The sequence below is a fragment of the Ralstonia sp. 22111 genome (genome assembly GCF_052045895.1).
Classification (GTDB): domain Bacteria; phylum Pseudomonadota; class Gammaproteobacteria; order Burkholderiales; family Burkholderiaceae; genus Ralstonia; species Ralstonia wenshanensis.
Genome location: NZ_JBQEPR010000007.1, coordinates 1 through 112628 on the forward strand (window position 1 = coordinate 1; position 112628 = coordinate 112628).

Annotated in this window: 110 protein-coding genes and 1 pseudogene (1 of these 111 running past the window's edge); 50 read left to right on the plus strand and 61 right to left on the minus strand. The window is 64.2% G+C overall.

Annotated elements, in window-relative coordinates:
* Nucleotides 1–136 precede the first annotated feature (136 nt).
* Nucleotides 137–418 (plus strand): hypothetical protein, encoded by a 282-nt coding sequence (locus ACTJK4_RS17690; RefSeq protein WP_316869418.1) that lies wholly within the window; start codon nt 137–139, stop codon nt 416–418.
* A 151-nt stretch (nt 419–569) separates the two neighbouring features.
* Here ACTJK4_RS17690 and ACTJK4_RS17695 read toward each other — a convergent pair whose 3' ends face one another.
* From ACTJK4_RS17695 to ACTJK4_RS17725, 7 genes are all read right to left on the minus strand, one after another.
* Complete coding sequence (locus ACTJK4_RS17695) at nt 570–1379, minus strand: arylamine N-acetyltransferase family protein (RefSeq protein WP_440818574.1); 810 nt, start codon at nt 1377–1379, stop codon at nt 570–572.
* A gap of 36 nt (nt 1380–1415) precedes the next feature.
* Nucleotides 1416–2390 (minus strand): bifunctional helix-turn-helix transcriptional regulator/GNAT family N-acetyltransferase, encoded by a 975-nt coding sequence (locus ACTJK4_RS17700; RefSeq protein WP_433867832.1) that lies wholly within the window; start codon nt 2388–2390, stop codon nt 1416–1418.
* 109 nt (nt 2391–2499) lie between these two features.
* Entirely contained in the window at nt 2500–4074 is a 1575-nt protein-coding gene (locus ACTJK4_RS17705; protein ID WP_440818575.1) for a methyl-accepting chemotaxis protein, read from the minus strand.
* A 225-nt stretch (nt 4075–4299) separates the two neighbouring features.
* Nucleotides 4300–5373, minus strand: a complete 1074-nt coding sequence (gene yjfF, locus ACTJK4_RS17710; RefSeq protein ID WP_232039898.1) for a galactofuranose ABC transporter, permease protein YjfF — start codon at nt 5371–5373, stop codon at nt 4300–4302.
* On the minus strand, nt 5370–6419 hold the full coding sequence (locus ACTJK4_RS17715; protein WP_440818576.1) for an ABC transporter permease: 1050 nt from the start codon (nt 6417–6419) through the stop codon (nt 5370–5372). Before ACTJK4_RS17715 ends, yjfF begins: the two co-directional genes overlap by 4 nt.
* Complete coding sequence (locus ACTJK4_RS17720) at nt 6416–8017, minus strand: sugar ABC transporter ATP-binding protein (RefSeq protein WP_440818577.1); 1602 nt, start codon at nt 8015–8017, stop codon at nt 6416–6418. The genes ACTJK4_RS17715 and ACTJK4_RS17720 overlap by 4 nt, the downstream gene beginning before the upstream one ends.
* Before the next feature lie 118 nt (nt 8018–8135).
* The gene (locus tag ACTJK4_RS17725; protein WP_232039901.1) at nt 8136–9125 is read right to left on the minus strand and encodes an ABC transporter substrate-binding protein; all 990 of its coding nucleotides are present in this window, start codon (nt 9123–9125) and stop codon (nt 8136–8138) included.
* A 393-nt stretch (nt 9126–9518) separates the two neighbouring features.
* Here ACTJK4_RS17725 and ACTJK4_RS17730 point away from each other — a divergent pair, with 393 nt between their 5' ends.
* From ACTJK4_RS17730 to ACTJK4_RS17750, 5 genes are read left to right on the plus strand one after another with little or no spacing between them, the layout of a single operon-like run.
* Complete coding sequence (locus ACTJK4_RS17730; RefSeq protein WP_232039902.1) at nt 9519–10304, plus strand: GntR family transcriptional regulator; 786 nt, start codon at nt 9519–9521, stop codon at nt 10302–10304.
* Nucleotides 10301–12025, plus strand: a complete 1725-nt coding sequence (locus ACTJK4_RS17735; RefSeq protein ID WP_440818578.1) for a fumarate reductase/succinate dehydrogenase flavoprotein subunit — start codon at nt 10301–10303, stop codon at nt 12023–12025. The genes ACTJK4_RS17730 and ACTJK4_RS17735 overlap by 4 nt, the downstream gene beginning before the upstream one ends.
* 2 nt (nt 12026–12027) lie before the next feature.
* Nucleotides 12028–12294, plus strand: a complete 267-nt coding sequence (locus ACTJK4_RS17740) for a 4Fe-4S dicluster domain-containing protein (protein ID WP_232040204.1) — start codon at nt 12028–12030, stop codon at nt 12292–12294.
* A 7-nt stretch (nt 12295–12301) separates the two neighbouring features.
* Nucleotides 12302–13261: a HEAT repeat domain-containing protein gene (locus ACTJK4_RS17745; protein ID WP_322019049.1), complete on the plus strand. Its 960-nt coding sequence runs from the start codon at nt 12302–12304 to the stop codon at nt 13259–13261.
* Nucleotides 13248–13541, plus strand: a complete 294-nt coding sequence (locus ACTJK4_RS17750) for a DUF971 domain-containing protein (RefSeq protein ID WP_322019050.1) — start codon at nt 13248–13250, stop codon at nt 13539–13541. Before ACTJK4_RS17745 ends, ACTJK4_RS17750 begins: the two co-directional genes overlap by 14 nt.
* Before the next feature lie 20 nt (nt 13542–13561).
* On the opposite strand, the gene ACTJK4_RS17755 is transcribed toward ACTJK4_RS17750, so the two are convergent.
* A complete protein-coding gene (locus ACTJK4_RS17755) occupies nt 13562–14125 on the minus strand; it encodes a YbhB/YbcL family Raf kinase inhibitor-like protein (protein ID WP_322019051.1) in 564 nt (187 codons plus the stop codon).
* A gap of 178 nt (nt 14126–14303) precedes the next feature.
* On the opposite strand from ACTJK4_RS17755, the gene ACTJK4_RS17760 reads away from it, so the two are divergent.
* Entirely contained in the window at nt 14304–14864 is a 561-nt protein-coding gene (locus tag ACTJK4_RS17760; protein WP_024978452.1) for a YggT family protein, read from the plus strand.
* 72 nt (nt 14865–14936) lie between these two features.
* Nucleotides 14937–15119, plus strand: coding sequence for a glycine zipper 2TM domain-containing protein (locus tag ACTJK4_RS17765; protein ID WP_092972145.1), 183 nt, complete (start codon nt 14937–14939; stop codon nt 15117–15119).
* Between the two features lie 37 nt (nt 15120–15156).
* Here ACTJK4_RS17765 and ACTJK4_RS17770 read toward each other — a convergent pair whose 3' ends face one another.
* Nucleotides 15157–16134, minus strand: a complete 978-nt coding sequence (locus ACTJK4_RS17770; protein WP_440818579.1) for a GlxA family transcriptional regulator — start codon at nt 16132–16134, stop codon at nt 15157–15159.
* Nucleotides 16135–16268: 134 nt separating this feature from the next.
* On the opposite strand from ACTJK4_RS17770, the gene ACTJK4_RS17775 reads away from it, so the two are divergent.
* Complete coding sequence (locus ACTJK4_RS17775) at nt 16269–16928, plus strand: cysteine hydrolase family protein (protein WP_440077392.1); 660 nt, start codon at nt 16269–16271, stop codon at nt 16926–16928.
* A gap of 4 nt (nt 16929–16932) precedes the next feature.
* On the opposite strand, the gene ACTJK4_RS17780 is transcribed toward ACTJK4_RS17775, so the two are convergent.
* Entirely contained in the window at nt 16933–17472 is a 540-nt protein-coding gene (locus tag ACTJK4_RS17780; protein ID WP_440077393.1) for a hypothetical protein, read from the minus strand.
* Between the two features lie 352 nt (nt 17473–17824).
* Here ACTJK4_RS17780 and ACTJK4_RS17785 point away from each other — a divergent pair, with 352 nt between their 5' ends.
* A complete protein-coding gene (locus ACTJK4_RS17785) occupies nt 17825–19609 on the plus strand; it encodes an IlvD/Edd family dehydratase (RefSeq protein ID WP_440077394.1) in 1785 nt (594 codons plus the stop codon).
* A gap of 30 nt (nt 19610–19639) precedes the next feature.
* Here the strand turns inward: ACTJK4_RS17785 and ACTJK4_RS17790 are convergent, their stop codons facing one another.
* Nucleotides 19640–20656, minus strand: coding sequence for a LacI family DNA-binding transcriptional regulator (locus ACTJK4_RS17790; protein WP_440818580.1), 1017 nt, complete (start codon nt 20654–20656; stop codon nt 19640–19642).
* Nucleotides 20657–20742: 86 nt separating this feature from the next.
* Complete coding sequence (locus ACTJK4_RS17795) at nt 20743–21498, minus strand: IclR family transcriptional regulator (protein ID WP_322019055.1); 756 nt, start codon at nt 21496–21498, stop codon at nt 20743–20745.
* Nucleotides 21499–21641: 143 nt separating this feature from the next.
* Between ACTJK4_RS17795 and ACTJK4_RS17800 the strand changes: the two genes are divergently transcribed.
* The gene (locus ACTJK4_RS17800) at nt 21642–22826 is read left to right on the plus strand and encodes a fumarylacetoacetate hydrolase family protein (RefSeq protein WP_440818581.1); all 1185 of its coding nucleotides are present in this window, start codon (nt 21642–21644) and stop codon (nt 22824–22826) included.
* Here the strand turns inward: ACTJK4_RS17800 and ACTJK4_RS17805 are convergent.
* From ACTJK4_RS17805 to xylF, 5 genes are all read right to left on the minus strand, one after another.
* Entirely contained in the window at nt 22817–23722 is a 906-nt protein-coding gene (locus ACTJK4_RS17805) for an SMP-30/gluconolactonase/LRE family protein (RefSeq protein ID WP_440818582.1), read from the minus strand. The genes ACTJK4_RS17800 and ACTJK4_RS17805 overlap by 10 nt on opposite strands.
* A complete protein-coding gene (locus ACTJK4_RS17810) occupies nt 23719–24486 on the minus strand; it encodes an SDR family NAD(P)-dependent oxidoreductase (protein ID WP_440818583.1) in 768 nt (255 codons plus the stop codon). The genes ACTJK4_RS17805 and ACTJK4_RS17810 overlap by 4 nt, the downstream gene beginning before the upstream one ends.
* Nucleotides 24487–24533: 47 nt before the next feature.
* Nucleotides 24534–25736 carry a sugar ABC transporter permease gene (locus ACTJK4_RS17815; RefSeq protein ID WP_440077400.1) on the minus strand — a complete coding sequence of 401 codons (1203 nt, stop codon included), beginning with the start codon at nt 25734–25736 and terminating at the stop codon, nt 24534–24536.
* Nucleotides 25733–27292, minus strand: a complete 1560-nt coding sequence (gene xylG, locus ACTJK4_RS17820) for a D-xylose ABC transporter ATP-binding protein (RefSeq protein WP_316869646.1) — start codon at nt 27290–27292, stop codon at nt 25733–25735. The genes ACTJK4_RS17815 and xylG overlap by 4 nt, the downstream gene beginning before the upstream one ends.
* Nucleotides 27293–27373: 81 nt before the next feature.
* Complete coding sequence (gene xylF, locus ACTJK4_RS17825; RefSeq protein WP_316869645.1) at nt 27374–28402, minus strand: D-xylose ABC transporter substrate-binding protein; 1029 nt, start codon at nt 28400–28402, stop codon at nt 27374–27376.
* Between the two features lie 279 nt (nt 28403–28681).
* Here xylF and ACTJK4_RS17830 point away from each other — a divergent pair, with 279 nt between their 5' ends.
* Nucleotides 28682–29905, plus strand: a complete 1224-nt coding sequence (locus ACTJK4_RS17830) for a XylR family transcriptional regulator (protein ID WP_440818584.1) — start codon at nt 28682–28684, stop codon at nt 29903–29905.
* Nucleotides 29902–30984, plus strand: coding sequence for an aldose epimerase family protein (locus tag ACTJK4_RS17835; protein WP_260801421.1), 1083 nt, complete (start codon nt 29902–29904; stop codon nt 30982–30984). The genes ACTJK4_RS17830 and ACTJK4_RS17835 overlap by 4 nt, the downstream gene beginning before the upstream one ends.
* Nucleotides 30985–31039: 55 nt before the next feature.
* Here the strand turns inward: ACTJK4_RS17835 and ACTJK4_RS17840 are convergent, their stop codons facing one another.
* From ACTJK4_RS17840 to ACTJK4_RS17870, 7 genes are all read right to left on the minus strand, one after another.
* The gene (locus ACTJK4_RS17840) at nt 31040–32467 is read right to left on the minus strand and encodes a nucleobase:cation symporter-2 family protein (RefSeq protein ID WP_343620059.1); all 1428 of its coding nucleotides are present in this window, start codon (nt 32465–32467) and stop codon (nt 31040–31042) included.
* A 375-nt stretch (nt 32468–32842) separates the two neighbouring features.
* Nucleotides 32843–33604 (minus strand): RNA polymerase sigma factor FliA, encoded by a 762-nt coding sequence (locus ACTJK4_RS17845; RefSeq protein ID WP_027679301.1) that lies wholly within the window; start codon nt 33602–33604, stop codon nt 32843–32845.
* 8 nt (nt 33605–33612) lie between these two features.
* Nucleotides 33613–34392, minus strand: a complete 780-nt coding sequence (locus tag ACTJK4_RS17850) for a MinD/ParA family ATP-binding protein (RefSeq protein ID WP_232039922.1) — start codon at nt 34390–34392, stop codon at nt 33613–33615.
* Between the two features lie 13 nt (nt 34393–34405).
* Nucleotides 34406–36325 carry a flagellar biosynthesis protein FlhF gene (gene flhF, locus ACTJK4_RS17855; protein ID WP_440077402.1) on the minus strand — a complete coding sequence of 640 codons (1920 nt, stop codon included), beginning with the start codon at nt 36323–36325 and terminating at the stop codon, nt 34406–34408.
* A complete protein-coding gene (gene flhA, locus ACTJK4_RS17860) occupies nt 36322–38448 on the minus strand; it encodes a flagellar biosynthesis protein FlhA (RefSeq protein WP_440077403.1) in 2127 nt (708 codons plus the stop codon). Before flhA ends, flhF begins: the two co-directional genes overlap by 4 nt.
* A 503-nt stretch (nt 38449–38951) precedes the next feature.
* Nucleotides 38952–40115 (minus strand): flagellar biosynthesis protein FlhB, encoded by a 1164-nt coding sequence (flhB, locus tag ACTJK4_RS17865; protein ID WP_232039925.1) that lies wholly within the window; start codon nt 40113–40115, stop codon nt 38952–38954.
* 207 nt (nt 40116–40322) lie between these two features.
* Complete coding sequence (locus ACTJK4_RS17870) at nt 40323–40931, minus strand: nitrous oxide reductase accessory protein NosL (RefSeq protein WP_316879203.1); 609 nt, start codon at nt 40929–40931, stop codon at nt 40323–40325.
* A 482-nt stretch (nt 40932–41413) separates the two neighbouring features.
* On the opposite strand from ACTJK4_RS17870, the gene ACTJK4_RS17875 reads away from it, so the two are divergent.
* The 9 genes from ACTJK4_RS17875 (at nt 41414) to ACTJK4_RS17915 (ending at nt 51474) form a co-directional block, all read left to right on the plus strand.
* Entirely contained in the window at nt 41414–42499 is a 1086-nt protein-coding gene (locus ACTJK4_RS17875; protein ID WP_440077404.1) for an FAD:protein FMN transferase, read from the plus strand.
* Between the two features lie 219 nt (nt 42500–42718).
* Nucleotides 42719–44674: a TAT-dependent nitrous-oxide reductase gene (gene nosZ / locus ACTJK4_RS17880; RefSeq protein ID WP_232039928.1), complete on the plus strand. Its 1956-nt coding sequence runs from the start codon at nt 42719–42721 to the stop codon at nt 44672–44674.
* Between the two features lie 16 nt (nt 44675–44690).
* Nucleotides 44691–47309 carry a 4Fe-4S binding protein gene (locus ACTJK4_RS17885; protein ID WP_440818585.1) on the plus strand — a complete coding sequence of 873 codons (2619 nt, stop codon included), beginning with the start codon at nt 44691–44693 and terminating at the stop codon, nt 47307–47309.
* Nucleotides 47297–48559: a nitrous oxide reductase family maturation protein NosD gene (locus ACTJK4_RS17890; protein ID WP_322017791.1), complete on the plus strand. Its 1263-nt coding sequence runs from the start codon at nt 47297–47299 to the stop codon at nt 48557–48559. The genes ACTJK4_RS17885 and ACTJK4_RS17890 overlap by 13 nt, the downstream gene beginning before the upstream one ends.
* Nucleotides 48552–49460, plus strand: a complete 909-nt coding sequence (locus ACTJK4_RS17895) for an ABC transporter ATP-binding protein (RefSeq protein WP_322017792.1) — start codon at nt 48552–48554, stop codon at nt 49458–49460. The genes ACTJK4_RS17890 and ACTJK4_RS17895 overlap by 8 nt, the downstream gene beginning before the upstream one ends.
* Nucleotides 49461–49468: 8 nt before the next feature.
* Nucleotides 49469–50296, plus strand: a complete 828-nt coding sequence (locus ACTJK4_RS17900; protein WP_316657522.1) for an ABC transporter permease — start codon at nt 49469–49471, stop codon at nt 50294–50296.
* Nucleotides 50293–50832, plus strand: a complete 540-nt coding sequence (locus ACTJK4_RS17905; RefSeq protein WP_440077405.1) for a nitrous oxide reductase accessory protein NosL — start codon at nt 50293–50295, stop codon at nt 50830–50832. The genes ACTJK4_RS17900 and ACTJK4_RS17905 overlap by 4 nt, the downstream gene beginning before the upstream one ends.
* A 19-nt stretch (nt 50833–50851) precedes the next feature.
* Nucleotides 50852–51121, plus strand: coding sequence for a hypothetical protein (locus tag ACTJK4_RS17910; RefSeq protein ID WP_024978422.1), 270 nt, complete (start codon nt 50852–50854; stop codon nt 51119–51121).
* Between the two features lie 2 nt (nt 51122–51123).
* On the plus strand, nt 51124–51474 hold the full coding sequence (locus tag ACTJK4_RS17915; protein ID WP_232039934.1) for a hypothetical protein: 351 nt from the start codon (nt 51124–51126) through the stop codon (nt 51472–51474).
* 51 nt (nt 51475–51525) lie between these two features.
* Here ACTJK4_RS17915 and ACTJK4_RS17920 read toward each other — a convergent pair whose 3' ends face one another.
* A complete protein-coding gene (locus ACTJK4_RS17920) occupies nt 51526–51945 on the minus strand; it encodes a c-type cytochrome (protein ID WP_232039935.1) in 420 nt (139 codons plus the stop codon).
* 368 nt (nt 51946–52313) lie between these two features.
* Here ACTJK4_RS17920 and ACTJK4_RS17925 point away from each other — a divergent pair.
* Nucleotides 52314–52496: pseudogene (locus tag ACTJK4_RS17925) on the plus strand (acyltransferase); the annotation flags it as partial.
* Between the two features lie 90 nt (nt 52497–52586).
* Here ACTJK4_RS17925 and cheZ read toward each other — a convergent pair.
* The 15 genes from cheZ to ACTJK4_RS18000 all read right to left on the minus strand — a co-directional run bounded on the left by cheZ (nt 52587) and on the right by ACTJK4_RS18000 (nt 68536).
* The gene (cheZ, locus tag ACTJK4_RS17930; RefSeq protein WP_045201941.1) at nt 52587–53255 is read right to left on the minus strand and encodes a protein phosphatase CheZ; all 669 of its coding nucleotides are present in this window, start codon (nt 53253–53255) and stop codon (nt 52587–52589) included.
* Nucleotides 53255–53656, minus strand: coding sequence for a chemotaxis response regulator CheY (cheY, locus tag ACTJK4_RS17935; protein ID WP_004627759.1), 402 nt, complete (start codon nt 53654–53656; stop codon nt 53255–53257). The genes cheZ and cheY overlap by 1 nt, the downstream gene beginning before the upstream one ends.
* A 148-nt stretch (nt 53657–53804) precedes the next feature.
* The gene (locus ACTJK4_RS17940; RefSeq protein WP_316869632.1) at nt 53805–54941 is read right to left on the minus strand and encodes a protein-glutamate methylesterase/protein-glutamine glutaminase; all 1137 of its coding nucleotides are present in this window, start codon (nt 54939–54941) and stop codon (nt 53805–53807) included.
* Nucleotides 54942–55080: 139 nt separating this feature from the next.
* Complete coding sequence (cheD, locus tag ACTJK4_RS17945; RefSeq protein WP_316869735.1) at nt 55081–55698, minus strand: chemoreceptor glutamine deamidase CheD; 618 nt, start codon at nt 55696–55698, stop codon at nt 55081–55083.
* Nucleotides 55699–55787: 89 nt separating this feature from the next.
* A complete protein-coding gene (locus ACTJK4_RS17950; protein WP_232039937.1) occupies nt 55788–56669 on the minus strand; it encodes a CheR family methyltransferase in 882 nt (293 codons plus the stop codon).
* A 103-nt stretch (nt 56670–56772) separates the two neighbouring features.
* The gene (locus tag ACTJK4_RS17955; protein ID WP_440818586.1) at nt 56773–58692 is read right to left on the minus strand and encodes a methyl-accepting chemotaxis protein; all 1920 of its coding nucleotides are present in this window, start codon (nt 58690–58692) and stop codon (nt 56773–56775) included.
* Between the two features lie 225 nt (nt 58693–58917).
* The gene (locus tag ACTJK4_RS17960; RefSeq protein ID WP_440818587.1) at nt 58918–60762 is read right to left on the minus strand and encodes a methyl-accepting chemotaxis protein; all 1845 of its coding nucleotides are present in this window, start codon (nt 60760–60762) and stop codon (nt 58918–58920) included.
* Between the two features lie 123 nt (nt 60763–60885).
* The gene (locus tag ACTJK4_RS17965) at nt 60886–61377 is read right to left on the minus strand and encodes a chemotaxis protein CheW (protein WP_232039940.1); all 492 of its coding nucleotides are present in this window, start codon (nt 61375–61377) and stop codon (nt 60886–60888) included.
* Between the two features lie 79 nt (nt 61378–61456).
* A complete protein-coding gene (gene cheA, locus ACTJK4_RS17970) occupies nt 61457–63634 on the minus strand; it encodes a chemotaxis protein CheA (protein WP_440818588.1) in 2178 nt (725 codons plus the stop codon).
* An 18-nt stretch (nt 63635–63652) separates the two neighbouring features.
* On the minus strand, nt 63653–64066 hold the full coding sequence (locus ACTJK4_RS17975; protein ID WP_024978410.1) for a response regulator: 414 nt from the start codon (nt 64064–64066) through the stop codon (nt 63653–63655).
* Nucleotides 64067–64091: 25 nt separating this feature from the next.
* Complete coding sequence (gene motB / locus ACTJK4_RS17980; RefSeq protein WP_232039942.1) at nt 64092–65039, minus strand: flagellar motor protein MotB; 948 nt, start codon at nt 65037–65039, stop codon at nt 64092–64094.
* 79 nt (nt 65040–65118) lie between these two features.
* The gene (motA, locus tag ACTJK4_RS17985; RefSeq protein WP_004627779.1) at nt 65119–65979 is read right to left on the minus strand and encodes a flagellar motor stator protein MotA; all 861 of its coding nucleotides are present in this window, start codon (nt 65977–65979) and stop codon (nt 65119–65121) included.
* A gap of 517 nt (nt 65980–66496) precedes the next feature.
* Nucleotides 66497–67057, minus strand: a complete 561-nt coding sequence (gene flhC / locus ACTJK4_RS17990; protein WP_027679319.1) for a flagellar transcriptional regulator FlhC — start codon at nt 67055–67057, stop codon at nt 66497–66499.
* Between the two features lie 77 nt (nt 67058–67134).
* Nucleotides 67135–67452: a flagellar transcriptional regulator FlhD gene (gene flhD, locus ACTJK4_RS17995; protein WP_004627783.1), complete on the minus strand. Its 318-nt coding sequence runs from the start codon at nt 67450–67452 to the stop codon at nt 67135–67137.
* A 619-nt stretch (nt 67453–68071) separates the two neighbouring features.
* The gene (locus ACTJK4_RS18000; protein WP_440077408.1) at nt 68072–68536 is read right to left on the minus strand and encodes a hypothetical protein; all 465 of its coding nucleotides are present in this window, start codon (nt 68534–68536) and stop codon (nt 68072–68074) included.
* Between ACTJK4_RS18000 and ACTJK4_RS18005 the strand changes: the two genes are divergently transcribed.
* Both ACTJK4_RS18005 and ACTJK4_RS18010 read left to right on the plus strand, forming a co-directional pair.
* Nucleotides 68526–69191: a FlxA-like family protein gene (locus tag ACTJK4_RS18005; protein ID WP_440077409.1), complete on the plus strand. Its 666-nt coding sequence runs from the start codon at nt 68526–68528 to the stop codon at nt 69189–69191. The genes ACTJK4_RS18000 and ACTJK4_RS18005 overlap by 11 nt on opposite strands.
* A gap of 153 nt (nt 69192–69344) precedes the next feature.
* Nucleotides 69345–70958: a hypothetical protein gene (locus tag ACTJK4_RS18010; protein ID WP_440077410.1), complete on the plus strand. Its 1614-nt coding sequence runs from the start codon at nt 69345–69347 to the stop codon at nt 70956–70958.
* A 9-nt stretch (nt 70959–70967) separates the two neighbouring features.
* On the opposite strand, the gene ACTJK4_RS18015 is transcribed toward ACTJK4_RS18010, so the two are convergent.
* On the minus strand, nt 70968–71675 hold the full coding sequence (locus tag ACTJK4_RS18015; RefSeq protein WP_440077411.1) for a GNAT family N-acetyltransferase: 708 nt from the start codon (nt 71673–71675) through the stop codon (nt 70968–70970).
* 289 nt (nt 71676–71964) lie between these two features.
* On the opposite strand from ACTJK4_RS18015, the gene ACTJK4_RS18020 reads away from it, so the two are divergent.
* Complete coding sequence (locus tag ACTJK4_RS18020; RefSeq protein WP_440077412.1) at nt 71965–72648, plus strand: hypothetical protein; 684 nt, start codon at nt 71965–71967, stop codon at nt 72646–72648.
* 411 nt (nt 72649–73059) lie between these two features.
* On the opposite strand, the gene ACTJK4_RS18025 is transcribed toward ACTJK4_RS18020, so the two are convergent.
* Complete coding sequence (locus ACTJK4_RS18025) at nt 73060–73614, minus strand: NADPH-dependent FMN reductase (RefSeq protein WP_433867799.1); 555 nt, start codon at nt 73612–73614, stop codon at nt 73060–73062.
* A 43-nt stretch (nt 73615–73657) separates the two neighbouring features.
* Nucleotides 73658–74875, minus strand: a complete 1218-nt coding sequence (locus ACTJK4_RS18030) for a cation:proton antiporter domain-containing protein (RefSeq protein ID WP_260801399.1) — start codon at nt 74873–74875, stop codon at nt 73658–73660.
* Nucleotides 74876–75128: 253 nt separating this feature from the next.
* Here ACTJK4_RS18030 and ACTJK4_RS18035 point away from each other — a divergent pair, with 253 nt between their 5' ends.
* From ACTJK4_RS18035 to ACTJK4_RS18085, 11 genes are all read left to right on the plus strand, one after another.
* Nucleotides 75129–75890: a CoA transferase subunit A gene (locus ACTJK4_RS18035; RefSeq protein WP_316869616.1), complete on the plus strand. Its 762-nt coding sequence runs from the start codon at nt 75129–75131 to the stop codon at nt 75888–75890.
* Nucleotides 75891–75919: 29 nt separating this feature from the next.
* Nucleotides 75920–76594, plus strand: a complete 675-nt coding sequence (locus ACTJK4_RS18040; protein WP_440077413.1) for a 3-oxoacid CoA-transferase subunit B — start codon at nt 75920–75922, stop codon at nt 76592–76594.
* 9 nt (nt 76595–76603) lie between these two features.
* A complete protein-coding gene (locus ACTJK4_RS18045; RefSeq protein WP_260801396.1) occupies nt 76604–77239 on the plus strand; it encodes a 2-hydroxychromene-2-carboxylate isomerase in 636 nt (211 codons plus the stop codon).
* Nucleotides 77232–77936, plus strand: coding sequence for a Crp/Fnr family transcriptional regulator (locus ACTJK4_RS18050; RefSeq protein ID WP_316869613.1), 705 nt, complete (start codon nt 77232–77234; stop codon nt 77934–77936). Before ACTJK4_RS18045 ends, ACTJK4_RS18050 begins: the two co-directional genes overlap by 8 nt.
* A 160-nt stretch (nt 77937–78096) precedes the next feature.
* Nucleotides 78097–79083 carry a 3-oxoacyl-[acyl-carrier-protein] synthase III C-terminal domain-containing protein gene (locus ACTJK4_RS18055; protein WP_440077415.1) on the plus strand — a complete coding sequence of 329 codons (987 nt, stop codon included), beginning with the start codon at nt 78097–78099 and terminating at the stop codon, nt 79081–79083.
* Nucleotides 79080–80096, plus strand: a complete 1017-nt coding sequence (locus ACTJK4_RS18060; RefSeq protein ID WP_440077416.1) for an NAD-dependent epimerase/dehydratase family protein — start codon at nt 79080–79082, stop codon at nt 80094–80096. Before ACTJK4_RS18055 ends, ACTJK4_RS18060 begins: the two co-directional genes overlap by 4 nt.
* Nucleotides 80084–80890 (plus strand): MBL fold metallo-hydrolase, encoded by an 807-nt coding sequence (locus ACTJK4_RS18065; RefSeq protein WP_440077417.1) that lies wholly within the window; start codon nt 80084–80086, stop codon nt 80888–80890. Before ACTJK4_RS18060 ends, ACTJK4_RS18065 begins: the two co-directional genes overlap by 13 nt.
* Nucleotides 80887–82197: a F390 synthetase-related protein gene (locus ACTJK4_RS18070; RefSeq protein WP_322017807.1), complete on the plus strand. Its 1311-nt coding sequence runs from the start codon at nt 80887–80889 to the stop codon at nt 82195–82197. The genes ACTJK4_RS18065 and ACTJK4_RS18070 overlap by 4 nt, the downstream gene beginning before the upstream one ends.
* Complete coding sequence (locus ACTJK4_RS18075; RefSeq protein ID WP_440077419.1) at nt 82194–82817, plus strand: phosphatase PAP2 family protein; 624 nt, start codon at nt 82194–82196, stop codon at nt 82815–82817. Before ACTJK4_RS18070 ends, ACTJK4_RS18075 begins: the two co-directional genes overlap by 4 nt.
* Entirely contained in the window at nt 82814–83944 is a 1131-nt protein-coding gene (locus ACTJK4_RS18080; protein WP_440077420.1) for a sterol desaturase family protein, read from the plus strand. The genes ACTJK4_RS18075 and ACTJK4_RS18080 overlap by 4 nt, the downstream gene beginning before the upstream one ends.
* Nucleotides 83928–85019 (plus strand): acyl-CoA desaturase, encoded by a 1092-nt coding sequence (locus tag ACTJK4_RS18085; protein WP_440818589.1) that lies wholly within the window; start codon nt 83928–83930, stop codon nt 85017–85019. The genes ACTJK4_RS18080 and ACTJK4_RS18085 overlap by 17 nt, the downstream gene beginning before the upstream one ends.
* Nucleotides 85020–85041: 22 nt before the next feature.
* On the opposite strand, the gene ACTJK4_RS18090 is transcribed toward ACTJK4_RS18085, so the two are convergent.
* Both ACTJK4_RS18090 and ACTJK4_RS18095 read right to left on the minus strand, forming a co-directional pair.
* On the minus strand, nt 85042–85824 hold the full coding sequence (locus ACTJK4_RS18090; protein ID WP_440077422.1) for an alpha/beta fold hydrolase: 783 nt from the start codon (nt 85822–85824) through the stop codon (nt 85042–85044).
* A gap of 60 nt (nt 85825–85884) precedes the next feature.
* Nucleotides 85885–86136 (minus strand): hypothetical protein, encoded by a 252-nt coding sequence (locus ACTJK4_RS18095; RefSeq protein WP_027679343.1) that lies wholly within the window; start codon nt 86134–86136, stop codon nt 85885–85887.
* 328 nt (nt 86137–86464) lie between these two features.
* On the opposite strand from ACTJK4_RS18095, the gene ACTJK4_RS18100 reads away from it, so the two are divergent.
* Complete coding sequence (locus ACTJK4_RS18100) at nt 86465–86863, plus strand: cupin domain-containing protein (protein ID WP_440077423.1); 399 nt, start codon at nt 86465–86467, stop codon at nt 86861–86863.
* 35 nt (nt 86864–86898) lie between these two features.
* Nucleotides 86899–87945: an alpha/beta fold hydrolase gene (locus tag ACTJK4_RS18105; RefSeq protein ID WP_440077424.1), complete on the plus strand. Its 1047-nt coding sequence runs from the start codon at nt 86899–86901 to the stop codon at nt 87943–87945.
* 27 nt (nt 87946–87972) lie between these two features.
* On the opposite strand, the gene ACTJK4_RS18110 is transcribed toward ACTJK4_RS18105, so the two are convergent.
* The 6 genes from ACTJK4_RS18110 to ACTJK4_RS18135 form a co-directional block, all read right to left on the minus strand.
* Nucleotides 87973–88926, minus strand: a complete 954-nt coding sequence (locus tag ACTJK4_RS18110) for an AEC family transporter (protein ID WP_440077425.1) — start codon at nt 88924–88926, stop codon at nt 87973–87975.
* A 146-nt stretch (nt 88927–89072) separates the two neighbouring features.
* Nucleotides 89073–89957 (minus strand): LysR family transcriptional regulator, encoded by an 885-nt coding sequence (locus ACTJK4_RS18115; protein ID WP_440077426.1) that lies wholly within the window; start codon nt 89955–89957, stop codon nt 89073–89075.
* 94 nt (nt 89958–90051) lie between these two features.
* The gene (locus ACTJK4_RS18120; protein ID WP_260801385.1) at nt 90052–90789 is read right to left on the minus strand and encodes an aspartate/glutamate racemase family protein; all 738 of its coding nucleotides are present in this window, start codon (nt 90787–90789) and stop codon (nt 90052–90054) included.
* A gap of 30 nt (nt 90790–90819) precedes the next feature.
* Nucleotides 90820–92235 carry a dihydropyrimidinase gene (gene hydA / locus ACTJK4_RS18125; protein WP_260801384.1) on the minus strand — a complete coding sequence of 472 codons (1416 nt, stop codon included), beginning with the start codon at nt 92233–92235 and terminating at the stop codon, nt 90820–90822.
* A 21-nt stretch (nt 92236–92256) separates the two neighbouring features.
* The gene (locus ACTJK4_RS18130; RefSeq protein WP_414561705.1) at nt 92257–92985 is read right to left on the minus strand and encodes a maleate cis-trans isomerase family protein; all 729 of its coding nucleotides are present in this window, start codon (nt 92983–92985) and stop codon (nt 92257–92259) included.
* A gap of 161 nt (nt 92986–93146) precedes the next feature.
* Complete coding sequence (locus ACTJK4_RS18135; RefSeq protein ID WP_260801383.1) at nt 93147–94454, minus strand: MFS transporter; 1308 nt, start codon at nt 94452–94454, stop codon at nt 93147–93149.
* Nucleotides 94455–94671: 217 nt separating this feature from the next.
* Here ACTJK4_RS18135 and ACTJK4_RS18140 point away from each other — a divergent pair, with 217 nt between their 5' ends.
* Both ACTJK4_RS18140 and ACTJK4_RS18145 read left to right on the plus strand, forming a co-directional pair.
* Entirely contained in the window at nt 94672–95454 is a 783-nt protein-coding gene (locus ACTJK4_RS18140) for a GntR family transcriptional regulator (RefSeq protein ID WP_440077427.1), read from the plus strand.
* A complete protein-coding gene (locus tag ACTJK4_RS18145; RefSeq protein ID WP_440077428.1) occupies nt 95451–96299 on the plus strand; it encodes a fumarylacetoacetate hydrolase family protein in 849 nt (282 codons plus the stop codon). The genes ACTJK4_RS18140 and ACTJK4_RS18145 overlap by 4 nt, the downstream gene beginning before the upstream one ends.
* Nucleotides 96300–96317: 18 nt before the next feature.
* On the opposite strand, the gene ACTJK4_RS18150 is transcribed toward ACTJK4_RS18145, so the two are convergent.
* From ACTJK4_RS18150 to nirK, 3 genes are read right to left on the minus strand one after another with little or no spacing between them, the layout of a single operon-like run.
* A complete protein-coding gene (locus ACTJK4_RS18150; RefSeq protein WP_440818590.1) occupies nt 96318–96896 on the minus strand; it encodes an SCO family protein in 579 nt (192 codons plus the stop codon).
* Nucleotides 96893–97684, minus strand: coding sequence for a formylglycine-generating enzyme family protein (locus tag ACTJK4_RS18155; protein ID WP_373407699.1), 792 nt, complete (start codon nt 97682–97684; stop codon nt 96893–96895). The genes ACTJK4_RS18150 and ACTJK4_RS18155 overlap by 4 nt, the downstream gene beginning before the upstream one ends.
* 16 nt (nt 97685–97700) lie before the next feature.
* Nucleotides 97701–99200: a copper-containing nitrite reductase gene (gene nirK / locus ACTJK4_RS18160; protein ID WP_440077430.1), complete on the minus strand. Its 1500-nt coding sequence runs from the start codon at nt 99198–99200 to the stop codon at nt 97701–97703.
* A 271-nt stretch (nt 99201–99471) separates the two neighbouring features.
* On the opposite strand from nirK, the gene ACTJK4_RS18165 reads away from it, so the two are divergent.
* From ACTJK4_RS18165 to ACTJK4_RS18200, 8 genes are all read left to right on the plus strand, one after another.
* On the plus strand, nt 99472–99762 hold the full coding sequence (locus tag ACTJK4_RS18165) for a DUF2249 domain-containing protein (protein WP_024978368.1): 291 nt from the start codon (nt 99472–99474) through the stop codon (nt 99760–99762).
* A 32-nt stretch (nt 99763–99794) separates the two neighbouring features.
* Nucleotides 99795–102071: a nitric-oxide reductase large subunit gene (locus ACTJK4_RS18170; protein WP_260801379.1), complete on the plus strand. Its 2277-nt coding sequence runs from the start codon at nt 99795–99797 to the stop codon at nt 102069–102071.
* Nucleotides 102072–102217: 146 nt separating this feature from the next.
* Nucleotides 102218–102940, plus strand: a complete 723-nt coding sequence (locus ACTJK4_RS18175; RefSeq protein ID WP_024978366.1) for a GntR family transcriptional regulator — start codon at nt 102218–102220, stop codon at nt 102938–102940.
* A gap of 54 nt (nt 102941–102994) precedes the next feature.
* The gene (locus ACTJK4_RS18180) at nt 102995–103789 is read left to right on the plus strand and encodes an ABC transporter ATP-binding protein (protein WP_232039974.1); all 795 of its coding nucleotides are present in this window, start codon (nt 102995–102997) and stop codon (nt 103787–103789) included.
* Complete coding sequence (locus ACTJK4_RS18185) at nt 103779–104675, plus strand: ABC transporter permease (RefSeq protein WP_024978364.1); 897 nt, start codon at nt 103779–103781, stop codon at nt 104673–104675. The genes ACTJK4_RS18180 and ACTJK4_RS18185 overlap by 11 nt, the downstream gene beginning before the upstream one ends.
* 317 nt (nt 104676–104992) lie before the next feature.
* Entirely contained in the window at nt 104993–106021 is a 1029-nt protein-coding gene (locus ACTJK4_RS18190; protein ID WP_260801376.1) for an ABC transporter substrate-binding protein, read from the plus strand.
* Between the two features lie 55 nt (nt 106022–106076).
* On the plus strand, nt 106077–106475 hold the full coding sequence (locus ACTJK4_RS18195) for a DUF488 domain-containing protein (protein WP_440818591.1): 399 nt from the start codon (nt 106077–106079) through the stop codon (nt 106473–106475).
* A gap of 135 nt (nt 106476–106610) precedes the next feature.
* Complete coding sequence (locus tag ACTJK4_RS18200; protein ID WP_322017817.1) at nt 106611–106829, plus strand: DUF1059 domain-containing protein; 219 nt, start codon at nt 106611–106613, stop codon at nt 106827–106829.
* 7 nt (nt 106830–106836) lie between these two features.
* Here the strand turns inward: ACTJK4_RS18200 and ACTJK4_RS18205 are convergent, their stop codons facing one another.
* Complete coding sequence (locus tag ACTJK4_RS18205) at nt 106837–107478, minus strand: response regulator transcription factor (protein ID WP_440077432.1); 642 nt, start codon at nt 107476–107478, stop codon at nt 106837–106839.
* A gap of 114 nt (nt 107479–107592) precedes the next feature.
* Entirely contained in the window at nt 107593–108030 is a 438-nt protein-coding gene (locus ACTJK4_RS18210) for a multidrug/biocide efflux PACE transporter (protein ID WP_322017819.1), read from the minus strand.
* Nucleotides 108031–108144: 114 nt separating this feature from the next.
* Here ACTJK4_RS18210 and ACTJK4_RS18215 point away from each other — a divergent pair, with 114 nt between their 5' ends.
* Nucleotides 108145–109029 carry a LysR family transcriptional regulator gene (locus ACTJK4_RS18215; RefSeq protein ID WP_316869584.1) on the plus strand — a complete coding sequence of 295 codons (885 nt, stop codon included), beginning with the start codon at nt 108145–108147 and terminating at the stop codon, nt 109027–109029.
* A 4-nt stretch (nt 109030–109033) separates the two neighbouring features.
* Here the strand turns inward: ACTJK4_RS18215 and ACTJK4_RS18220 are convergent, their stop codons facing one another.
* The 5 genes from ACTJK4_RS18220 to ACTJK4_RS18240 form a co-directional block, all read right to left on the minus strand.
* Complete coding sequence (locus ACTJK4_RS18220; protein WP_232039980.1) at nt 109034–109915, minus strand: flagellar brake protein; 882 nt, start codon at nt 109913–109915, stop codon at nt 109034–109036.
* Nucleotides 109916–110039: 124 nt separating this feature from the next.
* Nucleotides 110040–110471, minus strand: coding sequence for a RidA family protein (locus ACTJK4_RS18225; protein ID WP_232039981.1), 432 nt, complete (start codon nt 110469–110471; stop codon nt 110040–110042).
* Nucleotides 110468–111436: a threo-3-hydroxy-L-aspartate ammonia-lyase gene (locus ACTJK4_RS18230; RefSeq protein ID WP_440077433.1), complete on the minus strand. Its 969-nt coding sequence runs from the start codon at nt 111434–111436 to the stop codon at nt 110468–110470. The genes ACTJK4_RS18225 and ACTJK4_RS18230 overlap by 4 nt, the downstream gene beginning before the upstream one ends.
* Complete coding sequence (locus ACTJK4_RS18235) at nt 111433–112074, minus strand: helix-turn-helix transcriptional regulator (protein ID WP_322017822.1); 642 nt, start codon at nt 112072–112074, stop codon at nt 111433–111435. The genes ACTJK4_RS18230 and ACTJK4_RS18235 overlap by 4 nt, the downstream gene beginning before the upstream one ends.
* A gap of 139 nt (nt 112075–112213) precedes the next feature.
* Nucleotides 112214–112628, minus strand: the final stretch of a protein-coding gene (locus tag ACTJK4_RS18240; protein WP_440818592.1) for an efflux RND transporter permease subunit. It continues 2708 nt past the right edge of the window; the window shows 415 of its 3123 coding nt (coding positions 2709–3123); the start codon falls outside the window, past its right edge; the stop codon is at nt 112214–112216.

The window sequence follows — 112628 nt, forward strand, 5'->3', positions numbered from 1 at the left end:
GGTGGGTGGCTCCTCACTCAACCAGAGGCAAGACAATGGATCAACCGACCCAAGCCGTACCCATCCCACGCGGGCATCGCCCTGCAAATTGCTGTTCCACCTGCATCGCGCAACGTCCTCCGTCCGGAGGTGCCCGATGAGCCTTGAGACCAACATCCTGTATGCACAAGGCGCCCTGAGCGCGCGGGATTATCTGCGGCGCACGCAGATGCACATGAAGATGCACCGCCAGTTCGAGCCGCATACGCTGCGCTTTGAGCTTCAGTTCCACGTCAAGGACAAGGCCCTCGATTACCAGGCCGGGTTCATGGACGCGATTGGGGCCTACATGCTGACCACGCTCGATGGTGTGACAGTTGACCTGTACCGGTGGGAAGTGCTGCAAGTGCTGGACCGCGTGAACCGCAAGAAGAAATAACTAAAACAGCAGTACAAGCGAACCCGCGACGGGCGGGGGCGCTAGCGGAGACCGAATTTTTTGGCAGGGGGCTGTAGCCCGTTAAGCAGGTGACGACGGACTCCAACAAGCCACCAGTGCAGCGGGAAATCCGAATGCCAATGATGCAGTTTCAATCCCACCCCTCCACGCCCGGCACCCGCATCCCCTCCACCTCCGGCAAGTCAATCCCAAAGTACTCAGCCAAGAGCCCACGCAATGCGCGCCGGTCTTCCAGTTCGAATCTGTGCGGCGTATTCCCGCGCCAGATCGTGGCGTCCCGATTCATCACCGTCACGCGCCCTTCGTCGGTCAACGAGCGCATGAGGATGCGGTTCATGAACGGCGACGTCGGATACGTGCTCGTGTAGTGATTCGCCATTTCGAAATCGATGGGGTAGTCCTGCTCTAGCGTGGTGACCCAGGCGTCGACGGGTGTGTCGCTGCGCACCTGGGCGCGGAGTATCCAGTGGTCTTTGTCGCGCACCATCCAGTGCAGTTCGCCATCGATATTGGCCTGCGTGCCGTCCAGGGGCACAGGCACACGCGGGGCCAGCCCGCCGAAACCAGGATCGATGACGAAGGTGCCCTCCGGCAGCGGTACCGTCAGAAACATGTGGGTGCGGGGCGCCTCAGGACGCGGCGTCTGGATGATCACACGCGACGAGTGGCGGGTCGGCTGAAAGCCAAGCTGCTCCAGCACGGCTGCAAACAAGGTGGCGTGTTCAAAGCAGTAGCCACCGCGGCGTGCGTGAACGAGCTTGTTCTGCAGGCTTTCCAGGTCGATGCGGATGCCGCGCCCGAGCAGCACGTCGAGGTTCTCAAACGGAATGTGCCGCATGTGCGCGTGCACCAACTGCGCGAGCGTGTCGTAGCTGGGGCGGGTGCTTCCGCCCCATTGGATGCGGTTGAAGTAGGCGTCCAGGTTGAGTTGCGATGTCACGTGTTGTCTCCTTGTGCGCCCGGGGGTGACGCTACGTCAGCCCGGTTTGCGGCGGCGGAATTGCTGTTCGGTTACGGTGCTGCCCCACTGCGTGCCGGCCTCTTCCTGCGTGAGTTGAAAGCCGAACGATTCGTACAGGTGGCGGGCTGCGTCCAAGCCTTTGAAGGTATTGAGGTAGGTCTCGTCAAAGCGCGCATCGACAAAGCGCATGGCTTGCGACATGAGCTTACGGCCAATGCCGGTGCCCCGCAGTGAATCATCCACGATGAACCAGCGCAGGTGTGCAACGCGCGTGTCCGAGTTTCCATCAATGGCGAGGGATGCAAGGCTGCGGCCGTTTTCCACGCACAGCCAGAGCGCCTTGTCGGGGTCGGGCAAGGTTTGCGCAAAGTCGGCGAGTTCCTTGGCGACGCGGCGCTCGAAGAACACGCCAAAGCCCCAGTGCTGCGCATAGAACCGGCCATGCAGGCTGGCGATGTCGCCAATGCAGCCGGGCACGTAGCCTTGCACGATCTGGGGGCCGGCATCGGCGGCGGCTTGCTCGGGCTTGTGGTCGTTGTCATCGGCCAGCGCGCTGACGTATTGCGACAGCGATGCAACCAGCCGTTGCTGATCTGCCGGGGTCAGGTGGCGCAGCGCATTGGAGACCTGCCCGGAGGCAAAGGTGTCGATCTTGCGCCGCAGTTGCTGGCCGTCTTTGGTGAGGTGCAGCTCGGAAGATCGGGCGTCGTCTGCGCAGGTGCGGCGTTCGACCAGCCCGGCGGATTCGAGCCGGGTGACCTGGCGGCTGGTGCTGGATTTGTCCAGCCGCAGGCGTTCGGCCAGGTCGCGTGCCTGGATGCCGGGCGTGCCGGCAATCTCAAGAATGGCGTGAACGGCAGACGGCGGCAGGTCGCTCTCAGCCAGCGTGTTGCGCATGAAGCCGAGTTCGCGAACGAGCTTGCGCGAAATCTCCCGCAGCTCGCGGATGGTCTGCTCGCGTGATTGCGTGGGCGCTTCAATGAAGTCCATACCGGCCTCGATTAGTTGTTTCGCGCAACCAATATAGTTGCACGAAACAACCTTTTCAAGGCGCGGCGGTGCTGCGGCGGGCAGCGCCTAAAGGGCTTGTCGCCAGTGCTCAGGCAAACGCGGGCCGGCTGGCTCCATCTGACAGACGGAATACCGACACCGCGCGGCGCAGCGTCGTCGCCTGCTCTTCCAGCGATTGCGCTGCTGCGGCGGCCTGCTCGACCAACGCGGCGTTCTGCTGTGTGACTTCGTCCATCTGCGTGACGGCCTGGTTGACCTGCTCGATGCCCCGGCTTTGCTCGGCAGAGGCGGCGGCAATCTCAGCCACGATCTCCGACACGCGGCGGATGGCATCCTTCACTTCGCTCATGGTCTCGCCCACCGCAGCCGCCTGTTGCGAGCCCGCCTGCACCACGGCAACGGAGTCGCCAATCAGCCCCTTGATTTCCTTGGCGGCAGAGGCCGAGCGTTGCGCAAGCGTGCGCACTTCGCTGGCGACGACGGCAAAGCCCCTGCCCTGTTCGCCTGCACGGACGGCTTCCACCGCAGCGTTCAGCGCGAGGATGTTGGTCTGGAAGGCGATGCCTTCAATCAGCCCCGTGATCTCGGAGATCTTGCCCGAGCTGGTGCTGATCTGGTCGATCGTGCCGACCATGGCCTGCACGGCCTCGTTGCCGGCCTGCGCGATCGTGCTGGCGCTGGAGGCAAGGCTGTCGGCCTGAGCGGCGTTCTCGGCGTTCTGTTTCACGGTCTCGGTCAACTGCGTCATGCTCGACGCGGTTTCCTCCAACGATGCGGCCTGCTGCTCCGTGCGGGCAGACAAATCAATGTTGCCGGCCGCAATCTCCTTGGACGCCACCGTCACGGATTCGGCCGATACCTTGATGCCGCGCACCGTCTCGGTCAACTGCCGATCCATCGTGCGCAGTGCGGCCAGCAGCTCACCAAACTCGCCCCGCGTGTCGATCACGATGTTGTTCTCCAACTGCCCGCCGGCAATGTGGTTGGCAACGTTCACCGCACGGCTGAGCGGGCGAGAGATCGCGCGCAGCAGATACCAGCACATGCCCACGCCCACTGCAAACCCCGCGCACACCAGCACAACGGCCATGCTGAAGATGGAGTGGTAGGTGGCTTCGCTATCGTCGACGGACGACTTGGCCTCTTCCAGGTTGACGGCAATGTCTTTTGTGAGCAGATCGCTCACGGCCTGTCCGGAGGAGGCATGGCGGTTGATGATCTGCGCCGCCACGTCGTGGCGGCCGGTTTGCAGAGCCTCAATCGCTTCATTCGTTGCGGTGTTGAATTGCGGCAGGGCACCGTTGATCTTGCTGGCGACATCGCGTTCTTGTTCGCTCGTCACGCTGGCGGGGTAGTACTGCTTCCACGCGCCGTTGATCTGGTCCAGATCCGTGCGGATGGTGCGCACGGCCGCTGCAACTTGCGCGGCATCGTCGGTAAAGACCTGCGCGCGCCGCAGTTGCAGGCGTATATCCAGTTGCCTGCTGCGAAGCTCGGCAAGCTGCGCGATGGGCAGCGTGTTGCTGGTATAGGCGGCGTTGATGTTGGCGTTCAGGCGCATCAGGCCCCGCACCCCAAACACACCGGTGGCGAGCAACAGCGCCAGACACAGACCAAACGCCCCGAGCAACTTGAAGCGCACCGAATGCACGATAGACGGCATGATTTCCCCCCGACTTGTTTATCCGGAGGCACGTGCCCCGGATTTATGGATGTTCTACATCTGCATATCGGTAGGCCGCGAAATACCTTAAGTGCGTGAGGCAAAGCGCCCACATCGCGCCCTGCACCGGTGCATGCATTACGGATTCGAGTGCGTGAGGGGAGACATCCGAGGGCCGGCCCGCCCGAGCGACGGGCCGACATCGAGCAGGAAGAATGCGTGCGCCTAGTTGAACGGTGGCACGGCGTGCGACTGCATGAGCATGGCCGAGGCGGGCGTGTCCTTGGCCGGTTCGTTTGACCGCTGCGCCGGCCTGTGCGGGCTGGACGGCGGCAATGACGCCCCCCGTTGCACGCGGCCCAGGAAACGCTGCATGAGGCAGAACACGCACAGCAACACCCCAATGGCGATGCGCGCCCACCACGAGCTGAGTGTGCCGTCAAAGGTGATCAACGACTGGATGACGCCCAGCAAGAGCACGCCCACCACACTGCCGCTGATGAGCCCCACACCGCCGGTGAGCAACGTGCCGCCGACCACGGTGGCGGCAATGGCATCCAGCTCCATGCCCTGCGCGTGCAGGCCGTAGCCGGAGAGCATGTAGAACGTGACCAGCACGCCGCCCAATGCCGAGCAGAAACCGCTGAGCACATAGACGAGGATGCGCGTGCGCGCCACCGGCAAGCCCATCAGCAAGGCAGAGCGTTCATTGCCGCCCAGCGCATAGACCGTGCGCCCGAAGCGGCTGCAATGCGCGAGCCACGCCGCAGCGGCAAACACCACCAGCGCAATCACCACGCTGGGCGACACGTAGTTGCCGCCGCCCACCTGGATCTTGTATTGCGACAGCGTGGTGTAGATCGGGTCGGTAATGCTGATCGAATCAATGCTGATGAGGTAGCACAGCCCCCGCGCGAGGAACATGCCGCCCAGCGTGACGATGAACGGCTGGATGCGGAACACCTGGATCAGTACGCCCATCATCAAGCCGAACAGGCACCCAACAGCCAGCACGAGCGGCACCACCACGCCAATCGACCAGCCGTGATGTTCGACCAGCGCGGCGGAGATCATGGTGGTCAGCGCCACCACCGCCCCCACTGACAGATCGATGCCGCCCGACAGAATGACGAACGTCATGCCAATGGCAACAACCATCAGGAACGCGTTGTCGATCAGCAGATTGAGAAACACCTGCACGCTGAAGAAGCCCGTGTAAGTCACGGACCCAAAGCCGAACAGCAGCGCAAACAGGAACAGCGTGACGTAGAACGGCAAGCGCCGTGGATTGATTCTCATGACTGCGCCCCTGCACGGCTTTGGCGTTGAAAGAACATGCCGCGAAACGCTTCCGATTGCGCCAGGCACACGGCAAACACCACCACGGCTTTCACCACGAGGTTGATCTCGGGCGGCACGCCCATGGAGTAGATCGCATAGGTGAGCGTCTGGATGATGAGCGCGCCGATCACGCTGCCCCACAGGCTGAACTTGCCGCCTGCCAGCGAAGTGCCACCCAGCGTGACGGCCAGGATGGCGTCAAGCTCCAGCAGCAGCCCGGCGTTGTTGCCGTCCGCGCTCTTGACGTTGGAGCAGATGATGAGCCCGGCAACGCCGGCCATGGCGCCGCAGAACGCATAGATGCCAAACAGCAGTGCCTTGGTGTTCAGCCCGGCAAGCCGCGCGGCCACGGGGTTGATGCCGACGGCCTCGATAAACAGGCCCAGCGCGGTGCGATGCATCAACAACAGCAGCAGTCCCAGCACAGCGGCGGCGATGTACAGCCCGAACGGCAGCCCGAACAGATAGCCGTTGCCCACGAAGAAGAACGGCTCGTAGTAGACGGTGATGATCTGCCCGCCGGTAATGAGCTGCGCCACGCCGCGACCGGCCACCATCAGGATCAGCGTGGCAATGATGGGTTGCATGCCAGCACCGGCAACCAGCAGGCCATTCCACAGGCCGCACACCAGCGCTGCGCCCACGGCAGCGAGCAGCGCCAGCAGCAGCGGCACCTTGGTCACATACACGGGCAGACCGTTCTGCACGACCAGCGTGCCGCCGATGAGCGACGCCGCAATGGCGCCGGAAATGGCCACCACCGCGCCCACCGAAATATCGATGCCACCCACGGCGATCACCAGCGTCATGCCAAGCGATACGAGCATCAGCGGCGCGGCACGGTTGAGGATGTCGATCAGGCTGCCGTACAGGTGCCCACCGCGAATACCGAGGTGAAAGAAATGCGGGTTGAACCACGCATTGAGCAGGCACAGCAGGAGTAGCGTCACGCACGGCCAGAACAATCGGTGGCTGGTGAGTGCGCGCAGGCGGGCGGAGTTCATGCGGCGCCTCCGGTGGTGGTGGGCTGGGTGTTGGACTGGGTGGTGGACTGGCTCGCGGGCACGTCGCCGCCGGCAATCACGTGGCACAGGTTGTCTTCCGTCACATCGGCGCCGGCCAGCTCGCCCACCTTCTTGCGGTCGCGCAGGATCGCCAGCCGGTGGCTCACGCGCAGCACCTCCGGCAGTTCGCTGGAGATGAACAGGATGGCCATGCCCTTGCGGCACTGCGCGGTCACCAGGTCCATGATGTCGAGCTTGGCGGCAATGTCGATGCCGCGCGTGGGCTCATCCAGGATCAGCATGGCGGGGTCGGTCGCCAACCAGCGCGCGAGCACGGCTTTCTGCTGGTTACCGCCCGAGAGTTGGCCGATGGGCTTTTCAGCGTCGGGCGTCTTGATGCCGAGCTGGGCGATGTACTGGTCGGCAATCTCGCGCTGGCGCTTTTTGGGCAGATAGCGGAACAGCCCGCGCTTGGCCTGCAGCGCGAGGATGATGTTTTCGCGAATCGACAGCTCGGCAATGATGCCCTCGGTCTTGCGGTCTTCCGGGCAGAAGCCGATGCCCTGGCGAATGGCGTCACGCGGCGAGCTGAACTGGTGCGACTGGCCCTGCACGTTGATCGAGCCCGCGTCGTTGCGGTCGACACCGAACAGCAGCCGCGCGGTCTCGGTGCGGCCCGAGCCCAGCAGGCCGCCCAGGCCGAGTACCTGCCCGGGGCGGACATCCAGATCGAGCGGCTGCACGACGCCGCGACGGCCCATGCCGCGCGCACTGAGGAATGCCGGCGCGGTATCGTCCACGGCCGGCACCTCGGTGCGCTCGAAGCGGCTTGCATCAATGTCGCGCCCGACCATCTTGTTGATCAGTTGCAGTTGCGGCAGATCGCGCGCGGCGTATTCGCCTTCCAGCCGGCCATTGCGCAGCACGGTAATGCGGTCAGCAATCGCGTACGTCTGCTCCAGAAAATGCGTGACGAACAGCACGGCCATGCCGCGCGCCTTGAGCGTGCGGATGGCGGCAAACAGCCTGGCCACTTCGTCGTCGTCCAGGCTGGAGGTCGGCTCATCCAGGATCAGGATGCGGGCTTCGGTCGATAGCGCGCGCGCAATCGCCACCATCTGCTGAATGGCCACCGGATACAGCGACAGCGGCAGCGTCACGTCGATGTGGATGTTCAGATCGGCCAGCAGCGCCTGCGCGGCGCGATTGGTGGCGCGCCAGTCGATGCTGCCCATGCGCATGGGAAAGCGGCCGATGTGGATATTCTCCGCCACGGTCAGGTTCGGGCAGAGATTGACCTCCTGATACACCGTGCTGATACCGAGCTTTTGTGCCTCCAGCGGAGAGCCTGGAGCGATGGGCTGACCGCCGAGGACGATCTCGCCCGCATCCGGCGCTTCCACGCCGGTCAGCACCTTGATGAGCGTCGATTTGCCGGCGCCGTTCTGCCCCATCAGGGCATGCACCTCACCGGGCAACAAGCGGAAATCGACTTCGGCCAGCGCCTGCACGCCGGGAAAATTCTTGCAGATGCCGCGCATGTGCAGCAGCGCGCCGCGTGCATCTGTCGCGGCGGGTTGATCAACGTGATCCGACATGGGTGTCACCTGTTAACGTGGCGCAGCCGGCAGGGCAAGTCACCGTAACTCGCGCTGCCGGCATGCTCCACTTCAGCTAAGGGCTTGCGAACGCAATTGAGTACGCAATACGCAGTACTCAGTACTTGCGGTTCGGGAACTCCTTGGCCGCCACGTCCATCGGGAAGATGCCTTCCTTGGTGACGATACGCTTGGGCACGGTCTTGCCCGCCAGCACGGCGCGCGCGGTATCCATCAGTTGCGGCCCGAGCAGCGGGCTGCATTCCACCGTGACGTTCAGCTTGCCGGCCATCATGGCTTCAAACGCGCCCTTCACGCCGTCGATGGAGATGATGGTGATGTCCTTGCCCGGCTTGAGCCCGGCCTCTTCAATGGCCTGGATCGCACCGATCGCCATGTCGTCGTTGTGCGCAAACAGCACGTTGATCTTCTTGCCCTCGGCCTTGAGGAAGGCTTCCATCACTTCCTTGCCCTTGGCGCGCGTGAAGTCGCCCGTTTGCGAACGGATGATCTTGTAGTGCGGGTCGGCCTTGATGATTTCTTCAAACCCGCGCTTGCGGTCGATGGCGGGCGCGGAGCCCACGGTGCCTTGCAGCTCGACGATGTTCACGTCGCCGCCCTTGGGCTTGACGTTTTCCAGCAGCCAGCGGCCCGCCTTGCGGCCTTCCTCGACGAAATCCGAACCGATGAACGTGGTGTAGAGCGAGGGGTCCTTGCTGTCGATACCCCGGTCGGTGAGGATGACCGGAATCTTGGCGGCCTTGGCCTCTTGCAGCACGGTGTCCCAACCAGATTCCACCACCGGCGAGAACGCAATGATGTCGACCTTCTGCGCGATGTACGAGCGGATCGCCTTGATCTGGTTTTCCTGCTTCTGCTGCGCGTCGGAGAACTTGAGGTTCACGCCCTGCGCCTTGGCCGTCGATTTGATGGATTCCGAATTGGCGGTGCGCCATTCGCTCTCTGCACCCACCTGGGCAAAGCCCATGGTGAACGACTTGTCAGCCGCGTGAGCCGCTGTGGTCAACCCCGTGGCCAGCAGCACACCGGCTGCGGCCAGGAAGGTCAACACGGTCCGTCTGGCGCTCGCAGCGCTCGTTTTTTCCATCGTTTGTCTCCGTTATGGTGGAACGCAGCCGGAAACTGCCCCCGGGGCTGCGCACGTCGTCTTTGCAACGCGGTACACGAGTCAAACCCGGCATGTGGCGCCCGTCTTCCCTTGCCGGTGATTCGTGGTGAGCCATGGTATTGACAGCCTGACATGACCGTCTAATGTTTTTTTGGGGGTCAAGTGATATCCGTTTTGATATCAGAGACACGTTTGCGCATCGTGCACTGCACCAAAATCGCGCAAGGCGACGGCACCCGTGCGGCCCGTTCAGCCAGAACTGTGGCGGTGGCGCATGCCAAAAACCGAGCATGCATATCGAAAAAGCTTCGTTCCTCTGAATGCGGCTGCTTCTTAGACTGGGCGCACTTGTTATGACGAGTTCCGCGCCCGATGACGACTCTCAATCTGCACCGCCAACCGGCTCCGCCGCTCTATGAGCGCATCAAGGGCACGCTGCGCGAGGGCATTCTCAGCGGCCACTACGCGCCGGCATCGCTGCTGCCTTCGGAAGCGGCGCTGGGCGAGCAGTTCAACGCCAGCCGCATCACCGTGCGTCAGGCATTGGCCGATCTGCAGAACGAAGGGCTGATCTTCCGCCGCCACGGGAAAGGCACGTTTGTGAGCCAGCCGAAGGCTTTCCAGAACGTGACGGCGCTGCAGGGCTTTGCCGAGGCGATGTCGGCACAAGGTCACGCCATTCGCAATCGCGTGCTGAAGTTGCGGACCGTCCCCGCACCGACCGATGTGGCGCAGGCATTGCAACTAGCGCCCGGTACGGCCGTCACGGAGTTGCATCGCGTGCGGTTGCTGGACCAGATGCCAGTTTCCCTTGAGGTGACGTGGCTGCCGGAAGCGCTGGGCAGCATCGTTGGCCGGGCGGACCTCGTCACGCGCGATGTGTTTCTTGTGCTGGAGCAGGACGCGGGCGTGGCGCTGGGCCATGCGACGTTGGCCATCGATGCAGCATCGGCCGATCACGCCACAGCCACGGCGCTCGACACAGGCGCAGGCGCGGCACTGCTGCGCGTGGAACGCCTGACGCATGACGCACGAGGCGCGCCCATCGACTTTGAGCGCCTCTATTTTCGCGGCGACGCCTTCCAGTACCGGCTCCGGCTGGATCGGCAGGTGGCGGCGCGTGCGCAATCCATCCTTCCCCTGCAAGGCACTGTATGAACACGTTGGAACTGGACTACGACCTCGTCGTCGTGGGCGGCGGCACGGCCGGCCCGATGGCAGCCATCAAGGCAAAAGAGCGCAACCCTGCGCTGCGTGTGCTGTTGATCGACAAGGCGCATGTGAAGCGCAGCGGCGCCATCTCGATGGGCATGGACGGGCTGAACAACGCGGTCATTCCCGGGCATGCCACGCCGGAGCAATACACGCGCGAGATCACGCTGGCCAACGATGGCATCGTCGATCAATCGGCCGTGTACGCGTATGCACAGCACAGCTTTGCCACCATCGAACAGCTCGACCGCTGGGGCGTGAAGTTCGAGAAGGACGAAACGGGCGACTACGCCGTCAAGAAAGTCCATCACATGGGAAGCTACGTGCTGCCGATGCCCGAGGGGCACGACATCAAGAAGGTGCTGTATCGGCAGCTCAAGCGTGCCCGGGTGGAGATCACGAACCGCATCGTCGTCACGCGTGTGCTGACGGATGCCGATGGCGCGGCCTGCGGCGTGCTCGGCTTCGATTGCCGCACGGCGGATTTCCTCGTGGTGCGCGCAAAGGCCGTGGTGCTGAGCTGCGGCGCCGCCGGGCGGCTTGGCCTGCCGGCTTCCGGCTATCTGATGGGCACGTACGAGAACCCCACCAACGCCGGCGATGGCTATGCGATGGCGTATCACGCGGGCGCGGAGCTTTCCAATCTGGAATGCTTCCAGATCAACCCACTCATCAAGGATTACAACGGCCCCGCCTGCGCGTATGTGACCGGCCCGCTGGGCGGCTACACAGCCAACGCGCGCGGTGAACGCTTCATCCAGTGCGACTACTGGAGTGGCCAGATGATGTGGGAGTTCTATCAGGAACTGCAGGGCGGCAAGGGACCGGTGTTTCTCAAGCTCGACCACCTGGCCGAAGAAACCATCCAGACCATCGAGACCATCCTGCACACCAACGAGCGCCCCAGCCGTGGCCGCTTCCATGCCGGGCGCGGCACCGATTACCGCACGCAGATGGTGGAAATGCACATCTCGGAAATCGGCTTCTGCAGCGGGCACAGCGCGTCTGGCGTGTATGTGAATGCGCGCGCGGAAACGACCGTGCCAGGCCTTTACGCGGCGGGCGACATGGCCGCAGTGCCGCACAACTACATGCTCGGCGCATTCACGTACGGCTGGTTTGCGGGGCAGAACGCGGCGGACTACATCGCCGGCCGGCAAGGCAGCGTCCGCCCCGATGGCGGACAGATCAAACGCGAACATGCGCGCATCTTTGCGCCGCTGCAACGCGATCACGGTCTGGCCCCCGCGCAGGTGGAATACAAACTGCGCCGCATGGTGAACGATTACCTGCAGCCGCCCAAGGTCACGCGCAAGATGGAAATCGGCCTGCGCCGCTTCGACGAGATTGCCGAAGACATCACGCACCTGCACGCGCGCAACCCGCACGAGCTGATGCGCGCAATGGAAGTCAGCTTCATCCGCGATTGCGCTGAGATGGCCGCGCGCGCCTCGCTCTTCCGCACCGAGAGCCGCTGGGGCCTGTATCACCACCGCGTGGACTACCCCGAACGCGACGACGCCAACTGGTTCTGCCACACGCGCTTATACAAGGACGCACATGGCGCCATGGCCAGCCGCAAGCAGGCTGTTGAACCGTACGTCATCCCTGTCGATGCGCTTGGCACCGATTCCTACGCGCAGATGCGCATTCCGAAGGCTGCATGACCATGCAACAGACGACCGTTCATTTCACCCATACGCCGCACGACATCGCCTCGCGCAGCAGCGCGCCCGTCACCATCGACGAAGCCAAGTGCATTGCCGACAAGGGCTGCACCGTGTGCGTCGACGTCTGCCCGCTCGACCTGCTCGCCATCGACCTGACCAAGGGCAAGGCCTTCATGCAATTCGACGAATGCTGGTACTGCATGCCCTGCGAGCAGGACTGCCCGACCGGCGCGGTGAAGGTCGACATCCCGTATCTGCTGCGTTGAGGTGGCAATGACGACAACCCTCCTGGCGCGCCTGCACGACGCAGACGCCGCCACCCGCCGCGTCGCCCTCCTCCAGCTTGCAGATGAAGAGGATGCCGACGCCCTTCCCGATGTGATCGCGCTACTTGCGCAGGACCCCTCGCCGGAAGTCCGCCTGGAAGCCGCGCGCCTCCTGGCGACGTGGGAACAGCCGGTTACGGTAGCCGCACTCGCCCGCGCGTTGGAAGACGTGGATGGCACCGTGCGTGAGGCCGCGGCAATCGGCCTGGCGGATTTGAAATCACCTGACTCGGCACCCGCGCTGCTGCCTTACGTGGAACACGCTAGCGCCTTTGTACGCGCCGCTGCGTTGCGCGGGCTGCGTGAGTTGCGCGTGCCTGCAAGCGAAGCGCCCGCACTGCACGCTCTGCAAGACGCCGACGCCGCCGTGCGCCGCGAGGCCGTTGCAGTGCTCGGCTGGCGCAAGCATGTGGGCGCATTGCCTGCGCTGGCGGAACGCGCACGTCATGACGCGGATGTCGACGTGCGCCGTGCCGCAGTCGGCGCGCTCGGTCTTGCGACCGATGCCGCCGTGCTGCCCGCGCTGCTCGATGCGCTGCACGACACCGCCTGGCGCGTGCGTGAGGAGAGCGCCAACACGCTCGGCAAGCTGCGGACGCTCGCTCCCGATGCGCAGGTCACGCAGGCGTTGGTCGAGGCGCTGGCCGATGCGTATTGGCAAGTTCGCTTGCAAGCAGCCCGCGCGCTTGGCCGTTGGCGCGCTGCGCATGCTGTTGACGTGCTTGCCGCGTTGCTCACGCACCCGATCAGCAATCTGCGCAAGGAAGCCGCGCTCGCCTTGGGCGAAATCGGCGAAGCCGCTGCGCTGCCCGCCCTGCACAGCGCAGAAACCGACAGCGACCCGGAGGTCGTCAAGGCCGTGCGGATCGCATTGACACAGATTGAGAGCGCCCGTGCAGGCGCCTGAGCGCATCGACAACGACATCGCACAAGGCCGGCTGTGGCTGCACTGGACAGATGCCGTTGTCGCACTCCACCACGCGGCATTGCGCGGGGCGTGCCGCTGCGCGGAGTGCCAGTTCAAGCGCCATCACGGCACGCCGATCAACGTGGCGGCCAACGTGCGGGTTACCGCCGTCGAGCCCGCTGGTTACGGCGTGCAACTGGTGTTCAGCGATGGGCATGCGCGCGGCATCTATCCGTGGGCGTATCTGGCGGAGTTGGCCGCAACTGCAGCGCCGGGCTGACGTTGGCGGCCTCGCTTCCATCAGAAGTTGCCGAACCGGCCGATCCAGGCGGCGGCGCCGTTGCTGTGCCCCTTGATTGCCGCATCCAGTTCAGCGCGCGTAAGCCCATTGGGCAGCGCGTCCGGCGCCAGATCCGTGGCGATCAACACAAAGACGTAGTGGTGCATGCCCGTGCCCTTGGGTGGACAGGGCCCAAGGTACGCTGGCTTGCCGATGGCGTTCTGGCCCATGCGCAAGGCACCGCCGGTGCCGGCACCTTCCGGCAGGCTCGTCTGCGTAGCGGGAATGCCATAGACCATCCAGTGGTTCACGCCCAGGCCACCGGCGCCCTGCGGGTCGGTGGCGATCAGCACGAGGCTGTTGGTGCCGGCCGGCACGTTGGACCAGTGCAGCGGCGGCGAGACGTTCTCGCCCGTGCAGTTGGCGTTGGCCGGGTTCTTGCCGGCGTATTTGCGGTCCATGACGCCGTTGTCGGCAAAGGCAGGCGATTCGACGGTGAACGTGGTATCGGCCTGTGCATACACGTGCGGCACGGCAGACAGGCACGCCAGCGACAACAACGCGCGAAACAGGGTTGGCTTCAAGGCAGGTCTCCTGGCAGGAAAGACAGCGAACGGGCATCACAATACGCGAATGCGCCGCCCGCGCGCACGGGCACAGCCGCACAGAGGGTCGTCAGATTGCCGTGCGACAATACCGCGCCCCAGCGCGCCGCGTGCGCCGCGCGCTTTTGCCAGACCTGACCATAGGAGAACCGGACGCATGTTCGGCGATATCACGCGTTTTCTGCTCGACACGATCTTCTCGCTCTTTGGCGCCGCACTGCTGTTGCGCGCCTGGACGCAAGCGGTGCGGCTGTCGCCGCGCAATCCGCTGTCGCAGGCCATCTTCCAGTTGACCGGCTGGCTGGTGCACCCGCTGCGCCGGGTGATTCCGGCCACGGGCTATATCGATTGGTCGTCGCTGGTGGCAGCCTATGCCACGGCACTTGTGTATCTGTTCCTGCTGCTGGCATCGGTGGGCGTGAGCCCGATGGCGCTCGTGCCGATGGGCTTTGTGGCGGCGCTGTTCACCGTGCTCAAGTGGGCGTTCAACGTGCTGGTGTGGGTGACCATTGCTTCGGCCGTCCTGTCGTGGATGGGGCCGGCATCGCCCATGGGCGCGGTGCTCAACACGCTGGTCGACCCGCTGTTGCGCCCGATCCGCCGCGTGGTGCCGCCGCTGGGCGGGCGGCTGGATCTGTCTCCGCTGATCCTGCTGGTGATTGCGCAGGTGATCGTGATCGCGCTGTCGCATCTGTCGCTCTCGCCATTGTTCATGTGAGCGCGGCACGGGGCTTGCTCGACTGAGGGATATGCCGGCCGCTGCATCTGGCCGGCGACTCAGGAGGACATCATGAACGCATGGAAAACAGCGCTGGTGTGCGCAATTGCCGTGCTGGCACCGACGCTCACGGCGTGTACGGCAGGTGGTGCAGTGGCAGGCGGGGTGGCCGGCCACGAACTCACGCATAGCACGGCCGGAACGATCGGGGGTGCCGCAGCAGGCGCCGTCATCGGCCACGAGCTGAGCAAGTAAACAAAACACCACAGCGGCTGACCAGCCGCTTTTTTTTTTAGGCTTGCGCAAACAAGGCGCGGTAGGCGCTGGGTGACGTGTGATACGTCCGGCTGAAATGCTGCCGCAGCGATACCGCGCTGCCGAATCCCGCCAGTTGCGCAATCGCTTCGACCGGCTGGCGCGTGGTCTCCAGCATGCGCTGCGCATAGGCCAGACGCTGCCCCAGCAACCATTGGCCGACGGTGGTGCCCGTCAGCTCACGAAAGCGCCGCGTGAAATTGCGCCGGCTCATGGCCGCGCGCTCGGCCAGCGAATCGAGCGAATGTGGCTCCGCGAGGTTAGCCACCGTCCAGTTCAACAGATCCGACAGGCGATCGCCGCCGGGCGCGTCGTGCAACGGTTGCTCGATGTACTGCGCCTGACCGCCCTGCCGGTGCGGCGCCACCACCAGCCGCCGTGCAATGCGGTTGGCCACCTCCGCGCCATGCCAACGGCGGACCAGATGCAGGCAGCAGTCCAGCCCGGCGGCCGTGCCTGCAGATGTCACCAGACGGCCGTCGGCAGCGTCCAGATACAGCACATCGGGCACCAGCTTCACACGCGGGTAGCGCTGCGAAAACGCATCGGCAGCGCTCCAATGCGTGGTCGCTTCATGGCCGTCGAGCACGCCACCTTCGGCCAGCACAAACGCGCCCAGGCACAGGCCGACCACCGTGGCACCGCGCGCGTAGGCGTCGCGCACCGCATTCACCATGGCCGCCGGGGGGCGCTCTTTCGTGTCGCGCCAGGACGGCACGATCAGCACGTCGGCGTGGGCGGCGTCTTCGAGCGTGAAATCGGTCTGCACGGCAAAGCCGGCTGTGGTCCGCAGGCCGCCCTTCCTGGCCGGCTCCCCGGCACAGATGCGCAGGTTGTAGGACGGCAGCCCCGCCCAGATGCGGTCTTCAAACACAAGACATGGAACGGACAGGTGAAACGGGCTGATGTCGTTGAATGCCAGAACGGCGATTTCATGGGGCTGCTGCGTTTGCATACGGGCTCCGCGCTTTGGCCCGATTCTTTCGATAAACGTCTTCCGGGCCACTGTCGGGAAGGATAGCCATCCGCGAAGATGCTGTCCACGGGCTCACGCAAATGCCCGATCCAACCGACCTTGAGGAGTCAGCCATGACCACGAACCACGCCCCGAAGCGCGCCCTGATCGTCATCGATGTGCAGAACGAATATTTCACCGGCGGCCTGCCGATCGAGTATCCGGACCCGCAGCAGACGGTGGCCAACGTTGGTGCCGCCATGGATGCCGCACGGGAGGCGGGCATTCCGGTGATCGTCGTGCAGCAAACGTCGCCCGTCAGCTCGCCGCTGTTTGCCATCGACACCGACGGCTGGCAACTGCACGCGGTGGTGGCATCTCGCCCGCATGACCACTATCTGCGCAAACTGCTGCCGAGCGCCTATCCGGAGACGGACCTGGCGCAATGGCTGGAAGCGCGCGGCATCGATACGCTTGCCGTGGTCGGCTACATGACACACAACTGCGATGCGTCGACCATCAACCATGCCCTGCACAACGGCACGGCGGTGGAGTTCCTGCACGATGCATCAGGCGCCGTGCCGTATCAGAACCAGGCAGGCTTTGCGAGTGCGGAAGAGATCCACCGTGTGTTCAGCGTGGTGCTGCAGTCGCGCTTTGCGGCGGTGATGTCGACCCAGGAATGGGTGCACAGCGTGAAGACCGGCGCGGTGCCCGTGCGCGACAACATCTATAAGTCGAATCAGCGGGCGCGGGGGTTGCTCAAGGATGACGTGGCGCAACGGGCAGCCTGACAGATCAGCCGGCCACGCCCTCTTCGGCCGGCAGAAACCCGCGAAACGACACTTCCACCTGTTCCACCATCGACGCCGATGTGGCTTCGCGCAGGGCCGCCAGCAATGCATCGAACGCGCTTTCCACGGAGGCGCGGTCGGTGGCCTGGACCAGGCGCTGGCGGACCGGATGCTCGGCCGAGCTGAACGTGCGTGCCGCAATGTCCATCAGATACATGCGCGCCGCCGCCAGCGAACGCTTGCGCGCTGGTGCGGCGGGGGCACGCGCCTCGGGTGCCTCGGGCTGCGGCTCGGCCACCTGAACGAAAACTGGCTCGCCGGCAACATCGGTTGCGCTCTGAATGAACCCAGCCTGCATCAGCTCGAACACGGCCTGTGCCTCCAGGCCGAGCTGACCGGCACGCACGGCAAGGTCCTCGCCCGTGACTTGCCCGTCCACCATGATGAGCAACGCGCGGCTTGAGCGGCTGAGCACGCCGCTGCGCGTGGCGATTTCCCGCCGCCCTGCGTCTGTCTTTTCGAATCGTGCAGATAACCCCTGCATGGCAGCCCCCTATCCTCCCCCGAAGATCGGCACAACATAGGGCGGGTTGTTTGCAGAATCGTGAAACCGGGGCGGCTTTTCTTCGGCGGCAAACGGCAAACGCTTGCACTCAGATGGATGTCGGAAAATCCAGACACCCTCCCCCGAAGTGGGGCTGACAACGCGCACGCATCATTGAGACGGCACTCCTGAGCGTGGCCCGACACTGCTTCGGGAGCCCGCTCTTGCCTGCATCCGCTTCCACCTCTACCATGCGTTGTTATCGGTAACAACATTGACGCGCAAACCGTCGATAACCACCACGCCGATTCCCCGCAGAGGGAACCCTGCTCCACATAACAACCGAGACACCATGCCCGCCCAACCTCCACGCAGACTGCGCAGCCAGCTTTGGTTCGATGATCCGAACCACGCAGACATGACTGCCCTCTATGTCGAACGCTTCATGAACTACGGCCTGACACGCGAAGAGCTGCAGTCGGGCCGGCCGATCATCGGCATTGCACAAACGGGTAGCGACCTCGCGCCGTGCAACCGGCACCACCTTGAGCTGGCACAGCGTGTGAAGGCCGGCATACGCGACGCGGGCGGCATCCCGATGGAATTCCCCGTTCACCCGCTGGCAGAGCAAAGCCGCCGCCCAACTGCCGCGCTCGACCGCAATCTCGCCTATCTCGGTCTGGTCGAGATCCTGCACGGCTTCCCGCTTGACGGCGTTGTGCTGACCACCGGTTGCGACAAGACCACGCCCGCCTGCCTGATGGCCGCCGCCACGGTCGACCTGCCAGCCATCGTCCTGTCTGGCGGGCCGATGCTGGATGGCTGGCACGAGGGCAAACGGGTCGGCTCCGGCACTGTCATCTGGCATGCGCGCAACCGACTGGCTGCCGGCGACATCGACTACGAAGGCTTCATGGAGCTGACCACCGCGTCGTCGCCATCAATCGGCCACTGCAACACGATGGGCACCGCGCTGTCGATGAACAGCCTGGCCGAAGCGCTGGGCATGTCGCTGCCCGGGTGCGCCAGCATTCCGGCGGCGTATCGGGAGCGTGGGCAGATGGCCTATGCCACCGGCAAGCGCATCGTCGACCTCGTGCGCGAAGACATCCGCCCCTCCAAGATCATGACGCGCGCGGCGTTTGAAAACGCCATCATGGTGGCCTCTGCGCTTGGCGCGTCGACCAACTGCCCGCCTCACCTCATCGCCATTGCGCGCCACATGGGCCTGGAACTGAGCCTCGAAGACTGGCAGCGCCACGGAGAATCGGTGCCGCTGCTGGTGAACTGCATGCCGGCGGGCGAATACCTGGGTGAGAGCTTCCACCGCTCGGGCGGCGTGCCCGCCGTATTGCGGCAGCTGGACGCGGGCGGATTGCTGCGGCGCGATTGCGCCACCGTGTCTGGCCGTACGATCGGCGCGATTGCCGATGCCGCCCCCGACGCCGACCGCGATGTGATTTTTCCTGTGGACGCACCGCTCAAGCATCGCGCCGGCTTCATCGTGCTGTCGGGCAACTTCTTTGACAGCGCAATCATGAAGATGTCGGTGGTGGGCGAGGCGTTCCGGCAGACCTACCTGAGCGAACCCGGCGCGGAAAATGTTTTCGAGACGCGCGCGATCGTCTTCGATGGCCCAGAGGACTATCACGCCCGCATCAACGATCCGGCGCTCGAGATTGACGAACGCTGCATCCTCGTCATACGCGGCTGCGGAACGGTCGGCTATCCGGGCAGCGCGGAGGTCGTCAACATGGCGCCGCCGGCGGCGCTCGTTAAGCAAGGGATCGAATCGCTGCCGTGCATGGGCGATGGCCGGCAGAGCGGCACCTCGGCGAGCCCGTCCATTTTGAACATGTCGCCGGAGGCGGCCGCGGGTGGGGGCCTGGCGCTGCTGCGCACGGGCGATCGCATCCGCGTGGACCTCAACGCGCGCAAGGTCGATGTACTGCTCGACGCGGAAGAGCTTGAGCGCCGCCGCGAAACCGCAACGTTCAGCGTGCCGCAGTCGCAAACGCCTTGGCAGGAACTCTATCGGCAATTCGTCGGGCAGCTTTCGACGGGCGGATGCCTGGAGCCGGCAACGCTGTATCTGAACGTCATCGAGACGCGCGGCAATCCACGGCACTCGCATTGAGGCAGGAAGCAGCCGGCGGCGTGCTGCCGGCTACGCGCTCTCGCGCTCGACCACGCTGAAGTCGATGCGCGAGAGTTTGCGCGCGGCCGTAGCCTCGCCAACGCCCAGCGCGTCGAGCAAGACCTCGCCCGTGCGCAGGCCGATGCCATAGGCATCGACGGAGATCGTCGTGATGGTCGGGTGGCAGCACCACGCCACTTCAAAATTGCCGAAGCCCGCAACAGCGATGTCGCCGGGCACGGACAGGCCGCGGCGGTGGCATTCCATGATGGCGCCGAATGCGGACATGTCGCTCACGCACATCACGGCATCGGTGTCCGGCCAGGCCTCCAGCAAAGCGGCCATGGCAGGCCCGCCGTGGCTCATGGTAATGGGCGATTCGCCCAGGCGGATCACGCGCGGCTCGCCAAGGCCAAGCGCCTTGATTCCGCTCACGTATCCACGCATGCGGTCGGTACCGCGCCGGTCCAGCTCGCTTGCCCCGCACAGGAAGCCGATGCGCCGGTAACCCCGCTTGTGCAGGTGATGCACCATCGCGAGCGACGCCTTGGCGTTCGAGAACCCAACCGCCATGTCGATCGGGCGGTCAGGCAGATCCCACATCTCGACAATCGGAATGCCGGCGCGCTCCAGCAGCGCGCGCGTGCCTGCACTGTGGTGTCGTCCGGTCAACGCGATGCCGCGGGGCTGATGGCGCAGCAGCGACTTCACCAGCGCCTCTTCCTGGTCGAGGTGGTAGTCGGTATCACCCAGCAGCAATTGCAGGCCATGCGGCGCAAGCGCATCCGTCAAGCCGCGCACGGTGTCGGCAAAGTTGGAACTGGCCAGCGAGGGCACCAAGGCGGCGACAAACTCCGATCGTCCGCTGGACAGCATCCCGGCGGCGGCCGTTGCAACGTAACCGAGTGCGTCGATGGCCTGTTGCACGCGTGCACGGGTCTCGGGCGACACGCTGCCGCCTGCAAGCACCCGCGACACCGTCATCTTCGAGACGCCGGCAACGCGCGCAACATCGGCCATGCGAGGAGGAGTGGTGCCGGTGGTCATGAGAAACGCCTACGCGCCAAGGGAAAAGAGGAAAGAAAAATGAGGAGTGGCGATCATAGCGGAACCGCCCACAAAGCAGCCCGTCGCTATGCCTGCGCGAGCGCGCGGCCGATGCGGTCGGCCATGCCTGCAACGCCGACGACAAGGCGCTTCTCCCTGCGGACGTCCAGCCGGCTGACGGGCACGCTGGAACTCACCGCAACGCGCTTTCCCAGCGGTGTGACACCAACGAACGCCGCAAAGCAGGCGAGCCCCGCCACCACCTCCTCGCGCTCCGTCGCCAGACCCCGCGCGCGAATGCTCTCAAGCTCATGGAGCAGATCGGCACGGCGCGTGGTGGTGCGCTCCGTCATGGCGGCAAGACGGGCCGGCAGGAGCGCGCACACCGCTTCATCATCGAGGCTCGCAAGCAGCGCCTTGCCCAGCGCGCAGCAATGGGCCGGCAAGCGCAGGCCGACATCCGATACCAGGCGAACCGGCCGCGGTGCATCCTCCCGCGCGATATAGACGACCTCCGTGCCGTCGAGCACGGCAAGCTGCACGACTTCATTGTGTGCGGCCACGAAGGCGGCGGATTCACGCCGGAACGCTGCCAACAAGCTGTCGTGGCGGAAGTAGGCGTTGCCTAGCTCAAACAACGTCAAGCCGATCAGGTAGCCGTCTGCCCGCTTTTCGATCCAGCGGCGCTTTTCCAGAGACTCCAGCAGCAGGTACAACGTGCTTCTGGACATGCCCGTCGCCTGCGCCAACGCGGCGGGTCGCACAGGTGATGTCGCCGCGCACAGTATCTCCAGCACTTCGTGAATGCGCTTGAGTGCTGGCACCTCATAGTCTGTCTTCACTGGAAACCTACCCGGCTCATTGATTGCCTATTGTCCAATAGGTTGGAAATTACGTCACCGTGTTGGACACCCTGCATCGCCATCTCTACGATCACGCGGGTTCCCTGACAACAAGGGTGTCCAATTGACGGAGCGCAGCGCACATGACCGACATCGCCAACTACTTGCCGCACGATCTGGAGCAGTCAACGCTCGTCGGTCGGATCTGGCGCACGACCGCCAACGGCGAGGGGCCGTCTGTCGTGGTGGTACGCAACGGTGTCGTATTCGACATCACAGAAGCCGTGCCAACCGTGGCGGACCTGTTCGAGCATCCTGACGCACTGGCCGTTGCCCGGCAGGCGCCTGGGGAAAACCTGGGCCGCGTCGAGGCGCTTGTCGAACGCTCCATGTCTGCCGATCGCGCGGGCACCTTGCCAACCCTGCTTGCGCCGAACGACCTCCAGGCCATCAAGGCCTGCGGCGTGACGTTTGCCGTCAGCCTGATCGAGCGTGTGATCGAAGAACAGGCGGGCGGCGACCCAGCCAAGGCCCGCGACGTGCGCGAATCCATCGTCGGCGTGGTGGGCTCCGATCTCTCGAAGATCAAGCCCGGCTCCGATGCGGCCATGCGGCTCAAGGACGAACTGCAGCGCCGGGGCGCGTGGTCGCAATACATGGAAGTCGGCATCGGGCCCGATGCGGAAGTGTTCTCCAAATCGCAGCCGATGTCAGCAGTCGGGTTCGGCGCCGATGTGGGCCTGCATCCGGCCTCACGCTGGAACAACCCGGAGCCGGAGATCGTGCTGGCAGTCAGCAGCACGGGGCATGTCGTGGGGGCGGCGCTCGGCAACGACGTCAACCTGCGCGACATCGAAGGCCGCTCCGCGCTGCTGCTGGGCAAATGCAAGGACAACAACGGCTCCTGCGCCATCGGCCCGTTTGTGCGCCTCTTCGATGAGCGCTTCACGATCGACACGATTCGCACGACCCAGGTATCGCTGCGCGTTGAGGGCACCGACGACGGCTTTGTGCTCGACGGCGTGAGCCACATGAGCGAGATCAGCCGTGACCCGCTCGACCTCGTCGCCCAGACCTGTGGGCCGCACCATCAGTATCCGGACGGCTTCATGCTGTTTCTCGGCACGATGTTCTCGCCGATCAAGGACCGTGACGCGCCGGGTGCCGGCTTTACGCACCACCTCGGCGACCGCGTGACGATCAGCGCGCCGCCCCTCGGCGCGCTGGTCAACACGGTGCGCCTGTCGACGGAGATCGCACCGTGGACGTTCGGTGTGCGCGCCCTGTATCGCAACCTGGCCGCACGAGGTCTCATCCGTCAGGACTGATCGGTCTTCGCTGCGGAAAAGTCCACGGCACATTCCGTGGACGGGAGCCCCTTGACCGGCGCGCGAAACGCGAACAAGCCGCCGGCAAGCGGCTCCTTCTGCAACGCCTCGTCCGTCAGGCCCTTTCGGGCGGTGGTTGCATAGACGGTCTGCAAATCATTGCCGCCAAATGCGAGCTTGGTGATGTTGGAACACGGAAACTCGACGCGCCCGATGCATCGGCCGTCGGGCGAGAACCGCTCGATCCGGCCTCCGCCAAACAGCGCGACCCACACGCACCCTTCTTCATCGACGGCCATGCCGTCTGGGTAGCCGGTGCCCTCAATCGAGGTAAAGACGCGCTTGCGCTCCAGCCTGCCGTCGTCGTCAAGGTCGAAGGCATAGACCGCGCGCTGCAAGGTATCTGTGTGATACAGCGTGCGGCCGTCGGGGCTCGCGGTCGGGCCATTCGTGATGACGTAGCCCGAATCGCGCACGCTCAGCCGGCCATCCCGACCGACGCGGTAGAGCTGCCCGCTCGCCTCGTGCTCTGCATCGTCCATCGAGCCAAACCACAGCGCCCCGGTGCGGTCGACATAGCCGTCGTTCAGGCGGTTTCCCGGCCGATCGGTCTCGACGGGCAGCATGCGGCTGAAGGTACCGCTTGCGAAATCGAACCGGTAGAGACCGCCCTGCACGCCGCAGACCAAGCTGCCGTCAACGCTGGGCAGCGCAAAGCCGATCTGGCCGGGCGCGACCCAGCTGCGGCGCACATCGGTATCCGGGTCATAGCGGTAGAGTCGCCTGCCTTTGATATCGACAAAGACCACGCAGCGCGACGCGGCATGCCACACCGCGCCTTCCCCAAGCGTTGCGCCGACGCGCCAGACGCATTCCGGAGTGATCGGCATCTTCATCCGCCGTACCACCCGGCATCGACAAAGTACTCACGCGCCGTGCAGCGCGCGGCATCGTCCGACGCAAGAAACAGCGCCATGCGCGCCACGTGTTCCGGCTCGACACGCTCATGCAGGCACTGCTCGGCCAGCAGCTTGGCTTCACTCTCGGGCGATTGCCAGAGCGCCATCTGCCGCGGCGTGCGCACCGCGCCGGGCACGATGCAATTGACGCGAATGCCGAACCCGCCAAGATCACGCGCCAGACCGCGCGTCAGGCCTTCAATGCCGGCCTTGGCCGTCATGTAGATGGCGAGGTCCGGCTGGGCAAGGTGCCACGAGATGGACCCGAGGTTCAGGATCACGCCGTGCCCCTGCTTCTTCATGCTGGGCAGCACGGCTTGCGCGCAGAAGAACTGATGGCGCAGGTTGACCTCGATGCGGTTGTCCCAATAGGCCGGCGACACCGTTCCGATCTGGTGACGGTCATCATTCGCTGCGTTGTTGATCAGCACGTCGATGGGGCCGGTGTCGGCCTCGATGTCCGAGAACGTGCTGCTCAAGGCGTCGATGTCGCGCAGATCGCAGTAGCGGAATACCGGCGGATGCACGCATTCGACCAGCGACGCCGCCAGCGCTTCTGCGTCCGCACGCGCAATATCCAGAAACGTAACGCGCGCCCCCTGTTTGGCAAAGCCTTCGACGATGGCAGCGCCAATGCCGCTACCGCCACCGGTAATCACAACGTTCTTGTTAACAAGGCTCGGATAAATCGCATAAGACATAGGAGATTCCAGTTACAGCAAAAAGAGATAAAGCCCGCAGCGCTGGTTCAGCGACGGCCGGAGCGCGAGATGACATCCACCCAGACGGCAAGAACGAGGATGCCGCCCTTGACGATCATCTGCCAGTAAGCGTCGACGTCGAGCATCGACATGCCGTTGTCGAGGCTGGCCATGACGAGCGCACCGACCAGCGCACCGTAGACCGTGCCCGCGCCGCCCCGCATGGACGTGCCGCCGATAAAGCAGGCCGCAATGGCATCCAGCTCGCCCATGGTTCCGGCAGACGGCGAACCTGCAGCAAGACGCGCCGTATTAACGATGCCGGCAAACGCACACATGAGGCCCATGAGCCCGAAGATGGCGAGCTTCACGCGATCGGTGTTGATGCCCGACAGGCGCGTGGCCTCAAGGTTTGAACCCACTGAGTAGATACGGCGGCCGAACACTGTCTGGCTGGCGATCCAAGAAAAAATACCGAGCAACGCCAGCACGAGCAGAACCGGCACCGGGATGCCGCCATAGCTGTTGAGCGTGGCGACAAACGCGAGGATGACCGCGCCCGCCACAACAAGCTTGGCGACGTCTTGCCAGAGCGGCGCAACGTCGAGTTCATAACGGCGGTGCTCGCGCCGCTGCCTGATCACCACGAAGATCAACAGGCAGAAAATCAGCACCGCCATCAGGTCGCCCACTCGGCGCGGCAGGTAGCCCTGGCCAATCAGAACGAAGCTGTCCGACACCGGCGCAATCGTTGAGCCATGTGTGAGGCCTAGCAGGATGCCGCGATACGCGAGCATGCCGCCCAGGCCAACGATGAAGGACGGAACGCCCCGGTAGGTTGACCACCATCCGTTGAACAGGCCCATGGCCACGCCGAGCAGCAACACCACGGGCACCGTCGCCGTGATCGGCCAACCCAGTCCCTGGTCCAGGATGGCAGCTACGCCACCCAACAGGCCAAGCAGCGATCCGACCGAGAGATCGATCTCGCCAGCGATGATCACGAACACCATCCCGCAGGCCAGCATCCCTGTGATCGACATCTGCCGCAGCAGATTGGAGAGATTGCGGGCCGACGTAAACGCACCGTCGGTCAGTATCGAAAAAAACAGCCAGATCGCGGCCACGGCAATCAGCAACGCGAGGATCTTGTAGCGTGCGAACAGTTGCCTCAGGCGCTGGCTTGCCTTGAACGTGTTGCGCGAATCGCCCACCCCGCCCGTGGCTTGTGGGCTCGTTTGAGAAGTCATGCCTGGCCACCCTGGTGGAAAGTTGTTGCATGCCGCGCCGGCTGAATGGCGGCGGTCAGAATGTGTTCCTGCGTCAGTCCGTCGTTCACGAAGTCGCCGCGCAGTTCCCCCTCGCCGATCACGAGCACGCGGTCCGAAATGCCAAGCACTTCGGGCAACTCCGACGAGATCACGATGATGGCCATGCCGCGCTTGGCGAGGTCGCCGATCAGCTTGTAGATCTCGTACTTGGCGCCGACATCCACGCCGCGCGTGGGCTCATCCAGAATCAGGACGCGCGGCTCGGTGAGTAGCATCCGGGTGAGGACGGCCTTTTGCTGATTGCCGCCAGACAGGCTGGCAATCGGCAGCATCGGATGCGCGGCACGCACGGCAAGCCGCCGCATCTCTTTGCGGATCGTGTCGAGTTCGGCCGCGCCATCAATGCGCCCGAGACGCGAAAAACGCTGGAGGACGGCGAGCGTGATGTTGTGTCCGACGCTCATCAGCGAGACGATGCCGTGACGTTTTCGGTCTTCCGGCACCATCGCGATACCCGCACGAATGGCATCAAGTGGCGCGCGGACTTTCAACGGTTTGCCGTCAAGTACAAGCTCGACTTCGCTGGCGCCTTCATACGCGCCAAACACCGCCTGCATCAGTTCTGTGCGCCCTGCACCGACCAGCCCGGCCACGCCAAGAATTTCGCCACGCCGCACCGAAAAGGACACATCGTCGACCCGCTTGCGAGTCGGGTTGTTCGCGTCATAGCACGTCACATTGCGCGCCTCGAAAACAACCTCCCCGATGGGATGCGGTTCACGCGGGAACAGCTGCGTAATCTCGCGCCCGACCATCTGCGCGATGATGCGGTCGGTGGTGAGCGCGTCCATCGGCGCGGTCGACACATGGCGGCCGTCACGGATGACGGTGACCGTGTCGCACACTGCCTCCACCTCGTCGAGCTTGTGCGAGATATAGACGCACGCAATGCCGCGCGCTTTCAGATCGCGCACGATGTCGAGCAGGATGCGCGTTTCTGCCGCCGTAAGTGACGACGATGGCTCGTCCAGGATCAGCAGCTTGGCGCGCTTGTTGAGCGCCTTGGCGATCTCAATCAATTGCTGATGGCCGCCGCCGTAGTGCATCACAGGCAGCGCCACGTTGATGCCCTGAATGTTCAGGTCACGCAGCAGCTTGTCCGCGCCCTGGTACATGGCCGCGTAGTTCATGCGCCCGCCGGGCAGCGTGATTTCGTTGCCGAGATAGATGTTCTCGGCCACCGACAACTCCGGCACCAGCATCAGTTCCTGATGGATGATGACGATGCCGGCGCGCTCGGTATCGCGAATACCGCTTGCGTGCAGCGGCTGCCCTTCCCACAGGATTTCGCCATCCCAGGTGCCGCTCGGGTAGACACCGGAGAGCACCTTCATGAGCGTTGATTTTCCGGCGCCGTTCTCGCCGCACAGGCCGACACACTCGCCCGGCCTCACAACCAGGTTGATACCGTCGAGCGCCTTCACACCGTCAAACGTCTTGACGATGCCGCGCATCTGCAACAGAGGTTCAGACATGCCTCGTCCTTGAGGTACGAACGCGGCCGGCGACAAAGCGTTGGCTCGTCGCCGGCACAAAGTGGCCCTGACTGCGCGACCTTATTGGCCGCCGATCTGAGCCTGCGTGTAGAAGCCGTCTTTCACCACCAGGTTGACGTTGTCCTTCGTGAGCTGGGTGGGTTGCAGCAACACCGTGTCGACCTTCTTCTTGCCGTTGTCGTACTGCGCGTTGAACTTCGGCTTGTCGCCCTTGGCGAGCGCCACGGAAAGCTGCGCGGCCTCGGTAGCAATCAGCTTGAGCGGCTTGTAGACCGTCATCGTCTGCGTGCCGGCAATCACACGCTTGACGGCGGCAAGGTCAGCATCCTGACCCGACACCGGTACCTTGCCGGCCAGCTTCTGCGCAGCCAGCGCCTGGATTGCGCCACCGGCCGTGCCGTCGTTGGATGCGACCACGGCATCGATCTTGTTGTTGTTCGCGGTCAGCGCGTTCTCGACGATACCCAGCGCCGCAGAGGCGCTCCACTCCGGCACCCATTGCGAGCCAACGACCTTGATGTCGCCACGGTCGATGGCCGGCTGCAGCACCTTCATCTGGCCCTGCCGCAGCATCTTCGCGTTGTTGTCCGTCGGTGCGCCGCCCAGCAGGAAGTAGTTGCCCTTCGGGCGCACGTTGTAGACGCCCTGCGCTTGCAGCTCGCCCACCTTCTCGTTGTCGAAGGAGATATAGGCGTCAACATCTGCATCAAGGATGAGGCGGTCGTACGACACCACCTTGATGCCGGCCTTCTTGGCTTCGGCCACCACATTGGTCAGCGCCTTGGAGTTGAACGGCACGATGACGATCACGTCGACGCCGCGCGAGATCAGGTTCTCGATCTGCGAGATCTGGCGCTGCTCGCTGGCATCCGCCGATTGCACCGACACCTTGGCACCCAGCTTTTCTGCGGCGGCGACGAAGTAGTCGCGGTCGCGCGACCAGCGCTCCACGCGCAGGTCGTCGATACAGAAGCCGATTTCCGGATGCGCCTTGCTGGCGTGCGCCAGCGGCGCTGCAATCGACAGGCTGGCGAGCATTGCACCGCAAAAGGCGGCCCTCAGAACACTACGGCGTTGGTTCGATTTCATGTCTCACTCCATCTTCTATTGTTGGTGGATACCCCTAGGCCGACGGTGCGCGTGGTGCGCCGCAATAGTGATCTCGCCCGGCTCGACGGCCATCGCATGGTGATGCGGCCGCTCAGCACGGGCAATTACGAAATTGCCCAACCGCCCTAACATTTCTTGCCACCCCGCTGCGATCGTCTGACAGCGCCCCACGCAGCCAATAGAATGTGCAAGCGCGCTGCACGCCCCAGCGCTGCAGCCGTTTGGCAACCCCTGCCACCGCGAGCGGCCCGAGCCACCATGCACCGTCAACCGTCCGATCCATCGCAGCACGCGCGCATTCATCGCATTGCGCTGCTGTTCAATGCCAACAAGGTGTATGACCGCGAGATCATCGCGGGAATTGGCGACTACATGCGCTCCACCCGCGTGACGTGGGACCTGTTTCTGGAAGAGGATTTCCGCTGCCGCCTACCCGGCATCGAGCGCTTTGACGGCGACGGCATCATTGCGGATTTCGACGACCCCGCCGTCGCCGAAGCGCTGCGCGGTTGCCCGCTACCGGTGGTGGCCGTCGGCTCATCGTATGAAGATGCAACGCAATACCCGGCAAAGGAGCCTTATGTCGCAACGGACAACGGCAAGCTGGTCGCGCTGGCCTACCGGCACCTGATCGAAGCCGGCCTGCAGCACTTTGCGCTGTACAGCCTGCCCCAGGCGCCAGAGAACCGCTGGGCACAGCAGCGCGAACTCGCCTTTACACGCTTGCGCCGGCAGGACAATCCCACCGCCCCGATTGAGCAGGAGATTTACCGGGGCCTCTCGACCAGCGCGCCGACCTGGCATCAGGCGATCGGTCAATTGATTGAATGGCTGCGTGCGTTGCCCAAGCCCATCGGCGTCATTGCCGTCACCGACGCGCGGGCCCGGCACCTGCTGCAGGCCTGCATGACGGCAGGCTTGGCCGTGCCGGAGGAAGTCGCCATCATCGGCATCGACAACGATCCGCTCACACGCACCTTGAGCCGCATCCCGTTGTCGTCCGTCATTCAGGGCACCGTGGAGATGGGTCGCACGGCCGCACACCTGCTGCATCAGATGCTGGGCGGTGCCCGCCTGGCAGGCCGGCAGATTCTCGTGCCGCCGGTGGGCATCAATGTGCTGGCGTCATCCCGGCACCAGCCGCTTGCCAGCCCGTATGTCATGCGCGCGCGCCACTTCATCCGGCAGTACGCCTGCCAGGGAATCAAGACCGAGCAGGTCGCGGACTACGTCGGTATCTCGCGGTCATCGCTCGAAGAACACTTTCGTCGTGAATTGAATTGCACCGTGCACCAGGAAATCCTTCGCCATAAGCTCGACGCCGCCAAGCACATGCTGGCCAGCCGTGATGTCGCCACCGCCGAGGTGGCGGTGCGCTGCGGCTTTACCTCCCCGCAATACATGCACGCCGTATTCCGACGCGAGCTGGATTGCACGCCACGCGAATACCAGGAACGCACCATCACAGAGGGCCAATCATGAGCATCGCGTCAGCGCTGTCCGCACACGCGCCGCTCGACGGCGCCATCTCGTCAGCAATATGGGGACAACTGCCGGGCGGTGAACCGGTTCGGCTGTTCACGCTGCGCAATGCCTTGGGCATGCGCGTTTCGATCAGCGACCTGGGGGCGACGCTCGTCTCCTGGCAAGCGCCTGACCGAGGCGGGCGCCTGGGCGAGATTCTCCTGAACCACGCGACGCCTGCCGCCTACCTTGAATCACCAGGCTATCTGGGCGGATTGATCGGACGCTGGGCGAACCGGATTGCGGGCGCGCGGTTCACGCTCGACGGCATCGACTACGCCCTCGATCGCAATGAAGGCGGCAATCTGCTCCATGGGGGGGCGAGCGGGTTTCATCGGGCGCTATGGCACGCCGAGGATCACGACGGCGCATTGGTCATGCGGCTCAACTCCCCGGAAGGCGATGCGGGATTCCCCGGCAACGTCGCCGTCCAGGTTCGCTATGCGCTTGACGACGATGGCACGCTGTCGATCGACTACGAAGCCCGGACCGATGCGCCCACGCCGATCAACCTGACAAGCCACGGGTATTTCAACCTGAGCGGCAAGCCCGGCACCGACATCAAGGGCCACATCCTGTCGATCGATGCCGACGCGTATCTGGAAGTCGATGCCAAGCTGATCCCGACACGAACAGCCAGCGTTGCGGGCACGGCGTTCGATTTTCGCCAGGGTGCGCCCATCGGGGTACGGCTGGACTGGCCTAACGCGCAACTCGCGCAGGCCGGCGGGTTCGACCACTGCTTTGTGCTGCGCAATACAGCGCCGGAGGGGCGCTCGCAGGTGCGCCCGGTCGCCCGGCTGTATGACCCCGGCAGCGGGCGCGAATTGACGGTACTCACCGATCAGCGCGGGCTGCAGTTCTATTCGGGCCACAAGCTGGCCGGCACGCACGCGCTACGCAGCGGCTTATGCCTGGAAGCGAGCGCGTTCCCGAACCAGGTCAACATGCCCGATGCGGAAACGGTCATGTTCCGCCCGGGCCAGGTCTACCGGCAGCACACCGCATACCGCGTGTCAGTTGCTGAAGAAGCCTGAGCCGCGAGACCTGATCCGCAGACCTAAGCCGAGCTGAGGCACGCGGCCTGGATGTTCAATGCGCAGCTGCAGCCGCGCCGTGCATGACTTCGTGCGAGCCGCGAATGCCGTTGAACCATGCGTTGAGCACCACGGCCACCAGCGTGCCCATCACGATGCCGCTGTGGGTGATCGGGTGCGTCCAGTCAGGAAAGTGGTGGAAGAACGCCGGCGCCAGCGTCGGCATCATGCCAAAGCCGACCGATACGGCGATGATCAACAGGTTGTGGCGCTGTTGCTGGAAGTCGACCATGCCCAGCATGCGGATGCCGGCTGCGGCCACCATCCCGAACATCACGATGCCTGCGCCGCCCAGCACGTATTGCGGCACGGAAGCCACCACGTAAGACAGCTTCGGAAACAGCCCCAGCACGATCAGCAGCAACCCGCCGGCGGCCGCCACATAGCGCGAACGCACGCCCGTGATCGACACCAGCCCGATGTTCTGCGAGAACGACGTATGCGGAAACGTGTTGAACACCCCCGCCACCACCGTCGCCAGACCGTCGGCACGCAGGCCGTTGGTGAGTTCGTTGCGCGAGATGGGCTTGCCCACCACGTGCGACAGCGCGAGGAACATGCCGGTTGATTCCACCAGCGTGATCACGATCACGATGCACATCGAGATGATGGCCGACAGCTCGAACTTCGGCATGCCAAAGTGGAACGGCGTCACCAGCGTCATCAGCGGCGCGGCGCTGGCGTCGGCCAGCGACACCTTGCCAAACGCCGCCGCCACCAGCGTGCCCGTCACGATGCCAAGCAGCACCGCGATATTGCACAGCAGTGCGTTGCCGAACTTGGTGAGCAGCAGGATCGTCACCAGCACGAGCGCTGCAATGGCCAGGCCGAATGGATCGCCGAACGCCGGGTTCGGCACCATGTGCTTCACGCCGTCGACCACCTGCGGAATCATCTGCTGACCGCCCGCGGCCCAGTTGATGCCTACGCTCAGCAGCGAAAAGCCGATCAGCATGATGACCGTGCCCGTCACCACGCGCGGGAACAGGCCCAGCAACCGGCCCATCAGCGGCGCAATGGCAATGCCGAACACACCAGAAACGATGGACGCCCCGAAAATGCCGGGCAGCCCCATGCCGGGCTCCACGCCAATGGCGATCATCGGTGCCACCGCAGCAAATGTGACACCCATCATCACCGGCAGACGGATCCCGAAGATCAGGAAACCGAGCGATTGGATGAGCGTGCCGATCCCAGCCGCAAACAGGTCGCAATTGACCAGATACGAGAGATCGCTCTTCGACAGGCCGAGCGCATTGCCGACAATCAGCGGCACGGCAATCGCCCCGGCGTACATCACCAACAGGTGTTGCAGGCCAAGTGCGAACAGACGGGGCAGCGGCAGAAACTCGTTGACGGGATCGGCAACGGTGTCGGCGATTGTCGACGAAGAAGGCGAGGGTTGGCCGGGGGATTGGCGCATTGTCTGTCTCCTGGGGCCGCTCTCGTGTCAATGCCGGGAGCGTGCTTTAGGCGGATGGGGCGGATTCCATCCGCCGGCATTCATGCGGCGTGATGCCGCGTATTTGCCGGAATCTTGGAGGGGCGCCATTTTTCTGTCAACAATTCCATACGTTTTTTGTGTACATATTTTGCGTTCTTAAACGTATGTGCGTCGTCATCCACCTCTTCACACCACGCGTGCCCGCGTGAACGACGCGCCAAAGAAAAAGCGCGGCCGCGACATGAGTCGCTGGCCGCGCAGTAGAAATACCTGGCAGGTAAAGCTGGAACCGGGAGCCGCCAACAAACCCAGTGAAGCAGAAGGTCTTGTCAGTGGCGCTCAGCAGACCTCAGTTCAGGTCGGCGTCGGCAGCCATGCGCGATCACGCAGGCGCGAGCGGATGCGGGCGATGGCCTGGCTGTGGATCTGGCACACGCGCGATTCCGACACGCCCATCACGGCGCCGATTTCGCGCAGGTTCAGATCCTGCTCGTAGTAGAGGCTCATCATGAGCTTTTCGCGCTCGGGCAGTGCCTCGATGGCAGCGACAACCGATTCGCGCAGGTCGTGGTCCAGCAGTTGGTCCAGCGGCGTGGCGTCGTTCTCGGGCGCGCGGTTCTCGATGAAGGCGTCGGCGTCTTCGCGGTCGAAATCTTCGTAATACAGCAGCTGGCTGCCTTGCAGGTCGACCAGTTGCTTCTGGTATTCGGCCAGCGACATGCCCAGCGCCGCGGCAATCTCGGTTTCCGTGGGCGCGCGGCCCTTCTGCTGCTGCAGCTTCTGGATCGCCTGCTCGATCGTGCGTGCGTTGCGGCGCAGGCCGCGCGGCAGCCAGTCCGAGCCGCGCAGTTCGTCCAGGATCGCGCCGCGAATACGCTGGGCCGCGTAGAACTCGAACTGCACGCCCTGCGTTTCCTCATAGCGCGACAGCGCATCGAGCAAGCCCATCATGCCAGCCTGGATCAGGTCGTCCAGCTCAACGCTGGCCGGCAACTTGACCATCATCTGGTTGGCAATGCGGCGCACCAGTGGTGCGTACGTGGCCATCTCGTCGGACTTGGTCTTGCGACCGGTTGCGGTGTACATATCCATGCCTGCCTTTGACGCTTCGTTCATGCTGCGCCTCAATAAACCAATTCGGCCGCGCGTGCGGTGGCGCCAAGCGTCGGAGTCGCTGTCGACATTGACGTTGCTTGCGCCGATTCATCTGCCGGCTGTGCCGGTGCCCGCGCCGACATGACCACCCGCGACGGCGCATTGCCATCACCGGCTTGGGCCTCGGCGCTGGCCCAGCTCAACATTTCTTCGGCAAGCTGGCGGAAGGCCATGGCCGAAGGCGATGCGGGAAACGCGCTCGCCACGGGCTTGCCGAGCGAGAGCGCAAGTTCTACGTGCCGGTCCTCCGGGAGGTAGCCGGCGAAATCGATACGGGTGTTCAGGTACTGGCCCACGGTGTTGGCCAGGTTGCCGAACACGCGCACGGCGGAATCCACCGAATGCGCGCCGCACACCACGGTGCGGATGCCAGCGCTGCCTTGCAGCACGGCGGTTTTCTTGAGCAGCGTGTACGCGCTCTTGATGCCTTCCGGACCATCGGAGAAGGTCAGCAGCACGTCGTCGCAGGCTTCGGCCACGGTGCTCAGCGCCCGGGTGCCGAAATGCGCGGCCACGAGCGTCACATCCGCCGTCTCGTCGTACTGCTCGAGCACGCCGGGCATGGCGAGCATGGTCTGGGCGTTCACCACGGCCGTGTCGCGGCCCATGGCGGACAGCGCGATGCGCAGGTTGTCGACAAAGTCATCGACCTGCTCTTCCGCACCGATCACCAGCACACGGCGGGCAGCAGCATGACCGAGCATGCGCCGCAGCCCTGCGGCTTGATCCTTGGCGAATGGCGTCGTCATGGTCGCCCCCTTGTCAGGCGAAATCGAAAGCGGCCAGGCCAGGTTCGCGGTTACCTGAGTTACGCAACACCGCGCCTTGCGCCACCAGCAACGATTCATCCGAATCCAGCGTGAACGACGACTGCTCCGCACCGGCCCGGAACGAGCGATGGATCAGCAGCTTCTTGTTCGGCACCGCAATGTCCTCCGGCACACGCTGGCCGTACGACACGTAGTGCAGCGGCAGGCGGCGGCGGATCATCACGTCCATCGCGTGGCCAACCGAGGCAGCCTCGTCGATCTTGGTCAGGATGCAGCCGGCGAGGTTGGCGTCGCGGTAGGCACCCACCACTTCATCGAGCGTCTTGCCGTTGCTGGCAGCGTTGAGCAGCAGCAGGCGCTTGATCGACGGGCCCACGGCATGCAGCATCGCCATCTGCTCGGACACGGCGCGGTCGCGCTGGCTCATGCCGATGGTGTCGATCAGCACGACGTGCTTCTCGCGCAGGTCGTTCAGCGCCAGGCTCAGGTCTTGCGCGTCTTTCACGGCATGCACCGAGACGCCCAGGATCTTGCCGTAGATGCGCAGTTGTTCATGGCCGCCGATCCGGTAGCTGTCGGTCGACAGCAGCGCCACGCGCGATGCGCCATGGCGCAGCACGAAGCGCGCGGCCAGCTTGGCGGTCGTGGTGGTCTTGCCCACGCCGGTCGGGCCCATCAGGGCAAACACGCCGCCCTGGTCGAGCAGGCTGTTTTCATCCGACACGGTGCTCAGGTTCTTTTCAATCGCGCGCTGCACGAAGTCCAGCGCCCCCTCATACGAGTCGTGCTGCGGCATGTTCTCCAGCACGTAGCGCGTGAGCTGTGCCGAGAACCCTGCGTTGAGCATGGTCTGGAACAGGCGCGTACGCACCGGGTCGCCCAGCTTCACGCCCAGCGAGGCCAAGCTCGACATGGCGTCGTTCAGGGTGCTCTTGAGCGTTTCGATCTCGCCGACCATGCGGCGGGTCATCACGTCGGTCTCGGCACGGATGCTTTCCTTCACGTCGGCCTGGATGGCCGAACGCTGCAGGCTCACGTCATCACGCGGGGCTTCGGGCTTGGCCATCGTGTCCTCCACGCGGACGAAAATGTCGGAAGCCTTGTCTGCGTCGGCTTGCGCCTCGATGCGCGCCTTCACGGGCGCTTCGGCCTTCTGTTGTTCGGCGCGAAGGTTACGGGCCTGGGCTTCCACGCGCTCGGCAAAGCTGCGCAGCGAAACCGGGCGGTCATCCTGCTCGCGTGCCTGTTCACGTGCCTGCTCGCGACGTGCGGCAAAGCGGGCGATCGATTCCACCTCCGGCTCGTCGTCTTCCACCGTGGTGCGGCGCGCGATGAACTGGGCGGTGCTGGCCATGGCCTGCGCTGCGGATTGGGCAACCTCGGCATTGGCACGGTCCAGCGACAGGCCGGCCAGCATGCGGGTGGATGCCGCCAGAGCATCTTCTTCCCCGAACGCCACGTCGTCGTCCACGCGCGTTTGCAGCGTGCGGCCGGCCGGCTTGGCTGCCGGAGCGACTTGAGCGACCGGGGCTGCCGGTGCGTCTTCCTGTGCAGGGGCGCGGCGCGAAGCGATGAAGCGGTTGCGCAGACGGGCCAGCGCGTTGGGCGCCGGCGTCTCGGCCTGCGGGGCTTCTTCAGCAGGTGCCTGAGCGGCGGCCACGGCTGCAGTTGCAGCGGCAATCGGTGCCGGCTCGGGAATCGGGGCCGGTGCCATCGGGCGGCGCTGCGCCGTCTTGGGTGCCGACGATTGCGTGTCGACCAGCGCATCCACGTGCGAGTCGCATGCCGCGATGATCTCGATGCCACCCGGAATGGCGCGGTTCGACAGGATCAGAGCGCCATCGCCCAGTTGGTCGCGGACTTTGCGCAAGACGTCACGCGACGTCAGTCCGGTAAATCGATGCATTTTCATGCGCGGCCTCCAAGCATGGCGACAACCTTAATCGTTCGGTGATCTGGAATTTCTGCGTGCGACAGCACGCGCAGGCTCGGTGCGGCACGCTTGAACAGGCGTGCAAGCATCGGGCGCAGTGCGGGCGGTACGAGCAGGACGCCCGTCTGACCCATCTGTTCGTGTTGCCGCGACGAGTCCGCAGCCGCTTGCATGAGCGAGTCAGCCAGTTGCGGTTCGATCGGGCCGGCGTTCGAGCCAACGACGCTTTGCAGCAAGATGTTCTCCAGATTCGGGTCAAGCGTGACGACCTGCATTTCGGTCTTGTTCGGGAAGAGCTGCTGGGCAATCGCCCGGCCCAGCGCCACACGCACGGCGGCGGTGAGTTCGGCGGGGTCTTGCGTCCTGCCTCCGTGTTCCGCCAGCGTCTCGACGATGGTGCGGATGTCGCGGATATGCAGGCCTTCGTCCAGCAGGTTCTGCAGCACCTTCTGCACGGTCGCGACGGGCAACAGCTTCGGCACAACGTCTTCGACCAGCTTCGGTGCTTCCTTGCCCAAATGATCGAGCAATTGCTGGACTTCCAAACGGCCGAGAAGCTCGGTGCTATGGGTGTAAATCAACTGATTGACGTGGGTGGCGATGACGGTGCTGCAATCGACCACGGTGTAGCCCTCGGCCTGCGCGCGATCGCGCACATCGGCGTTGATCCACATGGCCGGCAGGCCAAAGGTCGGGTCCACGGTGGGCGTGCCGGGCAGTTGCGTGCCCAGGCGACCACCCAGGCCGCCCATGCCACCATGGCCGCCCAGGCCGTCCTGGCCACCCGGGTTGATGGCGAGGAACTTGCCCTGCTGCACCTCGCCGTGGCCGATTTCCACGCCCTTGAGCGTGATGCGGTACGACGACGGGCCCAGCTCCAGGTTGTCGCGGATATGCACCACCGGCGCCAGGAAGCCCATGTCCTGCGTGAACTTCTTGCGGATGCCCTTGATGCGGCGCAGCAGCTCGCCATCCTGGCTCTTGTCGACCAGCGGGATCAGGCGGTAGCCGATTTCCAGGCCCAGCACGTCGACCCACGACACGTCGTCCCAGCTCGCCTCGGGCGTATCCACCGGGGCAATGGCCTGCAGCACGGGTTCGACCTCGGGCACTTCGCGCTTCTTCTTCAGGTACCAGCCCAGATAACCCAGACCGCCGCCAAACAGCACGAACGGGATGTGCGGCATGCCCGGCACCAGGCCCAGCAGGCCCAGCACGCCGGCGGTGGTCATCAGCACCATCGGCATGGCAAACAGCTCGCTCGACAGTTGCTGGCCGACGTCCTTGTCGGTGGAGACGCGGCTGACCATGATGCCCGCCGCGGTGGAGATCACCAGCGCGGGAATCTGCGCGACCAGGCCGTCGCCGATGGTCAGCAGCGTGTAGTTGGTGGCGGCGTGGCCCACGTCCATGCCGTGCTGGAGCACGCCCACGGCCAGGCCGCCGATGATGTTGATCAGCAGGATAGCGATACCCGCCACCGAATCCCCGCGCACGAACTTGCTGGCACCGTCCATGGAGCCGAAGAATTCGGCTTCCTGGGCGATCTCCGTGCGGCGCCTGCGGGCTTCGTCTTCGCGGATCAGGCCGGCGTTCAGGTCGGCGTCAATCGCCATCTGCTTGCCGGGCATCGCATCCAGGGTGAAGCGCGCGCTGACCTCGGCAATACGGCCCGCGCCCTTGCTGATCACCATGAAGTTGATGATCACCAGGATGATGAACAGCACGATGCCGACGGTGTAGTTGCCGCCCACCAGGAAGTGGCCGAAGGCTTCGATCACCTTGCCGGCGGCGTCGGGGCCGGTGTGGCCTTCCATCAGCACCACGCGCGTGGACGCCACGTTCAGCGACAGCCGCATCAGCGTGGTGATCAGCAAGATGCTCGGAAACGACGAGAAATCCAGCGGCTTGAGCGTGTGCATGCTGATCAGCAGGACGATGATCGACAGCGCGATGTTGAACGTGAACAGCAGATCGAGGATGAATGGCGGCAATGGCAGCACCATCATCGCCAGGATCAGGATGATGAGTACCGGGCCCGCGGCGGAGCGGTAGTCGCCCTTGCGCAGGATGTCGGTGACTCGGAGCAGTGCGGCGTTCATTGGCGGGTCGTGCAGCGGGGGGCTTTTCGATGGATGCCATCTTGCCGGGGGAACCGCCAAATCGAACACGTGAGAAAGCCGCCCAAAAGGCGGCTTTTCTTTGAAATACCCTCCCACCGGGGGGTGCGGAAGCGGCCAATGGCGCCGTCTGGCCCAAACTGCGCGCCAAGCGAGCCATCCCCGAGCCTCAAACAGCCGTTCACCGAGCTAAAAGTGTCGAGCACGAGGCTTTTTGCTCGGCAGCCCGAGCTCTGAACTCGATGCTTGGAGCTTTGTGCTCGGCGATCCGAGCTCGGAGCTCGACGCGTGAGGCTTTTTGCTCGGCCATCCGAGCTCGGAGCTCGGCGCGTGGAGCTTTTTGCTCGGCCGTCCGAGCTCGGAGCTCGACGCATGGAGCTTTTTGCTCGGCCGTCCGAGCTCGTAGCTCGACGCATGGAGCTTTTTGCTCGGCCGTCCGAGCTCGGAGCTCGACGCATGGAGCTTTTTGCTCGACAGGCGACGCTTTATGCGTCTTCGGGCTCGTCGTCCGGGCCAGGCTGTGGCCCCGGGTCCATATCGGCGGGCACCGGCAGGTCGGTCGGGCGCACCGGCACACGGCCGCCCACCTGGTGCAGGCGGCGCAGCTGGTAGACATAGGCGAGCACTTCAGCCACGGCGGCGTACAGCGCTTCGGGAATCTGGTGGCCGATCTCGGTATGGCGGTACAGCGCACGGGCCAGCGGGGGCGCTTCCAGAATGGGAATCTTGTGCTCCGTCCCCAATTCGCGAATCTTGGCGGCGACCATGTCAGCACCCTTGGCCAGCACGCGCGGCGCGCCGCCTTCCTTTTCGGAATAGCGCAGCGCTACGGCGTAGTGCGTCGGGTTGGTGACGATCACGTCGGCCTTGGGCACATCGGCCATCATGCGGCGCTGGGCGGCCTGGCGCTGCAGGTTGCGGATGCGGCCCTTGACGTGCGGATCGCCTTCGGACTCGCGGTGCTCCTTGCGCACTTCTTCCTTGGTCATGCGGTGCTTGCGCGCGTATTGCCACAACGACAGCGGCACATCCACGGCCGCCACCAGCATCATCACCGCCGCCATGCAGAGGAAGGCCACGCCGGCCACGTGCAGGGTGTCGCGCATGGCCACGCCCAGGTCTTGCTGCGGCAGTTCGATCAGGTCACCCCGGTAATACCGGACCAGCAACCAGCCCACGCCGGCAATCAGGAACAGCTTGATCAGCAGGCGGGGCAGCTCCATCAGCCCCTCCAGCGAGAACATGCGCGTCAGGCCCTGCAGCTTGAACAGGCGCGAAATATCGGGGGCCAGCGGCTTGAACGAGATGGCCCCGCGCGTGAGCGCCAGCGGCGACAGCGCGGCAATCACCAGCATCAGCATCAGCCCGCCCAGCGCCATGGCCAGCGGCATGAACTGGCCCGTGACGTAGTTCCACTGGTCCTGCCCGCTCGTGTAGTTGTAGCGGTGGAACTCCAGGCAGCGCGCCAGGAAAGATGACGCAGCCCGCACAATCGAATCGCCCATCACCCACAAACCGCCCGCGGACACCGCCGTGAGGGCGAACGAAGCAAGTTCCCGTGATCTGGGAACGTCGCCTTCCTCGCGCGCCTGCTCGAGGCGCCTCGGAGAGGCTGGTTCGGTTTTTTCGAGATCGCTTTCTTCGGACATGCCGGGCGTGCGAGGGGTGGACGGACGCTCGCATTATCCCGCCCCGGTCTGGCCATCGAAGCGCAAAGAAGACGCCTTGAAAGCACGCTTATCGGCAAAAAGCCGTCCCGCGCGGTGGCGATGGCCCCTCCCGAACCCGATCCGCTCGCATGAGCGAGCCGCCCGGTTTGCGGTCGTGCCCCTTGGCTCCGCAAATACACTGCTCCCCTATATGGGGTCTGCCGCGCGATGCATGCGGTGCGGCTCGACATCCTCCAGCCGGTCTGCCGTGATATCCGCCGGATGCACCACCACGCCACCATTTCGCGCGATGAACTGTTGCGCATCCGCCAGATTCCGGAATGCGGGAAGATTGCCGCGCCGCATCGGTCCCAGAGCGGTCGACCCCGACACATAAACGGCCTGCAGTGCCGGAAGCCATCCACCGTCTCCCATGGCATGCACGTAGCTGGCGGCAACTTCCGAGGCCTGTCGTCCGGGTGCATAGCGCTGCAGGTTTCGCAGGTAGATGAACAGGGTCAGCGGTGAATCAAAGAAGTACGCATCGCCGTTGGCAAAAATGAGCTGCGCCGCCCACCCGGGAACGCGAGATGGAAACGCCCCACAGACGGGGCAACGCGCGTTGGCAGGAACCGGACGAGGGGCGTGTGGCTGCAATCCGGACCGCGGATCGTACGGCACGGCCGGCGCGACAAAGCAGATCTCGTCAGGCAACTTCGGTTCCGCCCGCAGGGCTGCACGTCCCACAAACCACCAGAGAGACCAGAGCGTCCCAAGCAATACAGCCAGTGCCAACAGCGGACGGCGCATCGTCATGACCCGCTCCATCCGCTCGCGCTGGTGCCACAGGCAATGACGGCCCTGAACAGAAGAGGACTGCGGCGAATCACAACTGAAAGCTCCTCCGAAGGTAAGCGGGCGCTGCTTCCCCGCCCACAAAAGACAGATCGACGGCACCGCGGGAGAGGCATTGCCGCATCCCATCGACAATCGCGTCGCCAGCCAACGCCAGGATGACGAGCATATCGACTCTGCCCACCTTCTAAATTGATCGAGGGCATGAATGACTTCTATCTAATTTAAATAGACCCTTCTTACGGCATTGGCATTTCCAATTCCTGCATAGCAAAAAATTATCCAAAAAAAAATACCCGACATTGCATTGCGGATAAAAATGCATCTCCAATACTTGATTTGTATCAATTCTAGCCACGGGTATTTCGGCCAATTGATGCGAATCAATCTGTGTCGCAGGCGTAGCGCTACCATCGGCCGCTTCTGACACATGCGGTGAAATCTTGAACCGTTGCACTCCGCCCCTCCGTGGAACCCTGCCGAATATCGGGCTCGCCGGACTGACGCACACGCTGCGCTGGACTGCCAGTCCGGCCGCGAGCGCACCGGCGGCCCAGTACCGATATGCCTTCGACGGCGACACGATGGGCACGACATATCACGTCCGGCTCGCGCTTGCATCGCTTGACGACACGGCATTGCTCGATGCGGCGCGCGCAGCCGTGGATGCGGCTGTACAGGGAGTCGACCAACGCATGTCAACGTATCGGGCGGACTCGGAACTGTCGCAACTGAACCGGTATGCGGGCGGGCGCCCCTTCGCGTTGTCCGCCGACACGATCAGCGTATTGCAGATGGCGAGATCAGTGAGCCTCGCAACGGATGGCGCGTTTGATGTCACAGCCGGGAGCTTCGTCAACCTGTGGGGCTTCGGGCCGGAAAAGGCTCAACGTGTGGTAACGCCGTACGAGCTGGCGATGCTCAAGAGCGCAGTCGGCACCGGCGCACTGGAAATCGACCCGCGCACGCGTACCGCCACGAAAGCCGACCCTCGCGTTTATGCCGATCTATCGGCCATCGCAAAGGGTTTTGGTGTCGACCAGGCGGCCCTCGCGCTCGACGCGCTTGGCATCTCCGATTACATGGTCGAGGTGGGTGGAGAGGTGCGCGCCAAGGGCCGGCGCCATGACGGGCGCGCGTGGCAAATCGGTATTGAAGAGCCTCAGCGGACGCAACCGCGCCGTGCCCGATTCGTCGTGCCATTGCGCGATATGGCAATGGCAACGTCGGGCGATTACCGCATCTGCTTCGAGCAGGATGGGCAACATTACTCACACGAGATCGATCCACGTACAGGCCGCCCAATCGCCAATGGCCTGACTTCCGTCACCGTGGTCGCATCGCAGTGTGCGATTGCCGACGCATACGCTACGGCGCTGATTGTGTTGGGCCCAGAGCGCGGCGTCGAGGTTGCCGAGCAACTCGGGCTGGCCGCCTATTTCGTCCTGCGCGATGTGGATGGCCGCCATCAAGACCGGATGACAACCGCGTTTGCTGCGCTGGGCGGCCGCCCTGCCACATCGACCTGATCCACACCGCGACCCGCACAAAGCGCAACGGCATCGTCACATTCATTCATATCCGAATATCCTCATTAAAAATAGGTTATTCAAATTTCCAATGGCCAATCGAATAGGGCTCATTTCAATTCATCTCGAATTGATGGGTTTCCCCTGACTTTGATGGCTATCAATAGCAAATTCCTGCGGTTTGTTAATGTGGTTTCCAATTCTGAGGGAGCGTAAGAGATGAGCCAATCCAACAATGATTTTGAGAATCCGATTCCGGTGAGCCCGACACGACGCAGCTTTCTGAACCGAACGGCAGCGGGCCTGGTCGGCGTCGGCCTGTCCGCCGGACTGGCAGCCTGCAACAAAGGCTCGGACAAGGATGCACCTGCGGCGGCGGCTCCGGCCGATGGCAAACCGGGCGCAGCCGGCGGCGTCGACTACAGCAAGTACGAAGTGCCGCCCGGCCAGCTGGACACGTACTACGCGTTCTCCAGCGGTGGCCACTCGGGTGAGGTTCGCATCTACGGTCTGCCTTCGGGGCGCTGCTTCAAGCGCATCCCCGTCTTCAACATCGATTGCCTGGTCGGCTGGGGCATCACCAACGAATCGAAGAAGATCATGGGCACCAACCCGGACGGCACGCTCAAGTACTGGACCGGCGATACCCACCACGTGCATCCGTCCTATACCGACGGCACGTACGACGGGAAATACATCTTCGTCAACGACAAGATCCACAGCCGGCTCGCCCGGGTGCGCATGGACACGATGGAATGCGACAAGATCGTCGAATTGCCGAACGTCCAGGGCTTCCATGGCGTCTTCCCGGACAAGCGGGACCCGGTGGATGACAAGATCAACCACACCACCCGCGTGTTCTGTGGCAACGAGTTCCATATTCCACAGCCCAATGACGGCCGCGACCTGAACGACCCGAAGAAGTATTTCTGCCTGTTCACCTGCGTGGACGCCGAGACGATGGAGCCCCGCTGGCAGGTCAAGGTCGACGGCAACATGGACCTGGTGGCCACGTCGTATGACGGCAAGCTCGCTGCTTCCAACCAGTACAACACCGAAGGCGGTGTGCATTACGAAGAGATGATGTCCGCCGAGCGCGACGCGTGCGTGTTCTTCAACGTGGCACGGATCGAAGCCGCGGTCAAAGCCGGCAAGACCTTCACCATCGGCACTTCGAAAGTCCCTGTCGTCGATGGCACCAAAGCCGCCAACACCGACCCGAAGACCGCGCTGACCTGCTATGTGCCCGTGCCCAAGAACCCGCACGGCGTGAATGCCAGCCCGGACGGCAAGTACTACGCGTGCTCAGGCAAGCTGTCGCCGACGGCAACCCTGATCGAGCACGACCTCGTCTTGAAGTGGTTCAACGGCGAGATCAAGGAGCCGCGCGACTGCGTCGTCGCCGAACCCGAGATCGGCCTCGGCCCGCTGCACACCGGCTTTGACAACCGCGGCAACGCCTATACAACGCTGTTCCTCGACAGCCAGATCGTCAAATGGAACCTTGAAGCGGCGATCAAGGCGTTCAAGGGCGACAAGACCGCTGTGCCAGTGGTGGACCGCATCGACGTCAATTACCAGCCGGGCCACGGTTTCACCTCGATGGGCGAAACCAAGGAGCCGGATGGCAAGTTCTTCATCTCGGACAACAAGTTCTCGAAAGACCGCTTTCTGCCGGTCGGCCCGCTGCACCCGGAAACAGCGCAGCTCATCGACATCTCCGGCGACAAGATGAAGCTCGTGGCAGACCATGCGGTCTATTCCGAGCCGCACGACTCGATCGTCATCCGCCGCGACATCATCAAGACGCGTCAGGTCTACAACATCGATGAGTTCCCGCACGCGGTGAAAGACCCGAAGGAGTGCCGGGTCGAGCGCAAGGGCAAGCAGGTGACGGTCTACCTGACCTCGCAGGCACCTGCCTTTGGCTTGCGCGAGTTCACTGTGAAGAAGGGCGATGAGGTGACGATCATCCTCACCAACCTCGACAAGGTGGAGGACTTGACCCACGGCTTCGCCATCCCGAAGTACAACATCAACTTCATCGTGAACCCGCAGGAAACCAAGTCGGTCACCTTCAAGGTCGACAAGCCCGGGGTCTACTGGTGCTACTGCACCAACTTCTGTCACGCGCTGCACCTGGAAATGCGCTCGCGCATGCTTGTAGAGGCGTAAGGGAGAAGGCGGACGTATGAAACACCTGTTCTCACGATTGGCGGTGATTGCCGCCACTTGTGCGATGGACACGTCCGCGCTGGCGGGCATCAGCGGCATGGCCTACGAGGCGCCGCTGCCCGCCGGTTTATCGACCGACCCGAACCTGTGCGCAATGGTGCCCTGCACGGACGTGCTGCCTGGCGCCAGCAGCTTCTCACCGCGCAAGGGGCACCCCCCTTACGTAGAGGGCTATCGCGACGTTGCGGGCAAGCGCCAGCTGGTCGGCTATGCGTTCCTGTCGACCGACATCGTGGACATGCCCGGCTATTCGGGCAAACCCATCATTACCCTGATGGGCATAGATGCGCACGGCGTGATCACGGGCGTCAAGGTCCTGCGACATTCCGAGCCGATCCTTCTGCTGGGCATTCCAGAAACCCAACTGACGCACTTCACCTCGCAATACGTCGGCAAGTTCGTCGGGGGAAGCATCGAGATCGGCAAATCCCACGCCGTGAGCGAGGGCGCCGTCGAACTCGACGCGATCAGTGGCGCGACCGTGACGGTGATGTCCGAGAATCAGGTCATTCTGCGCAGCGGCAAGGCCGTGGCAGAACAGGCCGGCATCATCGCGCCCAAGCGGCGCGCCCAGGCGAAGTTTACGCAGGCAAGTCAGCCCCTGAGCTGGAAGGCGCTGCTGGATCAAGGCGCTGTGCAGCGCTTGACCGTGCACCCCGAGGATGTTGGGCTGCAGGCCAGCGGCCAGCCTTACGTGGATATGGTGTTCGGTGACATCAGTGCGCCTGTCGTAGGGCGCAGCATTCTGGGCGATGCGAATTACGCATCGCTCATGTCGAGCCTGAAGCCCGGCGAACACGCGATCTTCATCGCGTCGAACGGCACGGAGAGTTTCAAAGGCTCCGGCTTCGTGCGCGGGGGCATCTTCGACCGCATCCAGGTCGCCCAGGATACCGACACCTTCACCTTCCGGGACCTCGATTACCAGAACCTCTACGGCATCCGCGCAACCGGTGCGCCTGAGTATCGCGAATCTGGCATCTTCATCATCCGCAGCCCGGGGTTTTCGTCGGCGTATCCGTGGAAGCTGGTGTTCCTGGCCAACAAGTTGGACGCGGAAACCGGCGCAAAGACATTCACAAGCTTCGACCAGGAATACTGGCTCCCGGCGGATGAGCTGGTTGGCGGGCGGCCGCAGTACGACCGCCCCGCTCCGCCCTGGCTGCAGATCTGGAAGGCGCGCGCCGTCGAGATTGGCCTGTTCGCCCTCCTGTTGATTGGCGCGGGCGCGGTATACGCGTCGCGCGACACGCTGGTGCGCCGCTCCAGGCGCAAGGACAAGCGCTGGGTCTCCTGGCCCAAGTACGCGCTGTGGACCACGAGCATCGGCTTCGCTGGATTCCATCTCATGGCGCAGCCGTCCATCACGCAGGTGCTGACATGGTTCCACGCCATTCTCTTCAAGTGGCGGTGGGATCTGTTCCTGTCCGATCCGTTCATCTTCCTGTTCTGGTGGTTCATCATCATCAGCGTGTTCTTCTGGGGCCGCGGCATGTTCTGCGGTTGGCTGTGCCCCTACGGCTCGCTGAGTGAGATCCTTTACAAGGTGGGGGGCAAACTTGGTCTTGCGCGCTTCCAGTTCCAGTTGCCCAAGGCGCTGCACGACAAGCTCAAGTGGATCAAGTACGGCGTGTTTGCCGGCCTGCTCGGGATGTCGTTCTACTCGATGGGCACCGCCGAGAAGCTGGCGGAGATCGAGCCGTTCAAGACCACGTTCCTGGTCGGCGTCTGGAACCGGACGTGGCCCTTCGTCACGTTCTGGAGCGTGCTGGCTGTCGCCGCCCTGTTCATCGAGCGGCCATTCTGCAAATACCTGTGTCCGCTGGGCGCCTCGCTCGCCATCCCGTCGACGTTCCGGTGGTGGGGTCTGAAGCGCAAGCAGGAGTGCGGCCCGTGCCGCGCCTGCGAGGCGGGCTGCGGATCGCAAGCCATCGGACGCGACGGCAAGATCGACCAGCGCGAATGCCTGCTGTGCCTGGATTGCATGGTCATGTATTACGACGATCATGCGTGCCCTCCGCTGGTCAAGGAGCGCAAGCACCGCACGAGCGCCGGCTTGAAACTGACACCGATCGGCGCCGACGGCTACTACATCCCGATCCAGCCAGTGCCAAGCGCGCCGCCCAAACCCGCTGCACCGGCGCCCGCTTCGCTGCCGCTGCCTCCGGTGGGCACGCTCGCCCGGTTGCGTCGCGAGCTGACCGATCACCTCTTCCCGTGGAACCGGCAATTCCTCAGCCACCCGTTGTTCTTCCGTGCCGCCGGCATTGGCTTGGCCGTGCTGGTCACCTGGGCGTGGCTGCTCGGTGCGGGCGGCAGGCTTGGCGCCGGCATCGTACTGGGCTGGTGGTTGGCGTGGTCCGCCTACGAATGGGTCATGCGCATGGCGTGCAAGCCCTATGTGAAGGAAGGCGCCTGGTGGGGTTACAAGCTGCGTACAGCCTCCTGGGCCGACATGGCTGCCTATGTCGGCATGAAGAACCTGCTGATTGGCGCAGGCCTCTTCCTTGCCATGAAGGGCGTGGGCGTGCTGCCGGCGCTGCAATCCCTGCCCCAACTGAAATGGCTCTACTGAACCGGCTCCTCTGCGCGATCTCGGCACTGCTGGTCTGCACTGCGGCCTGCGGTGCAGAGATTCGGGTGCTTGCCGGCAGTTCGATTGCGCAGGCGGTCACGCTCGCGCATGCAGGGGACACCCTCATCATCGAGCGCGGGCGGTATCAAGGTCCGGTCCGAATCGACAAGCCCTTGACCCTGGTGGGCATCGACCGCCCCACCATCAGCGGCGGCCTCGCCGGCGATGTGATCCGCGTCGTGTCGCCGGACGTCACGATCGATGGCTTGATTGTCAGCGACAGCGGCGACGACCTCGGCGCGCAGAACGCCGGCATCTACATCCAGCCCGGCGCCGATCGCGCCACGGTCAGACACTGCGAGCTCACCTACAACCTGTTCGGCCTGTGGATCGAGGGCGTGAAGGATGTGCACGTCGTGGGCAACGTGATTGCCGGCAAGCGCGATTACCCCTCCGCGCAGCGCGGCAACGGCATCCAGCTCTACAACACGACGGGGGCGCAGCTCGACGGCAACGAGATCAGTTTTTCGCGTGACGGCATCTATGTCGATGTCTCGCACCACGCGCTGTTTCGTGCCAACCGCATCCACAACGTGCGCTATGGCACGCACTACATGAACTCCAACGACAACGTGTGGGAGGGCAACGAGTCCTACCACAACCGCGGCGGCCTGGCGCTCATGATGACGCGCCGCCAGATCGTGCGCGGCAACCGCGCCTGGGGCAACACCGACCACGGCATCATGCTGCGCACCATCCAGGATTCGGTCATTGAAGACAACGTGGTGTCCGGAAACCTGCGCGGCTTCTTCGTCTACGACGCCGAATACAACGTGCTGAGCAACAACCTCGTCATCGGCAACACGGTCGGCATGCACGTCTGGGCCGGGTCCATTCACAACAAGGTGGACGGTAACGATTTCATCGATAACCAGGAGCAGGTGCGCTACGTTGCCACGCACGACGAGCCCTGGGGCGGGCGCAGCGGCAATTACTGGAGCAACTATGCCGGATGGGACCGCAACGGCGACGGCCGCGGCGACGTGCCCTATCGCGCAAGCGATCTGATGGACCGGCTGTTGTGGCGCTTCCCGAGCGCCAAGCTGCTGCTCAATAGCCCCGCGGTACAGACGTTGAGGCTGATCTCGGAGCAATTCCCGCTGCTGCGCTCACCCAGTGTGGTCGACGCCAGCCCCCGCATGCGTCCACGGGGTAATGATTGGCGCGCGTGGGTGAACAAGCATGATTGAAGCGCGGCAACTGGTGAAGCGCTACGGCGAGATCGAAGCCGTGGCGGACGTGAGCCTGACGGTGCATCCCGGCGAGCTATTCGGCCTGATCGGCCACAACGGCGCGGGCAAAAGCACGCTGTTCAAGATGCTCCTTGGGCTGGAGGCGCCCACCGCCGGTGAAGTGCGCATTGGAGGCCAGCCCATGAGCAGTGGGGCCTTCCGCTCGGTGCGGCGCAACCTTGGCTATCTGCCGGAAAACGTGGTGTTCTATGACAACCTGACTGGCCAGGAAACGCTGGAATTCTTCGCTGCGCTCAAACGCGCCCCCCGAACGGATTGCGCGCGCGTGCTGGAACGCGTGGGGTTGTCCCATGCCGCAGACCGCCGCGTGCGCGGCTACTCCAAGGGCATGCGCCAGCGCCTCGGTTTCGCCCAGGCCCTGCTCGGCCAGCCCACACTCCTGTTTCTCGACGAGCCCACCAACGGCCTGGACCCGCAGGGGATTCGCGACTTCTATCGCACGCTGGGCGAACTGCAGGCACAGGGCGTGACCATCGTGCTGACCTCGCACATCCTGTCGGAAATCCAGGAGCGCGTGGGCCGCCTGGCGATCATGAAAAACGGACGCGTGCATGCGCAGGGCACGGTTCAATCGCTGCGCGAATCAATGGCCCTGCCGCTGTGGTTCGACCTGCGGCTGACGGGCGGCCCTGAACATGCCGAGCCCGCCCTGCGGCGCGCGCTGGCGGCCGCGCCAGGATGCGAACTGCACATCGATGGATCGCGCGCCACCGTGCTGTGCCCGCGGCCGGCGAAGATGCCATTGCTGCAATCGCTATCCACGCTCGGCGCGACACTTGCCGATCTGCAACTGCGCGAACCCTCGCTCGAGGACGTGCTCCTCGGCCAACCCGCTTGAGGCCGGACATGCAATTGACACTCGAACCCCGGCAGATCGGTATTGTCGTCGCCAAGGAATTCCACGACCGCATCCGCAACCGGTGGGTGCTGGCGGTGACCACTGTATTGACAGCCTTTGCGCTGGTGATCGCCTACTTCGGTGCGGCACAGCAAGGCGAAGTCGGGCTGCGCGGCATGGAAGTCACGATCGCCAGCCTGGTCAGCCTGGTGATCTATCTCGTACCGCTGATTGCGTTGATTCTCGGCTTTGATGCGATCGTGGGCGAGCGCGAGCGCGGCTCGCTGGACCTGCTGCTTTCCATGCCGATCACCCGAGTCGAGCTGCTGCTCGGCAAATACCTCGGCTTAGCGGCCGCGCTGGCGTGCTCCACGATCGTCGGCTTTGGGCTGGTCGGGATACTGTTGGCCGTGAAGCTGCCGCTCGCGGCCATGTATCACTACGCTGGCTTCATGCTCAGTTCAGTGCTGCTGGGCATGGCCTTCCTGAGCCTGGCCCTGTTGGTGTCCGTCGTTGCCGCCGATCGCACGCGCGCAAGCGGTGTCGCCATCGCGTTGTGGTTCTTCTTCGTGCTGGTATTCGATCTGCTGCTGCTCGGCGCGCTGATCGCCACGGGCGGAAAGCTGGGATCTGACGCCCTGCCCTACCTGATGCTGCTCAACCCGGCAGACATCTTCCGCATCCTCAACATCTTCAGCTTTGACGAAGTCCGAACACTCTACGGTCTGGCGACCGTATTCCCCGAGCGCATGGCCGACCCGCTCGTGCTCGGCTCCCTCATGACCGCCTGGATCGTCGCTCCGCTCGCCGTGGCCGCATGGAAATTCCGCAAATGAAACGCACACTGCAACCTCCTCTATCCGCCCTGCGCCGCCATGCGCGCACAGCCCTGTTCGCTACCGCAATCGTCCTGGCCGGCTGCCAAGGCGCCGCGTCTACGCCCGGTCCGATCGAACTCACGCGGGATACGCCCTGCAGCCTCGACGGCATGACGGTGGCTGACTTCCCCGGCCCGAAGGCGCAGATTTTGTATGACAAGGGCGCCCCCGACGTCTTCTGCGACACCATCGAGCTGTTCTCGATCGTGCTGCGCCCTGAACAACAGCGGCACATGCGCGCCATGTACGTGCAAGACATGGCCAAGACAGACTGGAATACGCCGCAGGGCCACTGGATCGATGCCCGCACAGCGTTCTACGTCGTGGGATCGAAGGCGCGCGGATCGATGGGCGCCACATTTGCATCCTTTGCCACGCAGGCCGATGCCGACGCCTTCGCTACACATCAAGGCGGCAAGGTTTACAAGTTCAATGAAATAACGCCCCCAATGGCACAGCTCGACGGTGGCGTACTGAAAGACCACCAGATGTAACCGCCCCAGAGAACCCGAAATGATCGATTACTTTGCCAATCTACCGCCCGACGATGCCGTTCAGATGGAGCAGCTCAGCCGCTTGTCCTACGAGCTGCGGGAAAGCCGGCGCAAGCTGCTCGAACCCTATGGGGTGAACGACGAGGGGGATCTGCTCGCGCGTATCGCGGCAGCGGACTTGCCGGAGCATCCGGCCTATGAGCATTACCTCGGCTCACTCGCGCTTGCCACCGCCAAGCAAGATGTCACCGCTGAACTGAAGGCGCTGCTGGCGCGCATGGGAGGCTGATCATGCACCATCTCGAACTCAAAGAGGCACTGGAGGCACACTACGGTGCGGTGTTGGCGGAACCTCCGACGCTGTGCCAGGACGCCTTACTGGTCTCGCTCAACAACGGCGTTCTGCTCGAACTGCGTTACCCCGCTGCGTCGGAATACGCAATCGCGTGGCGCTGGGGGGATGCGCAATTACGCATCGACACCGCGCCGCTGCATCGCACCCTCGCCACCTTCCCGAACCATTTGCACGATGCGTCGGACGTGCTGCGCGAAGATCGCCTGACCCACCCGAGCGCGGAACCCTGGGCCAACGTGCGCGCCGTGATCGATGCCGTGCTGGTCGACCCGCTGTTGCAAGCATAAGCAAACGGCGCTCACCCGGAGCGCCGCCAACCCTGCCCGAGGGCGATGTCGTTACGTCGCCTTCGACGTCATGTAATCCACCCCGGCTTTCACGTCTTCATCGCCGAGCGATGCGTTGCCGCCTTTTGCGGGCATCGTACCCTTGCTGCCCGAGAAGCCGTGCAGCGCATGGTCGTAGAGGGTGTCCTTGCCCTGCGCGATGCGAGGGGCCCAATCGTCCTTCGATTTGAACATCGGCGCGCCGCCGGCACCGGTGCCGTGACACATCGCACAGGTGGACTTGTAGACCTTCTCCCCTTTTTCGACATCGCCAGCGCTGGCCTGGGTTGCCTGCGGCGCAGCGGGTGCTGCAGCCACAGTTGCGGGAGCCGCAGTGGCGGAGGCAGCGGAAGCAGCCTCCTCATTCTTGCTGCATGCCGTCAGCAAGGTGAACCCCACCAGGGCAGCAATGGTTATAGGTCGAATGAGCACGTCGATACCTCGAATCAAAAGGAGTGAGAACAGTGGCCCAAATAGGCCATGACCATGATAAGAATGAATACCGGCTCAGGCCTTGACGCCAATCAGCGCAAGGCTTTGTGGGGCGTTGTAACGTGTCAACTCCCCTACGGCGGTCATGGAAATACCGGCGGGATACCGCTGCACCCGGCACCTTCCTGACGCGCACGTAGCGCGGTCTGGGAATGCCATCGCCGCAGACGGTCACGGCGCCGCACACGTCGCCGTCATCGACGTGTCGCGAGCCATCGGACAAGGCAGCGTATTTGGCGCAGAGGCTGCGATGCAGCATGTTCTCTGATGCAGGCCAAGGCTTCGTTCCTACGTCTGCAGGACACTCTCGGGCCGGGCGGGTGATGGTGCACGTGCGGGAACTGCCGATCCCGGCAGGACTCTGCGTGGGCGACAACACCGCCGATGCGGCATTGCGCAGCGAATTTCATCGCTGGCTTGCACAGCTTTGGGAGAGGAAGGACGCGCAGATCGACGCCATGCTGGCGCGCGCTGCGCTGAAGAACCAATGAGGCGATTCGCTCCGTCGCAACTGTCAACGCGAGGCTGACAACACGGAGAAACAGCGCCCCCGCATCCTGCGAGGGGCTGGCAATGCAGGTTCAGAACCCGAGGCTTTCCAGCAGGTCGTCCACCTGTTCCTGGTTGGCGACCACGTCCGGATGGTCCGGATTGATCTGCGGGCCGTTGAGCAGCGACGTCGCAACTTGCGCGGCTTCCACGCGCAGGTGTTCCGGCGCGTTGTCGAGCAGGATGCCGACGAGCTGGCTCTCGATGAGCTGGACAACATCCAGCACCTTCTTGATCACCTGGCCGGTCAAGTCCTGGAAGTCCTGCGCCATCAGGATTTCCATGAGCTGCTGGTTCGTGTCGCGCGTTTTTTCAGGAACGCTGCGCAGGAAACCGTTGGTCTGGCCGACGAGTGCGCGAATCTCTTCGTCGCCCAGTTGGCGGTCCATCCACGACTGCCAGCGGTTGACCAGCGCCTCGGCGTCGGACTCCAGCGCGTCTTGCACGGGCCGCGCGGCGTCGATGGCGTTGAGCACGCGTGTGGCCGCCTGCTCGGTCATGTTGGCGATGTAGTTCAGGCGGTCGCGTGCGTCGGGAATGGCCGATGCGGCCTTCTCAACGCCCTTGTCCAGGCCCAGCTCGCGCATGCTTTCGCGCAGCATGCGAGTGAGGTGGCCGATGCGCTGGAGCATTTCCGGCATGTCACCGTGGTCTGCGCCTTCTGCGGCAGGTGCCTGGGCGCCATCGTGCATCTCGCTCATCACGCCCCCTTTTCGAGCTTCTCGAAAATCTTGCCCAGCTTTTCGTCCAGCGTGGCAGCCGTGAAGGGCTTGACCACGTAGCCGTTAGCACCTGCCTGGGCAGCGGCGATGATGTTTTCCTTCTTGGCCTCGGCCGTCACCATCAGCACCGGCAGCTTGCTGATGGCGGTGTTGGCGTCAGCACGGATGCTCTGCAGCATCTGCAGGCCATCCATGTTGGGCATGTTCCAGTCCGAGATCACGAAATCGAACCGGCCTTCCTTGACCTTGGCCAGGCCGGCGGCGCCGTCTTCGGCCTCGTCGACGTTGGCAAAACCGAGTTCCTTGAGCAGGTTACGCACGATCCGGCGCATCGTCGGGAAATCGTCGACGACGAGGAATCGGTACTGGCTCTTGTCCATGGACACAATCTCCGCAAACTAACTGAATTGGGGGGTTTCGGGCTTCCTTGGCAATCTTATCGGCGCCTGGGGCCAATTCTTGAGCGCCGGAATGGTGCGGGGCGCCTGACTGCTGCGCCCCGCAACCAATGTACCCGCAAATATTGCGTTATACCCGCGTCACACGGCCGTGTGCCGACAGCTTGGCCAGCACGTGCGGGCCGATCTGCGACAGCGGCAGGACTTCATGCACGCCGCCGTGTGCCACGGCCTCTTTGGGCATGCCGTAGACCACGCAGGACGCCTCGTCCTGGGCAACGTTATAGGCACCCGCGTTGCGCATTTCCAGCATGCCGACCGCGCCGTCCTTGCCCATGCCGGTGAGGATGACGCCCAGGGCGTTGGCCCCGGCGTTGCGCGCGGCGGAGCGGAACAGCACATCCACGGCCGGGCGATGGCGGTTGACCGGCGGGCCCTGGTCCAGCTCGGTGACATAGTTGGCGCCGCTGCGGCCCAGCGACAGATGCATGTCGCCCGGGGCAATGTAGGCGTGGCCAGGCAGCACACGCTCGCCGTGCACGGCTTCCTTCACGCGGATGCGGCACAGGCCGTCCAGCCGCTTGGCGAACGACGTGGTGAAACCCGCCGGCATGTGCTGCACGATGAGGATGCCCGGGCAGTCGGGCGGCATTTCCAGCAGGAAATCCTTGATGGCCTCGGTGCCGCCGGTGGAAGCGCCCACGATGATGAGCTTTTCCGTCGACGAGAAATGGGTACGCGCAGGTGCCGGGGTGGCCGGTGCATGGTCCGCGCGAACGTGTGCGCCAGGTGCGGATGCAGTTGCTGATCCGGGCATCGCAGCCACCGCAACCGGTGCGACCGTACGCGGACGCAGCTTTGCCCGGGCCGCCGTGCGGATCTTGTCGGCAATCTGGTCGGCGTATTCGTTCATGCCGTCGCGCATGCCCAGCTTGGGCTTGGCGACAAAATCCACTGCGCCCAGCTCCAGCGCGCGTAGCGTGGCTTCAGAGCCGCGCTCGGTCAGCGAAGAGATCATGACCACCGGCGTCGGGCGCAGGCGCATGAGCTTTTCCAGGAAGTCGAGGCCGTCCATCTTCGGCATTTCGACGTCCAGCGTGAGCACGTCCGGATTGGTCTGCTTGATGAGGTCGCGCGCGATGATCGGATCGGGCGCCACACCCACCACTTCCATGTCCGGCTGGCTGTTGATGATCTCCTTCAGGATGCTGCGGATCAGTGCGGAATCGTCGATGCACAGCACCTGAATCTTGCGTTTGTCGTTCATGTTCGGGAGCAAGTCTTCTGAATGTTGAGACCGTTGCAAAACGAAGCGAAGCGGTTCTGATGGATCAGCGCCGACGCAGACAGTACAAGTCGTACGGCAAGGCGGCGCTGGGCCGTCAGAATCGTTTTTCAGCGGTCTCCTAGGTAAAGAGTTGGAGGCGCGAGGCAGGCTTCGTCGTGATGGACTTCGACAGCTTGCTGGCGTATTGCGCCTCGCTGTCCAGGTCGGCGGCCGAGTTTTGCGAGCGCAGCTTGCGCACCATGATCTGGCCGGTGGACGGGACGAAATACACCTTGCGCGGGTGCACGTCAAAGAGGTCTTTGGCGGCCACGGTCAGGCCTTCGTTGCGCAGGAATTCGAGCACGAACTTGCCGTTGCGCTCGCCCACGTCGAGCGTGCTCATGCCGGCCAGCACGGCGGCGCCGCCAAACACCTTGATCTCCAGGCGCTCGCGCTTGGCGCCGGCCTTGTAGAGCTGGTTCAGCAGCACTTCCATGGCGTGCGTGCCATAGCGCATGGAGGGCGACAGGATCGATTCCCCCTCGTTGCGCGAGGGCAGCATGAAGTGGTTCATGCCGCCAATGCCGAGGGTCTTGTCGCGCACGCAGGCGGACACGCACGAGCCGAGCACCGTGACCAGCATCAGGTCTTCGGTGGTGACGGAATACTCGCCAGGCAGCACTTTCATGGCGCGCCGCCCGAAGGTGGTGTCGTAATACGCGTGCGTGCTGGCGGACGATTGCGCGAGCGTGGCCATGGCGCCAGCGCTCATGCCGCTGTTCATGCCGCTGTCAGTGCGTACGGCGTCGGCCGCCGATTGCGGGGTCGCGCGTTTGCCGAATTCGATCATCGTGCCCCCATCTTGGCGCGCACCTCAGGCGCGATTTCGTACACGGTCTTGCCGCGCAGCGACCACGCCTTGGTGACCTGCAGGAAGCTCTCCGAATGGCCGGCAAACAGCAGGCCATCGGGTTTCATCACGTCGATGAAATGCTCAAGAATCTTGGCCTGCGTGGGCTTGTCGAAATAGATCATCACGTTGCGGCAGAAGATCACGTCGAACTTCTGCTGCAGCGGCCAATCGCGGTCGAGCAGGTTGATCTGGCGGAAGTCGATCATGGCCTGCAGCTCGGGCCGCACGCGGGCATAGCCCTCCTGCTTGCCGGTGCCGCGCAGGAAATACTTCTTGAGGCGCTCGGGCGACAGGGCCGCGACGCGTTCCATCGGGTAGATGCCGGCGCGGGCGCGCGCCAGCGCGTTGGTGTCCACATCCGAGGCAATCACACTCACCTGGCTGGGCGACATCGAGCCAAAGGCCTCGGCCAGCGTGATGGCGATCGAGTACGGCTCTTCGCCCGTCGACGACGCCGAGCACCACACGGTGAACGGCGTGCGCTTGGCCTTGGCGTGCTCGTGCAGGATCGGGAAGTGATGCTGCTCGCGGAAGAACGCGGTCAGGTTGGTGGTCAGCGCGTTGGTAAAGGCTTCCCACTCGTCGGGCAGGTGGCCTTTTTCCAGCGCATCCAGATAGTCGCGGAACGAGCCGAGGTTCACCACACGCAGGCGGCGGGCCAGCCGACTGTAGACCATTTCACTCTTGCGGTCGGACAGTGAAATACCGACGCGGCGGTAGATCAGGTCGCGGATGCGGCCGAAATCTTCGGCGGTGAATGAAAACTCACGCGACGCGAGCGTCGGCGAAACGGGCGCCAAATTTTGTGCTGCCATGGATAACTAACCCCGTGTTTGGCGAGTCTTGATGCCCGCTCTCAGTCGTTGGCGGGCACCGTTTCCGCGGGCCGCGCCAAGTTTGCTGTTGGCGAGGCTGGCGTCAGAAGGTGCTCCAGTCATCTTCATCGGCAGAACCGGCGGCGAGCTTGAGGGTCGGGGCAATGGCGGCCTCGGAAATGGCAGCCGAAACGACGGCGGCGGCCACAGGTGCAACCGGTACGTGTGCCTCTTGAGGCGCTTTTTCTTCTTGCGCGGCGGGAGCCTCCGGGGCAGCCTCGGGCGCCGCTGCCGGCTTGGCCGACTTGCGCGAAGCCAAGGCGCGCGCAACCGAGGGCACCACTTCGGTCTTCTCTGGGCGGATCTCGCTGCGTACGGACGGTGCCGAAATGGCAGAAACGGCAGAAACGGCAGAGAGGGCACTCGGCGCCGCCACGGCCAACTCCGCCGACGCATCGGTGCGGAATGTCGCCACGGCATTGCGCAGCAGTTGCGCCTGTTCTTCCAGCGACAGGGCGGCAGCGGCAGCTTGCTCCACCAGCGCGGCGTTCTGCTGCGTGACCTCGTCCATCTGGTTCACGGCCTGGTTGACCTGTTCAATACCGGAGCTTTGCTCATCCGACGCGGCGGAAATCTCGCCCATGATGTCGGTCACCCGGCGCACGGCCACCACCACTTCTTCGATCACGGTGCCGGCTTCGGCCACCAGCGCCGACCCGTTGCGCACACGGCCGACGGAATCGCCAATCAGCTCCTTGATCTCCTTGGCCGCCGTGGCCGAGCGTTGCGCCAAGCTGCGCACCTCGCCCGCCACCACGGCAAAACCACGGCCCTGCTCGCCCGCGCGCGCGGCTTCCACCGCCGCATTCAGCGCCAGGATGTTGGTCTGGAACGCAATGCCCTCGATCACGCCGATGATGTCGGCGATCTTCTTGCTGCTGGCGTTGATGCCGGCCATGGTTTCGACCACGCGGCCCACCACTTCGCCGCCCTTGACGGCGATGTCCGACGCGCTGCCCGCCAGTTGGCTGGCCTGGCGCGCGTTGTCGGCGTTCTGCTTCACGATGCTGGTCAGTTCTTCCATGCTGGAAGCGGTTTCCTCCAGCGACGAGGCCTGCTCTTCCGTGCGCTGTGAGAGGTCCGCATTGCCGGCCGCGATCTGCTTGGTGGCACTGGCAATGGAGTCGGCTGAACTCTTGATATTGGTGATCGTGCCGGTCAGTTGCTGCTGCATCTGCGCCATGGCGAAAAGCATGCTGTCGTGGTCGCCGGGGCGCGTCTGCACGTGCACGGCCAAGTCTCCGGCGGCAATGCGGCGGGCAATCTCGGCCGCGTACGAAGGCTCGCCACCCAACTGGCGCGACAGCCGGCGTGCAATGACCAGGCCCAGCACGATGCCGAGCAGCGCGCCCGCGCAGGCCATCACCACCATCACCAGGCGCGAGCGCTGCGCGTCGTCACGAGCCTTGACGGTGGATGCGGCAGAGACCTCCTCCACACGCTTGACCATCTTGTCGAGCGTCTTTTCAAACGCGGCGGTGTCATCCAGCAAGCCGACGTTCTCGGCCGTGACGCGGCTGTCGAACTGGGTCGGGTCCAGGCCCTGCTTGTCCATCAGCGCCACGAAATCGGTCATGCGCTTGCCCCAGACGGGGTAGATCGCATCGACTTCGCGGATCATCTTCTTGCCTTCGTCCGACGTGAACAGCGGGCGCACGTTCTCCACACCGTCTTTCAGGTGCTGCATGCTGTCGGCAATCTGCGTGCTGAGCGTCTTGCGCTCCGTGAGCGTGGTGGCAATCAGCAGCGCCGTCTGCGCACGGCTGGCATGCGCCAGACTGTTGGCGGCGGTCCCCATCTGCGTGATGGCGCGCATCTGCTTTTGCGCCAGTTCTTCGCTTGCCTTGGTCAACTGCGTGATCGTGTAGATGCCCAACCCGCCAATGGCCGCGCCCATGGCCGCCACGATCAGGAAACCACCGGTAAGTACCGTGGACACCGGCAACCGCTTGATCCAACCCATGTTGTCTACCTCTTCCTGTTTTTTATATGCCCCCTAACCGCTATCGGCCTGTGGGGGACGGCTCTTTAGAACCGCCGTGGGGTCATGCCACTTCAGTGGGGGGTCACCCCGGTTTCAGCAGGCACTAGCCCAGGCAAAAAAAAACCTGCCCCGGAGGGCAGGCTGCACACCACAAACACACACGAGAGAGCTTTCGCGAGCAGCGAAGATCCCGTGCATACATGGTCAAAAGGTTTCCCAGTCGCTATCGTCGCCGCCTGCGGCAACGAGCTTGGGTACGGGCAACTTGGGCGCTGACGCAGCCGCTTTGCTCACGGCAGCGGCGGCGGTGCGCTCGCGTTGTTGTTCTTTGGCGCTGGCCGGCGCTGCAGTTGCAGCCACGGCCTGCGCGATGGGTTCAGCGGTATTGCGTGCGGCGGCCTTCGGCTTGGCGGCACGGCGCGGCACGGCCTTGGCTTTGGGCGCCGGCTTGGCAGCCGCGCGTGCGGCCACCGGCACGGTGGACACTGCGTTTGCCTGTGCACCGGCCGGCGTCCGGAACGCCGCCACAGCCTGGCGCAGACCGCTGGCCTGTTCCTGCAGCGACATCGCGGCGGCGGCGGCTTGCTCCACCAGCGCGGCGTTCTGCTGCGTGCCTTCGTCCATTTGCGTGACAGCCTGGTTGATCTGCTCGATGCCGGCGCTTTGTTCGTCCGATGCGGAGCTGATCTCGCCCATGATGTCGGTCACGCGTTTCACGGCAACGACCACTTCGTCGATGACGCTGCCCGCTTCGGCCACCAGCGTGGTGCCGTTTTCAACGCGGCCAACCGAATCGCTGATCAGCTCTTTGATTTCCTTGGCTGCCGTGGCCGAGCGCTGCGCCAGGCTGCGCACCTCACCGGCCACCACCGCAAAGCCCCTGCCCTGCTCGCCTGCGCGTGCGGCTTCCACCGCCGCATTCAGCGCCAAGATGTTCGTCTGGAAGGCAATGCCTTCAATTACGCCGATGATGTCGGCAATCTTCTTGCTGCTGTCGTTGATGCCGGCCATGGTGTCCACCACGCGGCCCACCACTTCGCCGCCCTTGACGGCAATATCCGAGGCGTTGCCCGCCAGCGTGCTGGCCTGACGCGCGTTGTCGGCGTTCTGCCGCACGATGCTCGTCAGCTCTTCCATGCTCGACGCGGTTTCTTCCAGCGCCGAAGCCTGCTGTTCGGTGCGCTGCGACAGATCAGCATTGCCGGCGGCAATCTGCTGCGTGGCACTGGCAATCGAGTCGGAGCCGGAGCGCACCTGCCCCACCATCTTCTGCAGGCTTTCCTGCATGCGTTGAAGCGCCTGCAGCAGGCGGCCGGTCTCATCGGCACGGTCCACATGAATGGTGTGCGTGAGGTCACCCTGCGTGATGTGCTCGGCCTGTTCAATGGCGCGCATCAGCGGCAGCGTGATCGAACGGCGCAGCGCCCACGTCAGCAGCCCGCCCACCAGAATGCCGCCCAACAGCAGGCCGGTGGTAAGAGTGCTCAGCGCGTGGTGCTCGGCCTGGCTGGCTTCGTAGCTGGCTTTGGCCGCGTCCATCTGCAGGCGGTTGAGCGCCGTGACCTTGTCGCCAAGCGGACGGTACAGCGCGGGCATGACGTCCATGACGGTCTTGTTGATGCGCGCTTCGTCATGCGTCTGCACGGCTTGCATCAACACCTGCGCGCCGTCACGCACGAAGACGTCGCGCAAGCCCTGAGCCTCGTCGGCCAGCTTGCGTTCCTCCGCCGTGGTGGGCAGCGCGCGGTAGCGCTTCCAGGCGGCGTCGGACTTGTCGAGGAACATCTTGGCGCGCTCGACCGTTTTTTCCGTGCCGGGCGCATTGGGCGCCATGGCTGCACGATCGAGCACGATGCGGAAGCTCAGGAGGTTGGAATCGGATTCGGCCAATGCCACGGTGCCCGCCAGCTGCACGGCATAGCCGTCCTGCACGCGGGTGTTGGCGTGCCGCATGCCGATCAGGCCCGTCACGCCCACGATGACGGCGAGCACACCAATGCCCGCCATCATCAGCCCCAAACGGAGCCGGATGGTCATTTTGCTGAACATGCTTCCCTCCCCTAACGGCGCCGCACCTGTTGTTACGGTGTCTTGTCGCCTGCCGGGCCCCTTCGGCCCGGCCTCAATCGCTGTGGGCACGTACGCCGCGCCCCAGCCGGATTCATGTCGCGATCAGGCGGCTTCCGCTTCGTCGCACAGTGCCATGTCGGCCGACATCAGCAGGCGCTCGATGTCTACCAGGATGAGCATGCGCTCGTCGATCGAACCCAGGCCACGGATGTATTCCGTGTCCAGCGCGCCCGAGAACTCCGGCGCCGGCTTGATCTGCTGGCTTTGCAGCGTCAGCACGTCAGACACACCATCCACGACGATCCCGACCACGCGGTCCATCAGGTTCAGGATGATGACGACGGTGTACTGGTTGTACTCGACGCGCTCAAGCTGGAACTTGATGCGCAGATCAACGATCGGCACGATGATGCCGCGCAGGTTGATCACACCCTTGATGAAATCGGGCGCATTGGCAATGCGCGTGACGGTCTCGTAGCCGCGGATCTCCTGCACCTTCAGGATGTCGATGCCGTATTCCTCGCGGCCCAGCGTGAAGGCCAGGTACTCTTCCCCGCCGGTGTCTTCGCCGACCACGTGTTTCTTGACTTCCATTGCGGCTCCCCTCGGCCCCGTCGGGCCACTAGATTGAATTCGTTGTGGTGGTGGATCCCACCCTGCCAGGCGTGAACGCTTATGCCGCGGCCATCGCCTCGGTCGAGAAACGACCGCCCTGTGCTTCGCCCACCTCATGCTTTTCGGCACTAACGGCACGCATCGCGTTTTCTGAATGGCCCGCGCGGGTCTCGCGCATCAGCGCCGACACGTCGACGATCAGCGCAACGCTGCCATCGCCCAGGATGGTCGCGCCCGAGATGCCCGGCACGCGGCGGTAGTTCGTCTCCAGGTTCTTGACCACCACCTGTTGCTGGCCGACCAGCTCGTCGACCTGCAGCGCGATCTTCTTGCCCTCCGAATCCAGGATCACGACGATGCCTTCCGACGGATCGGGCAGCGACGGCGTGATGCGGAAGCGTTCGTACATCGGCACCAGCGTCAGGTATTCGTTGCGCACCTTGAGCAGGCGACCGCCGCCCGGCACAGCCTTGATGTCTTCCGGACGCGGTTGCAGCGATTCGGCCACGCACGACAGCGGGAGGATGAACACTTCTTCACCGGTCTTGACCGACATGCCGTCCAGGATAGCCAGCGTGAGCGGCAGCACGATGCGGATCGTCGTGCCCTTGCCCTTCTGCGACTGGATCTCGACGTAGCCGCCCATCGACTGGATGTTCTGCTTGACCACGTCCATGCCCACGCCGCGGCCGGACACGTCCGTCACCTGGTCGGCGGTGGAGAAGCCCGGCGCGAAGATGAGCTGGTTGATCTCGTCGTCGGTCATGTTGTCCGACACGGGCAGGCCGCGCTCGCGCGCCTTCTTGAGGATCTTGTCGCGGTTCAGGCCCTGGCCGTCGTCGCTCACCTCGATAACGATGTTGCCGCCCTGGTGGGCAGCAGAGAGCAGCAGTTGGCCGGTGGCGTCCTTGCCGGCGGCCACGCGGGCCTCGGGCAGTTCGATGCCGTGGTCCAGGCTGTTGCGCACCAGGTGCGTGAGCGGATCGATGATCCGTTCGATCAGGCCCTTGTCCAGTTCGGTTGATTTGCCGAACGTCGACAGCTCGACCTGCTTACCCAGCTTGTGTGCCAGGTCGCGCACCAGGCGCGGGAAGCGGTTGAACACGTAATCCATCGGCATCATGCGGATGGACATGGCGGCCTCTTGCAGGTCGCGTGCATTGCGCGTGAGCTGCGACAGGCCGGCAAACAGGCGCTCGTTGAGCACCGGGTCGAAGGCCTGCGCGGTTTGTGCCAGCATGGCCTGCGTAATGACGAGTTCGCCCACCAGGTTGATGAGCTGGTCGACCTTCTCCACGCCGACGCGAATCGACGTTTCTGCAGCCACGGCGGGCTTATGGTCGGCAGCGGCCGGGCGGGCCGGCATGGGGGCGGCGACAGCGGCAACGGCCTGCGCCGGTGCAGCTTCGTTGGCGGCCGGGGCGTGCACTTCCGTCTGCGCGGCGGCGGGCGTCGGTGCAGCAACAACCGGCACAGCGGCTTCGGCCACCGCCGGTGCCGCACCACCCACGTGCGGCGTGATGACGATCTGATCCGCATCGATGATGAAGCAGCTCACCGCGATGATGTCGTCAGCCGTGCAGGTCGTCTGCAGCACGATGTCGCTGTTGCGGCCGGTGCGCGCGTGGCGCAACACGGTGCCCAGATGCTTGAGCTCGGTGACGATCAGCTCGCAGTCTTCGTTCGAGACATTGATGAGCTTGATGTCCAGGCCGCCGTCAATGTCGCCCACGGCGTCGGCCGCAGGTGCTTCAACCACCACCGGCTCGGGCTCCGGTGCAGCCACCGGTTCGGGCGTCGCCACCACGGGCGCCGCAGCCACCGGCGCGGCGGCAACAGGGGCGCCTTCCTCGGCGGTCAGGCTGTTGAGCTTGGCCACCATGTATTCGAGCGTGGCCGTATCGATTGGGTGCTCTTGCCGGTAGGCATCAAGTTGGCTTTTCAACACGTCTTTCGTTTCCAGGAAGGCATCCACCATGTTTTCGCGCAGCTGCAAGGTACCGGTGCGAGCGCGGTCCAGAATCGACTCCGCCACATGCGTGAGTTCCGTCATGTGCGTGAAACCGAAGGTCGCGGCACCACCCTTGATGGAGTGCGCGCAGCGGAAGATGGCGTTCAGATCATCAGAAGAAGGGTTGGCGACATCGAGGTTGAGCAGCAGCCGCTCCATGTCGACGAGCAGCTCTTCCGCCTCTTCGAAGAAGGCGCCGAAAAACTGGCTAAGGTCGAGGTTCATATCTGTCGTCTCGGTCGTTTAATGCGTCGAAGCAGACCCGTGGGTCTGCGCGTGCCATTCGAGCAACTGCATCACCGAATCGGTCAGCCCATCCGGGTCGAACGGCTTGGGCAGAAAGCCCGTCGCGCCTGCAGCGCGTGCCTGGTCGCGGATGGTGCTGTCAGCCTCGGTGGTCAGCATGAGGATCGGGGTGTCGGCGTAGGCTGGCAGTGTGCGCAGCGCGCGAATGAGGGTCAGGCCGTCCATCGACGGCATCACCTGGTCGGTGATCACAAGGTGGTGGCTGCCCTGGGCGAGCGTGCGCGCGGCTTCCAGCGCGGCGGTGCCGTCGCCGGCTTCCGTCACGACAAAGCCGCACTCGCGCAGGCACGTGGCAATCATGCGGCGGATCGACGTGGAATCGTCCACCACCAGGATGTGTTTCTCGCTCATCGACTGTTTCTCCCCTCGGCGCTCTTTATGGCTTGGCCGCGCTCACTGCATCGGCCACACCCGTGGCACGTGCGGCAGCATCGGTCAGCGTGTCTTTGCCGTCATTGCGCAGGTCGGCCACCGGCTCGACCCCACCCGAGCGCACGGCTTCAGCGGCGCGTGCGTTGAGCACGACGATGCTGATGCGGCGGTTGATCGGGTTGTAGATGTTCGTCTTGTCCAGCGGCACCGATGCCTCCAGGCCCACCACGCGGCTGACCTTCTCGGGCTTCATGCCGCCGGCCACCAGTTCGCGTCGCGATGCGTTGGCGCGGTCGGCCGACAGTTCCCAGTTGCTGTAGCCGTGCTGCGTGGCGTATTGCGTCGCGTCGGTGTGGCCCGACAGGCTGATCGGATTGGGCACGTCGTTCAGCGCCGAGCCCAGCTCACGCAGGATCGTGCGCATGTACGGCTGCACCTCGGCGCTGGCGTTGGCGAACATCGGACGGTTCTGCTGATCCACGATCTGGATGCGCAGGCCTTCGGTGGTCATGTCGATCAGCAACTGGTGCTTGAACTGGCTCATCACCGGGTTCGTCTCGACCATCTCGGCAATCTTCTGCTTGAGCTTGTTCAGCGCCGCATCGTCCGACTCATCGCGGATGTTGCGCTGGCGCTGCACCGTCGGGCTCGGGCTCGGGTTCGGCTGCGGCACGTTCTGCTTGAGGGACGGGCTGCCCTGCAGGATGCTGGACTGGTCGCCAGAACCGGCGCCACCAAAGAGCGCCACCTTCAGCGGCGTGCGGAAATAGGTTTCGACCGACGACAGCTCGGCCTTGGTCACCGAGCTGAGCAGCCACATCAAGAGGAAGAACGCCATCATGGCGGTCACGAAGTCGGCGTAGGCGATCTTCCACGCGCCACCGTGGTGGCCGTGTCCGCCTTTCTTGTTGCGCCGAATGACAATGAAGGTCGGCGTGCTGGACTTGCTCATGGTCCGTTCCCGTCGGTGTGTGCTGCGTCGTTAATGGCACGGCTCGGTGGCCATGCTCTGTCTCATATAGGGTTCAGCGCTACGCTGTCTTGGCGCCGCGCACGTGGTCTTCCAGTTCTGCAAAGGATGGGCGCTCGGTCGAGAACAGCACCTTGCGGCCGAATTCCACGGCAATGGCCGGGGCGTAGCCGTTCATGCTGGCCAGCAGCGTCACCTTGATGCACTGGAACAACTTGGTCGATTCTTCGGCGCGCTGCTCCAGCAGCGAACCCAGCGGCCCGATGAAGCCGTACGCCAGCAAGATCCCGAGGAACGTGCCGACCAGCGCGGATGCGATCAGCTTGCCCAGCTCTGCCGGCGGCAGGCCGACCGAGCCCATGGTGTGCACCACGCCCATCACGGCGGCCACGATGCCGAAGGCCGGCATAGCGTCGCCCACCTTGGTGATGATGCGGGCCGGTTGTTCGGCTTCGTGGTGGTGGGTGTCGATTTCCTGATCCATCAGCGCTTCGATCTGGAACGGATTCAGGTTGCCGCCCACCATCAGGCGCAGGTAATCGCAGATGAAATCCAGCGCGTGGTGATCGGCCTGGATGGCGGGGTAATTGGCGAACAGCGTGCTTTCGTGCGGGGCTTCGATGTCGGCTTCGATCGACATCATCCCTTCGCGGCGGATCTTGGACAGCACCACGTACAGCAGCGCCATCACTTCCATATAGAGGGCCTTGGTGTACTTCGAACCCTTGAACAGGCCCGGCAGCGCTTTGACGGTGGCGTTGATGGCCTTCTTGTCGTTACCGACCACGAAGGCGCCAATGCCGGCGCCGAAGATGATCAGCAGTTCGGTCGGCTGGAACAAGGGCCCGAGGTGTCCTCCGGCCAGCATGTAGCCGCCGAACACCGACGCGAGAATCACGATGTAACCGATGGCAACTAACACGGGGCGAACTCCTGAATGGGCGATCCTTCGATCAATACAAGAGGGAATAACGGCATCCCCCCGGTTAACTGAAGGCTTGAGCGCCGGGTTTTGCTGCTGCGCGGTGCTCGAAAAACCTGCCGCCGCGCCCTTCTTCACCAAGAACGGCAACAAAACGGGCGGCTTGAGCACCACCTGGCCCAAAGAGCGCTTCCCGGTAGGCCGATCCAAAGAAAAAGGGACGGAAATGGCTTTCCGTCCCCACTTTTTCGTCCGTTTTCTGCGCCCAGCGGCAAAAAAAATGCCGGTCCGCAGTTTCCCGCGACCGGCCTACCCCCTTCCCCTTTTGTCCTGCCTGAGCCCCTGTGCTTTTCCTGCTCTGTGTTCCTTGCTCTTTTGTTCTTTGTATTGTTATCTGCCGATCTTGCCGGCTATTCCCGTATTTCCCGTACCGCTACCCTATTTCCCGTCCGCCCTTTTTTGACCATCCCCCGGCGGTTCTACAAGTCCCGTATTCCCGTGTTCCTGCAATGCCGTTTCAGGCGTCGATCGTCTTTTCTGCGATCGCATCAACCGGAGCAGCGACGCGCTTTTTCTTTCCTGCGCGTGACGGCGGCTGGCATACACCACACACGAAATCATGGTGCAGGTCATCTGCGTGGGCCACGAAATGGCCGGTGCAGCGCTTGCACTTCACGGTGTGCAGCATCTTCCCCTCGAAGAACTTCAGCATCATCCACGCACGGGTGATCGAGAGCACCTCTTCCTGTTCGTGGACGTGAATATGTTCCTGGTACAGCTTGTAGGCCGAGATCAGGCGGCGCACACCCGTGCTGCGGCTGTTCTCACCCAGAAAACGATAGATGTTCAGGAAGATCGACGAATGGATGTTCGGCGACCACGTCAGGAACCAGTCTGCCGAGAAAGGCAGCATGCCCTTGGGCGGCGATTCCCCACGGATTTCCTTGTACAGCTTGACCAGACGCTCACGGCTGAGCGTGGTTTCCTGTTCCAGCAGTTGCAGGCGCGCACCGAGCGAAATCAATTCCGCTGCGAGGTGGATCTGCTGAACTTCGTTCATGACGCTGGTGTGACGCATGGCACTGCTCCCGCTTTCGCTTGCTACTCATCCAAAGTGCAATCTCTGAACCCGGCGAAAAGACCGCCGCAAATGGCTCAGCTGATCTGCTCAACCGCCTGACGTGCCAGCAGGATCGACATTTGCGATTGCTGCAGACCCTTGTCACGGTGCGGCTGGGTCACCAGACCCAGGATGGCGTGATCGTCGAAGCGGAAGCGGCACAGCATCATGTTCGTGCTGGCCAGCTTGACGATCTGCGCGGGCGACATCGTCAGCAGGATGTCAGCCAATTCTTCAGAGATGCCGAGGCGAAACAGTGCGGCATCGCGATCCTTGGCCAGCATCTGCTGAGCAAGCATCAAGTAGGTGAGATTCAGTTCGCTGATCTCGGAAACAATGTCTTGCGTGTCCATGTATGTCCCGTCGTGTGCAGTAAAAGTACAACTTGCATCCGATCTCGCATGGTGATGTCCGGTGGCGCTATTTTTTTTACGCCTACCCTCGCCGGGCTGTTCACCAATCCCCACAGATCGGATGTTCCTGCAGTCGGCGCCGTTGCCGGCACTTCCTGCTCCTTCTTACTCACGTCGCTAAAGACATGGCGAAGTTGTTTTCTGTTGAACACATTGTGGGTTTACGTCCGGGCTAAGTAAAGAAGGGGGGACCCCTACGTCAGGGGGGTGAGGTAGTCCGTTCTCTTGTAGGCAATTTTCCTACAAATCTGTTAATAAACGTTGCAAATGAAGCCTTTGCCGACGCAACGGCCCTGGGTAGACGATGCGCTAAAGCGGGCGTTTGACACGTATTTACCCCAATGAACGGCGAAAGATAGCAATTAAATTGCCTAAAGTTGTCAGAAATCGACAAAGAAGGCGTCGCACTTCTGCGACTGTGAGCATCGGATGCCGGGTTAACCGCTTGTAGGACACTTCTGACCCACTCCTACACGTCGTGTAGGACAGTTCCGACCCGTTTTTGGCTGGTTTTGTAGGAACGCTCCTACAGTCAAATGGCGATTTTGTAGGACACCTCCTACTCGTTTGTTTTACTAAAAAAGACACGTCTACTTAAAAAGTACAAAAACCAGCCGTGCCACAGGGTTGCCCGAGCTGGAAAGGAAGGGGGCGCCACTTCTTTTGATGCGGAGCAGCAAAAAGTGCTGCATGGCCGTCTGCAGAGCGAAAAATGCGGGAATTTTGACGATTGGACGGCCACCCTCTTTGTAGGACAGCTGTAGGACAACGTGAGCTGCGGCAACAGCTCACGTGTGCCGTCAATCGTGATGCGGCGCGGTCCAGCGGTTCGCCATCCGGCGAGACAACGGGCGTTGTCGCCCGTCATGGCAACGAACAGCGCGGATTCGTCTGGCGTCAGCACCAAACCGTTCGGGCTCGGGCCATTGGCGAGCAGGCAATCGAGCCGGCCATCCGTGCACAGGCGATACACACGGCCGGTCGGGTCATGCAGGCCGGTCTGGCCTTGGTCGGTGAAATACACATCGCCGTTGCGGGCGACGATCAGATCGTTGGGGCCTGTGCTCTTTCTGGAGAAATCACGTTCTCATACACAGAACATTGAAGATTTTCGAGAATTGTTCGCACGAACGCTAAAGTTTTCCGCCGGCCTTCCGATGAAGGGCGTACTGATCAGCGAGACGGCCATGCAACTTTCTTCCCCTTCCGTATCTACTGCGACCGCCGGCGCATCGGGCAGCGGGAGCAGTTCGGCCGGCGACATCGAGCGCCTGCAGCGCCAGCTCAAGAACCTGCAGAAGTCGATGCAGGATCTGCCCGGGCAGAATCTGCCGCCGGATCAGGCCCGCGAGCAGGCACAGTTGCTCAGCCAGCAGATTCAGATCGTGCAGGCGCAAATCGCTCGCCTTCAGGCGCAGAACGGCCTGGAGCAGGCGCAAACCCGGTTGGAAAACCGACACAACGCATCGAAAAGCGCTTCTGGCACAGGCAATACCGACGCAGCGGCCAAGGCCCGCACGACGGACAAGGTGACCGGCTCGTCCACGGCGAGCGATGCCCGCCTGCATACCCGCGAAGCAACGCAGGCTCAGTCCGAGCAGTCAGCGCAGTCAGCGCACCCCGCCAGCGCAGAGGCCATCACGCCGGCCAAGCCACCGCTGGTTTCCGTCAGGGCCTGAAGGCGGCAACGCGGCGACCTGTCCTTGATGGCGCCAGTTGCCGATGCCTGACCACCTCCTTTTCCACCCCCTCCCATCGGGGGGACGCCAGCTTGCGGTGCCGACGGCGACAATCGCCGCGCCGCCATCCTGTGTGCGGCATCGAGAACACGCATGACCTCCGCCGCCAGCGACGCCCTGCCCCCAACCGCCCCCGCCGATCCGCATCCGGAACGCACGCTCTCGCGCAATTTCTTTGCACGCCACTGGCGCGGTGATTACAACCTCGCCCGCTCGTATTGGTTGCACACCGCGCTGATGCAATTTGGCGTGGTGGCGCTCAGCGCCGGCGTCACGCATGCGCTGGCGCATAACGCACCGGCGCGCGCGGCATCTTCGGCGTTGCTCGTGATTTACGTGATGGGGCTGGCGCTGTGGATCTGGGCGGTAGTCGGCACCTGGCGTTCGGCCGATCGAGAACAGGCGCGCAACCGGCGTGCCGGCATGTCGAACCTGTGGCCCTTGATCGCCAAGGTGATGATCGTGCTTGGCGCCGTGGGCACCGGCTCGCGCCTCATCAACGATGGGCCGCGGCTGAGCGCGCATCTGCGCACCGCGTTGGGTGAGCAAGCGGCATCGCCCTTTACGGTGACACCGCAACGCGACGGACGCGCCGTCCTCTTCAACGGCGGCATGAACGACGGCGCCGCCGATGCACTGGAAGCCGCGCTGCGCAAGGCGCCGAACGCCGTGGCCGTCGTGCTGCGCTCGGAAGGCGGCTGGCTGCGCGAAGGGACGCTGGTGGCGGACGTCATCCGCCGGCACCATCTGCGCACGTATGTTGAACGCACCTGTGCCTCGGCGTGCACGATCGCCTTCCTGGCAGGCGTTGACCGCGCCGCCGCACCGGGCGCACGCATCGGCTTCCACCGCCCGCGCGCGGTAGGCGCCGATCACGACCAGACCCCGGGCGCCACCGACAGCGAACTCTGGCGCGCGTATTCAGACGCGGGCCTGCCCGACGCCTTCGTGCGCCGCGTGCAGGACACGCCGTTCGACCAGATGTGGTTTCCCACCGCGCAGGAACTGCTGGCCGACCACGTCGTCACCCGCCCGTCGCCCGGGGGCGAATACGCGACCATGGCCACGCAGTTGAATACCCGCGAAGCCCTGGCCGCTGAACTGCGCAGCGCGCCGTTGTATGCAACGCTGGAGCGCAAATACCCGGCACACTTCAGCCGCCTGATCGATACGCTGTGGCCAGAACTGCGGCGCAACGTTACCGATGCGCAGGTGGTGGCACTGCTGCGCGAGCAGACGGGCAAGCTGTACCGCGCGCTGATTCCGACCGCGCCCAACGCCCTGCTCTTTGCCAACGCAGAACTCACGCTTGAACAGGCCCAGGCCCTGCAGCGTATGAGCCCCGAAGCCTGCGTGGCTTATCTCGAAGGCACCTCCGGGGCAAGCGCTGCTGCCGCTCGATTGCCGCGCGCGCTGGTCACCCGCGAGCAGGCCTTGTTCTCAGACCTGATGCAGGCCGCCGACCCGGACCACGCGCCCGTTGTGACGCGCGCACAAACCCTGCCGGTGCTGCAACTGGCCATGGCCGCGCTTCCCCTCAATGAACAACGCGTGCTGACCGTCCCGGCGCTGCGCCACTCCGCACCACCGGCCGAACGCTGCCAGGCGCTGATCGGTTTTTCGCGCTCCATCCTGGCCCTACCCGAAACCGAACGTGCGCTGGCACTGCGCGGCATGTTTGCCGATACGTCAGCGCCCGATTCGTAGCAAGAGGCATCAGGCAGGACGCAATGCAGCCAGTGATGCCCGCTGGCGCCCTTCTTCGTCAAAGTTCTCCGGTGACAGCCATTGCTCGAAAGCGGCCCGCACCTGCGGCCAATCCGCATCGATGATGGAGAACCACGCGGTATCGCGGCTGCGGCCCTTGTAGACCACCGCTTGGCGGAAGATGCCCTCGAACTGAAAGCCCAGCCGCTGCGCGGTCTGCCGCGACGGCGCGTTCAGGCTGTCGCATTTCCACTCATAGCGCCGGTAGCCGAGGTCTTCAAAGACGTGCTTCATCAGCAGGAACTGCGCTTCGGTCGATGCCGGCGTGCGTTGCAGCAACGGCGAAAACGTAACCGCCCCCACCTCCACCACGCCGTGATCGGGCGTGATGCGCATCAGCGCCAGCGTGCCGACCGGGCGATCGGTGCGCATGTCGACGACTGCGTATTGCAGCGGATCGCGCTTGGCCGCAATGCGCTCGATATAGGCGCGGTGCGCTGCCGTATCGGCAAACGGGCCTTCCACCATGTACGTCCAGACGCGGTCGTCCGGGGCCTGGCTGAACACCTCGAACAACGCGTCGGCATGGCGGGCAGCGTCAAGCGGCTCAAGCCGACAGTAGCGGCCAGGGAGCGGCGTGTGCGGCGGCAGAGGCCGGGCCGTCCAGTCGGGCAGCGGCGCGCCAATGGGTTGCTGATAAGCGTTGAGGGTGGGCATGCGTCGAACCTGGATCGAGAACAACAAGAAGCCTTCACCCTACCGAACGTCCTGGCTCCATGGAAAGAGCCATGGAATCGCATTGTGATGGAGCCACACCAACAACCCCACGCCCGGATTAATCCGTTCGATGCCCCGCCACACGCCGATAGCGCGGGTGCGTACAAATCGATATGTTGGCAGCGGGGGAAGACGGCGCCACACATAGGCGCGGGCATAGCCATTGCTGTGCAGGGGTATGCACGCGCCCTCGGAATCGTCCGTCATCTTTTCTGCCAGGAGCCCGCGAGTGGCGCCGTTCATTGCAGAGTGGTACCGCCGCTGGAGTCGAGGCGCCCGATACGCATGCGCGGCCGCATGGCTTGCCTTGGCCGGCATGGCACCTTGGTGCCCGACCCTGGCGGCGCCCCGGTTTGCCTACCCAGTCACGCAACGCATTGACGCGGGCGCGAGCGTCGCCCTGCCCCGCACGTGGGGCCCATTGCGGCTGAACACAGAAACGCCCATTCCTTCTGTTGCGGCGACCATCAACTCGCCATTCGGCCCATCGCGGCTGGTGTTCGCGCAGCAGACCGTAGCGCCGGAGAGCTTCGCGCTGGTGACGGTACGTAAATCCGATTTCGACAAAGGCACGCCGGATTATCTTGAAACCCTGCGCCCGCGCGATCTGGCAATCCTGCTCAACCACATGGAATCGCGCGTGCATGGCGATCGCCCGGCCTGGGCTGCACGCCTCGTGCGCGGCAAGGCGCCGTCGCAGCAGGTGCTGGCAGGGCGCCGGTTGATCTACTGGGAGGGCGAATGGAGCACCTCCACGGCACGGACGGTCGTGGTGCGCGGGTATGCGTTCTTTGGCAACGGCGCGGTCTACTTGCTCCGAATATTCGGCACCGCGGGGCACGACAACGCTGCCGAGTTTGCCGAAGAGGCACGTTTTGCCGATTTGGTGGCTGCGACCTTCCGGACGAAATAGCCGCCGAGCTTTCGCCGTAATTGTTGCAACGCAACAACAAGTGTAGCGCGCGTGACGCCCCTGGCTCCTAAGCGCAGGCCCGTCCACGCAAGGGCTGAAATCTGTTGTTACTCTTGGAACAGTCTGTTCACCCGACGCCGTATTGTTCTTCCGCATTGCAACACCTACACTTCGTGACAGTTGTTCAGACATCGATTGCCTGAACAAGCAATGCAAGTGTTGTAAGGAGAACAATGATGAAATGGTTGGATATTGGCGCCGTCATGGCCGCCTGGATTGCGAGCTGCGTGGCAGCAGGCTGGCTCATCAGCGCCGCCGCTTTCCTGGCTTAACGTCCCTGCCCTAAAGGCAAAACGGCCGAGCGGGAACCCCTTCCCCGCCCGGCCCTGAACACCCCGGTTGATCGATTCGTCAGGCTGGCTTCTGACCGGCCCACTCAACGAATCGGTCGACAAACCCCTGCAAGAACTGGCGCGTCCGCGCATCCGTCACCCCGCCCTGGGCATCAAAGGGCTCTCCCGCAAAGTGGAAGAACACCTCCGGCAACGGCAAGACCTTCACGCCGACCGCCGCGAGCACATTGCGCAATTGCGCCTGTGACAGCGCCGTCCCGATGGCGCCCGGCGAAGCGCCCGCAATGCCCGCCGGCTTGCCGCCCCACACGCTCTGGCCGTACGGCCGAGAACCCCAGTCAATCGCATTCTTCAGCACGCCCGGTATGCCGCGGTTGTATTCCGGCGTGACGAACAGGACGGAATCTACGCCCGCCACTGCTGCCTTGAAGCGCTGCACGGGCTCGGGCAGGCTGGCATCCAGATCCTGGTTGTAGAGCGGCAGCTCGCCAATCTCGATGAACTCCGCCGTCGCGCCCGACGGCAGCAAGCCCACCAGCGCCTGCGCCAGCTGGCGGTTGAACGACGCCTTGCGCAGGCTGCCGACGATCACTCCGATAGTGAAGTTGCTCATGAACACTCCTTGCGTGCAAAACAGTTCGGGCCAGGGCTGACGCTCAATCCGCCGTGGCCGGTTCAGGGGCCACCTCCCGCTTGAGGCGGTTGATCAAGGCAAACATCAGCGGGTTCAGCAGAATCGACAGGATCGCCGCCGACAACAGCAGCCCGCGCGCCCGGTCGGGCAGGATTTCCAGGCTGATCCCCAGCCCGATCAGGATGAACGAAAACTCGCCGATCTGCGCGAGGCTGGCGGAAATCGTGAGCGCCGTGCGGTTGCCGTGACCAAACGCGCGTACCACCGCAAAGGCTGCCAACGACTTGCCCACCACCACGATCAGCACCGTGCCGAGCACCGCCCAGGGGTCTTCGATCAGCACGCTTGGGTCGAACAGCATGCCCACCGACACGAAGAACAGCACCGCAAAGGCATCGCGCAGCGGCAGCGATTCTTCCGCCGCGCGCTGGCTGAATTCGGACTCGGCCAGCACCATCCCCGCAAAGAACGCGCCGAGCGCGAACGACACCCCAAACAGCACCGTCGCGCCATAGGCGACGCCCAGCGCGGTGGCCAGCACGCCCAGGCGGAACAGCTCCCGGCTGCCCGTCATGACGATGCGCTCGAGCATCCACGGGATCACGCGGCGGCCCACCACCAGCATCAGCGCGGCAAACGCCACCACCTTCGAGAGCGTGACCGCCAGCACCTTGACGATGTCCCACGTGCTGACTGTTGTGCTGCCGGCGCCGCCCAGCGCGCCGGCCAAGGCCGGCAGCAACACGAGCGTCACCACCATCACGAGGTCTTCCACGATCAGCCAGCCGACGGCGATATGGCCTTCGTGCGAGTTGTCGATGCCGCGATCTTCCAGCGCCTTGAGGAGCACCACCGTGCTCGCTACCGAGAGCGCCAGGCCGAACACCAGGCCCGGCCCCCAATCCCACCCGAGCAGCCACGCCAGACCCATGCCCATGAGCGTGGCCAACGCAATCTGCCCGATCGCCCCCGGAATGGCGATGGCCTTGACCGCCAGCAACTCCTTCATCGAGAAGTGCAGCCCCACGCCGAACATCAGGAGGATTACGCCCAGTTCGGCCAGTTGCGGCGCAAGGCTTTGATCGGCCACGAAACCGGGCGTGAACGGCCCGGCCACCACGCCCGCCATCAGGTAGCCCACCAGCGGCGGCAGCCGCAGGCGCTGGGCGATGGTGCCGAAGATGAAGGCCAGCACGATGCCACCGATGATGGTGGAGATGAGCGGGGTGTCTACGTGCATGCGGTCCTGGAATGGGAATGGCGCGGGTTCAAAGACTGGAGGAGCGGAACAGCAGGGAAAGGGCCGGGCGGCTCTTGTGCGACAACCGCGGCGCGGATTTGTTCTTGGCGCGTCACAACTATAAGGATTGCCCTTTGCGAAACCTTACGAAGCAAATGTCATGCAGAAGACATCGCGCCGAAAACACCGCTCCTACACTGCGCCGCAGACCGCTCCCCCAGGGCGGCCAGGCGCCCCCCCCAGGAGACAACACATGCGCTACGCCAACAAAGTCCTTTCCGTGGACGAGGCCATCGCCCACGTCCGCAACGGCAGCCGCCTGATGCTGGGCGAATTCGTGGGTGCCGGCGAGCCGGCCTGCTGCATTGAGGCGCTGCTCGCCAGCGGCATCGGGCAACTCACGCTGATCACCAACACGCCGGGGCTGCGCGGCGGCTTTCTCAAAGCCCGGCTGTTCAGCTCAGGACAGTTGGCCGAGTTCATCGGCACGCACGTCGGCACGACGGATGAATCGACCCAGGCGTACCTGACCGACTCCGTGCACGTGGCCGAGTTCTTTCCGATGGGCACCTGGGCTGAGAAAGTGCGCGCGGGTGCGCTGGGCCTGGGCGGCGCGCTGGTGCCGGTGGGCGTGGGCATCCTCGACCAGCCCGGGATGTTTCCCAAGCGCGGTGCGCCCAAGCCGACGATCACCGTCGATGGCACGGCGTGCTTCGTGGAGCCGCCCCTGCGCGCCGACGTGTCGATCATCAAGGGTTGGCGCGCCGATACCTTCGGCAACGTGGAGTTTCGCGGCACGGCGCTGCAGAACCAGCGCGACATTGCCATGGCCGGCGACTACACCATCGTCGAGGTGAACGAGATCGTCGAGGTGGGCACGATTCCGCCCGAGCGCGTCGGCTGCCCGGGCGTGTTCGTCAATGCGGTGGTGCAAGGGCTGTCGCTGCAAGACCAGCACGCGCTCTACAAGCACCACTGGACGAAGCTCGGCCGCCTGCCTGCTGCCGAAGCCTGATCGTCGATCGACACCACCAGGAGACCGCCATGCAAGCTCTGCCCGAAACGCCCAAGCAACGCATTGCCGCCCGCTGCGCGCAAGAACTGCGCGCGGGCGAAGTCGTCAACCTTGGCCTGGGTATCCCCACGCTCACGGCCAACTACCTGGACGGCGATGCGGGCGTCATCTTCCATACCGAAAACGGCGCCTTTGGCTTTGGCGGACGCCCTGCGCTGGACGCCATCGACAGCGACTTCACCAACGCCGGGTGCGAGCCCATCACCCTGCTGCCCGGCGCGGCGCTCATGGACCTCGCCACGTCACTGGGCGCGATGCGCAACGGCTACATCGACGTGACGATCCTCGGCGCGTTGCAGGTGGATGCGCTGGGCAACCTCGCCAATTGGGCGTGCGATCGCAACGGCAAATGGTGGCCCGGCATTGGCGGGGCAATGGACCTTTGCTACGGCACGCGCAAGGTGATTGCCGCGCTGGCACACACCGACAAGCACGGCAACTCCAAGATCCTGCCGCGCTGCACGCTGCCTCTTACGGGCCGGCGCTGCGTGAAGGTCATCGTTACCGAGCACGCCGTGTTCGACGTGACCGACGCGGGGCTGGTGCTGCGTGAAATCCTCTCGCATGCGACACTCGACGACATTCGCGCCATGACAGCAGCGCCCTTTACGCTGGCGCCGCTGCTGCAGATGCGCGCAGCCTGAGGAGACTGCATGCCCACCACCGTCGATTGGTTCTTCGATGTCATCTCGCCGTTTGCCTACCTGCAACTGGAGCAGTTCGATGCGCTGCAGGAGGCCAATGACATCGTCATCCGCCCGCGCCCGCTGGTGCTGGGTGCGATCCTGCATCACTGGGGGCAGAAGGGCCCGGCGGAGATCACCTCCAAGCGCGTGTTCACGTACCGGCACGCGCTGTTTCGCGCGCAGCAGCTCGGCATTCCGTTTCGCATGCCGCCCGCCCACCCGTTCAACCCGATCAAGGCATTGCGGCTGACGATTGCGATGGGTGGCTCGCTCGATGCCGTGCGCGCGGTGTTCCGGCATATCTGGCGCGATGGCAACGATGTGGCATCGCCCGAGGGCTTTGCCGCGCTGTGCGAGGCGGTCAGCTTTGCAGAAGGCGCCGCCGCTGTCGAACAGCCCGCCGTGAAAGACGCGCTGCGTGCACACACCGACGCGGCCATCGCGCTTGGCGTGTTCGGCGTGCCCACGCTGGTGCACGACGGCGAACTGTTCTGGGGGGAAGACGCGACCGACATGTTCCTGCAAAGCCTGCGCACCGGCTGGCTCTCCACGCCCGAAGCGCAGCGCGTGAGCAGGCTGCCGGTGGGCATTCAACGTGGCTGAACACGACACCAATTCGCGCCCCGGCATCAGCCGCGCACGGCTGGCGCATATCGCGGCGTGGTCGATCGACCTGCCCGCGGAAGAGGCCGACCGCGCCTGCGCCGGCATCGTTGAGAAAACCTACGCGCGCGGCGCCTGCATCTGTCCGAAAAACACATTGCTGGAAAGCTGGACGGGCGTGGTCACGGGCCTTATCAAAATCGGCACGGTATCGCCCGAGGGGCGCAGCGTCACGTTTACGGGCGTGCCGGCCGGCGGCTGGTTTGGCGAAGGCACGGTGCTCAAGAACGAGCCGCGCCGCTACGACATCGTTGCGCTGCGCGACACGCGCATGGCCTTCATGGACCGCGCCACCTTCATGTGGCTGGTGGAAAACAGCGTGGCGTTCAACCGCTTCCTGGTCAAGCAACTCAACGAGCGGCTCGGACACTTCATGGCGCTGCTGGAATACGACCGGCTGCTGGATGTCACGCCACGGCTGGCGCGTTGCATTGCATCGTTGTTCAACCCGGTGCTCTACCCGGGCGCGGGCGACCACCTGGAGATCACGCAGGAAGAACTTGGCCTGCTTTCCGGCATGACGCGGCAGGTGGCCAACCAGTCGCTCAAGGCCCTGGAGAAGGACGGCGTGGTCCGGCTGGAATACGGCGGCGTGACGGTCGTCGACCTCGATCGGCTGCGTAGCTACGGCGCCTGAAGACGGCGCCATTATTAACGAATCTTCATCCGGCAGAGCAGGCCGCACCCGCTAGAATCGCGGCACAACAAGACAAGATCATTACGCTGCGGCATGCGCCTCGCGCGCTCAGCAGCCGGAAGAGGGAACAGGGCAACGTACGCCGTGCGTGCCTGCATCTATGCTGCCGATTCATCTGCTTTCCACCGGCAAGGCGCTGCCGGAACAACACGTCACGTCCGCTGAACTGGATGCCCGCCTGGGCCATCGGGCTGGGTACGTGCGCAAGAAGTCCGGTATCGACGTCCGTCACCATGCCACGCAGGCCGAGCACCAGTCGGAACTCGCCGGCGCTGCCGTGCGCGATGCGCTGCGCCGCGCCGATGTTCCGGCCGCGTCCATCGACCTGTTGATCTCCGCCTCGGGCGTGCAGGAACAGGCGCTGCCCAACACGGCCGCGCGCATCCTGGAGCCCGCCGGGCTGCCTGCCGGCACGCCCGCGTTTGACGTCAACGCAAGCTGCCTGAGCTTCCTCACGGCGCTGCATGTGGCAAGCAGCTTGCTGACCACGGGCGCGTACAAGCGCATCGCCGTGGTGGCGTCCGACCTGGCCTCACGCGGCATCGACTGGGACGATGCCGAGACCGCGTTGATCTTCGGCGATGGCGCAGCGGCGGTCATCGTTGAAGCGGCGCCTACGGTGTCCGGCACGGGCATCCACGCCTACCGCATGGAGACCTACCCCGCCGGCAAAGCCTATTGCGAAATCCGCGCGGGCGGCACGCGCCGCAACCCGCGCACCGGTGCGCAACCCACCGATTACCTGTTCCACATGGATGGCAAGCGCGTATTCAAGCTCGCCTCGCAATTGATGGACGGGTTCCTCGATCGCCTCTTCGCGGGCAGCCATTACACGCTGCACGACATGCATGTCGTCGTGCCGCATCAGGCGAGCCACCTTGGGATGCAGCATCTACGCAAACGGCTGGGCGTGCCGGAAGCCAGCGTGGTCGATATCTACGCGCAGCACGGCAACCAGGTGGCCGCGTCGATTCCCACCGCGCTGCATGAAGCGGTGACGACCCAACGCATCGAGCCCGGCAAACCGGTGCTGCTGGTCGGCACGGCGGCCGGCCTGACGCTCGGCGGCATGGTGCTGACGCTATGACGACGCTGGTGACGGGCGCCACCGGTGGGCTGGGCCGCAACGCGGTCGACGCGCTGCTCGCGCAAGGCGCCCGCGTGCGCGCGACGGGCCGCGATGCCGCGCAACGCCACGCTTTTGCCGCCCGTGGCGCCGACTATGTGCCGGCCGATTTGGCACAACTGACACCGGCCACGCTCGATGCGCTGCTCGATGGTGTCGATACGGTCTGGCATTGCGCGGCGCTGTCATCGCCCTGGGGCGCGTATGAGGACTTCTACGCGGCCAATGTGCGCGCAACGGCCGCTCTGGCCGAAGGTGCCGTCAAGCGTGGCGTCCGCCGCTTCTTGCATATCTCCACGCCGTCGATCTATTTCGACTACCAGCATCACGCCGATCTGCCGGAGAGCTATCGCCCTGCGCGCTTCGCCAATCATTACGCGGCGACCAAGATGCTGGCCGAAGCGGCCATCCAGCAGCAAGCGACCACGCAGCACCGCACGCACTTCGTCATCCTGCGGCCGCGCGGGCTGTTCGGCCCGCATGACCGCGTGGTGCTGCCGCGCATCCTGCATCTTCTGGAACTGCGCGGCGGCGTGCTGCCGCTGCCTCGTGGCGGCGCGGCGCGCATGGACCTGACGTACCTAGAAAACGTGGTGCATGCCATGCAATGCGCCACCACAGCGAGCGTGCCTTCCGGCGCCGCCTACAACATCACCAACCACGCACCGGCTACGCTGCGCGATCTGCTCGATCAATTGCTGGGGCAACAGCTCGGCCTGCGTTACCGCATCCGCGCTGTGCCGTATCCGGCGATGGCATTGGCCGCACGCGTCATGGAAGCCGGCAGCGCTCTCACGCGTCGCGAGCCGCTGCTTACGCGCTACAGCGCCGCCGCCCTGCACTACGACATGACGCTCGCCAACGACCGCGCGCGCATCGAACTCGGCTACGTGCCGCCCATCGACATGGCCGAAGGCATCCGCCGCACGGCCGACTGGCTACGCAAACAGGGCAACTGCATATGGCAACGCTAACGGTCTTTGAAGCCGGCTACTGCACGCACACCGCGTGCGTGGCACTGCGCGGTGCGGGCTTTCGTACCTGCGCCTTCCCTGCACGCGCATGGCTGATCGAAGCGGCAGGCCGCCGCTGGCTGTGGGACACCGGCTATGCCTCGCATTTTCATGACCACACGCGCAGCGGCCTGTTTGCGATCTATCGCAAGGTCACGCCGGTGTATTTCGATACATCGGAATCCATGGCAGCACAGCTCGCACAACAGGGCATGCGCCCGGCTGACCTGGATGGATTGATCGTCTCGCATTTCCACGGTGACCACGTTGCCGGTCTGCGCGACTTTCCGAGCGTGCCCGTCATCTGCTCCGGCGAGGGATGGATGCACCTGCGTGCGCTGCGTGGTGTTTCCGCGTTGCGGCGTGCTTTCGTGCCGGGGCTGATTCCCGAAGATTTTGAAACGCGCACGCGCTTTGTCGAACAGTTCGAGCAAGTCGCGCTGCCGCCGGAGCTGGCGCCATTCAGCTCCGCCTGGGCCTTGCCCAACAGCAACGGCGACGTACTGCTCGTGCCCCTGCCCGGCCACGCCGCCGGACACCTCGGCGCGTTCGTGCGCACGCAGGAAGGCTGGGTGTTGCTGGCCGCCGACGCCGCCTGGTCGCCGCTGAGCTATCGCGAGCTGCGCGGGCCGTCGGTGCTCGCGTATTCGATCATGGAAGACCGCCACGCCTACTTCGACACGCTGCGCAAGCTGCACGCGCTCGATGCGGGCGGCCATGTGCGCATCCTGCTCACACACGAGGGGGCGTTGTGACGGCGTTGCACCGCCTGCTGTGGTCGTACTGGCAAACGCGCCGGTTGCGGCTGGCTGATCGCGCTGCGCTGGAAGCGCATCAGCAGCGGCAAATCAAGCGCTTCACGCAACGCGTGCTGACCCGCAGCCCGTATTTCCGCACGTTCGCATCGAAGCCGATGCACGAGTGGCCGTTGATGGACAAGGCCACGATGATGGCCAATTTCGACGCCATGAACACCGCCGGCCTGCGTCTGGCCGACGTGCTCGCGTGCGCGCAGCAGGCCGAGCAGTCGCGCGATTTCCGGCCGACGGTCGGTGCGTATTCGGTGGGCTTGTCATCTGGCACATCGGGCGGACGCGGCGTATTTGTCGTCAGCCCGACCGAGCGCGCGCAGTGGGCCGGCATCCTGCTCGCCAAGCTGCTGCCGCGCGGCCTGTTGCATGGCGAACGCGTCGCGCTGTTCCTACGTGCCAACAGCAATCTGTACACGGCCGTGCGCAACCCGTGGCTGACGTTCTCGTTCTTCGATCTGTTTGCGCCGTTCGATTCGCACCGCGCGCCGCTGGAAGCATTGCAGCCGACCATCATCGTGGGGCCCGCGCAGGTGCTGCGTGCGCTCGCCATGGAGAAGCTGGCAGGGAGGCTCGACATCGCGCCAGTGCAGGTGCTGTCCGGCGCCGAAGTGCTGGAGCCGATGGACCGCGCACTGCTTGCGCAGGCCTTTGGTAACGTCGGCGAGGTCTATCAGGCCACCGAAGGGTTCCTGGGCGCGACCTGCCCGCACGGCACGCTGCACCTGAACGAAGCGCACGTTCACATCGAGCCGCAATGGCTGGACGCACGACGCTTCGTCCCCGTCATTACAGATTTCACACGCAGCACACAGCCCATCGTGCGCTACCGGCTGGATGACATCCTTATCCGCCGCGACCCGGCGCTGGGCGCTTGCCCATGCGGTAACCCGGCCATGGCCATCGAGCGCATCGAAGGCCGCTGCGACGATACGCTCGTCCTGCCCGCGCTGGGCGGCGGTACCGTCACGCTGTTTGCGGACGTGTGTTCGCGGGCGCTGGCACAGGCGCTGCCGCTGCATGCGGATTACCGCCTGGTCCAAACCGATGCGAGCACGCTGGCGTTGTCCATTCATCCGGCCGACCCCGACATTGCACGCGCGTGCCAGACGCACCTGGCCGATGTCTTCGCGTGCCAGGGCGTCGATGCATCGCGCGTGACGTGGCACGCCACGCCCGAGCGCATCGCCACGGACTTCACCACCAAGCGCCGCCGCATCGTTCGACTCAAAGTGTCAGGAGCGGCACGATGAGCCAGCTTGCGACGCGCCTGCGTCATATGGCCCTGGGCTGGTGTTCAGTGGGCCTCGTCTACGGCATTTGCGGGGCGCTGCAAGGAGCGGGCACGGTCGTGCCCGAAACCGCACTGGACCGCGCCATTCCGTTCAGCACGTCAGGCATCTGGCTGTACGTGTCGTTCTTCGTGCTGATTCCGCTCGCGTATCTGCGGGCCGACATGTCGCGCCTGCCCTGGCTGGAACGCGCCATGCAGATGAGCGCGCTCGTGAGCGGCGCTGTGTTTCTGCTGTGGCCGACCACGCTGCACTACCCGCCGCTGACGGACGCATCGCTGCCCGGCAGCGTGCAGCGCATGCTGATCGCCATGGACTCGAGCCAGAACTGCCTGCCCTCGCTGCATGGGGCGCTCACACTGCTCTCGGTGTGGGCGCTGGCCGATTCGCGCAGGCCGATGCGCACGGCGCTCGCCGCAGCCTGGGGCCTCGGCATTCTGTACGCCACGATCCAGACGCGCCGGCACGTTGCCCTCGATCTGTCTGCAGGCGTAGCCGTGGGCGTGCTGTGCGGCGCGGCTGTCCGTCTATGGTTGGCGCGGCGCGCGTCAACGCTCTCCATCGAACCGGTGTCCACATGAATGCCTTTGCCCTGCCGCTTGCATTGATGCTCGGCTGCGTGTTGCTGGAACTGGCTGCGCTCAAGTGGTGGCGCGGCCAGCCGGTGCCGTGGCGCGACGTCATCCTCAATCTGAACTCGGGCCACGTGCTGATGTGGCTGTGCCGCGGCGTGGAAGTCGCTGGCTTTACGTGGCTATATGCCCATGCCAGCCTGCATTGGGTGGATGGCTGGCATCCGATTGCGGGCTGGGCCTTCGCCTTTATTGCATGGGATCTCGGCTTCTATTGGCTGCACCGCACACACCACAAGCTGGGCTTTCTGTGGGCGATCCACGCGGTGCATCACGAGGGCGAGCATTTCAACCTGTCGCTGGGCGTGCGCAACGCGTGGCTGTCGTCGCTGACATCGCTGCCGTTTTTCGTGCCGCTGGCGCTGCTGGGTGTTACGCCGGAGATGTTCGTGGCGGTGTCGGGCCTGCATTACTCGGTGCAGTTCTACAACCACTGTGGACTGGTCGGCCGCTCGGGCGTGCTGGACCGCTTCATGGTCACACCCGCCAACCACCGCGTGCATCACGGCTGCAACCCCGAGTACATCGACCGCAACTTCGGCGGCACGCTGCTCCTCTGGGACAAGCTGTTCGCCACGTATCAGCGCGCGTTGCCCGACGTACCCATCCGCTATGGCGTGCACAGGCCCACCCACAGCGACAACCCGTTCTGGGCCAACGTGGTGCCGGCATTGCAATGGCTGGGGCTGCGTACGCCGCATTTGCAACGCGATACGCGTGCCACGCCGGCCGGCTGGATCGCCACCGGCGGTGTGCTGCTGTTTGGCGTGGTGATCGACTATGTGCGCACCGATGGCCTGTGGCCCGAACACTGGCAAGCGGTCTGGTTCACCCTCATCCTGCTGCTCACGTTGGCGCTGGGCGGTTTGTCCGACGGGCGCGGTTGGGGCCGCTGGCTTTGGCCGCTGCTGGCGCTTGCGCTGCCCGTGCTGATGATCGGCATATGCGGCGCGGGCGATGCATTGTCCGACACGTTGGCCGTTGCGCTCGGGTTGCATGGTCTTGCTTGTGGACTGTGGCATGCGCTGCGGACCGAATCGCCGCTCTCTTCGTCGCCGCATGCCGAATCTCGCTAAGCTCCGCTACGCTTCACCGCGCTCGTCATCACTCGCCGACGATTTGCGCCGTGTCGCGCACGACCATCTGCAGGCATGCAGCGACCATCGCTTTGCCGATGCGCAGTTCATTGCCAAGGGCGCCTTCCTCGTTGTGGTATCCGCGCTGCTGTGTGGCGCCATGGTCACGGCCACGAATGCGACGGCTTTCGTGCTCGCCTACATGGCCTTTCCGTTCATCGCAATGTTGCTGGCCATGAACGTGCTGCACGACGGCGCGCATCGGGCGCTCTCGCCCTGGGCATGGTTGGATGGCCTCATGACGCGTGTGACCGCCATCCCGCTCGGCATCGAGCCGGCCTACTGGACGGTGCGCCACGTGCACTATCACCACGCGCATGCCAACGTGGAGCACTACGACCTCGACACCGCTGCAAACCGGTTCCTGCGGCAGACGCCCTTTCAGCCGTGGTATCCGCAGTTTCGCTATCAGCATCGCTACTGGCCGCTGATTGCCGCGCTGTCGTTGCCGTACATCAACTGGATCTACGACTGGTCGGATCGCCTTGGCCTCACGCCGCTGGCGGCGGATCGCGTGTTGCCCGGCCTGCGCGGCTGGGCGACGTTCCTGTCTGCGAAGACGTTGCACTTGCTGATTGCGGTGGCGGTGCCGGCGTGGGTGGCGCACCAGCTTGGCCTCGGCTGGGGCTGGGTGGCGTTCGGCTACTTCGCGGGGCAGATGCTGGCGTCATGCGTGCTGGTCGCGCTGATCCTGGGCACGCACTGGGCGGACGTGACGTTCTATCTGCCGCCCGAATCGGGCCAGCTGCCGCACACGTGGCACGAGCATGCATTCCACACCGCCTGCGACTGGCAACCGCAACCGGCGTGGATCGGCTATTGGCTCGGCGGCCTGAACTGGCACCTGACGCATCACCTCTTCCCAACCTATAGCCACCGGCACTATCCCGCGCTGGCCGCACGTGTGGCGGAGGTGGCGCGCGCCCATGGACTTGACTACCGCGCGCTCACCTACCGCGAGTTGCTGACCGCGCAGCAGACCTTCCTGCGCGCCATGGGTCAACGCCCGAACTGACGCGCAGGCAACACCCGCGGGCTCAGTTGCGCGCCTCGACCGCGTGCACCGCATCGAGAATCACCTTTGCCACATCCTGCGGCCGCGACTGCTGCGGCACGTGGCTCGTCGGCAGTGTCGTCACCTTGGCGCCAATCTTCCTGGCCATGGCGCGTTCCAGATCCGGCTGGATCATGCGGTCGTGCGCGCTGACGATGAACCACGACGGCTTGCTCTGCCATGCCGCCACCGTGGTGCGCTCGCCAAATGCCGTGGCCTTGATGGGACCTTGCGTAGCGGCCATCACGCGTGCCTGCGCGGCGGGCACATCCTGCGCAAAGTCGCTCGCCAGCGCCGCGGCGGGCAGTGACAGATAGCCGTTGGCGTCGGCGACGAGCTTGCCGATGCCCGGCGCGGGCGCGTAGTCCTTGCCCACCTCTTCCGTCGACTGGCCGGCGTCCGGCGCAAATGCCGCCACGTACACCAGGCCCGCAACCTTGCTGTCCGCACCGGCTTCGGTGATGACCGTGCCGCCCCATGAGTGCCCCACCAGAACGACCTTGCCCGGCTGGTTGCCGATGGCGCGGCGCGTGGCGGCCACGTCGTCGGCCAGCGAGTTCAGCCCGTTCTGCACCGCCTGCACCTTCACGCCCTTGGCCTGCAGCAGCGGAATCACCTTGGCCCAGTCGGACCCATCGGCAAAGGCGCCGTGCACGATCACGACGGAAGGTTGATCGGCGTCGGCTGCCGTGGCGGCCAACAGGGGCGCACTGGCGGCCATGCCAAGTGCCAGCGCTGCGATGGAGACGGCTTTGCGGTTGAACATGTCGGGTCCTTGTTGTCTGTTCGGTTCTTATTGGGATGGGGTGTTCGCGAGGCCGCTGCTTCAGGCGTGCGCGCCGTCGTAGTACGGGTTCGCGCTGCGGGCACCGTCGGTGTAGATGTCGGTGGAGCGCGCACCGTCCGTATAGACGTCGGACGAACGCGCGCCCTCGGTGTAGGCATCCACCGCGCTCTGCACGGCACGGGCGCCTTCGGTGTACGGGTCGCGGGCGCCGACGGATGAAGCGGCTTGCGCACCGGCAGCGGCCACAGCGAGGGCAACAACAGCAAGGGTCTTGGCGAGATTGCGGGTCATGATCGTTTTCCTTTTGAACAGTTGGGTTGGGATTGCGGCCCGCCGGTGCCTTGCTTGGCATCAGGCCGGCGTCGTGGCCACGGAATGCATTTAAGGCGCCTCACGTATCCGCCACGTAGCGATGTGCTGCCCGTTTTGTCTGGACGTGTACCGGAGCTGCCGCCGGATACAAACGCATACAAAACCCGCTGCATCGACGCCCGTTGCTACAAAGCAATACAAATCGGCGGCATCGTGAAACCGACCGGATACATCGCGGGCGCCCAATGCTGGAAACGAGGAGAGCAAGACCCCGCCTCGTCATCCATCCTTGATCACTGGAGCCCTCATGCAACCGAATCGATTGACCGCAACCTTGCTCGTACTCGCAGGCGCGCTAAGTGCGCACAACGCATTTGCGCAAGCCGCCGGCGTGCATCGGACCGACCTCGTCCATCACGACCTGAGCACGCCTGGCCGCGAGACCCTGCAAGTGCGTGTGGATTTTGACGAGCGTGCGTTTGCCCCCGCACATGTCCACCCTGGCGAGGAAATCGCGCACGTCCTGCAAGGCACGATCGAATACCGGCTGGAGGGCCAGCCGCCCGTGACGCTGCAAGCCGGCGATTCGCTGTTCATTCCGGCAGGCGTTGCGCACTCGGCAAGAAACGTCGGCAGCGGCAAGGCATCGGAACTGGCGACGTATGTCGTGAAGTCCGGTGAGCCGCTGGTCACGCTTGTTCACTAATCCGCTGCTCCATCCACCTCACAAGAGAGAATCCCATGTCGAACCCCGTCAACCTCCGCCGTCGCCGCCTTCTGGGCACCACCATCGCCAGCATTGGTGTGCTGGATCTCGGGCTGGCCGAACTTGTGCACGCGCAACCGGCACCGTCCTCCAATGCAGGCACGCTGTTGGCCGGGCAGGCCAACCCGTTCGGCACGCTGCAACAGATCGATGCCGGCGTGCTCAACATCGGCTACGCAGACCTGGGCCCGAAGAACGGCCCCGTGATGATCCTGCTGCACGGCTGGCCATATGACATCTACAGCTATGCAGAAGTCGCGCCCGCGCTGGCAGCGGCCGGCTATCGCGTGCTGGTGCCGTACCTGCGCGGCTATGGCACCACGCGCATCCGCTCGGCAGACACGCCCCGCAACGGGCAGCAGGCTGCGCTGGCCGCCGACATCATCGCGTTCATGGACGCGTTGAAGATCAAGCAGGCGCACTTTGGCGGATACGACTGGGGCGCGCGCACGGCGGACATCATCGCGGCCCTGTGGCCGGAGCGCTGCAAGACGCTGGTATCTGTCAGCGGCTACCTGATCGGCAGCCAGGAGGCGAACCGCAAGCCGTTGCCGCCGGCCGCGGAATTTGCGTGGTGGTACCAGTTCTATTTCACGACGGAGCGTGGCGCGCAGGGTTACGCCGCCAACTGTAAGGAATTCAACCGCCTGATCTGGAAGCTCGCGTCGCCCACGTGGAAGTTTGACGACGCCACGTACGACCGCAGCGCCACCGCATTCGACAACCCCGATCACGTCGCCGTCGTCATCCATAACTATCGATGGCGCCTGGGGCTGGCGCAGGGTGAATCGAAGTACGACGTGCTGGAACAGCGCCTGGCCACCGCGCCTGCCATCACGGTGCCCACCATCACCATGGAGGGCGATGCCAACGGCGCACCGCACCCGGAGCCGTCAGCCTATGCGAAGAAGTTCACGGGCAAGTACCAGCACCGGAACATCGGTGGCGGCATCGGGCACAACCTGCCGCAGGAAGCGCCGAAAGCGTTCGTACAGGCCATGCTGGACGTGGTGCACCTCTGAACCGGCTAGCCTGGCGGCGCTTCTGGCTCACAACGCCGACAGCAACCCTTCGGGTAATCCGCGCGTCAGGGCCAGCAGCGTCATCACGGCCGGCATGGCTGCCGCGGCCATCACCGTCTGCGCCGCGGTGATGCCCGCCATGAGCGGCGCGTCACCGCCCAGCTGGCGCGCCATGATGTACGACGAAGACGCCGTGGGCAGCGCCTGGAACAGCAGCGCCACGATCAATGCAGCATCGGTCAGGCCCAATGCGTGGCCAACGGCCAGCGTCAACGCGGGCATGGCCAGAAACTTGATGATTGACGACACGACCACCGGCTGCGCCCACGAACGCACGCCGCTGAAGTTCAGCGCAGCGCCCACACACAATAGCCCCAGCGGCATCGATGCCAGGCCGAGCGCCCGCACCGCCGGCTCGATCGCCCCAGGCATCTGCAGCCCCAAGGCCTGCATGGCAATGCCCAGCGTGCAGGCCACCACCGGCGGATTCGTCACGATCTGGCGCACCAGCGCACGGCCGGTGAGCCGCACCGAGCCATAGCGGGCGAAGACCAGCACGCACAGCAGATTGACTGTTGGCACGATCGCCGCGTTGCATACCGCAGCCAGCGCAATCCCCTTGGCCCCGAAGAGGCCCGTGGCGAGCGACACGCCTACGTAGTTGTTGAACCGCACCGCGCCCTGAAACACCGACGTGAACGCCGCACCGTCCACCTGCATCCATGGCCGGGCCAGCATCAGTGCGACCGCCACCAGCAATGTCGCACCGATCAACGTCAGCACCAGCGGCAGCACGGGCAAAGACTGCATGTGTGCCGTGGCCAGACCATGCATGAATAGCGACGGCAACAGGACGTAGTAGCAAAGCCGCTCGGCCTGCGGCCAGAAGCTTTCGGCTAGGAAGGCGGAGCGCTTGAGCCATTGCCCGAGCGCAACCAGGAGGGCAACAGGCGCGAGCGCGAGCAGGATGGCGGCGGTCACGGCCGTGCTCCCCCACCGTGGCGTACCCGCAATGTGGATGAGAGGCAGAGGAACGTGCGGAACGACATGAGGTGCTCGAAGAAAATCAGGAACACCACCAAGCTATCACGCGGTCGCAGCAGCAATAATTGTTATTTATCTGGCAATCAATGAGAAATTCTCATTGCAGAAGCGACGACGGCGTCGGCCAATGCCTGGGTAAAGCGCTGCGAAGCCCGCGATTGGTGTTCAAGCAGCACCACTGCCCGATGCAATTGCGGTTGCCCGAATGGCAGACGGGTAACAGGCGGCAATTGCGTCAGCTCCGAATCGGAAAGGGCCACCACGGCGGCACCCAATCCGCTGGCCACCATGCGCACGATCGTGTCCTTGTTGTCGAGCACCATCTCTTCGCGCACCTTCACGCCCAGGCGCCGCAGCTCCGAGGCAATCATGCGGCCGGCCCAGGCTTGCGCATCAAAGCGGATAAACGGCAGCTCGGTCAGCAGCGCACGCGCATCACGCTCGGCGTATTGCGCGGGAGCGAGCAGCCAGAAGCGGTCTTCATAGAGCGTCGACCACACCAGTTCCGCCGGATGCGGCCGCACGGGGTGCGACGTGATTGCGGCGTCCAGTTCGCCATCGGCTACACGCTGTGCAAGCTCGGCCGACATGCCGGCGGCCACGTGCACGCGCAGGCCGGGATGCGCCGTCCGCAGGGCCAGCAGCGCATTGGGCAGCGGCCCCGATAGCGCGGTCTGAATGGCGCCAATGCGCAACCGCCCGACCAGCGCACGCTCATCGCTCAGCGCGTCGGGAATGCGGTCATACAGCGCGAGGATCTGTTCAGCCTGGGCGAGCACGATGCGGCCAGCCTCTGTCAAAGCGGGCTCGCGGCGTGAGCGGTCGAACAGGCGGACGTTGAACTCCTCCTCCAGCGACTTGACCTGCAGGCTGACGGCCGACTGCGTGAGCCCGATCGCCTCGCCAGCACGCGCAAACGTGCGGTGGCGGGCGATGGCAACGAGCGTTCTCAAGGCGCGGAGAGACATGGCGGAAGCGAAGGCAGGTCAGGCAGATCAGGCAGATAGCGCATCGTACCTCTGGCCACACCGGCCCGCCTTCCAGGGCGGTGAGACAAACCGCCTACGCCAGCATGGCAGCCAGCGCAGGAGGCAACCCGTGGTTGGGCTTGTGCGGCGGACGCGCAAAGCTGCCTTCCGCTGCGCCGTTCGGGGCAAGCGCAATCAGGCTCTCGCAATGGCGGATGGCGCTGGAGACGCCATCCACAACGGGCACGGGAATGCGGTCCTTGAGTGTGCGCGCCAGCCCGGCAAGCGGTGCGCCGGCCACGATGATCACGTCTGCGCCGTCTTCACGCACTGCCTGCAGGCTCAGTTCTTCAAGGCGTGCCGCGTGGTCTTCCTGCACGCTGCCGATGTCGCGCAGCGGCTGCTGCAAAGAGCGCACGCTCGCCAGCCGCGACGCCAGCCCATTGGCGGCCACACACTCGCGGTACCACGCCTGGATACGGCTCGAAATCGCGATGATTGAAAAGCGCTGACCAAGCAGACAGGCGCTGGCCAGCGCCGCTTCGGTCATGCCGACCACCGGCACGTTGCAGAGCTCCTTGATGCCGGCCAGGCCGGGATCTCCGAACGCCGCCACGACCACGCCGTCGAATTGACCGGCGTGTTCGGCAACGACGCACGCGGTGGCATAGCCGCCCACCAGTGCCTCAAAGCGCGTTTCGATATAGGCCACGCCAAATGGCGCTGTCGCCATCGTGAGCGTGGTACCGGGTGAAACGGAGCGACGCGCCTCGGCATGAATCAACTCCGTCACGCTCTCGGAGATATTGGGATTGACGACCAGAATACGCATGATGAAATTTTGAGAACCCAACCAGAAACGTCAGACCAGGGACGGCGCACCCGCCGGCAGGAACTGCCCCCGCCCAGGGGCCGGTTCGAGGTACTTGCCGTTTTCGACCAGCATCTCGCCGCGCGAGAAGCAATGCACCGGCCAGCCCGTCACTTCAATGCCTTCATAGGGCGTGTAGTCCACCGCGTGATGCAACGCATCGTTGGTGATGCGCACGCGGCGCTCCGGATCCCACAGCGTGATGTCGGCATCGGCACCCACGGCAATCGTGCCCTTGCGCGGATACAAACCGTACAGACGTGCCGGGCGATACGACGTCAGTTCCACAAACTGATGCAGCGACAGCTTGCCCCGCGCGATGCCATCAAACAGCAACGGCAACCGCGTCTCGATACCGGGCACGCCGTTCGGAATATGGTCGAACGGTTGCGCCTGACCGCCAAGCTTCTTGCCTTCCGGGTCGTCATAGTTGAACGGGGCATGGTCGGAAGAGAACACGCTGAACACGCCCCCTGCAAGCGCGCGCCATACGGCCGCCTGGTTTTCCGGATCGCGCGGCGGCGGGCTGCAGACGCACTTGGCACCCTCGTAGCCATCGTCACCTTGCAGGCCCATGTCTTCGGCGGTCAGGTAGAGGTACTGCGGACACGTCTCGGCCAGGATCTGCAAGCCGCGGCTTTGCGCCCAGCGAATCTGCTCGATGGCCTCTTTGCCCGACACGTGCACGATCAGGATCGGCACGTCGACCAGCTCGGCAAAGGTGATGGCCCGGTGCGTGGCTTCACGCTCCACCGCTGCCGGACGCGACAGGCCGTGGAAGCGCGGCGAGATGCGGCCCTCGCCCACCAGCTTCTCGGTCAGCCACGAAATGCAGTCGGCGTTTTCCGCATGCACCATCACCAGTGCGTTGTTCTGCTTGGCCACGTCCAGCACGTCCAACATTTCGCGGTCGGACAGCTTCAGGTCGTCATAGGTCATGTAGACCTTGAACGAGGTGTAGCCCTGGCGGATCAGCTCCGGCAGTTCGTGCTGCAGCACTTCTGGCGTGGGGTCGGCCACGATCAGGTGGAAGCCATAGTCGGCCACCGCGCGGCCCTCGGCACGACGGTGGTAGTCGGCCACCGCCGCCTTGAGCGACCCGCCCTTCTCCTGCGCGGCAAACGGGATCACCGTTGTCGTGCCGCCGCAGATGGCCGCGCGCGTGCCGGTGAAGAAGTCGTCGGCCATGCGCATGCCGTCGGGCATGGGCTGGTCGAGGTGGCAATGGCCGTCGACGCCACCGGGCAGCGCCAGCAGGCCACTGGCATCCATCTCGCGCGCGCCGCGCGGCAAGCCGTGGCCGAGTACGGCGATGCGGCCATCGCGCACACCGATGTCGCAGGTAAAGCGATCAGATGCGGTGACCACATCCGCATTACGGATCACCAGGTCGAGTTCCGTGGACATGCTTGGCGCTCCCTCATTCCGTTAAGCAACGTCCGCGAACAGGCGACCCCAGCCGCGCAGCTCGCGCGTGTCGACGCCCGCCAGCCGCAGCGATTTCCACACGACGGTCGAGATGGTGTCGTACACCGGGATGCCCGTTTCCGCTTCCAGTGCTTCCACCAGATGCGCCGCGCGCAGGTTCGTACAGAACGTGGTGATGGCCGCCGGCTTTTTCTGCGCCACGTCGCGCACGAGGGTGCGGATGGTGTCTTCCTCCACATCGGCAAAGCTGTGGTTGACGTGCAAGTCCAGATGACGCTCCGCCACGCAGTTGAAGCCGTGGCGCGCGTAGTTCTGCACGATGCGCTGCTGCACGTCATCCAGGTACGGCGTAACGAGGGCGAAATCGCGTGCGCCGGTCTTGGCCAGAATCTCGTTGAGCGCCAGCACAGACGTGGTGGCCGGAATGCCGGTGGCTTCCGTGATCTGGCGGCACAGCGCCTCGTCTTTCTCAAAGCCGAGCCAGCCGGACGACGTGCCGTTCCAGGCGATCACGTCGACGTGCGCGTCGGCCAGCAGCTTGGCGGCGTTCAGGATCTTCTCCAGATCGAACTGCCCCAGCGCCTGGTCGCGCAGCGAGATTTCCGTCACGGTGAAGCGCGAGAAATGCGCGCTCACGTTGGGCAAGCCGCTCACCATGGCGCTGGTAATGGGTTCCAGCGCCGTGTTGGACGATGGCGTGAGCATGCCGAGCTTGATGCGTTTTGTCATGGGAGTCTTCTTCGTGGTTTGCGCGCCCCGGCGCGCAACAGCGGCATCGGGGCCTGCTTGTTATGTTGATGAGTACGGTTGCAGCTTGTTGCCGGAAATCAGAAGCAAACGCCGCGCCGCGTGCGTAGATTTCGTTGGCCTACTCGAGAGTGCATCGCACCTCAGACCGGCAGCTTCTTGCTGTAGTCGATCAGCAGTGTCGAGCAGATGAACAGGCCGGCGCCGGCGGCAGCAAACAGCATCAGCGCCATGTCGTACGAACCCGTCGCCTGCACGATCAAGCCGACGATGATCGGCATGCCGACGCCCGCGAAGTTCCCGCCCAGGTTCATCGTGCCGCCCAGGAAACCCACACGCTTGCGCGTTCCCAGGATCGACGGAATGCACCAGAACAGGCCGCACCAGCGCAGGAAGAACAGCGTGGTCGACAACAGTGCCACCACGACCACCGGATCCTTGAAGCGCGCCACCGTGTAGATGGCAATCGTGGCCAGCACCGAAGCGACGCCAAACAGCGTGCGCAGCACCCGGGCGCGTGATGCCCCGGTAGCCATCCACTTGTCGGCAATCCAGCCGCCCACCATCTCGCCCACAAAGCCGGAGAAGAACATGGTGAAGACCGCACCGCCCATCTCCTTGATGTCGAGCCCATGCACCTTCGACAGATAGGTCGGCATCCAGGTCAGCAGCCCGTAAAACAGGGCGTTGAAGCACATCCAGCCGAAGAACATGCCCCACACCGAGCGGTACTTGAAGAAGTCGAGCACGTTGCCGCTTACGGCGGCGGGCTCTGCAGCCTGGTCGGCAGCATGAGCCTCCTCGATGTAGGAGGCTTCAGCATCATTGACGGACGGATGCTCGCGCGGGTGGTTGCGGATGTACCACCACGCAAAGAGCCCCGCCACCATCGTCCCGATACCAGCCACCACGAACGACGTGCGCCACGAATTGAATTCGGCGATCAGCCCGGCGATGATCAGCGCGCCCAATGCCGCGCCCAGCGGCGCGCCGCCATCGAGCAGCGTGGCACCGCGGCCGCGTTCGTTCTGCGTCATCCAGATGGCGTTGAGCTTGCCGCCGGCGGGGTAGATGGGCGCCTCGGCGGCACCCAGGCCAAGACGCGTGATCAGCAGCGGAACCCAACCGGTACACAGCGCCGCAATGGATTGGAAGAAGCCCCAGCCCAGCGTGGCACCGGCAATCACCACGCGTGGCCCAAAGCGGTCGGCCAACATGCCGCCCGGAATCTGCATAAGCGCGTACGTCAGAAAGAACGAACTCAGCAGTAAGCCTTGCACCGCGGGGCCGATGTTGAACTCCTTAGCGATCAACGGCATCGCGACTGACAGCGATGCGCGGTCGACGTAGTTGATGGATATCAGCATCAACATCATCAAGAAAATCTTCCAGCGCACAGAGCTCTTCGTCTCCGTTAGCGCCATGGCCGGGGCCGGGCTTGCGGTTTCCATTACGCGTGTCTCCTGGTAGCTCCAGAAGTCGTTTCGGAAAACGGGCTTGGGCGGCCGGTCTTGACGCCGGCCCGCTCCAACTCCGCCCACCGAAACGACCTCCTGAGTCGATTTGATTGGTTTGTGTTGCGCAACGTGGCCGAGTATAGGATACGTAATCTGTAATTACAACATCTGTAAGCTATTGATTTTATTGACTCACAAAAGCACAATCTCGGTGTGTGATAGCCTTTTGTGGTGCATCTTCCCCATTCTGGTGACGTCTGTGACCCAACCGCTGCTTCAATCCCCTCGCCTGCGAACGCTCGGCATGTCGGCGGAAATCGCCTCGCGCCTGCGCACCCTCATCGAAGAAGGCGAACTGCCGCCCGGTGCCCGCATCGACGAGCGTGCTTTCAGTGAAATGTTCGATGTCTCGAAGACGCCGCTGCGTGAGGCGCTCAAGGTGCTGGTGGCCGAGGGGCTGGTGCTGCATCGGCAGTACATCGGGTATCGCGTTGCACCGCTCGATCTGGATGAACTGCGCGCGACCTTCGAAACGTTGCATGGGCTGGAATTCACGGCTGGAGAATTGGCGGCGGCGCGGCTGTCCGAGGTGGCTCTGGCGCGTCTGGAGCGCAAGCACCAGGCAATGCTTGAGGCCCATGCGGCGGGCAGACGCACCGAGTACTTCCGCATCAACCAGGAAATTCACCAGCTCATCATCGACGGCACGGCCAACCCCGTGCTGGCCGGCATTTATGCGACCTTGATGAGCAAGGTGCATCGCGCGCGCGGTGCGGCCAATGCCGACACGCTGCGCTGGCAGGAATCGCACGAAGAACACGAAGCCATCATGGCCGCCCTTCGGGAGCCAGGGCGCCCGCGCCTGGCACAGGTGCTGCGCCTGCACTCGGAGAACACCGCCAAGGAAGTGCTGAGCGTCGTGGCAAACAGCCTGGCCGAGGCCCGCGGCCCCGTCCGAACCACCAAGCAAGCCCCCAAGAAAGGCGCGCAATGAAACTCGTACGCGTGGGTGCGCCCGGCGCAGAACGTCCAGGCCTGATCGATACGCAAGGCCACGTGCGCGACCTGTCAGGCGTGGTTGGCGACCTGGGCCCGCAACAGTTGTCCGATGCCGCCCTCGCGCAATTGGCCGGCGTAGACATCGCCGCCTTACCCGTGGTGCAGGACACCCGGTTTGGCGTGCCATGGACGGGCATCGGCAAGATCATCGCGATCGGCCTGAACTATGCCGACCACGCAGCCGAGGCCGGCTTGCCGCCTCCTGCTGAGCCCATCCTCTTCCTCAAAGCCAACAGCGCATTGAACGGCCCCAACGATGCCGTCATGCTGCCGCGCGGCTCGGCAAAGACCGACTGGGAGGTTGAACTCGGTGTGGTGATCGGCAAGACGGCGAGCGATGTTTCCCGCGAAGAAGCGCTCTCACACGTTGCCGGCTATTGCGTGGTGAACGATGTGTCGGAGCGCGAGTTCCAGCTGGAGCGCGGCGGCACGTGGGACAAGGGCAAGGGCTGCGACACCTTCTGCCCCGTCGGCCCGTGGCTGGTCACACGCGACGAAGTGCCCGACCCGCAAGCGCTTGGCCTGTGGCTCGACGTCAATGGCGAACGTGCGCAGCGGGGCAACACAGCCACCATGGTATTTGGCGTGGCGCATCTGGTGAGCTACGTCAGCCGCTTCATGACGCTGCACCCCGGTGACCTGATTTGCACCGGCACGCCGCCCGGCGTCGGCATGGGCGCCAAGCCCCCGCGCTATCTCAAGGCCGGTGACACCATGCGCCTGGGCATCGACGGCCTTGGCGTGCAGACGCAGACGGTCGACGCCTACACCAAAGCCTGAACATGCGGCGCGGCGCGCTTAGNCCGCCACCAGCTTGCGCATGGCATCCACCAGCTTCGGATCGACCGCGCCCAGCGTATTGGTGCGCGCGTTGATGCGCCCTTCTGCGTCCAGCAGCAGGATCGTGCTTGAGTGGTTGAAATCGCCATCTGCCAGGCGCCGGTATTGCACGCCCAGCAGCGCCGCCACCTCGCGCGTGCCGCTGGCGTTTGCGCGGGCGACTTGCCAGCGGTCGTCGGCGCCATGCGCGTTGGCCGTCTTCTTGAGCGCCGCAACGGAATCGCGCTCCGGATCGACCGTCACCATCAGCACCCGCACGCCGTCGTGCGCGGGCTTACCGCCCTTGGCCAGCGTCGCACGAATGGTCTCGAAGATCATCGGGCAGACCATCTGGCACGACGAATAGAACATGCTTACCAGCACCGGCTCGCCGCGCAGGTCTGCCAGGTGAAAGACGCGGCCGTTCTGGTCGGTCAACGGCACGTCAGATTGATACAGCGAGCCCGAAGCGACGGGCCCGGCGGCAAGCGCGCCTGCGGCAGCCCCCGCCAGCACACATGCCACGAAGGCACGGCAAAGTTGCTTAAGAAGCGTCATGGACGTTCTCCATTGAGGGATCGGGCGCAGCGAAAGCCAAGGCTTCCCGTGGCATCGGCGCCTTCGAGTGATGACAGCAACGCCACGCGCATCAGCACGGCGTAGCTGTCGCGGCGCACGATGCTGATGGCACCGGCGCCGCAAAACTTCTGCTTGTCGGGGTCGCCCTGCGTGCGGCTGTCCCCGGCAATGAACAGCGCGTTGAAATCGTCGACCCATTCCCAGATCAGGCCGTGCAGATCGCGCACGCCATGGACATCCGCTGGGCCGCCAACGGGCGGCAACACACGCGTGGCGGGACGTTCGTACCAGCCGAGAATGCGTTGCGCCCATTGCGGGTCGTCGCGGGCGTCTGCGCGGGTGGCGTCGGCCGCAGCGGCGGATTCCCACTCGAGCCACGTCGGCAGCCGCGCGCCTTCGCTTTCGCAATAGGCACGGGCGGCAAACCAGGTCACGCCAGTCACCGGCGCTTGCGGCGACGCCTGCGGATCGGCATGCGTCGCATCGGCCCAGTCGGCAAGGTAGGCCTTGCCGGCAAAGACCTGCGGCACACGGCCACGCTGCCAGGCCTCGTGGCGTTGCACGAAGGTCTGGAATTCGCCAATGGTGACGGGCGTGGAGCGCAACTCAAACGGCTCGATGCGCACCCGCTGCGGCTGCCCCGGTGCGTTCTGGGGCAGCACGCTATCGAAGTCGCCGCCGGGCAACCGCACATAGGTGGCGCCCTGCGCAGCGGCGCCGGCCAGCGCCATCAACATGGCAGCAAGGTGCAAGGTCAGGCGGGACATGGTCGTGCGGATCCGGTCAATGTTCGGCCACAGCCTTGGCGGGCGCCGGCTGGGCACGCACCTTCTTGACCTCGTCTGCGCTCACGCGGCCGCCGGGGTTGTCCCAGCTGTTGAGTACGTAGGTCAGGATGTTGGCGACCTCGTCGTCATTGAGCTGCGTCATCGGCGGCATGACGGAGTCATATTCCTGTCCGTTGACCTTGATCTTGCCGTTCAGGCCATGCAACACGATGTTCATGGCGCGCTTCGGATCTGCCGCCAGGAAATCCGACTTGGCCAGCGGCGGGAACACGCCCGGCAAGCCGGCGCCATTGCCCTGGTGGCACACCGAGCAGGTACCCGCAAACAGCGCGCGGCCTGCCTGCACCTGATCCTGCACGGTCAGCGTGCCGCTTACCGATGCCTGGGTCGCCTTCGTGACAGCGCTCATATTGGGTGCCGCACGATCGCCCAGGTACACCGAATCCAGCTCCTTGCCAGAGTAGACGAGCTTGTTCTCCGGGCCATCCACCTTGAGGATCGCCATGGCGCCCTTGTTGAAGGCGCGGAAGATCGAGTGGTCGACCAGCACATAGCTGCCGGGCACGCGCGCGGTGAACTTCACAACCGCCGCACCACCCGCCGGGATCAACGTGGTCTGCACGTTCTTCTGCACGTTGGTGCCGCCCTCGTAGCGCACCTGGTCGAAGATGGCGCCGATCACGTGGAAGCTTGAGACCAGGTTCGGCCCGCCGTTGCCAACAAAGATGCGCACCGTTTCACCCACCTTGGCGTGCAGCGCCTTGTCACCGGTGAGCGCACCTTCGGCACCGTTGAACAGGACGTAGCTCGGGCGTTCGTCAATGGCCTTCTCCATGTCGAACGGCTGCAGGCCCTTCTCGCGGTACTTGCCGGCGGTGTAGAAATCGCCCTGCATGACGTAGTACTCGTGATCCACCTTGGGCAGGCCTTCGGGCGGCTCGACCAGGATCAGGCCGTACATGCCGTTGGCGATATGCATGCCCACGGGCGCGGTGGCGCAGTGGTAGACGTAGATGCCCTCGTTGAGCGCCTTGAAGGTGAACTGCGATTCATGGCCCGGTGCGGTGAAGCTCGATGCAGCGCCGCCGCCCGGTCCGGTCACGCCGTGCAGGTCGATGTTGTGCGGCATCTTGCTGCTCGGGTGGTTCTTGAGGTGGAACTCCACCGTGTCGCCCTGCCGCACGCGGATGAAGCTGCCGGGAACGGTGCCGCCGAACGTCCAGAAGGTGTAGCTGACGCCTTCGGAGATCTGCATTTCCTTCTCGACCACTTCCAGCTCCACGATGACCTTGGCTGGATAGTTCCGGTGGACCGGCTGTGGCACAAGCGGCGGGCTCGTGAGGACGGCGTGGATCGGCTCGCCGCGTGGCGGTCCGAAGTCACCGGGCAATTTGGCGCTCGCGGCGCGGGCTGCAGTGCCCGCAAGCAGTGCGCCCAGCACCACAGAAATCAAGCCCGCGCGCATCAGGCTGCGGACGGTGTGAAGACGGCTCATTTTTTCCCCCGTGTATCGGTCTGGTGTCGTCCGCTCCACGTTAGGCCCCGGCGGCCATTAGGGCTTTGATACAGCGCAAACGAAAACCGGCCCCGACCGGCACTTCCACCGCACCGCGTGGCACGCAAGCCCAGTCGTGGCGTGATTTGCCACATCAAGATACCCATAAAACAAGCATCTGATATACATCAATAACGGCAGAGATTCCGCTCACTAATATAGTTGCATCCTTAATGCATCTTTTGATGCGACACCCACAGAGGGAATCCCCATGACACAGTCCGCCTCCACCATCCAGCTCGACCTCCGCGTGCTGGCGCCGCGCGAGCGCCATCCGCTGATCTTCTCCGCCTTCGGGGAACTCGGCATCGGCCAGAGCCTGGAGCTGATCAACGATCACGATCCGCGCCCGCTGCAGTCGCAGTTTCAAGTGGAGCGCCCGGGCCAGTTTTCCTGGGACTACCTTGAGCGCGGCCCCGCCACGTGGCGCGTCGCCATCACCAAGGTGGCGTCTGCGGCCAGCGCCGGCCACTGCTGTGGTGGTTGCGGTGGTGGCGCCTGAATTTCCGATTGCATCCTGCAAGGAACCTTGTCATGAAAAACAACCAAAGGCTGTGGCGGTGGCTCGGCCTGATCTTCATCCTGTCGTTCGGGGCATTGGGCTATCTGGGCCGGCAGATCTATCTGGCAGCGCCGCCGATCCCGCATGCCGTCGTCACTTCTGTGGGCGAGGTGCTCTTCACCGGCGAACAGATCCAGCGCGGGCAAGAGGCCTGGCTGGCAGCCGGGGGCCAGCAGCTTGGCACCGTCTGGGGCCACGGCAGCTACGTGGCGCCTGACTGGTCTGCCGATTGGCTGCACCGTGAAGCCACGGCGCTGCAAGCCATCCGCGCGCATCAGCAGTTCGATACCGACGCGCCGTTGACGACGGTGCAGCAAGCCGCCGTCGACGCCAGCGTGAAGGAGGAAATGCGCCGCAATACGTACGACGCAAATCGCGACATCCTGACCGTGTCGCGTGAGCGCGCAGAGGCCATCCGCGGCGTGGCGCAGCACTTCGAGGCCCTGTTCGGCACCGATCCGTCGCTCGCAACGCTGCGTGATCAATACGCCATGGCTACCGGCGTGCTGCCGGAAGCGGCCGACCGCGAAGCCCTGGCGGCATTCTTCTTCTGGACGTCGTGGGCCGCTGCGGCCGACCGCCCGGGCGAGACCGACATCTCGTATACGAGCAACTGGCCGCATGAACCCCTGGTGGGCAACACCATGACCGGCGGTGCCGCCATGTGGTCGATGGTCAGCATCGTGCTGCTGCTGGGCGGTATTGCCGCCATGCTGTGGCTGCACGGCAGCAGCAAGCACGAAGAGGAGGCTGCGCCGCTGCCGGCCGATCCGTTCCTCAACGTGGTTGCCACGCCGTCGATGAAGGCCACGCGCAAGTACTTCTTTGCCGTGATCGGCCTGATGCTGGTGCAGATCGGCATGGGCGCCATCACCGCGCACTATGCGGTGGAAGGTGAATCGTTCTTCGGGATTCCGCTGGCGCAGGTGCTGCCGTACGTGATCAGCCGGACCGTGCACACGCAGCTTGGCGTGCTGTGGATTGCCACGGCGTGGCTGGCCACGGGCCTCTACATTGCGCCGCTGCTGTCGGGCCGTGAACCGAAGTTCCAGAAGCTGGGCGTTGACCTGCTGTTCTGGGCGCTGATCTTTATCGTGGTGGGCTCCATCGCCACCGGCTGGCTCGGCACGCTGCAACATCGTGGTGCGGACTTCGGTTTCTGGGTCGGTAACCAGGGGCTGGAATACACCAGCATGGGCCGCGTGTGGCAAATCTTGCTGTTCGTCGGCCTGCTGTTCTGGGTCGTGCTGCTGGGCCGCGCACTGTGGCCGGCACTGAAGACGCCGTCGGAATCGCGCGGACTGATCGCCATGGTGTTCCTGTCGGCCACGTGCATCGGCGGCTTCTATTCGACCTCGCTGGTGTGGGGCCAACACACGCACTATTCGATGATCGAGTACTGGCGCTGGTGGCTCGTCCACCTGTGGGTGGAGGGCTTCTTTGAAGTGTTCGCCACCGCCGTCATCGCGCTCATCTTCACGCGCCTGGGCCTGATTCGCGCCAGCAGCGCCAACCGCGCCATCGTGGCCGAGACGATCGTGTTCCTGTTCGGCGGCATTCTGGGCACGCTGCATCACCTGTACTTCACGGGTACGCCCACGTCGATCATCTCGGTGGGTGCGGTGTTCTCTGCGCTGGAAGTGGTGCCGCTTACGCTGATCGGGCTCGAAGCGCTGCAGAACTATCGCCGCACGCAAGGCACGCCGTGGCTCAACGCCTACAAGTGGCCCGTGCTGTGCTTCGTGGCCGTAGGCTTCTGGAACACCGTCGGCGCCGGCCTGCTCGGCTTTGCCATCAACCCGCCGGCTTCGCTGTACTACGTACAAGGTCTGAACATGACGGCCGCCCACGGGCACGCCGCACTGTTCGGGGTGTACGGCATGCTCGGTATCGGCCTGATGTTGTTCTGCCTGCGCGGCCTGTATGCCCGCAGCCTGCATGCCGACCGCCTGCTCAAGCCCGCGTTCTGGGGCCTGAATATCGGCTTGGCCATGATGGTGTTCATGTCGCTGCTGCCGGCCGGTATCTACCAGGCCTGGGCCAGCGTCACCAAGGGCATGTGGTACGCCCGTTCGCCGGAGGTGGTGCACTCGAAAGTGATGGAAACGCTGGTCTGGCTGCGCGTGCCGGGTGACATCGTGTTCGCCATCGGCGCACTTGTGCTGGCCTGGTATGCGCTGCGGCTGCTGCGCCGTCCGAAGGCACAACAGACTGAGCCGCTGCCGGCTTCGGCTCGCGCCACCCGTTAATCCTTAACCCAAGCAGTTCCACCAAAACCCGCAGGGCCCGTGTCGATTCGACCGGGCCCTGCGGGTTTTCCTGTAATGCCAGCCGCTCGCAAGCTCCCTACAATGACAAATCATATAGATGAATAGTTGACCACTTCAGATACCTCATGCCCGCCGATCTCCGCCTGCCCCGCTATCAGCAATTGCGCGACGATCTGGCCGCGCAGATCGCCCAACAGCACTGGCGCCCGGGCGACGCCATCCCCACCGAAGCCGAGCTTGCCAAGACGTACAACGTGGCCGTCGGCACGGTCCGCAAAGCCGTCGACGTGTTGGTGGCCGAAGGCCTGCTCGAACGCTTCCAAGGCCGCGGCACCTTTGTGCGGCGCGCCAGCTTTGCCAGCTCCTTGTTCCGGTTCTTCCGTTTCCAGAGTGAAAGCGGCGAGCGACGCATTCCCGAGAGCCGCATTCTCAAGCGTGACGTGCTGGATGCACCGTCCGCACCGGCTGCGGGCCTGCAGATTGAAACGGGTTCACCGGTCATTCGCCTGACCCGGCTGCGCCTGCTGGATGGCGCGCCGATGCTGGCCGAAGAAATCTGGTTGCCGTACGACCGATTCGCCCCGCTCGCCACGCTGGAACTCGACGCGTTTGGCGACCTGCTGTATCCGCTGTACGAATCCCACTGCGGCCAGATCATCGCCAGCGCTGAAGAAACGCTTACCGCCGAGGCCGTCAACGCAACGTACGCGCGGCTGTTGCGCATCCAGCCCGGCGATCCGGTGATGGTCATCGAACGCGTTGCGCGCGGCTACGACCGGGTGCCGCTTGAATGGCGGCGCTCGCGCGGCGCGGCGGCGCACTTCCGGTACCACGTGGATATCCGGTAACGCCCTCCCACGCTGCCACCCGACCCGACAAAAACACACACAGGAGACAACATCATGCAGGCCAACTCATCGACCGCGCCGCCGCTGCTGGACGTGCGCGGCGTCACGCTGCAGTACAAGACGCGCCAGCATCTGGTGACGGCCACCTACCGCGTCGACTTTCAGGTCTACCCCGGCGAGCGCTACATCCTGCTGGGCCCATCGGGCTGCGGCAAATCGACATTGCTCAAGGCCATCGGCGGCTACCTCACGCCCACCGAAGGCGAGATCCGCCTGAAAGGCCAGCCCGTGACCAAGCCGGGCCCCGATCGCATGATGGTGTTCCAGGAGTTCGACCAGCTCCTGCCGTGGAAGACCGTGAAAGAGAACGTGCTGTTCCCGCTGCTCTCCACGGGCAAGCTGGGCGCGCGTGAGGCCGAAGAACGCGCCCTGCACTACATCAACAAGGTCAATCTCACCAAATTTGCCGACCACCACCCGCACATGCTGTCGGGCGGGATGAAGCAACGCGTGGCCATCGCACGCGGCATGGCCATGGAGCCCGACGTGCTGCTGATGGACGAGCCCTTCGCCGCGCTCGATGCGCTCACGCGCCGCAAGATGCAGGACGAGCTGCTGCAACTGTGGGATGAAACGCGCTTCACCGTGCTGTTCGTTACGCACTCGATTCCGGAGGCGATCCGCTGCGGCAGCCGCATCCTGATCCTTTCGCCGCATCCCGGACAGGTGCGCGCCGAGTTGCCGAGCCTTGCGCGCGGCGATGATGACCCCGAGCGCTTCAAGGCGCTGGAAGCCGAGATCCACGACATGCTGTTCGCCCGCACGGTGGAGGAAACCCATGCAGACTGAAACCCTTTCCATGCCAGCCACCACCGACATCAGCAACCGCGCGCCCGTCTACAGCACGCCCGTGGCGTTCGAGCGCATCGGCGTGGTGGAAAAACCGCTCTCCATTGCCGAGCGCCTGTACGAGCAGGCGTGGCTGCGCAAGCTCGTCATCCTCGTCGTGCTGGCACTCGTGTGGGAAGGCGGTGCACGCTGGCTCGACAACCCGCTGCTGATGCCGACCTTCTCCGATACGGTGCAGGCACTGTGGGCAGGGCTGGCCAGCGGCACACTGTTCGCTCGCATCGGCACGTCAATGCAAACGCTGCTGGCGGGCTACGCGCTTGGCCTGGCCCTGTCGTGCGCATTGGTGGTACTGGGCATCAGCAACCGGCTCGGGCAGGACTTCCTGGAAACGCTCACGGCCATGTTCAACCCGCTGCCCGCCATTGCGCTGCTGCCTATCGCACTCGTGTGGTTTGGTCTCGGCAACGGCAGCCTGATCTTCGTGATCGTGCATTCCGTGGTGTGGGCGGTGTCGCTCAACACGCATGCCGGCTTTCTGTCGGTATCGAACACGCTGCGCATGGTGGGCCGCAACTACGGGCTATCCGGCATGGGGTACCTGACCAAGATCCTGATCCCGGCCGCGTTCCCCTCCATCCTCACCGGCCTGAAGATCGGCTGGGCATTCGCATGGCGCACGTTGATTGCATCGGAACTGGTGTTTGGCGTGAGTTCCGGCCAGGGCGGCCTCGGCTGGTACATCTACGAGAACAAGAACCAGCTGCAGATTCCCGAAGTCTTTGCGGGTCTGTTGACGGTGATCATCATCGGCCTGCTGGTAGAGAACCTGGTATTCCGCACGCTGGAAGCCCGCACCGTCAAACGCTGGGGCATGCAGAACTAAGGGCGCGCTTGACTACCGAAACCGTCCAGGCGCTCACACTCGCCCCTCGACGGTTTGGCCGCACCCTGCCCTATGCGGCGCCTTGAATTTTTGTGAGCGGGCGGAAAAAGGAAGGAGGCTTGTCTGAGCGAAGCGAGTTTGCCTCCTTCCCCGCACGGTCACACAAATTCAAGGAGTCTTTCGCCGCATCTGGCGCGCCTTTCTTTGCTTACTTTCTTTGGCAAGACAAAGAAAGTGAGTCGCCCCCGGCAGGGGGTGAAACAGGGAATACACCACCAACAAACATAAAGACCAACAGAGCAACAAGGAGACAACACATGCACAAACCCCGCCGTAACGTCCTCCGCCTGACCATGGCCGCCACGCTGGCCGCATCGCTCCTGGGCGGCACCATCAGCACCGCCCACGCAGAAGCCACCGAAGTCCGCATCTCCCACGGCTACGGCATCCTCTACCTGCCCATCATGGTGATGGCCAGCGAGCACCTGCTGGAGAAGCAAGCCAAGGCCGCCGGCCTGGGCGACGTCAAGGTCAACTACCGCATCCTCGATGGCGGCAACGTCATCAACGACGCCATGCTCTCGGGCGCGCTGGACATCGCCTCGCTGGGCGTGCCGGGCTTCCTCACGCTGTGGGACAAGACCCGCGGCAGCGCGATGGAAGTGCGCGGGCTGTCGTCGCTCAGTTCGTCGTCGATGTACCTGATGACGCGCAACCCCAACGTAAAGACGCTGGCAGATTTCTCCGACAAGGACCGCATTGCCGTGCCCGGCATCAAAACCTCGCTGCCGGCCGTGGTGCTGCAGATGGCTGCCGCCAAGACCTTCGGCGACAAGCAATTCAACAAGCTTGACCCGATCACCGTGCCGCTGCCGCACCCCGACGCCACCGCCGTCATGCTGGCCGGCGGCAGCCAGATCAACAGCCACATGGCCTCGCCGCCGTTCTCGTACACCGAGGCCGCGGCCCCCGGCCTGCACCGCGTGTTCAACACGGTTGACGTGCTCGGCAACATCACGCTGGACATGACCTACACCAGCAAGAAGTTCTACGAGGCCAACCCGAAGCTGTCGGCGGCATTCGTGGCGGCGCTGGATGAAGCCAACGCCCTCATCGCCAAGGACAAGACCAAGGCCGCGCAGATCTACATTGCGCAATCGAAGGTGAAGAGTTCACCGGAAGACGTGAAGAAGATCCTGGACGATCCGGATTCGCGCTTCACGACCACGCCGGTGGGCGTCGCGCACTATGCTGAATTCATGCAGCGCGTGGGCACGCTCAAGAACAAGCCCGCGTCGTGGAAGGACGTCTTCTTCCCGACGGTGCAGAACCGGCAGGGTTCGTAACGCGAAACGCCTGAGCACATCGAGCAGCACGCAGCATCCGCACGGAGGTATTTTCATGGCACTACGCATCGTCCGGCTCGGCGAGCCGCGTCACCCCGGTGAGGGCTTGCGCATCGGCACCGTGCGGCGCCCACCGCGCGGCGTGCCGAAGGAAGAATTCGCCAGCCGCGATTTCTACGACGTGTGGATGCCGCTGCTCTCGCCCACGCCCGAACTGGTCAAGCAGGCGCAGGCCGCGCAAACCGCGCACGACGAGAAGGGCTGGCAAACCTTCGTACGCCACTTCCGCACCGAAATGCGCGACGGTGATGCAGCGCGCCTGCTCGACATGCTGGCCGCGCTATCGCACCAGACCAACCTGTCGGTCGGCTGCTATTGCGAGGATGAAGCGCATTGCCATCGGTCAGTACTGCGCGCGTTGTTGAAGGAGCGTGGCGCAAAGCTGGCCGACTGACGGAAGGCACGGTAACGAACCGCGTACCCCACGCGGGTGACGACGCGCCGCTGCGGCAAACCTATAACGAACGTACGCGCGACCACACTCTCATCGCGTCGTGCCGTCGTCATTCGTCATTCCAGGAGCACCGCCATGGGCCGCCGCTACATCGATTGCCGCGCCTTCCCCAGCGAGACCAACTGCTCGGTCGCCATCAGCGCCGACAGCGATGCCGAATTGCTGGAGGCGGCTGTGCAGCATGCCGTTTCCGTGCACAAGCACACCGATTCGCCCGAGTTGCGGGCGCAACTGCAAACCCTTTTCCAAGACGGCACCCCAGCCGTGGCGCCACCAAAGGTGGCCGCAGCCTGATTCGCGGCTACCGACGCGCAGACAGCGCCAGCATGAGCCGCACCACATCGCACTGGCTGTGCGTGTTGGTCTTGCGATAGACGTGCTTGAGGTGCGTGCGCACCGTGTCGAGTGAAATGCCCAGCGTGCGGGCAATGCAGGCTGGGTCAGAGCCGCTTGCGAGCAGATCGGCAACATCGGCTTCGCGGCGCGTCAGGTGGAATGCATCGGTCAACCACAGGCTGGCCGGCTGCGCAGGCGAGATGCCTGTGCGTGCAGCAACGCGTTGCCAGCACAACGCCAGTGCTTGCGCAAAGTGCGGCAGCAAGGCTTGTGGCGCCGCACCATGCTGCATGGGTTGCGGCACGCCCGACTTGCGGTAATCGAGCCACACCGCGCCGCGCACTTCGGCATCGACCACGGGCCAGGTCTCCACACCATCACCGCGCACCGCATGCAGCAGCACGTCGGCCGAGCATGCGCCGCGTGACGCCGCCCAGTGCCACCTCCCATCGACGCGCCATCGGATCAGGGCCGCTGCATGGTTTGCGCCGCACGCATCGCGCAGCACGTTCATCACGCCCGTAGCATCGCCCGCGCACGCCGCCACGTAGCACTGGCGCAGCACGGTTGCCGAGGCATGCGATGAGGCGACAGAAAGATGCGGCATGAAGGAATACGGGCGCCGCGGCTTGCGACCGCGGCGCCCGTCTTGGAAGGGGACTTCATTATAGGAAGCGCATCACCTCCCGCACTGCCCCTTTTGCCCTAAGCCCATCGGGGATCAGGCCAGCGCTCGGCGCGACATCAAGCGCGCGCGCACGTGGTCATACGCAAGGTTGAAGAAGAACGTGTACGGCAGAAACAGCAGCATGATGCCGATGTCGAGCACAAACGCTTCCCACAGACCCACGTCGAGCCACCAGGCAGCCAGCGGCACCAGCATCAAGACTAACCCGCCCTCGAACAGGCACGCATGCACCACCCGCAGGACCACGGTACGCGAGAGCTTGTAGCGACGCTCCACGCGCTCGAAGATGGTGTTGAACACCATGTTCCACACCATCGCCACCGCCGCAAACATGAGCGTCATCACGCCCATTTCGGCCAACGGCAGATCCATCAGCCAGCTAAACAGCGGGGCACAGATCAGCATGGCAACCAACTCGAACGTCAGCGCATGGACAAGGCGCTCGGCTGGCGTTTTTTGTATGACTTGCATTGCACTTACCTCCAAAGAACAGCGCCATTTTCATCGGTATTAGCCGCATGATCCAGTTCATTAGTATCGGTTTTTCCGATATATTGAGCGCTATCTCGCCGTCCGGAGTACTGAATGCGTCATTCGCCCGAAGCCTTGCTGGCCTTTGCCGAAGCCGCCACGCTCGGTTCCTTTTCCGCCGCAGCCCGCAAATTGGGCAAGCGGCAGTCCACGGTCAGCGAGGCGATCGCCAATCTTGAAATCGACCTGGGCCTGACGCTGTTCGACCGCAGCACGCGCCAGCCCACGTTGACCGAAGCGGGCCACGCGATGCTCACCCAGGTGCGCCGCGTGCTCGACGCCAGCGCGCAGATGGACCGACTGGCGGCGCAAATGGCCGGTGGCCTGGAGGCGCGCCTGACGCTCGTCGTGTCGGACACCTACCAGTCGGACCGGTATGAGCAGACGCTCGCCACGCTGGAGCAGCGTTACCCCGACCTCGAACTCGAATGCCTGATCGCCGAACACGAAGACGTGGTCGATATCATCCAGCTGGGCCGTGCCCAGATCGGCCTGGTAGCGGCGCAGGCAGCATATCCGGCCGATATCGGCTGGGCCACCATTGCAGAGCAATCGGAGATCGGGCTGTTCGTGGGGCTGCAGCACCCGCTCGCCCGATACGGTGAAGAGGAAGTGCCGCACGCCATACTGCGCGAGGCGCGCGAGCTACGGTTGAACACGTTCGTCGATCCGACGGGGCCGCGCACCGACGCGGTGCCCGTGCGCAGCCTGCGCCGCTGGTCTGCGCCGAGCTACCTGATGCTGCTGGAAATGGCCGTGCTGGGCTTCGGATGGACGGAGCTGCCGCGCTGGCTGGTGGATCACTTCGCCGCAGACCGGTTGCATGAAGTACATGCACGGGGCTGGCCGCGCCTCGTGCCGGTCGACGCCGTATGGTCACGCAATCGCACGCTGGGGCAGGCCGGCGCCTGGCTGCTGGAAACGATGCTGGCGGGCTAGGCGCTCAAGCGTTTTCGTCGAGCCGATCGATGATCAGGTGCGAAAGCTGCGCCGTCTGCTCCTTCGTCAGCGAAAACTCCATGCCGAACGACGGAAACGCAGATGCAGGCGCCCCCAGCGCGGGCGACCCGCTCGCCACGCGGCCCGTCAGGGAGAACGACTCCAGCTGACCATCCACGTAGGCACTGAAATCGACAGACAGCCTGTCGCCGGGCTGAAATGCCGCGCTGGCACTTTGCACAAGCGCGCCATTCAGGCAGATATCGCGGATCACCGCCACGCGATCTGCCGCTGAAGCCGCCTGCCCTTCGGGGCGCAAGCGGGCACCGATCCGGACCTGCACACGCTTGGCGCGGCGCAGCGGCATTTTCTGCATCTTGATCGGCGCAGACAGCACGAGGTACGGCGAAGGAAATTGCCCCACCGACACCACGCTGCACATCATGGTAACGACCGCGCGGCCGGAAAATCCGCGCAGCAAGAGGATGTCCCGAACCTCCGGGCGCAGCGTGCGCTTGCCGTCGGCCGGCTGCGTGACGAACACCGCCTCACCTTCGATGTAGCCGATCAGGCGGCACGGCAGCAGGCCGCGCATCGGTGCGGATTTCTCCTGCACCTGCAGGACGGTCCCCACGCTCAGACCGCTCGACGCGAGGCGGGGCTTGGCTTCACCGGGCGCCGCAGGTGCAGCAACCTCAACGCCCTCGCCTTCATCCAATGCCAGCACCGGGCCGTGATGAAACAGGAGGCGGACGTCTTCGGCATCCGGAACCACGGCGCCGGCGGGCAGCAGCAGGTGGCCCCCGCTATCGGCCAGTGGGAACGGCAGCGGCTGGCCGACCGGCACGTCTTCCTGGGTGAGTTGCCGCGTTTTTTGCAGGGTCATGGGGGCGAGGGATCTGTGCGTCTTGGTCGGGCATGTGCCTCGGCAGGCATGCCTTCCATTCTGCAACAATGGCGGCCAAACGGCGGGAGATCAACTCGCGCGAACCCCACCCGCCTGACGCACATCAAGCGCAAGCGTTTGCATCCCCCGCTAGTGCCGTCGCTTCGATTTCCACTGCCAGACCGTAGTGCAGCGTCGGCACCGGCACCACGGCGCGCGCCGGGCGGAGGTCACCGATCCACGCGCGGTAGAGTGCATCGAAGGCGGGCCAGTGCGTCTCCATGTCAGTCACGTACACGCGCACCTGCACCAGACGCGAGCGGTCGGTACCGGCAGCGGCAAGCACGGCGTCCAGGTTGGAGAGGACCTGCCGCACCTGCGTCTCGAACGGCGCTTCGACGAGCTTTTCGCCTGCCGGCGTCACCGGAATCTGCCCGGCCAAGAACACAAAACCATTGGCACAGACCGCATGCGAGTAGTGCCCCGCCGGCGGTCGCAAATCCGGCGCGTTGACATAGCGAGCGTCGCCGGGGGCGGCATGGCCGGAAGCGCTCATGCCGCCCCCAGCACCAGCTTGGCGAAGAGCTGCAAGTCCACATTGCCGCCCGAGAGAATCACGCCGACGCGCTTGCCGCGCACATCGACCTTGCCGTTCAGGGCCGCAGCGGCGGCCAGGCAGCCGGTGGGCTCGACCACCGCCTTCATGCGCGAGGCGAAGAACTGCATGGCGCTGACGAGTTCTGCATCGCTCACGGTCACGATGTCGTCGACCAGCTCGCGAATCACGGCAAACGTGTAGTTGCCCAGATGCTGCGTCTGCGCACCGTCAGCCAGCGTCTTGGGGGTGCCGATATGGACGATTTCGCCTTTGCGAAAGCTCTGCTGGCCGTCGTTGCCAGCCTCGGGCTCCACGCCGAATATCTTGCACGCGGGGTTCAGCGCGCACGCTGCCGTGGCGCAACCGGAGAGCAACCCGCCGCCGCCCAACGGGGCCAGCAGCACGTCCAGCGGGCCAACCTCTTCGATGAGTTCCTTGGCCGCCGTGCCCTGCCCGGCCATCACGTGCGGATGGTCGTACGGCGGAATCAGCGTGAGACTCTGCTCTTCGGCCAGCTTGCGGCCGATGGCTTCGCGGTCTTCGGTGTAGCGGTCGAAGAACACCACCTCGCCGCCGTAGCCGCGCGTGGCTTCCACCTTCACGACCGGTGCGTCCTTCGGCATGACGATGACGGCACGCATGCCGAGCAACTTTGCCGACAGCGCAATCGCCTGCGCGTGGTTACCAGACGAAAACGTGATGACGCCCGCCTTGCGCTGCTCCGGCGTGAATTGCGACAGCGCGTTGTACGCGCCGCGAAACTTGAACGCACCCATGCGCTGGAAGCTCTCAGCCTTGAAGAACAGCTCGGCGCCGGCCATGGCATTGGCGGTTGCTGACGTCAGCACGGGCGTCTTGTGGGCAACGCCTTGCAGGCGCGCGTGCGCGGCGACAACGTCGTCGTAGGAAATGGGCAGGCTCATGCGAGGTCCTCGGGAAGGTAGGTGTAGACGGTGGAGCGCGCCACGCCGAGTGCCTGAGCGACTTCGGTCAGTGCGCGGCGCAAGTTCAGCAGGCCGCTGGCGGCGAGTTCGCGCATGGCTTCGCGGCGCTGGTCGAGCGTCATGGCCATGGGCGTGGTGTTGCGGGCGGCGGCAAACTGTTCGAGTGCAATGCGCACGTCTTCCACGCGGCGGGAGCCGAGCGACTCGGGCACCGGCGGCGCGGCAACATCGATGCGCATCAACCTCGTGAGGCTCGCCGTCATGGCGCCGAGCATCGATACATCCATGTTCAGGCAGATGGCCGCCACGTAATCGCCGCGGCTGTTCTTCAGGCCGATCGAGGTGCTCTTGGCCGGGCGCCCGTCGGGAAACCGGTTGGCGTAGTTTTCGATGACTTCCGGGAAGCCCGGATCGGCCAGGCGCGCGAGTCCCAGCTCCGTCACGGCGTCGCCCACCTGGCGGCCGGACAGGTTATTGGCGATGGCGACGACGGAATGATCGGGATCGGTCAGGTCGTGCAGGACGACTTCCACCAGCGGCGCCAGCGTGTTGCCTAGCGCCTCGACGATCTTGCGGCCTTCGCGCAGCAGAAGGCGGTTTTCTTCGATGGGTTTCATGGGCACTGACGATACGTCAATTAATGACATTTCGTCAATGCCACGGGAGGCGCCATGACAGCGTGCGACTCCCAAGGAGAAAAAACGCCTGCCCGAAGGTCGAGAGAGAACGGAGGTAACTAGGGCAGGCTGGGAAAGATTATTCGGGCACCAGCTGGCCTGGGGGCTGCGCCGCTTCGTGCGATGTGGGCTGCGCCTCGGCCGCGTTGCCAGGCCGGATCCTGAACCAGATCGAGTACATCGCCGGCAGGAACACCAGAGTCAGGATCGTCCCGGCGAACGTGCCCCCAATCAGGGTGTAAGCCAGTGCGCCCCAGAACACCGAATGGGTGAGCGGAATAAAGGCGAGGATGGCGGCCAAGGCGGTGAGGATCACCGGACGCGCTCGCTGCACCGTAGCCTCTACGACGGCCCTGAACGGGTCCAATCCCTCGTCCTTGTTGTGCTGGATCTGCCCGATGAGGATGAGGGTGTTGCGCATCAAGATGCCCGACAACGCAATCAGGCCAACCAACGCGTTGATGCCGAACGGCTGCCCAAACAGGATCAGGGTC

What these genes read in the sequence shown, in the direction of transcription:
- ACTJK4_RS17690 (WP_316869418.1), top strand. Translation starts at nt 137, where the DNA reads ATGAGCCTTGAGACCAACATCCTGTATGCACAAGGCGCCCTGAGCGCG.
- ACTJK4_RS17700 (WP_433867832.1), bottom strand. Translation starts at nt 2,390, where the DNA reads ATGGACTTCATTGAAGCGCCCACGCAATCACGCGAGCAGACCATCCGC.
- ACTJK4_RS17705 (WP_440818575.1), bottom strand. Translation starts at nt 4,074, where the DNA reads ATGCCGTCTATCGTGCATTCGGTGCGCTTCAAGTTGCTCGGGGCGTTT.
- yjfF (WP_232039898.1), bottom strand. Translation starts at nt 5,373, where the DNA reads ATGAGAATCAATCCACGGCGCTTGCCGTTCTACGTCACGCTGTTCCTG.
- ACTJK4_RS17715 (WP_440818576.1), bottom strand. Translation starts at nt 6,419, where the DNA reads ATGAACTCCGCCCGCCTGCGCGCACTCACCAGCCACCGATTGTTCTGG.
- ACTJK4_RS17720 (WP_440818577.1), bottom strand. Translation starts at nt 8,017, where the DNA reads ATGTCGGATCACGTTGATCAACCCGCCGCGACAGATGCACGCGGCGCG.
- ACTJK4_RS17725 (WP_232039901.1), bottom strand. Translation starts at nt 9,125, where the DNA reads ATGGAAAAAACGAGCGCTGCGAGCGCCAGACGGACCGTGTTGACCTTC.
- ACTJK4_RS17730 (WP_232039902.1), top strand. Translation starts at nt 9,519, where the DNA reads ATGACGACTCTCAATCTGCACCGCCAACCGGCTCCGCCGCTCTATGAG.
- ACTJK4_RS17735 (WP_440818578.1), top strand. Translation starts at nt 10,301, where the DNA reads ATGAACACGTTGGAACTGGACTACGACCTCGTCGTCGTGGGCGGCGGC.
- ACTJK4_RS17740 (WP_232040204.1), top strand. Translation starts at nt 12,028, where the DNA reads ATGCAACAGACGACCGTTCATTTCACCCATACGCCGCACGACATCGCC.
- ACTJK4_RS17745 (WP_322019049.1), top strand. Translation starts at nt 12,302, where the DNA reads ATGACGACAACCCTCCTGGCGCGCCTGCACGACGCAGACGCCGCCACC.
- ACTJK4_RS17760 (WP_024978452.1), top strand. Translation starts at nt 14,304, where the DNA reads ATGTTCGGCGATATCACGCGTTTTCTGCTCGACACGATCTTCTCGCTC.
- ACTJK4_RS17765 (WP_092972145.1), top strand. Translation starts at nt 14,937, where the DNA reads ATGAACGCATGGAAAACAGCGCTGGTGTGCGCAATTGCCGTGCTGGCA.
- ACTJK4_RS17770 (WP_440818579.1), bottom strand. Translation starts at nt 16,134, where the DNA reads ATGCAAACGCAGCAGCCCCATGAAATCGCCGTTCTGGCATTCAACGAC.
- ACTJK4_RS17775 (WP_440077392.1), top strand. Translation starts at nt 16,269, where the DNA reads ATGACCACGAACCACGCCCCGAAGCGCGCCCTGATCGTCATCGATGTG.
- ACTJK4_RS17780 (WP_440077393.1), bottom strand. Translation starts at nt 17,472, where the DNA reads ATGCAGGGGTTATCTGCACGATTCGAAAAGACAGACGCAGGGCGGCGG.
- ACTJK4_RS17785 (WP_440077394.1), top strand. Translation starts at nt 17,825, where the DNA reads ATGCCCGCCCAACCTCCACGCAGACTGCGCAGCCAGCTTTGGTTCGAT.
- ACTJK4_RS17790 (WP_440818580.1), bottom strand. Translation starts at nt 20,656, where the DNA reads ATGACCACCGGCACCACTCCTCCTCGCATGGCCGATGTTGCGCGCGTT.
- ACTJK4_RS17800 (WP_440818581.1), top strand. Translation starts at nt 21,642, where the DNA reads ATGACCGACATCGCCAACTACTTGCCGCACGATCTGGAGCAGTCAACG.
- ACTJK4_RS17805 (WP_440818582.1), bottom strand. Translation starts at nt 23,722, where the DNA reads ATGAAGATGCCGATCACTCCGGAATGCGTCTGGCGCGTCGGCGCAACG.
- ACTJK4_RS17810 (WP_440818583.1), bottom strand. Translation starts at nt 24,486, where the DNA reads ATGTCTTATGCGATTTATCCGAGCCTTGTTAACAAGAACGTTGTGATT.
- ACTJK4_RS17815 (WP_440077400.1), bottom strand. Translation starts at nt 25,736, where the DNA reads ATGACTTCTCAAACGAGCCCACAAGCCACGGGCGGGGTGGGCGATTCG.
- xylG (WP_316869646.1), bottom strand. Translation starts at nt 27,292, where the DNA reads ATGTCTGAACCTCTGTTGCAGATGCGCGGCATCGTCAAGACGTTTGAC.
- xylF (WP_316869645.1), bottom strand. Translation starts at nt 28,402, where the DNA reads ATGAAATCGAACCAACGCCGTAGTGTTCTGAGGGCCGCCTTTTGCGGT.
- ACTJK4_RS17830 (WP_440818584.1), top strand. Translation starts at nt 28,682, where the DNA reads ATGCACCGTCAACCGTCCGATCCATCGCAGCACGCGCGCATTCATCGC.
- ACTJK4_RS17835 (WP_260801421.1), top strand. Translation starts at nt 29,902, where the DNA reads ATGAGCATCGCGTCAGCGCTGTCCGCACACGCGCCGCTCGACGGCGCC.
- ACTJK4_RS17840 (WP_343620059.1), bottom strand. Translation starts at nt 32,467, where the DNA reads ATGCGCCAATCCCCCGGCCAACCCTCGCCTTCTTCGTCGACAATCGCC.
- ACTJK4_RS17845 (WP_027679301.1), bottom strand. Translation starts at nt 33,604, where the DNA reads ATGAACGAAGCGTCAAAGGCAGGCATGGATATGTACACCGCAACCGGT.
- ACTJK4_RS17850 (WP_232039922.1), bottom strand. Translation starts at nt 34,392, where the DNA reads ATGACGACGCCATTCGCCAAGGATCAAGCCGCAGGGCTGCGGCGCATG.
- flhF (WP_440077402.1), bottom strand. Translation starts at nt 36,325, where the DNA reads ATGAAAATGCATCGATTTACCGGACTGACGTCGCGTGACGTCTTGCGC.
- flhA (WP_440077403.1), bottom strand. Translation starts at nt 38,448, where the DNA reads ATGAACGCCGCACTGCTCCGAGTCACCGACATCCTGCGCAAGGGCGAC.
- flhB (WP_232039925.1), bottom strand. Translation starts at nt 40,115, where the DNA reads ATGTCCGAAGAAAGCGATCTCGAAAAAACCGAACCAGCCTCTCCGAGG.
- ACTJK4_RS17870 (WP_316879203.1), bottom strand. Translation starts at nt 40,931, where the DNA reads ATGACGATGCGCCGTCCGCTGTTGGCACTGGCTGTATTGCTTGGGACG.
- nosZ (WP_232039928.1), top strand. Translation starts at nt 42,719, where the DNA reads ATGAGCCAATCCAACAATGATTTTGAGAATCCGATTCCGGTGAGCCCG.
- ACTJK4_RS17885 (WP_440818585.1), top strand. Translation starts at nt 44,691, where the DNA reads ATGAAACACCTGTTCTCACGATTGGCGGTGATTGCCGCCACTTGTGCG.
- ACTJK4_RS17890 (WP_322017791.1), top strand. Translation starts at nt 47,297, where the DNA reads ATGGCTCTACTGAACCGGCTCCTCTGCGCGATCTCGGCACTGCTGGTC.
- ACTJK4_RS17895 (WP_322017792.1), top strand. Translation starts at nt 48,552, where the DNA reads ATGATTGAAGCGCGGCAACTGGTGAAGCGCTACGGCGAGATCGAAGCC.
- ACTJK4_RS17900 (WP_316657522.1), top strand. Translation starts at nt 49,469, where the DNA reads ATGCAATTGACACTCGAACCCCGGCAGATCGGTATTGTCGTCGCCAAG.
- ACTJK4_RS17905 (WP_440077405.1), top strand. Translation starts at nt 50,293, where the DNA reads ATGAAACGCACACTGCAACCTCCTCTATCCGCCCTGCGCCGCCATGCG.
- ACTJK4_RS17910 (WP_024978422.1), top strand. Translation starts at nt 50,852, where the DNA reads ATGATCGATTACTTTGCCAATCTACCGCCCGACGATGCCGTTCAGATG.
- ACTJK4_RS17915 (WP_232039934.1), top strand. Translation starts at nt 51,124, where the DNA reads ATGCACCATCTCGAACTCAAAGAGGCACTGGAGGCACACTACGGTGCG.
- cheZ (WP_045201941.1), bottom strand. Translation starts at nt 53,255, where the DNA reads ATGAGCGAGATGCACGATGGCGCCCAGGCACCTGCCGCAGAAGGCGCA.
- cheY (WP_004627759.1), bottom strand. Translation starts at nt 53,656, where the DNA reads ATGGACAAGAGCCAGTACCGATTCCTCGTCGTCGACGATTTCCCGACG.
- ACTJK4_RS17940 (WP_316869632.1), bottom strand. Translation starts at nt 54,941, where the DNA reads ATGAACGACAAACGCAAGATTCAGGTGCTGTGCATCGACGATTCCGCA.
- cheD (WP_316869735.1), bottom strand. Translation starts at nt 55,698, where the DNA reads ATGGCCACGCTCGCGCAATCGTCCGCCAGCACGCACGCGTATTACGAC.
- ACTJK4_RS17950 (WP_232039937.1), bottom strand. Translation starts at nt 56,669, where the DNA reads ATGGCAGCACAAAATTTGGCGCCCGTTTCGCCGACGCTCGCGTCGCGT.
- ACTJK4_RS17955 (WP_440818586.1), bottom strand. Translation starts at nt 58,692, where the DNA reads ATGGGTTGGATCAAGCGGTTGCCGGTGTCCACGGTACTTACCGGTGGT.
- ACTJK4_RS17960 (WP_440818587.1), bottom strand. Translation starts at nt 60,762, where the DNA reads ATGTTCAGCAAAATGACCATCCGGCTCCGTTTGGGGCTGATGATGGCG.
- ACTJK4_RS17965 (WP_232039940.1), bottom strand. Translation starts at nt 61,377, where the DNA reads ATGGAAGTCAAGAAACACGTGGTCGGCGAAGACACCGGCGGGGAAGAG.
- cheA (WP_440818588.1), bottom strand. Translation starts at nt 63,634, where the DNA reads ATGAACCTCGACCTTAGCCAGTTTTTCGGCGCCTTCTTCGAAGAGGCG.
- ACTJK4_RS17975 (WP_024978410.1), bottom strand. Translation starts at nt 64,066, where the DNA reads ATGAGCGAGAAACACATCCTGGTGGTGGACGATTCCACGTCGATCCGC.
- motB (WP_232039942.1), bottom strand. Translation starts at nt 65,039, where the DNA reads ATGAGCAAGTCCAGCACGCCGACCTTCATTGTCATTCGGCGCAACAAG.
- flhC (WP_027679319.1), bottom strand. Translation starts at nt 67,057, where the DNA reads ATGCGTCACACCAGCGTCATGAACGAAGTTCAGCAGATCCACCTCGCA.
- flhD (WP_004627783.1), bottom strand. Translation starts at nt 67,452, where the DNA reads ATGGACACGCAAGACATTGTTTCCGAGATCAGCGAACTGAATCTCACC.
- ACTJK4_RS18010 (WP_440077410.1), top strand. Translation starts at nt 69,345, where the DNA reads ATGACCTCCGCCGCCAGCGACGCCCTGCCCCCAACCGCCCCCGCCGAT.
- ACTJK4_RS18015 (WP_440077411.1), bottom strand. Translation starts at nt 71,675, where the DNA reads ATGCCCACCCTCAACGCTTATCAGCAACCCATTGGCGCGCCGCTGCCC.
- ACTJK4_RS18025 (WP_433867799.1), bottom strand. Translation starts at nt 73,614, where the DNA reads ATGAGCAACTTCACTATCGGAGTGATCGTCGGCAGCCTGCGCAAGGCG.
- ACTJK4_RS18030 (WP_260801399.1), bottom strand. Translation starts at nt 74,875, where the DNA reads ATGCACGTAGACACCCCGCTCATCTCCACCATCATCGGTGGCATCGTG.
- ACTJK4_RS18035 (WP_316869616.1), top strand. Translation starts at nt 75,129, where the DNA reads ATGCGCTACGCCAACAAAGTCCTTTCCGTGGACGAGGCCATCGCCCAC.
- ACTJK4_RS18040 (WP_440077413.1), top strand. Translation starts at nt 75,920, where the DNA reads ATGCAAGCTCTGCCCGAAACGCCCAAGCAACGCATTGCCGCCCGCTGC.
- ACTJK4_RS18045 (WP_260801396.1), top strand. Translation starts at nt 76,604, where the DNA reads ATGCCCACCACCGTCGATTGGTTCTTCGATGTCATCTCGCCGTTTGCC.
- ACTJK4_RS18055 (WP_440077415.1), top strand. Translation starts at nt 78,097, where the DNA reads ATGCTGCCGATTCATCTGCTTTCCACCGGCAAGGCGCTGCCGGAACAA.
- ACTJK4_RS18060 (WP_440077416.1), top strand. Translation starts at nt 79,080, where the DNA reads ATGACGACGCTGGTGACGGGCGCCACCGGTGGGCTGGGCCGCAACGCG.
- ACTJK4_RS18065 (WP_440077417.1), top strand. Translation starts at nt 80,084, where the DNA reads ATGGCAACGCTAACGGTCTTTGAAGCCGGCTACTGCACGCACACCGCG.
- ACTJK4_RS18075 (WP_440077419.1), top strand. Translation starts at nt 82,194, where the DNA reads ATGAGCCAGCTTGCGACGCGCCTGCGTCATATGGCCCTGGGCTGGTGT.
- ACTJK4_RS18080 (WP_440077420.1), top strand. Translation starts at nt 82,814, where the DNA reads ATGAATGCCTTTGCCCTGCCGCTTGCATTGATGCTCGGCTGCGTGTTG.
- ACTJK4_RS18085 (WP_440818589.1), top strand. Translation starts at nt 83,928, where the DNA reads ATGCCGAATCTCGCTAAGCTCCGCTACGCTTCACCGCGCTCGTCATCA.
- ACTJK4_RS18090 (WP_440077422.1), bottom strand. Translation starts at nt 85,824, where the DNA reads ATGTTCAACCGCAAAGCCGTCTCCATCGCAGCGCTGGCACTTGGCATG.
- ACTJK4_RS18095 (WP_027679343.1), bottom strand. Translation starts at nt 86,136, where the DNA reads ATGACCCGCAATCTCGCCAAGACCCTTGCTGTTGTTGCCCTCGCTGTG.
- ACTJK4_RS18100 (WP_440077423.1), top strand. Translation starts at nt 86,465, where the DNA reads ATGCAACCGAATCGATTGACCGCAACCTTGCTCGTACTCGCAGGCGCG.
- ACTJK4_RS18105 (WP_440077424.1), top strand. Translation starts at nt 86,899, where the DNA reads ATGTCGAACCCCGTCAACCTCCGCCGTCGCCGCCTTCTGGGCACCACC.
- ACTJK4_RS18115 (WP_440077426.1), bottom strand. Translation starts at nt 89,957, where the DNA reads ATGTCTCTCCGCGCCTTGAGAACGCTCGTTGCCATCGCCCGCCACCGC.
- ACTJK4_RS18120 (WP_260801385.1), bottom strand. Translation starts at nt 90,789, where the DNA reads ATGCGTATTCTGGTCGTCAATCCCAATATCTCCGAGAGCGTGACGGAG.
- hydA (WP_260801384.1), bottom strand. Translation starts at nt 92,235, where the DNA reads ATGTCCACGGAACTCGACCTGGTGATCCGTAATGCGGATGTGGTCACC.
- ACTJK4_RS18130 (WP_414561705.1), bottom strand. Translation starts at nt 92,985, where the DNA reads ATGACAAAACGCATCAAGCTCGGCATGCTCACGCCATCGTCCAACACG.
- ACTJK4_RS18135 (WP_260801383.1), bottom strand. Translation starts at nt 94,454, where the DNA reads ATGGAAACCGCAAGCCCGGCCCCGGCCATGGCGCTAACGGAGACGAAG.
- ACTJK4_RS18145 (WP_440077428.1), top strand. Translation starts at nt 95,451, where the DNA reads ATGAAACTCGTACGCGTGGGTGCGCCCGGCGCAGAACGTCCAGGCCTG.
- ACTJK4_RS18155 (WP_373407699.1), bottom strand. Translation starts at nt 97,684, where the DNA reads ATGTCCCGCCTGACCTTGCACCTTGCTGCCATGTTGATGGCGCTGGCC.
- nirK (WP_440077430.1), bottom strand. Translation starts at nt 99,200, where the DNA reads ATGAGCCGTCTTCACACCGTCCGCAGCCTGATGCGCGCGGGCTTGATT.
- ACTJK4_RS18165 (WP_024978368.1), top strand. Translation starts at nt 99,472, where the DNA reads ATGACACAGTCCGCCTCCACCATCCAGCTCGACCTCCGCGTGCTGGCG.
- ACTJK4_RS18170 (WP_260801379.1), top strand. Translation starts at nt 99,795, where the DNA reads ATGAAAAACAACCAAAGGCTGTGGCGGTGGCTCGGCCTGATCTTCATC.
- ACTJK4_RS18175 (WP_024978366.1), top strand. Translation starts at nt 102,218, where the DNA reads ATGCCCGCCGATCTCCGCCTGCCCCGCTATCAGCAATTGCGCGACGAT.
- ACTJK4_RS18180 (WP_232039974.1), top strand. Translation starts at nt 102,995, where the DNA reads ATGCAGGCCAACTCATCGACCGCGCCGCCGCTGCTGGACGTGCGCGGC.
- ACTJK4_RS18185 (WP_024978364.1), top strand. Translation starts at nt 103,779, where the DNA reads ATGCAGACTGAAACCCTTTCCATGCCAGCCACCACCGACATCAGCAAC.
- ACTJK4_RS18190 (WP_260801376.1), top strand. Translation starts at nt 104,993, where the DNA reads ATGCACAAACCCCGCCGTAACGTCCTCCGCCTGACCATGGCCGCCACG.
- ACTJK4_RS18195 (WP_440818591.1), top strand. Translation starts at nt 106,077, where the DNA reads ATGGCACTACGCATCGTCCGGCTCGGCGAGCCGCGTCACCCCGGTGAG.
- ACTJK4_RS18200 (WP_322017817.1), top strand. Translation starts at nt 106,611, where the DNA reads ATGGGCCGCCGCTACATCGATTGCCGCGCCTTCCCCAGCGAGACCAAC.
- ACTJK4_RS18205 (WP_440077432.1), bottom strand. Translation starts at nt 107,478, where the DNA reads ATGCCGCATCTTTCTGTCGCCTCATCGCATGCCTCGGCAACCGTGCTG.
- ACTJK4_RS18210 (WP_322017819.1), bottom strand. Translation starts at nt 108,030, where the DNA reads ATGCAAGTCATACAAAAAACGCCAGCCGAGCGCCTTGTCCATGCGCTG.
- ACTJK4_RS18215 (WP_316869584.1), top strand. Translation starts at nt 108,145, where the DNA reads ATGCGTCATTCGCCCGAAGCCTTGCTGGCCTTTGCCGAAGCCGCCACG.
- ACTJK4_RS18220 (WP_232039980.1), bottom strand. Translation starts at nt 109,915, where the DNA reads ATGACCCTGCAAAAAACGCGGCAACTCACCCAGGAAGACGTGCCGGTC.
- ACTJK4_RS18225 (WP_232039981.1), bottom strand. Translation starts at nt 110,471, where the DNA reads ATGAGCGCTTCCGGCCATGCCGCCCCCGGCGACGCTCGCTATGTCAAC.
- ACTJK4_RS18230 (WP_440077433.1), bottom strand. Translation starts at nt 111,436, where the DNA reads ATGAGCCTGCCCATTTCCTACGACGACGTTGTCGCCGCGCACGCGCGC.
- ACTJK4_RS18235 (WP_322017822.1), bottom strand. Translation starts at nt 112,074, where the DNA reads ATGAAACCCATCGAAGAAAACCGCCTTCTGCTGCGCGAAGGCCGCAAG.